We start from the raw sequence: 115,343 nt of genomic DNA on the forward strand, positions 1-115,343 counted from the left end.
TACCAGGGCCATATAGGAGTAAGAGGCGACCGCAATCGCACCTAACAATTCAGGCGCGAGCAGACTTGATACATAGATTGACGTGGGGCCGTCTGCCCCCCCGATGATGCCAATGGCCGCTGCTTGTTTGACAGAAAAATCCATGATGCCTAAAGCGGATAACCCAAGGGCACCGAATAGGGTGGCGAAGATCCCAAATTGGGCCGCGGCCCCGAGGAACAGGGTTCTTGGGTTGGCCAGTAGAGGGCCAAAATCCGTCATGGCACCGACGCCCATGAAAATCACCAATGGGGCGACGCCTGAAGCAATCGCGACGCTATAAAAATTATATAGCATGCCATTGCTGTAGCCGGCGGTTTGAGCAATGGCTTGAGCTTCGGCCAGTTGCATGGGGCTAGCACTGCTATGCAGTACTTCCGCCAGGATGGATTGGAGCTGTCCTAGCGTCATCCCTGGGTCTAGCGGGACGGCCAGTGCTTGCGCAATCGCCAGCATCACTTCAGGCTGATGCATATGAACCGCTTGTTCGGCTGCTGATAAAGCCAGCCCGGCTTCGGGAATATTGGCAAGCAGGCCGCCAAAACCAATCGGCACCAGTAGTAGGGGTTCAAATCCTTTTTTAATCGCCAAGTAGAGCAGGCCCAGACAGATCAAGATCATGACGCCTTGACCCAGGCTCATATTATAAAGCCCTGAGCCCTGCCACAGGTTGAGTAACTTCTCCATAATAAGCTCCTGGGGCTTAGAGCATGATCAAGAGGTCATCAACCTGAACGGCATCCCCCTCTCGAATCTTGACTTCAGTCACGGTACCGCCCGTTTGGGCACGGACTTCGGTTTCCATCTTCATGGCTTCCATGATGATGACAATATCGCCTTCTTGGATCGTGTCACCTGGTTTGACCAGTACCTTGAAAATGTTGCCTGCCAGAGGTGCTTTCACACTGGCGCCGCTGCCAGCCGAAGCGGGTGCGGCCTGTTGAGTTTCGCTGGATGCACTGACTTGGCTGATATCGCCACCTTCAGCCACTTCGACCACGTAGCTTTGACCGTTAACTTTAATGGTGTAAGTGGCCGGGCCGGTATTGGACGTTGTGGACACAGTGGTGTTCTCCTCGCCAGTCGGGGCTGGTTCAAAGGCGGCGGGGTTGCCGCGGTTTTTGAGAAATTTAAGACCAATTTGAGGGAAGAGCGCATAGGTAAGGACGTCGTCGACTTGAGCTTCGGCCAACTGAAAGCCTTCTTGTGAGGACAGTTGCTGTAGCTCGCCTGTGAGCTTGTCCATCTCGGGCGCCAGCTGATCTGCCGGTCGGCAGGTCACGGCTTCCCCACCGGCCAATACTCGCGTTTGCAATTCTGTATTGTAAGGCGCGGGGGCTGCCCCGTATTCACCCTTGAGAATGGCCTGGGTTTCTTTTGAAATGGATTTGTAGCGTTCGCCAGTCAGAACATTCAGTACGGCTTGTGTGCCGACAATCTGAGAGGTGGGCGTGACCAGTGGAATAAATCCAAGATCTTCCCTCACCCGTGGGATTTCATTCAGGACTTCATCAAATTTGTCGCTGGCGCCCTGCTCGCGTAACTGACTTTCCATATTGGTCAGCATGCCACCGGGGACTTGGGCCACGAGGATACGTGAATCAGTGCCTTTGAGAGCCCCTTCGAAAGCGGTGTATTTTTTTCGGATAACGCGGAAATAAGCGGCGATGGCTTCCAGCTTTTCCAAGTTCAGCCCGGTATCGCGCTCGGTGCCTCGTAACGCTGCGACCACTGACTCGGTTGCCGTATGGCCATAGGTCATGGACATCGACGAGATGGCGGTGTCGACGCGGTCAATCCCGGCTTCGACGGCTTTGAGAATGGTCATATCGGAAAGCCCTGCTGTGGCATGCGCATGCAGCTGAACTTCCAGGTCCGTTTGTGCTTTCAGGCGGCTGACCAGTGTGTAGGCATCGTAGGGAGCTAAAATCCCTGACATGTCTTTAATGGCAATAGAGTCAGCACCAAGGTCTTCTATTTGCTTGGCCAGATCCACCCAGGCATCCATGTTATGGACTGGGCTGGTGGTATAAGACAAGGTGCCCTGCGCATGCTTGCCTTCGCGTTTGACCGCCTCAATCGCCCGCTTCAGGTTGCGGGGATCGTTCATGGCATCGAATACCCGAAAGACATCCACACCATTCAAGGCGGCGCGTTCGACAAAGCGATCGACAACGTCATCAGCATAATGGCGGTAGCCCAGTAGATTTTGTCCACGTAACAGCATTTGTTGGCGCGTGTTGGGCATAGCCTTTTTTAACGCTCGAATGCGTTCCCAGGGATCTTCTCCCAGGTAACGGATACAGCTGTCAAAGGTCGCACCGCCCCAAGTTTCCAGAGACCAATAGCCCACTTGATCGAGCTCTGCGGCAATCGGCAACATGTCATCCAGCCGCAGCCGGGTTGCAAACAGTGATTGGTGGGCATCTCGTAAGACGACATCCGTCAAGCCCAATGGTTTTGCTTGTGTCATGGGGGATTTCCCGTGTCAAACGTGGTGGTTCCGGCGAAATTTTATGGTGATACGGTTGTTGTTTTGGCGTCTACTTTGGATCGCTTTGAGCGTTAGTCCTGAGTCCTTGAGGCGCTCAATCACTCAGCGGTCAATGTCGGTGTCGATGATGATGAAGTGCTGCGGCAATCACGACGGGTAAGTGGGGATCTTCAGTGGATGCCATTTGAGGCGATGGTGATTCTGCCTCTGTGTCAGTGTTGACAAAATGATTCACTAAACGCGACATCCCGGTGGTGGCAATGACGAGCAGTGTTAAAAAGACAAAGACGAATCCCATACCGTAAACCAACAGATTCAAGCCTTCGTTGATAAGGGCTCCGGGCGACATTAGCAGCTCCTGTTATGCTATTTAACTTGTAGACCATTGAACTTGTAGATCATCGAACTGAATGATGACGGCCTGTAGGACTGTGATGTAAGTCCTTATTCAAGGCACGATCTCAAAACGGATTCAAGTTAAGTGCATATTGAGTTGATTTTCATCGAAAAAACGATGTTTTGGGTCAAAGTTCGCACACTCTAGCCTGAGATGAGCCATTGAGCCAATAGCACTATCGTTGGATATTTCGCATCTGCGAGCAAGTTTAATGTGATTTTTGATGACTTTGATTGGGGGTTAGGGGGGATTGGTCGGTGTGTAAGTCATGTTTTTTGCGTGCCACCCTCGCGAGGCGCTTGTCTCACGGATAGGGAATCGGCAAAATCGCCCTCTTTTTGTGACGTACTGTGTTATGACTGATCTTTGATTTTGCGGCTTATGCTGATGCCTTTCTCTTCTCCGGGGGGCTTACTCCGATGGCAATTTTTTAAATGGTTCCACCTTTGATGATTCTGTTTTAAATGACCCCACTTCAAAATAAGACGCCTTTAATTGGCTTGGCGCCCATGGAAGGCGTGATTGATGCACCTGTTCGCGCTTTATTGACAGCGTCTGGTGGCCTGGATTTTTGTGTGACGGAGTTTGTTCGAGTGACGCAGCAGGTGCTGCCTTCACGGGTATTCCGTCGCATTTGCCCTGAAATCGATCAACAGATGAAGACCGCGTCAGGCACGGACGTGCATTTACAGCTATTAGGGAGTGATCCCAATATGCTGGGAGCTAATGCCTTGAGGGCGGCTCAATTAGGCGTGTCGGTCATTGATTTGAACTTTGGCTGTCCCGCGAAAATCGTCAACCGGCATGAAGGGGGCGCTCGTTTACTCCGTAGCCCTGAACGGGTGGCGCTGACAGTAAGAAGTGTGGTGGATGCTGTGATGGGCCAAGGGGTTAAAGTCACGGCTAAGATGCGCCTCGGTTATGAGGATACGGCGCTCGCGTTGGAGAATGCGGCCGCTATTGAAGCAGCGGGTGCTCAGCAACTGGTGGTGCACTGTCGAACCAAAGTGCAGGGGTATCGCCCGCCTGCCCATTGGCATTGGATGAAACGTCTTGCTGAGACGGTCTCGATCCCGCTACTGGCCAACGGAGATCTTTGGACATTAGAGGATTATCAACGATGTGTTGAAGTCGGTGGTGTTGCCGACATTATGCTAGGGCGCAGTGCCCTGGCGAACCCTTTTCTAGCGCTTCAAATTAAAGCGGCTTGTGCTGGTGCCCCGATTCCTGAAGTGACAATGAATGATGTTCTGGGGCTATTGATTGATTATGCTGAGAACCAATGGGATGAGATGTCGCCCCCGATCCGCCTGATGCGTATTAAGCAATGGCTGGCACTTCTGAAGCTTCGGTGGCCTGAGGCGGTGGATGTGTTTGAGCGTATTAAACGTGAACGTCAATTATCTGACGTTTTATCGGTGTTTCGTTGTTATCGAAGGCGCGGACACTGTCGGGATGAACTCTGTCGGAATGCGCTTGAGACCGGCTGACTGTTTGTGAGATTGCTGCTGTAACGCCCACTGAATATGTTCAGCCACCAGTTCGGAGGGGTAGTCGAGTCGCTGGGTGAGAGCCTCGACAATATCAGGGTCGTAGGGCGCGTTCCCTAATCCAACGGCAAGATTGCGTAACCAGCGTTCATAGCCTATCCGGCGAATGGCAGAACCTTCAGTACGGGATAGAAACGTGGCTTCATCCCATAGGAATAGATCGAGCAGGTCTCGTCGGTCAAGATCATGCCTTGGATGAAAGTCAGCCTCTTGGGTGATGCGGGTAAAACGTGTCCAAGGGCATACCAATTGGCAATCATCACAGCCGAATACCCGGTTGCCCATTAAAGGGCGCAACGCCTCAGGAATGGCACTTTTCAGTTCAATCGTGAGATAGCTGATACAGCGTCGCGCATCCAACACTTTGTCATCAACAAAAGCATCCGTCGGGCAGCCCGTTTGGCAGGCGTTACATTTACCACAATGATCTTTAGGGTATGGGGAATCCGCCGGTAACGGGAGGTCAGTATACAGTTCCCCGAGGAAAAACATGGAACCGGCTTTGGGGTGGATCAGCATGGCATTTTTACCGATCCAGCCTAGCCCGGCTTTAGTGGCGACAGCGCGCTCTAAGACTGGGGCGCTATCGACAAAGGCGCGATAACCATAGGGGCCCGCGACGGATTCAATCTGTTGCGCTAATTGTGCAATCCGTTTACGCATCAGCTTGTGATAATCCCGCCCTAAAGCATAGCGGCTAATATAGGCCTTTTGGGGCTGACTGAGTAACTGAGTCGTTTCGACCTCGGGGGGTAAATAATCGAGCCTGAGACTGATGATTCGAAGTGTTCCTGGCACCAATTCATCAGGACGGCTGCGTTTATGGCCGTGATGAGCCATCCAAGCCATCTCACCGTGATAACCTGCTGCTAGCCAGCGTTCAAGGTAGGTTTCGTGCTCATCCAGATCAATGTCGCTGATTCCGCAATCTGAAAATCCCAGTTCTCTTGCCCAGGTTTTGATCTCTTGGGCCAGGGCGTGAGCTTGAGTGGATGAAAGGGTCTGCGTCATGGTCAAGGGGTCATCGAGAGGGGCATAATTAATGGATAGCGATCAAGCGTCAGTTATGGTCGTTACGGAGGGTGGCTTCAAGGGGGGCTCAATTTCAAAAGACGTTCGATTTCAAAAAGCGCACCATTTTTAAAGAACGCACTATCTCAAAGTCCGCCGTGGGGCTCAAGCGCCTGACGCTATCTTGAGATGAATGATGCTCGCCTTGCACCCGGAAGGGCCGAAAAGACCGGAGAACATAGATCATGCTGATACCGCTTACTCATCTTAAACAGTCTGCTCCCCTTTGGACCGCTGAAGGGTGTCAAGCATTGGATCGCCATTTAATCGCCTCGGGTGTGGTTGGCTTTGAGTTAATGTGTCGCGCGGGTCGTGCCGCTTGGGCGCTGATTCAACAGCATTGGTCTCCCGTGCCGTTAAGTGTTTTTTGTGGTGCGGGCAATAATGGCGGAGATGGTCTGGTCGTGGCAGCTTTGGCGCATCAGGCGGGTTGGCCTGTGCGTGTTGTCATGATGGGCGCCCCTGAGGCTTTGCACCATGAGGCGGCTGAAGCTTGGGATATGGCGGAACGTGTCGGCGTGGCATCTGTCTCATTGGCCGCTTGGCAGCCGGTTGCGCATGATGAATTGATTATTGATGCGTTACTCGGCATTGGCGTCAAAGGAGCGCCTCGTGCCCCCATCAGTGAGGCGATTGAGCAGATTAATGATGCGACTCATGCGGTGATCGCATTAGATGCACCTAGTGGTTTGAATGTCGATACGGGGCATTGTGCCGGTGAGTGCGTTCGGGCGGATATGACGATCACTTTTATCGCAGTTAAACCTGGATTATTGACCGGGCAGGGGCCGGCAGTCTGTGGACCGGTTTGGTGGGCTGATCTGAACAGCGAGACTGTGTCAGCACCGCGCCCTCCTATGGGGTTTGTGCCCTCGGCCGATGTTTTGAGTTTGCCGCAACGTCAAGCAACAGCGCATAAGGGAGACCATGGTCATGTGCTGCTGCTGGGGGGCGACCATGGTATGGGCGGTGCGGTCATCTTGGCGGCACAGGCGGCGTTACGCAGTGGGGCTGGATTAGTGAGAGTGCTGACACGATCTGAGCATGTGGCGCCACTTTTGCAACGTCAGCCTGAGGTGATGGTGGAACCCCTTCCCGATGATGCTTTTATCGATGGCGTCTTGGTCCATAATGAGACTTTGGACATGGCGCTGGATTGGGCCGATACCGTGGTGATTGGACCAGGATTAGGGCGCCATGAGTGGGGGCGTGAGGTATGGCGATATATCTGTACTCATTGGCAAGGGCCCATGGTGGCTGATGCTGATGCCTTGTATTGGTGGGCTTCGGGCGATATGCCTTCTGCGTCTTTAGCCGCTCAAACATTGATGACGCCTCATCCAGGTGAAGCGGCTCGATTATTAGGAATGGCGACCCGCGAGCTACAACAAAATCGTTTTGAGGCTGTCGAGGCTTTGCTTGAACAGTATCATTGCGGGGCTGTGATTTTGAAAGGTGCGGGCAGTGTTGTGGGGCCTTTTTCGGGGGCGCAGCGCTGGATGGTATGCCCCTGGGGAAATCCGGGTATGGCCACAGGAGGGACCGGAGATGTGTTATCCGGTATTTGTGGTGCGCTCAGTGCTCAGGGCATTGCGCTGGTTCATACGGCTATGGTAGCTGTCGGTGTTCACGCTCGTGCCGGTGACTGTGCTGCGCAACAAGGGCAGCGAGGCTTAGTGGCCAGTGATTTGATCGGTTTCGTGCGACATTTGCTGAATGATCCTGAGTAAGCTTCGAATAGGGGGGATAGGATTCAGATAAAATATGTGAGAGAAGCTTGAATCTATCGGCTTTTATTGGTCAAATTTCGATCAAGCATTATCGATAGGGCTTGTTTCATGTGAGCTGTTTGGTGATCTCCTATGATTGACCACCCTGGTATTCTTGATTGATCTAATGCTCATAATCGCCCTGTTATTGTGATTTGCCCTTCTTGTAATGCCCATTGGGCCCCGAGGCTTCCATGACACTGTTGACTCCTTCTCTCTCCTGCTCGCTGCCTGATGAAGCCGCTCAGGTCATGCTTGGACGTGAGCTGGCGACTTGCTTCAATCGAGGCGTACTGTTTTTAAAAGGCGACCTCGGGATGGGTAAAACCACTCTGTGTCGCGGTATCCTGCAGGCATTAGGTCATGCTGGGGCCGTGAAAAGTCCAACGTATACGCTGGTTGAGCCCTATCAGTTGCCGGGTCATGAGGTTTATCACTTTGATCTCTACCGCTTGGCTGAGCCAGAAGAGCTTGAGTTTCTCGGTGTTCGAGATTATTTCGATGCCCAGGCGCTATGCCTGATTGAGTGGCCTGAACAAGGCCAGGGTGTGCTGCCCGCTGCCGATATTGAACTGACATTGACGCTGGCTCCCGACACTGGACGCCTGGCGCAGTTAGTGGCTCATACTGTGCCGGGTCAGCAAGCACTGACCGCTTTATCTCAGTCAGCCTGGTGGCAACAATATCAGACGGTCACTGAGGTCGTATTCACCTGATGATGACATTGAAAAGAGTCTTTATGTGGCGTTTTGCCCTTTATCATGTTGCCCTTTTTCGCTTTACACTTTTTATAGTGGTCCTGGGCGTGTTCGGAACGGCTCAAGCGAGTGAGCAGATTAATAGCGTTCGTATCTGGCCGGCGCCTGATCACACTCGCTTGGTATTTGATTTATCCGGAGGTGTCAGTCACAAGGTTTTTTCATTATCCAACCCGAGCCGCCTCGTTATTGATATTGATGATGTGGCTTTAAAGGCCTCCTTATCAAATCTCGATTTAGGCGATACGCCGATTCGGCGGGTGCGTCATGCGGTTAAAAATGGGCATGATCTGCGTGTGGTGTTGGATTTATCCCGTTCGATTCAACCGCGTAGCTTTTTACTTAAACCTAACCAGCAATATGGCAATCGCTTGGTCGTTGACTTGGTGATGCCTGAAAAAGAGCCCACTGAAACCGTGGAGCGTCGTCCTGCACGGGGGGCGCCGCGTAATGTATTGATTGCGATTGATCCTGGTCATGGGGGCGAGGATCCGGGGGCCCGTGGCCCGGATGGGACTTTTGAAAAAAATGTAGTGATGGCCATTGCGCGTAAACTTAAACGCCAGATCTCGGCTCAGCCGGGTTACGAGGCCTTTCTAACGCGTACGGGAGATTACTATGTCGGGCTCCGTGAACGCGTCAATATTGCCCGTAAGCGTCGTGCCGATATGTTTGTGTCGATTCACGCCGATGCTTACCGAACGGCTCAACCTCGCGGGTCGTCCGTTTATGCATTATCGCAACGGGGAGCCACCTCCGAAACAGCACGCTGGTTAGCCGATAGTGAGAATAATGCGGATTTGATTGGCGGGGTTGAGGGCGTTTTGTCATTAGAAGACAAAGATGCCATGTTGCGCGGCGTGTTGCTTGATTTATCTATGACGGCCACCTTGTCGGAAAGTTTGCGCTTGGGGAGCCAGGTGCTTGGCCATATTGGCCAGATTAATCGACTGCATAAGCGTGATGTTGAACAGGCCGGGTTTGTGGTGCTGAAATCCCCGGATATGCCTTCAATTTTGGTCGAAACTGGTTTTATTTCTAATCCGCGCGAAGAACGAAACCTCAAAAGTAGTGCTTACCAACAGCGGATGGCTTCCTCCATTATGACGGGGATTCGTGATTATTTTCAGGCCAGTCCGCCACCCAACACTTTATTAGCCGAACAGAAACGTCTGGGGACCATGGGGCGCTACGTGATCGCGCCGGGCGATACGCTTTCAGAGATCGCACAGCGTAAGCAAGTGGATCTGAGAGCGCTACGACGGGCGAATAACCTGTCGAGCAAAGATGTTATCCGTGTCGGTCAGGTCTTGAGGATTCCTTCATCATGACGGTTATGGATGCCGAACAAACCCGTATACAGGCACTGGCCCCCAGACTCGCCAACCAAATTGCAGCGGGGGAAGTGGTTGAACGCCCCGCATCGGTGCTGAAAGAGCTGTTGGAAAACAGTCTTGATGCGGGCGCGAATGAGCTGGAGATTGAGCTTGAAGCCGGTGGCATTAAGCTACTGAAAGTGCGCGATAATGGTCGTGGTATTGATGAAGACGACCTGCCGTTAGCACTGGCCCGTCATGCGACCAGTAAGATTTATACGTTGGATGATCTAGAAGGTGTGGCAACGCTAGGGTTTCGTGGCGAAGCGCTGGCTTCAATCAGTTCCGTGGCGCGCCTTGAGCTGGTGACGAGTGTTGAAGATTCCGGCAAGGGCTGGCGTGTTGTGGCTGAAGGCCGAGACATGACGCCTCGCGTCTCTCCTGCGCCACACCCGCGTGGGACCAGTGTTATCGTGCGGGATTTGTTTTTTAATACCCCCGCTCGACGCAAATTCCTTCGCACAGAACGTACTGAGTACGGTCATTTAGAGGGGTTGTTTCGACGCCTTGCCTTATCAAGGCCTGATGTTGCGTTTACGCTTAAACATAACAGCAAAGTCGTGCATCGGCTTCGGCCTGCGGTCGATCAAGCTTCTCAAGAACAGCGGCTCAAACAGTTGATGCCTTCCGGCTTTATCGATAGTGCGCTGTACCTCGATATGGAAGCCACTGGGTTGCGTTTATGGGGCTGGGTGGGTTTGCCGAATCAGGCGCGAGCCCAAGCGGATCAACAGTATTTCTTTGTCAATGGGCGGAGCATTCGGGATCGTCTGGTGGCCCATGCCATTCGTCAGGCCTATCAGGACGTACTATTTCATGGTCGACACCCGGTTTTTGTGTTGCACCTGGAGCTAGATCCCCATGTCGTGGATGTGAATGTACATCCCACCAAGCACGAAGTCCGGTTCCGTGATGGTCGTCTAGTGCACGACTTTCTATTTCGCTCACTCCACCGCGCTTTGGCCGATACCCGTGCAGGGCAAGAGAGTAATGCGGCGAACAGTGGCGTGGCTGGAGGTGGTGTGGCGGCTGATGGTGCACTGGGTGCCGAAGCGGAGAACCAGGTTTCGTCGCGTGCTTCTGGAGCAGGCCCTGACGGCTATGCCATGACGTCATCGGTTCAACCTCAGGATCAAAGCCCACGCCAGCAAGTGGGTATGAACTGGTCTGTGCCTCAAGCTCAGCGCTCTCAATCTTCTCAGCGCTCTCAATCTTCTCAATCTTCTCAGTATTCCCCACACTCTCAGTACTCACATTCTGGCCAGGGGGTGAAAGAAACACTCGGGTTTTATCAGCACCTCAGTGAAGGGGCTAAACACCCAGAAGATACGACTGTGAGTAGCCAAAATATGGTCCCCCATAATAGGCCCTCGCATATGCCTGATGATCAATCAGGGATGCCGCCTTTGGGCTATGCGCTTGCTCAACTGCATGGGGTTTATATTCTGGCCCAGAATGCGCAAGGGTTAGTCGTGGTCGATATGCATGCCGCCCACGAGCGGATTACTTATGAGCGTATGAAACAAGCTTATGCGGAACCGCCGTTAGTGTCTCAGCCTTTGTTGGTGCCACAGCATTTAGCGGTCAGTGAAGAAGAAACCGAAGCGGTTCAGCAAGCGGGTGAGGTCTTATCTGATCTTGGGCTGACACTGGAAGTGATGGGACCGCGATCATTAGTGATTCGCGGTTTGCCAGTGTTGTTACAAGGGGCTGAAGGGGAGTCGTTGGTGTTTCATGTGCTTGAAGAGCTGAAACGCTTTGGGACGACCCATGGCTTGAGGGCCCATGTTCATGAGATACTGGCCACTATGGCCTGTCACGGCTCGGTGAGAGCCAATCGGCGTTTGTCCATGGATGAGATGAATGCGTTACTGCGTGATATGGAAGCCACTGAACGCAGTGGTCAATGTAATCATGGTCGCCCTACTTGGTTCCAGCTGGATATGTCGCAGCTGGACAAGATGTTCTTGCGCGGTCAGTAGCTTTCCTGCCATTTCACTTGTTGGATCATTCATGACGCAAACCGCGACGGCGGCATTTCCGCCAGCGATTTTTTTGATGGGCCCGACGGCTTCGGGCAAAACCGATTTAGCCATGCATTTAGCGGACCATCTGCCCTGTGAACTGATCAGTGTGGATTCAGCACAAGTCTATCGGGGGTTGGATTTAGGTAGTGCTAAGCCTGATGCTGCTACTTTAGCGCGTTACCCGCATCGTTTGATCGATATTCGTGATCCGGCCAGGCCATACTCGGCGGCTGATTTTCGTGATGATGCATTGAGGGCGATGCAAGAGATTACAGCCGCTGGACGTATTCCGCTGCTGGTGGGCGGGACCATGATGTATTTTCAGCGTTTGCTTGCAGGTGAGGCAAACCTACCAGAGGCTGATGCTACGCTAAGAGCTGAACTGGAGTCCCAAGCAATGATGTCGGGTTGGCCAGCATTACATCAGCAGTTGGCTGAGGTTGATCCTGAGTCGGCATCACGTATTGCGCCAAATGATAGCCAGCGTATCCAACGTGCTTTGGAGATTTATCAGTTAACCGGGCGTACGCGAACGGAACTCTGGGCTGAGCAAGCGCGTCAGAGTTTTCCATACCGAACATTGCAGATCGGTTTGGCACCGATGCTGCGAGCGACCCTGCATCAGCGGATTGAGCAACGCTTTAAAGCGATGCTGGATCAAGGGTTTATTGAGGAAGTGGCCGCTCTGAAGCAACGTCATGATTTGCATACGGGGTTGCCGTCCATACGTTCTGTTGGATATCGACAGGTCTGGGCATACCTGGAAGGTGAATATGATCGTGAGACTTTGTATGAAAAAGGTATTGCGGCCACGCGTCAGTTAGCGAAACGACAGATCACTTGGATGCGCCGTTGGCGATCATTGTTTTGGTGGCCAAGTGATGCAGAGGGGAGTGCTGAACGGTTGCTGAGTGCTTGTCAGCCTTGGTTAGCCGGTCATGAGTTTGAGCCTTGGTCGGGCGAAAGGCCGGACAAACATTGAGATCGCAGTATATAATCTCAATATAGTGCTTAAAGATGTTGCGATGCGGTACGATGCATCGGGCCCGGAGTCTTCTCCCTTAGGCTTGATTGCGCGTAAACCATTAAAAAACAGAAAATTAACAACGACACTTATCTAGGGAGAGTGGTATGTCCAAAGGGCAATCATTACAAGATCCGTATCTGAACCTGCTGCGTAAAGAACGTGTACCCGTTTCTATCTTTTTGGTGAACGGGATCAAGTTGCAGGGGCAGATTGAGTCTTTCGATCAGTTTGTCATCTTACTGCGTAATACCGTCAGTCAGATGGTTTACAAACATGCAATTTCTACTGTGGTGCCGTCGCGTAATGTGCGTCTGCCGATGCCAGATGCGAATGCGGCCCCAGGTGAGTAATAGGCCTGATAGGCCCTAAAACTGGAGTACGCCTTTGTTCTTTGAACGGCATGAGGGTGGCGATAATGCCATCCTCGTTCATGTTGATTTTACCGGTGAGCAGGAGCGTGAAGACCCTAGCGAGTTTCTTGAACTCGTGGCTTCTGCCGGGGCTAATGCTGCCACCTTGATTCGGGGGTCTCGCCAGCAAGTCAATGCCAAATTCTTTGTTGGCAGTGGCAAAGTCGATGAGATTAGAGAAGCGGCGGTTCAGTATGAAGCTGATGTCGTTATTTTTAATCACGGCCTGACACCTTCCCAAGAACGTAACCTTGAACGGAGCCTCAAGTGTCGAGTGCTCGACCGTACGGGCTTGATTCTGGATATTTTTGCTCAGCGGGCTCGTACGCACGAAGGGAAGCTACAAGTTGAACTAGCTCAGTTGCAGTATATGCGGACTCGACTGGTGCGAGGTTGGACCCACCTAGAGCGTCAGAAAGGGGGGATTGGTCTGCGAGGACCAGGTGAAACCCAGCTGGAAACTGACCGGCGCTTGTTGCAAATCCGTATTTCTCAAATCCAAAAACGCCTGGATAAGGTTCGCCAACAACGTGCCAATAGTCGTCGCGCACGAGATCGGGCTGAAATTCCTTCTGTCTCTTTGGTGGGATACACCAATGCGGGCAAGTCGACGCTGTTTAATCAGGCGACGACCTCTGAGGTTTACGCGGCCGATCAACTGTTCGCGACATTGGATCCGACATTACGTCGTTTAGCGTTAGAGGACGTTGGCCCGATTGTGCTGGCCGATACGGTCGGATTTATTCGTCACCTGCCCCATAAGCTGGTTGAGGCGTTTCAAGCCACACTCCAAGAGGCGACTGAAGCCGATCTGCTGTTGCATGTCGTAGATGCGGCCAGTGTGGAACGTGATGACAACATCGCTCAAGTCAACGATGTGTTGCATGAGATCGGTGCGGGAGAGATCCCTGTATTGATGGTCTACAACAAAATTGACTTGTTAGAGCAGCAGCCTCGCATCGAGCGTGATGATGAGGGGCAGCCTGAGCGTGTGTGGTTGTCGGCAGCGACGGGAGCAGGCCTGGATTTATTGCGCCAAGCCATCAGTGAGCGTCTGGCTGATCGAATCACTGAGGGGCGCCTGCAGCTCGGGCCGAGTGAGGGTAAACTACGCTCTCAGCTCTATGCGCTGGGGGCTGTTCGAGGCGAGCAGCATGATGAGCAGGGCGACACCTGGTTGGATATTCGCCTCCAAGAGCGTGATTTGAATCAGTTGTTGGCGCGCTTGGGGGTCGATCAAGCAGCTTTGCGTTGGGCCTGAAACTGATTTATATATCAGTCTAATCCGTGCGAATCCGCTGTCTTATCCTAAGGTTTCTGTTAGAGTCACGAATCATTATAGGCCATGACCGGGCAGCGGGGCTCGGTCATGTGCTGAATAACAGGAATAAGACCGGTAGCCAGCGCCTGGATGGACTGGCTGCGGGTTACTTTATATTGACTTGTTATATTCCAACCCGTGAGGGAGACAATCTATGGCGTGGAATGAGCCTGGTGGCAATGGCAACCAGCACGATCCCTGGAGTGGTGGTGGTCGAGGTGGTGGCCGGGGGCCTGATAAAGGGCCGCCCGATTTGGATGAGGCGCTGAAAAAATTTCAGGATAAACTCGGTGGTTTATTCGGTGGCAGCGGCGGTGGCGGGAGTTCGCAACGCGGTGGCTATGGTCTGGTCGGGATTATTCTGGCACTGGTTTTTGCACTCTGGTTCGTCAGCGGTATTTATACGGTGGACCAATCGGAGCAGGCGGTTGTACTGCGTTTTGGTAAGTACCACGAAACGGTGGGGCCTGGTCCTCATTGGAATCCCGCTTTGATTGATAGTGTGCACAAGGTGAATACGACGCGTATTCGCTCTGTGAGCCAGAAAGCGACCATGCTGACTGAAGATGAAAACATCGTGCAGGTGTCGATTTCAGTTCAGTATGCAGTGGATGACCCGAAAGCCTTTTTGCTGAATGTTCGTAACCCCGAAAGCAGCCTTGAAAATGCGCTGGACTCGGCATTGCGTCATGAAGTGGGTAGTTCAACCATGAACAGCATCCTAACGGAAGGTCGTGAAGTGCTGGCAACGCACATCACGAGCCGACTAGGAGGTTACCTGAAAAATTATGGGGTTGGGCTCGGCTTGCGTGCAGTTAACGTCGAAAACACTCAAGCGCCTGATCAAGTGCAGGATGCTTTTGATGACGTCATTCGTGCGCGTGAAGATCGTGAGAAAACGATCAACCAAGCGCGAGGCTATGAGAACCAAGTCATTCCTCAGGCTCAAGGGGAAGCACAACGCATTCGCGAACAAGCTCAAGGCTATAAACAGTCTGTCATTGCGGCGGCTAATGGTGAGGCGCAACGCTTTACTGACTTGTTAGCTGAATATCAGAAAGCGCCTGCGGTGACACGTGAGCGACTGTATATTCAATCCATGCAATCGGTGATGACGCGTTCGAGCAAAGTGATGGTGAACCAGGATAAAGGCAATAATATGCTGTACCTGCCTTTGGATCGGTTACAAGGTGGCACGCGATCCGGTAGTAGCACTTCAGGCAGCCATTCGGCCTCCAGTGCTCAGCAAACCAGTTTGAATCCTTCGCAGATGGATGAGCTGGCCAACGAGGTGGTGCAACGCTTAAACCGCCGCCAGAATAACAATGGAATCCGTCGGGAGGGTCGTTAATGCACGCGCGTTCCTTGATTATCCTGGTCGGGATTGCCCTGATTGCCTTACTGGCCAGCAGTTCTTTGTATACGGTGGATGAAACTCAACGTGGCATCAAACTTCGCTTTGGTGAGATTGTTGAAACAGATATCCAGCCGGGGCTCCATTGGAAACTACCGCTATTGAATACCGTGCGGTTGTTTGATACGCGTGTTCAGATGCTGGATGCATCGCCTTCTCGCTATCTCACTTCTGAAAAGAAAGCCGTGATCGTCGATTCTTTTGTGAAGTGGCAAATTGTCGATGTGACACGCTTTTATGAGGCGACCTCGGGCAATATTCAAACGGCCGAGCGCCTGATTGCGCCGCGAGTCGATGAAAGCTTGAGGAACGAGTTCGGTAAGCGTGAGTTGTCGGAAATCATCAGCAAAAATCGTGATGACTTGATGACCGAACCTATGGCCGTATTAAGTGATGCGCTTCGCAAAGCTTTAGGGATTAAACTGCTGGATATCCGAGTGAAGCAGGTTGACCTGCCAAGTGAGGTGTCTAATGCCGTTTATGATCGCATGCGTTCCGAGCGTGAACGCGAGGCGCGTGAGTACCGGGCACAAGGTAAAGAGTCGGCTGAAAAAATCCGCGCCGAAGTGGATCGTCGTCGCCAGGTGCTGTTGGCTGAAGCCCATCGTGATGCCGATATCCTGCGAGGCCAGGGGGATGCTCAGGCGGCTGCGATCTATGCCAATGCCTATGGTCAGGATGAAGAGTTCTTCAGCTTCATGCGTAGTTTACAGGCGTATCAGGAAAGCTTTAACGGTCAAGGTGATGTCTTAGTACTGGATCCGGAAAGCGATTTCTTTAAGTATCTCAAAGCGCCTGAGGCGAATGCTTCTGCCCGGTAACGGGGATCACGATTAAGCGCTACTTAGGCATCCCGTCAGGGGGTCTTTCGTGATACACTCAGTTGCATATTGAAGTGAGCCGGGGGTAAATCCCCGGCTTTCTGCTGTCTGATTAAAGACTTTTTTGGCGTCGAGAAGTGCGCTATCAGTGAGTGCCACGTCAATAAGGGCTAATCAATAAAGACTAATCAATAAAAACTAGCCAATAAGGGCTAGTTAATAAGGACTGGTTAATAAAGACTAACTAATCGTGCCAACGCTTTTTTAATGGGCACGTTTTTTCAGTGGAAAAATTCGGGTGCCGGTCTGATGAACATCAACCGCTAGTGCTTAAGATGTCCACCGTTATCTCGTTAATCAAGATGATACTTCACTCATGAATGAAACATTCTGGGCAGCATTATGCCTGATGCTGGTGTTTGAAGGTGTGCTGCCATTTGCTGCGCCGCATCGCTGGCGTGCCATGATGTTGCAAGCCGCTCAGCTGACCGATGCTCAGTTGCGTGGGGTGGGGTTGGCCGCAATGCTATTGGGGATGGGGCTCCTCTTATGGCTGCATTCGACGCTCGCATCTTGAGCTGAATATGAAGTGCTCTATGATGCCGAGTACTGATACTCAGCGTGCGATTTTATAGAATAGTTGTCGTCTCAAGTCCGCTTGCCCCGATATGATGCAGCTCGATATGAAAAAGCTCGATACGAAAAAGAGAGGAGTGCACCGATGACCATCGCCGACCGCTGGTTACTGCCAGACGGAATGGAAGAGATCTTGCCCCCCAAAGCACGACAGATGGAAGCATTGCGCCGTCGCTTGCTGGATCTTTTCCATGCCTGGGGCTATGACATGGTGATGCCGCCACCGGTTGAGTTTCTTGAGTCATTGTTGACTGGGGCCGGCCATGATCTGGAGTTGCAAACATTTAAGGTGACCGATCAGCTCTCTGGGCGCACGATGGGGGTGAGTGCTGATGTCACCCCACAAGTTGCACGCATGGATGCCCACTCTGTGCCCCGCTCCGGCGCTGCACGTTTTTGCTATTGCCATCCCGTGCTAAGAACCCGAGCCGACAATTCGATGGGGTCTCGCGCACCGGTTCAGATTGGCGCTGAGCTTTTTGGTCATGCCGGTGTGGCCAGTGATCTAGAAATTCTGAATTTGATGGTTTCGACCTTGCAACAATCTGGTGCGGATGAGCTGTATCTGGATTTAGGGCATGTCGGGCTATATCGAGGTTTGGTGGACGCTGCAGGCCTCAGTACCGAGCAGGAACAACAACTTTTTGATGCGATTCAGCATAAACGCTTTGCTGATATTGCGCCTTGTGTGACGGGTGTGGAGTCCGCTGTTGTCCGCGAGATGCTCATGGCTTTACCGCATTTAAGTGGTGGGGTGGAGGTACTGGAGCAGGCTCGACAAGTATTGGCTGCAGCACCTGCAGGCGTTCGTGAAGCATTGTCGGAACTGACCGAAGTCGCACATGCTTTGCAGCGTTGCCATCCAGAAATCACGTTGTATTTGGACTTATCTGAGTTGCGTGGCTATCACTATCATACCGGCATGGTTTTCGCCGCTTATGTGCCTGGATTAGGGCAGGCGCTGGCTAAAGGGGGGCGCTATGATGAGATCGGTAGTGTCTTTGGGCGCGCGCGCCCGGCGACCGGGTTTTCCACGGATTTGAAATTATTGGCAGAGCTGAATGGCTACCAGCCTTCAATGCCGGGTATATTGGCGCCGGTTGAAGCTTTGACCGACCCTGATTGTGCCCAAGAGGTAGCCCGTCTTCGGGCGATGGGGGAGCGTGTCATGATCGCCTTGCCTGAATATCGAGTTGAGACACATCAATTTGAAACGCATCGGGTTGAGAGTGGGCAGGGAGCTCACCAGGCGCCGACCTATGATCGTCGACTGTTAAAAGTTGAGGATCAGTGGCAGGTGGTGTCCGCCGGCCAATCAACGGATTCCTTTAGTGACTGACAGAGACGAGTGACAATGGGCAATAATGTCGTAGTACTGGGCACCCAATGGGGTGATGAAGGTAAAGGGAAAGTTGTCGACCTGCTGACTGAATCGGCGCAGGCCGTCGTACGATTTCAGGGTGGTCATAATGCGGGCCATACGCTGGTAGTGAATGGTGAAAAAACGGCATTGCACCTGATTCCGTCCGGGATTTTGCGCCCTCAAGTAACCTGTGTGATTGGTAATGGCGTGGTGCTATCCCCTGAGGCGTTGATGGAAGAGATCGCCATGTTGGAAGCACGTGACGTGCCCGTGCGTGAGCGCTTGAAGCTGTCTTCGTCCTGTCCTTTGATCTTGCCTTACCATATTCGCCTCGATCAGGCGCGTGAAAAAGCACGCGGTGAGGCCAGGATTGGGACAACGGGGCGTGGTATTGGTCCGGCTTATGAAGATAAAGTTGCCCGCCGAAGCCTGCGTCTGGGTGATTTGCTGCATCGTGAGCGGTTCGCGGCGAAGCTGGGTGAAGTGCTGGATTACCATAACTTCGTTTTACAGCATTATTTCAAAGAGCAGCCGGTTGATTTCCAGCAGGTGCTGGACGAGTGCATGGCCATTGCCGAAGAGCTGCGTCCGATGGTAACGGACACGACTAAGCTGCTTCATGATCTGCGCAAAACAGGCGCGCATATTATGTTTGAAGGTGCCCAAGGTTCTTTGTTAGATATCGACCACGGGACTTATCCCTTTGTGACCAGCTCAAACACAACAGCAGGCGGTACTGCGACAGGGTCTGGTTTTGGTCCGCTTTACTTGGATTATGTGCTCGGGATTACTAAAGCCTATACCACGCGTGTTGGCTCTGGTCCCATGCCCACTGAGTTGTTTGATGACCAAGGTCGACATTTAGCCGAAAAAGGATGTGAGTTTGGTACCACAACCGGGCGTGCTCGTCGTTGCGGTTGGTTTGATGCGGTAGTGCTACGTTATGCCTGTCAGGTGAATTCAGTGTCAGGGCTTTGTTTAACTAAGCTCGATGTGCTGGATGGCTTGGACGTGCTTAAGGTGTGTGTCGGCTATAAAGATAAAGACGGTAATGTCATTGATACGCCTGTTGATGCCGAAGGGTTTGCCGCCGTTGAGCCGGTTTATGAAGAGTTGCCGGGCTGGAAAGAGAGTACTTTTGGTGTGAAATCGTTGGAAGATCTTCCCCAAAATGCGCGTGATTATATTGCGTTCGTCGAACAACAAGTTGGGGCGCCGGTTGATATTATTTCGACCGGACCTGACCGTGATGAAACGATTATTTTGCGTCACCCTTTCAAAGCTTAAATGGTGTTAAGTATGTGATCATATCGCATGTATGTTAAGCCATTTTGAACTTGAGCTCTGTGATAAAGCGCCTGATTTTGATCAGGCGCTTTTTTATTATGAGGTGTTTATATGGGGCGCGGAGACCTTTTATTTTGTAGGCCTATTTTCCTAGATCCTTTCTTGTTTGATAATGATTTTTATTTATAAGTAAGAGCCCATAAAGTCCGCGTTATTTTTACATTATCCATCTTTAGGGTTTCGTTTTTATTTAAAGAGGACTAAAATGGTCTTTAATTAAAAAGGTGTAGGTTTTTTTATGCTCAAGCTCAGCAAAATGACGGATTATGCCGTTGTGGTGATGGCCTATATTGCACGCCATCACGAGCAACAGTTCACCGCAGCAGAGCTATCCGAGCAGGTGGGTGTGCCTAAGCCCACTGTCAGCAAGTTATTAAAGATGCTGGTGAGGGCTGGACTGGTTGAGTCACGTCGTGGTGCCCAAGGGGGCTATGTGTTGAGCCGTCCTGCAAGTCATATTACGGTCGCTGATTTAATTGAAGCGATTGAAGGGCCTGTGGCAATGACGGACTGTTCACATACGGATAGTCAATGTGATTTAGCTGGCCAATGCGGTGTGGCGGATAACTGGCAAAGGGTGACGGTCGCTGTTCATCAAATGCTATCCAGTGTGACGCTTGCGCATTTAGCCCAAGAAGCACCTATTCGTTTACCGCTCGTGCAGATTCAGGCGGTTAATCTGATGCCTGATCTCGCCAAAGCTTGAGTCAATGGACGGGCGTTAATGATGACCGATGGGTGATCCTTTGGGCGCTACGACCATAGATGTGCACCACGACAATAGAGGTGCACCACGACAATACCGATTGACCGATTGAAGACTGACTGCAGAGACGCATTTAGCGTGGAGATGAGATATGGCTAACGAAGCAATGGAGCAGCTTGTTCGTAAAGAGTACAAGCAAGGCTTCTACACCGATATAGAGAGCGACACCTTGCCGCCGGGGTTAGATGAGTCGGTTATTCGTCATATTTCCTCCATTAAGCAAGAGCCGGAGTGGATGTTGAGTTGGCGTTTGGAGGCTTATCGCCATTGGCTCACCATGACTGAGCCTCACCATTGGGCAAAGCTCAAATATCCTTCGATTGATTATCAGTCGGTGTCTTATTACAGCGCACCGAAAAAACCGGAAGATGCGCCGCAGAGTTTGGATGAAGTTGACCCCAAGCTGTTAGAAACCTATGAGAAACTGGGTATCCCGTTGCATGAGCGCGCAGCGCTAGCGGGAGTGGCCGTTGATGCTGTATTTGACTCCGTTTCGGTCACCACAACGTTTAAAGATCAATTAGCTGAAGCGGGTGTGATCTTTTGTTCTATTTCTGAAGCCATCCGCGAATATCCCGAATTGGTACGGCAATATTTAGGCAGTGTTGTCCCCCAAGGGGATAATTATTTCGCTGCATTGAATTCTGCGGTGTTTACTGACGGCTCTTTTGTGTACGTTCCCGAAGGGGTGACTTGCCCGATGGAGTTGTCGACTTATTTTCGTATTAATCAGGCCAATACCGGTCAATTTGAACGGACGCTGATTATTTGTGATAAGCGTGCTCAGGTGTCTTATCTAGAAGGCTGTACGGCCCCTCAGCGTGATGAAAACCAGTTGCATGCGGCTGTCGTTGAGTTAGTGGCTTTGGAAGATGCCTATATCAAATATTCGACAGTACAGAATTGGTATCCCGGTGATGAAGACGGTAAAGGTGGGATTTATAATTTTGTGACCAAGCGGGGTGACTGTCGTGAAGACCGGGCCAAGATCAGTTGGACCCAGGTGGAAACGGGGTCGGCCTTAACTTGGAAGTATCCTTCTTGCATTTTGCGTGGACGTGACAGTGTGGGTGAGTTTTATTCCGTCGCGGTGACGAATAATCACCAGCAGGCGGATACAGGCACCAAAATGATTCACATCGGTGAGAATACCCGCTCGACCATTATTTCCAAAGGCATCTCGGCTGGCCATTCGGATCAGTCTTATCGAGGCCTGGTGAAGGTAGCACCTTCGGCGCGTAATGCCCGTAACTTTACGCAATGTGATTCTTTATTACTGGGTGCTAGTTGTGGCGCTCACACCTTCCCTTATCAAGAAATCGGTAATGCTTCCGCTCAGGTTGAACATGAAGCGACGACATCAAAAATCGGTGAAGACCAGCTGTTTTATTGCATGCAGCGAGGGATCTCCGAAGAGGATGCCGTCAATATGATCGTCAATGGCTTCTGCAAAGATGTCTTCAAAGAGTTACCCATGGAATTTGCCGTTGAAGCTGAAGCCTTGTTGAACGTTTCTCTGGAAGGGGCCGTCGGCTAACTCCGGCGTTGGGATATCAATATACGATAACTCAGTAACTGCTGGGTTTGCTGTGACAGGATTTGAGGATTGAGCATGTTAGAGATTAAAGGCTTACACGCCAAGGTTGAGGGCAACGAGATTCTAAAAGGGCTGGATCTGACCATTAACCCAGGTGAAGTCCATGCCATTATGGGCCCGAATGGCGCGGGTAAGTCGACTTTGTCAGCGGTACTGGCTGGACGTGATGGTTATGAAGTGACGGCTGGTGAAATCCTGTTTGAAGGCGACAATCTGCTGGAGATGGAAGTTGAAGACCGTGCGCGTGCCGGTCTGATGCTTGCGTTTCAATATCCGGTAGAGATCCCTGGAGTCAAGAACGTTTATTTGCTCAAAGCCGCCCTCAATGCTCAGCGTGCAGCACGAGGTGAAGCTGAAATTGAGGCGCCCGCGTTTATGAAGTTGGTGCGTGAGAAGCTGGCACAAATGAAAATGGATAAAAGCTTCTTACATCGCGCTGTGAATGAGGGCTTTTCCGGCGGCGAGAAAAAGCGCAATGAAATTCTGCAGATGCTGGTGCTTGAACCCAAACTCGCCATTCTGGATGAAATTGATTCTGGCCTGGATATCGATGCACTTCGAGTGGTCGCCGATGGGGTTAACTCCTTACGCAGCGAACAACGTGGTGTGCTGATGATTACCCATTATCAGCGACTGCTTGATTATATCGTACCGGATGTCATTCACGTGCTGGCGGATGGCCGTATTGTGAAAACCGGTGATAAAAGCTTGGCCTTGGAATTGGAAGCGCGCGGTTATGATTGGCTGCTGGAGGCAGATGCATCATGAACGCCTGGGCTGATCTATTTCAACAAGTGAATGATGAGGCGACGCCGGGTTGGTTAAAGTCTCGTCGTATTGCGGCTTTTGCTCGTTTTGAACATTTGGGCATTCCCACCCCGCGCGATGAGGATTGGAAGTACACCGATCTCAAGCGTTTAAACAAGCGCCAGTTTAGCATGGCTCAGACTGAGGCCACGGTTTCTCACACGGATCAAGCGGAGTTGCTGGATTTAAATGCTTGGCGCATCGTGCTGGTCAATGGGGTTTTTAGCCCTGACTTGTCGGATCTCTCGGACTTGCCCAATCAGGTGACCATTGAGCCACTATCGCAGGCGATTACCCACGATCAGGAATTAGCGGGTGGGCTCGTCGGGCGTCTAGCGGCCATTGATACTGATAGTCTGACAGCGTTGAGTCATGCCATGGCCCAAGAAGGGGCTTTGATTCGTGTGGGGAGTGGCGTGGTGTTACCGCGACCAATACAGTTAGTCTACTTATCGACTGAGCATGAGTCCGCTTTGGCCAGTTGGCCGCGAATTGCAGTCGTCGCCGGTCCTAATAGTCAGATGACGATTGTGGAGCAACTGGTTGGGCAGCACGCCAGTGGTCATTATACCCAGCGAGTGGCTGAGCTGTTTTTGGAAGGCAATGCTCAGTTGACCCATTACCTGCTGCAAACGCCTGCAGAGAAAGATTTATGGGTGGGACGTGTGCATGTTGAGCAAAAGCGTGATAGCCGTTATCAGGCCTTTCATCTCAATCTAGGCGGGGCTTTGGTTCGGGATGACTTTGTCTGTGAGCTGAATGCCCGAGGTGCAACCGCCTCTTTAAATGGCCTGTTGTTTGGTCAAGGGCGGCAGCATTTGGATATGCACTCGAAGGTCAATCATAACGCGCCGAATACTTATAGCGATGAAAACTATAAGGGTATTCTGAATGATCGCGCTCGTGGCGTATTTAATGGCAAGGTCATTGTGAAGCGCGACAGCCAGCAGATCGAAGCGCATCAAAATAACGCCAATCTTTTACTGTCTGATCAGGCTGAGATGGACACCAAGCCTGAGTTGGAAATTTATGCGGATGACGTCAAGTGCTCTCATGGCACAACCACCGGACAGCTCGATGAGAATGCAGTCTTTGCGCTGCGAGCAAGAGGGGTTGATGAGTCGGTTGCCCGAGGGCTTTTAACGTTGGCCTTTGCGAACCAAGTGCTGGATCAGGTCACGCTTGATGCCGTGCATGATACGGTTGAAGCCCGTATTGCGGGGGCATTGCCTGAGCGTTTTAACCTAAAAGGGTTGGTCCTTGAGGATCAGGAGGCTCAGTGATGAGTGAGTATGCGGCTGTTGTGAATACGTCTGTGAGCCATGAGGCGCCACTCAATGTGGCACAGTTACGACAAGAGTTTCCGATTTTATCTCGCGAGATCAATGGGCGACCTTTAGTCTATTTAGATAATGCCGCGACTTGTCAAAAACCTGAGGTAGTCTTGAGGGCTCAGGACCACTTCCTGCGTCATTCTAATGCCAATATCCACCGTGGTTTGCATACTTTGTCACAAGAAGCCACGGATGCTTTTGAGCACGCTCGTCGCCAGCTTCAACAGTTGATTAATGCGCCGTCTGAACGCGAGATCATATTCACCCGGGGAACGACTGAAGCGATTAATTTGGTGGCTCAAAGCTGGGGGCGAAGCCAGCTTCAGGCCGGAGACGAGATCCTTGTCTCGATGATGGAGCATCATGCCAATATCGTGCCTTGGCAAATGCTGGCCGAAGAGAAGGGGCTGACGTTAAAAGTCATTCCTGTGGATGAGCAAGGCGTATTGGATATGGCCGCTTATCAGGCTCTTTTGTCCGATCGCACACGCCTGGTTGCTGTGGCCCATGTCTCCAATGCGCTGGGCACAGTGAATCCCGTTCATGAGATCACGCGTTTGGCTAAAACCGTGGATGCTGTTGTCTTAATTGATGGCGCTCAGGGCGTGCCCCATGTTGCGGTGGATGTTCAGCAGATTGGGGCTGATTTTTATGCGTTGTCAGGCCATAAAATTTATGGGCCTACAGGGATGGGAGTGCTATACGGTCGTGAAGCGCTACTAGAGGCTATGCCGCCTTGGCAAGGGGGCGGTGAGATGATCGATCAAGTCAGCTTTGAGAAAACCACCTATGCGGGGTTACCGCACAAGTTCGAAGCTGGCACGCCGGCCATTGCTGAAGGTGTTGCGATGGGGCGGGCTGCCCAGTGGCTGATGGAAACCGGTGTCGAGCGTATTGGAGCCTGGGAGCATCAGTTAACGCGATATGCCACTGATCAATTGAAATCAACATTGCCTGACATTCGCATTATTGGTGAGGCGCCCGGTAAGGCAGGCGTGATTTCGTTTGTGCTACCCCATGCCCATGCACAAGATATCGGCCTCTTGATTGACCAGCTGGGGGTTGCCATCCGCACGGGTCATCACTGTGCGATGCCGGTATTGCATCATTTTGGTGTGAATGCCACGGCAAGAGCTTCTTTTGCGGCCTATAACACCAAGGAAGAGGTCGACTTCTTTGTCGAATCGCTGGTGAAGGTTCGGGAGATGTTGGCATGAGCCTGGTGGCGATTGAGGGGTTGAGTAAAGGCCAAACACTTGCATTGAATCGTGATACCGATGTGATTTCTATTCCTTTTGGTAAGACCATTACGTTGCCCGAAGGCGAGTCAGTCAGTATTTTTCAGGCAAAAGGCAGTTCTGTCTCAATCAGCCATGAAGGGCGTTTGTATTTAGTTGAGGGGTTTAATCTGGATGCGCTGGGGCTGCCGCCTGTAGAGCGGCCTCACCTACCCAAAGGCGCTTCTCGTGAGACGTTAGAAGCCTTTGCTTGGGATCAACTGAGAACATGCTTTGATCCTGAAATCCCCGTCAATATTGTGGATTTAGGCTTAGTGTATCAACTTAAGCTGGTCGACTTGATTGATGGTCGTAAGGTATTGAATATTCGGATGACACTCACCGCCCCGGGGTGTGGTATGGGGGATGTCATTGCTGAAGATGCCAAGCGAAAAATTTTGGGGGCCGAGGATCTTAGTGCTGTCAATATTGAGGTGGTGTTTGATCCGCCGTGGCAACGCGATATGATGACAGAAGAGGCTCAGCTTGAGCTGGGGATGTTTTAGCATATCAATAAGTATTGCGGGATCGGGCACACTGTTTATTCAAAACACGCTGTTTATTTAAAACGCACCGCTTATTCAAAACACACCGCTTATTCAAAATAACTGAATAAAAAACGCCAGACAGGATCAACCCTGTCTGGCGTTTGTCTTTAAATGCCCCTAGTTCTGATTAGAACTTAAAGACAGCATTCAGGCGATAAACCCAAGGATCCAGCTCAACAGTGCCATAATCAGCACCGCCGACGGTTAAGTCAGTATCGATGTCAACATAGTAAACAGAAGCGCCAAGGCCCAGGTTGTCGCTGATCATATAGTCCGCACCCAGCTGGTAGGCAATCCCCCAGGAATCATCCAGGTCGACGTCAGCACCCCCTAAAGCGTCACCGTGGCCTTCTTCATCCCAGAAGAACGTATAGTTGAAACCAATACCGGCAAATGGCTGGAATGCGGCGTTACTTTCACCCATCGGGTAGAAATTAGCGGTCACCGTCGGCGGTAAATGCTTGGTTGATGCGGTGTCAGCCCCATAAGCAGTCTGAATATCGTGGTCAAACGGGGTCGCAGCCAAAACTTCAATACCCAAGCGTGGCGTCGCCATGTAGGTGAAGCTCAGGCCCAGCTGAGTATCGTTATCAGCCGAAGCGGCTGCTGCTGAAGTGGCCTTGCTTTGTGGATCTACAGTGGCAGAACCACCTTTAATAATAAAATCACCAGCTTCATAAGCCATGGCACTTTGGGCGCCGGCCAGTAGGCCTACAGAAAGTGCAGATAATGCAAAAAGGCGAGCGGTACGCATGTTCGAACTCCTCGGGTCGATCATGAAAGGGGCTATCCCCATAGCGGATCTTTTTGACAGGGTTATGATGCCTTTTTGTTACCGATGTTTTTTTGATCCTAAGCAATAACCCATACTTCATCAACAAATTATTTGAATTCGGTTAAAATACATTATCGTGAATGTCTCTTTTGAGCGTCACATTAAGCTGTCTTGAGTGTTGTGCCATACTCAATCACGTAATGAGTTATTTTGTAGCCGGTATTTTAATCATGGGTACCGAGATAGTTGTGCTACAAAGCCAATGTTGAATGCTATGACCACTCTGAACAGGAGTCAGCGGTATGCTTAATACGTTGAAAGTTGTTCTCGTTGCGATAGGGTTTGCCTCCTTGGTGGCCTGTGCCAATGTCGGTAAGCCTTATCCGGAACATCGTGTCCCTGATATTCAGACCGGCCAAACGACCCGTGCTGAGGTGGAGCAAATGTTTGGTAAACCTTGGCGGACCGGAATGGAGAATGGTCAAGTGACCTGGACCTACGGTCAATATCACTATGGCGTCTTCAGCGAAGCTGAAACATCGGATCTGGTGATTCGCTTTAAACCTGATGGCACTGTCGCGTCATATTCGTATAATCGCACCGGACCGAATAATGGTGATCCGGCAGCGAGCTCATCCGCACCGTAAGACCTGCGATCATCTCAATCTAATATTGACTAATACTGAATATTGACGAGCACTTGATATTGACGAGGTGGGCGTTATTAAACCGATGATGACCATGGGGCGATATCGCCACTATAAAGGGGCCGAGTACCAAGTGCTCGGCCTTGCCCGTCATAGTGAAACCGAAGAATGGTTGGTGCTATATCGACCTTGTTATGGCGACCAAGGTTATTGGGTGCGACCCTATGCGATGTTTGTTGAGCATGTTATGCATCCAGAGACAGGCCTTCAGGTGCCCCGATTTGCGCTGATTGAAGCTTCTGTTGATGCCAGGCCTACTGATGATGCCCAGCCTTAAGTGATGAGTACTTATACCCCAATACAGCATGACCGCCACTTTGATGATTTGGCCGATAAGTTTGCGCGTAGCATCTATGGTTCTGCTCGAGGACGGTTACGTTTGCGGCTGATTCGTGAGCGTATGCAAGCTGAGTTACCATTAAGTCAGCCCTTGTCTGTTCTTGAAGCGGGTGGCGGATTGGGGCAGACCTCAGCGTGGCTGGCTCGACAGGGCCATCAGGTGATCATGGCAGAGCCTGCTGAAGCCATGCGTGAACGGGCAAGATTGCGCATTGAACGTCATCGCGGGATTGTTTTAGATGCGGACATTCAGGCGTTAGTGCACCAGCTACCTGACCCCGACCAGCAATTTGACTTGGGCGTTTGTCATGCGGTGATGGAGTGGCTTTATCAACCTGAGGCTGTTCTGCCTGCTTTATTCAAGCATATTAAGCCCGGTGGTTGGCTGTCTCTGATGTTCTTTAATGAAGATGCCTTGTTGATGTCTAATGTGATTAAAGGCAACTGGGAAAAAGTATTGGCAGGGCGTTTGGCCGGAACCGGGCAGCGTCAGCGCTTGACGCCGATTTCGCCAAGGCGGCCTGACCAAGTTTTCCCGTGGCTGACCGCTCAGGGGTTTGATATTCATCATGTGAGCGGCATTCGAGTGTTTCATGATTACTTACGTCGCCAGCTGCCGCCTCAGGCCAAACCTGAACTCCTGGTGTCACTAGAACGGCGTTATATGCAACAAGACCCATTCTGGCGTTTGGGGCGTTATATCTTAGTCCATGCCCGCAAACGCCATCTATCACATCAGGTCTGAGCTGAGGCTCACTCATTTACTGAGGATCAACGGCTTCCAGCTTGAGTTCGTAGTTATTGCTACCTGAGTGCGATGAGCCGAATTTCTGACCTTTCACAAAAATTTGGTACTGGCCCGCCGGGAGTTGAGGGCTGAAGTCAACATCGCCATCGAAGCCTTCACCGCTATCTTGGGCAACCACTTCACCTTGAGCATTACGCACCTCAGCCTCAATCCGGTAAGCCCCATTAGCGTTAAAGAAGCTGGAGCTACTGATATGCACTTGCAGAGGCTCAGCCAGTTCAAAGCTCATAGCCAAGCCATTCGTGCGAATATTCAGGCTAGTGACCAATGTCTCAAAAGTGTGGGGCGCGTCAATCTCTTGTGTGGCTTCCTCTTGAGGGGAATGCTCTTGAGATGAGTGTGCTTGAGATGAGTGCGCTTGAGTTACAGACTGTTGAGCGGCGGTGTTCTGGCTGTCTGGTTTGTCAGTTAAGCCCGTTGCAGCTGTTGCTGATTCAGTTGTTTGGGAAGACGCTTCTTTTGCGTGAGAAGGGCCCGTTTGTGGTGTTGTGTGTTGCGTTGTCTGAGGCGGCGTTTCAGGCTGAACAGCGGTTCTCTTGTCTGTATCAGGGGATTGTGACTCAGTTTCAGATGATGAGGTCGTTTTTGACCGACCTAGGCGTGTGACCTGCTCCGGGTCGTGCACCAGCGCACTGGTTTGATTGGGGTCAGTTTTACGTAAAGGTTGGGAATCTGCCACCGCTCCAGGGCGCTCTTTGCCTTGAGCATCCAAACCTAGCACATTGACATAGTAGCGGGCTCGGTTTTGGGCCTGGCTGCCGAAAAATTGGCCGTTGACTTTCAGCGTATAAGTGCCTGGGTCTAGGTGCTGTTTGAACTTGAGCCCACCGGTCTGGCCGTTAGCCTCTTGATGGGTGATTTCTTGGCCTTCATCGTTTAGTAACGTGGCCGCTAAAGTGTATTGTTGAGAAACCTGCGCCATGATTTGGCCATTAATCTCAAATAAGCCACCTTGCTTGACGGTAAACGTATGGGTTTGAGGTTGGCCAAAGGTATAGCTTTGGCTGTGAGCATCTTGGTCGCTGTTCAGAAAACGGGTCAGGTCCATCTGTTTGCCTTCGCTGCGAAAGCGATCCTGAACGTCACTGGCCAGAACCAGCGGTGCGCTGCAGGTCAGGGCGATACAGGCCAGCAGTGTTGAGGGCATACGGGGTTTCATAAGCACTCACTTCTCTGAAAATAAAAGTCGTAGATTAACACCCTTTGATTTGAGGTGTCAGGATAAAGGTATCGGGGTTGCTCGACGATTTCTGAGCGGCCTGTGTGATTGGCCTCCTCATCAAGTAGACTAAAACAAGAAAGGCCAGCCTGTCTCAGGCTGGCCTTTTGTTTAACTCATCATTGAAGATGAATTAGAACATATAGGTGACACCGACACCGAAGCCGTCGCCAGCGTCTTCATCACGGTCACGCTTAGCGATTTCTGCCCAAGTGTACATGGCGTCAGAAATGTTATAAGTGCCGCCTACGATGAACTCATTGCGCTTGTCATCAACGCTATCATCGTCAACATTCTGGTAGGCACCGTAGACATCACCCATGCCATAGCCATAACGTGCACCAATACCCGCATAGGTGACGTCAGAATTGCTTGCTTCAGCATCAAATACTTCATATTTCGCTGATAGGCGCAGTGCATTGATGGTGTACTGTGCATTGACACCGTAGCGATCACCCAGATCATCGCCAGTTACGATATCGGTCTCATCGTCTTGAATGCCTAATGTGTCATAAACAGCCGCGACAGAGAAGGCACCTACGGCATATTTAACACCGCCATAGAATGTTTGCTCTGAGCTGTTGGTCGAATTTTCGCTTTCTGCATCGCCCTTATAGTTCATGCCAAGAGCAAGTTGAACGCCACCCATGACCGGTGACATATAGCGAATCTGATCAGTTTCGGCGCTACCACTTTTGTTGCCGTTGGCAAAGCCATTGGAATCGGTGGCATCAAAATATTCGTTATTGGTCAGCGGGTCTTGAATCCAGTCATCCATTACGGTGTCGAAAGAACCGATACGGAAGTCACCGAAGTTACCTTTAACACCGATGTAAGCTTGATCGCCACCATCTTGGCGAGGACCGGTTTTCATTTCTGTGGCATCGATGTCGTCAATTTCAAGCTTCATGTAACCGATGACATCATTGGTGATCTGATGTTGAGCAGCAAAACCGAAAGTGGTGCCGTTATCAAACAAGTCATCTCGTGAATCACCAGCATCATCTTTGATGTTGCGATAACCAATCTGGACGTTGCCGTAAACATCCAGTGTCGTGCCGTCTTCGTTATAAACAGTAGCAGCTTGGGCAGAGGAAGCAGCAGCCAGGGCTACAGCAGTCGCTAACAGCGTCTTTTTCATTTCGGGTTCCTTTGTTTCAGGTTGCGTGTTGCTTATTTTGTAGTCAACGGCTTCGGTCCTTCCGTCACCGTTTAACCTTATGAGTTGCCAGTATGCAGTCGCACATCAACTTTAAAACGCTCTTGCCGGGTTGGCAACACCTCAAGCTAATGGATTTCATACCTTTTGTTACCTGAACCCGGTTGAGTCGTCTTGTTATTACATTTTAATCGCACAGTATCGCGCCATTGTGGTCAAGTACTGAGCAATGGACTGCATCAGAATCATTCGCGACCTTAGCGGTCATTGATGACAAAGTTGTGAAACTTTGATCTGATCTTGCAGTAACTTAATGCTAGTACAGGAATTTAGCGCGACCGTCCCCCTCTCATATGGCACAATTTACCTCTTTTATCCACCTATGCAATGCATGATGGTGACTTTAAGCCATTCTCATGATGTCTTGTATTGTCTCGTGAGTGCTGTCTCTATCGACTATGGTGCACTTGACTGCAGACATCGTGTCATCGTGGCGTCAAGTTCGATAAATCTAAAAGTGTTAGAGGGAGATCGATCTAATGGCTTGGATTAAAGTGTGCCCAGCCGATGCCTTGACGGCGTCAACCTTCCGGGTGGTGGAGAATGACGACGGTGATGAAATTTTGGTGGCTCGTGTCGGCGATGAAATTTATGCCGTTGCGAATGAATGTAGCCATGATCGTCGTGGTTTTGAGGGCGGTTGTATTGAAGATGGCCAGATTGTGTGCCCGCGCCACGGGGCTCGGTTTTGTTTGAAAACCGGTGAAGTGAAAGCACCACCCGCTTATGTAGATATTGAGGTTTATCCGGTACGTATTGAAGATCAATGGATCGAAGTGGAGGAGGAGCCGTTATGACATCGACAGCATCTCAAGAAGTTAAGCAAGATCGTTTGATCTGGATTGACCTTGAAATGACAGGGCTTGATCCGGAAAAAAACCGGATTATCGAAATTGCCACAATTGTGACCGACGGTGAGTTGAACCTTGTTGCTGAGGGCCCGGTCATCGCGATTCACCAGCCTAATGATGTGTTGGGCTTGATGGATGAGTGGTGTACCAAGACGCATGGACAGTCTGGCTTAACTCGACGGGTTAAAGACAGCAAGATCCAGACTGCTGAAGCAGAACAGCAGACGCTAGATTTCCTGCAGCAACATGTGAAGCCCGGCACATCGCCGATGTGTGGTAACAGTGTGCATCAGGATCGCCGCTTTATGCAGTATGAAATGCCATTGCTAGAGGCCTTTTTTCACTATCGCAATTTGGATGTATCGACGCTAAAAGAACTGGCCAAGCGCTGGCGGCCAGGGCTGGATAAGGGGTTCAAGAAAAAGAATACACATCTGGCTTTAGACGATATTCGTGAATCTATTCAGGAATTAGCCTACTATCGCGATCACTTCCTCAAGCTTGAGCCCTGACCTCATATGGCAAAACGCAAGTTATCTCGCCAACAACGCTGGCGCATTGAAAAGGTTCAGCAGGAAAAAGTAGATCGTGCTGCGAAAAGAGCGCGCAAAGCTGATGATGCATTAGTCCATGATGCGCTCGGGGAGCCTCGTAATGGTCGGGTGATGGCGCACTTTGGCCAGCAAGTCGAGATTGAAGCGGTGGATGGGGAAGATTGTGGCCTTGTTCAACGTTGTCATGTGCGCGCCAATGTGACCTCGCTGGTGACTGGAGATGCTGTCATTTGGCGGCAAGGGCCTGAGCTGGGCGTGGTGGAGTCTTGCTTACCTCGACATAGCCTGCTGGCCCGCCCCAATATGCAAGGCCAGATGAAGCCCGTTGCGGCGAATGTGGATCACTTGTTATTGGTGATTGCTCCGGAACCTGAACCGTTTGCCAATTTGATCGATCGTTATTTAGTGGCAGCAGAGGCCACTGGCATTGAGCCAGTATTGGTGCTGAATAAAGTCGATTTACTGCAAATGCCAGAGAAGAGAGAGCGTTTAGAAGCGTTATTAAGTATTTATCAACGCATTGGTTATCAAACCTTACAAGCGTCGACTCAACTCGAGCAGGGACTGGATCATTTAAAAAGCCTGTTGAAAGATCGCATCAGTGTTTTTGTCGGCCAGTCGGGGGTGGGGAAATCCTCTTTGATTAATGCGTTACTGCCGGGCGTAGACTTGCGTGTAGGCGCTTTATCTGAAGACACCCGCAAGGGACGGCATACGACAACAACTGCGCGTTTATTCCATTTTCCCGACGGTGGTGATTTGATCGACTCTCCGGGTATTCGTGAGTTTTCGTTAGAAAACTTATCTCCTGAGATTGTTGCTCAAGGATTTCGGGAGTTTCATGACTATCTCGGGAGCTGCCGTTTTCGCGACTGCCGCCATCAGGGCGACCTCGGGTGTGCGTTGGCAGAGGCTGTTACGCGAGGGGATATTCACCCTGAGCGGTTTGCCAGCTTTCTGCGCATTATTAATGCCTAGTGCTTCATTCGGCATCTCAGCGTCATTAGCTCTCTAGGCTTTATTAACCCTTAGGTTTTATTAACCCCTAGGTTTTATTAACCCACTAATGCTGCCTAGGCACGATCGATAGGAAAGGCCGTCACCTCATCTAATGATGAGGCACCGGCAGCGAGCATGATCAACCGATCTAAGCCTAAAGCGACGCCACTGGTACTGGGTAGCCCCGAGTTTAAAGCCTCAAGCAGTGCTTCATCAGCTTGGACATCGGGCTTACCCAGTTGTTGTCGAGCATCGCAGTCTGCCATAAACCGTTGTGCTTGTTCATGGGCGTCCGTTAATTCGTGATAAGCGTTCGCCAGTTCTATCCCCGCGACATACACTTCACAGCGTTCCGCGACTAAATGACCTTCGGCATTGGTGAAAGTACGGGCTAATGCGGCCTGGCTGGCGGGAAACTCGGTCAAGCACACGCGTCCAGCGGTTGCGAGTGCGGGTTCGACCCTGTGGCTAATCAATATATCTAAGCAATCATCACGGCTGAGTGGGCCATCAAGGCCTGAGCAGGCTCTGGCCTGATCACGTAATACTTCATCCGTTGCGGTAAATGGATCAACGTGAGCAAAATGTTGAAGTGCTTCGCTATAAGTCATGCACTGGTAGGGCGCTTTTCCCAGTAGTAGGTTAATCAACGCTTGGATTTCCCCGAGGAGTTCGCCCAGGTTCCAGCCCGGTCGATACCATTCAATCATGCTGAATTCAGGGTTATGACGGCGGCTGCGCTCCCCGTTGCGAAAGCATCGGCTGAGTTGCCAGATGGCGCCGTACCCGGCCGCTAACAAGCGTTTCATATGGCATTCAGGTGATGTTTGCAGCCACAGGCGTTCTCCTTTTGCCGATGGGCGACCTGCAGGGGTCAGCTCGGTGATGAAACTGTCTAAAAAAGGGTCGGTACTGCCCGCTGAGCCGAGAATGGGCGTTTCAACTTCGAGCACGTCTCGTTGTTCAAAGAAGGTGCGGACCTGCTGGATGCATTGGGCTCGAAAACGCAGCTGCTCCAGCGAGGCAGAAGGACGCCAGCTCATGATGGGGTTCCTGCTCAAAAGAGAAAAACAACTGAGGATAGGCGGGAGCAGCGAGTGCTGTCTCCCGCAACAAACAATGGTGCCAAACAAACAGTGATGCAAAAGCGTATCAGGCGCGGCTGACGTATTCACCTGTACGGGTGTCGACACGCAGTTTATCGCCGATATTGACAAACAGAGGTACTCGAACAACAGCGCCAGTGGAGACTGTCGCTGGTTTGGAGCCGCCTTGTGCGGTATCGCCTTTTAAACCAGGGTCTGTTTCAGTGACTTCCAGTTCCAAGAAGTTTGGCGGTGTCACACTGATGGGGGCGCCATTGAACAGTGTGATCAGATAGACCTCTTGTTCTTTCAGCCATTTGACGTTGTCGCCCACGGCTTTCGCATCCGCGCCGATCTGCTCGAAAGAGCCATCGGTTTTCATGAAATGCCAGAACTCGCCATCGGTGTAGAGGTATTCCATGTCGGTTTCCATCACGTCAGCAGCTTCGACGCTATCACCCGACTTAAATGTCTTCTCACCTACGCGGCCTGTCAGTAGGTTACGATATTTAACGCGGTTGAAGGCTTGGCCTTTACCCGGCTTAACCATTTCATTTTCGACGATTGAACAAGGGTCTCCTTCGAGAATAATCTTGAGGCCGCCCTTGAATTCATTGGTAGAATAGCTTGCCATAAATGCTGTTCTCAGTTTCGTTCACGCTGTCCCTACCGCAAACCGGTTTATTCGGGTTGCATAGGGCCTATTGTCATCCGGTCGCCATGATAGCGAAAACCCTTCCTCTTGTGCAGTTATCTCCTGCCAATCCTCCCTCGCATGCCGAGGGGCCAGCAGATTGTTCTGAACACTCTGCTGTTAAACGAGATTGGCAAACCCAATTACGTCAGGCGATACGTGACCCTCACCAACTCTGTCAGCGGCTAGGGCTCGATGCTAAGGCATTGGGGGTTGAGCAGGGACACCGGCTATTTTCTACTCTGGTACCTGAGGCTTTGTTGTCCCGCATTCGGCCGGGCCAACCCGGAGATCCGATTTTACGACAAATCCTGCCCGTTGCCGAAGAAAACGATGAGGTTCTTGGGTTTGTTGAGGATCCTTTGTTGGAGCAAACTGCAAATCCGCTACCCGGGCTGGTGCATAAATATCGTAGTCGAGTCTTGCTGATTGGTGCCGGCGCCTGTGCGGTGAATTGTCGTTATTGTTTCAGGCGACATTTCCCATATGCCGATAATCGCTTGAGTCGTGAACATATCACACAGGTCATGGCTTATCTTAATGCGCACCCTGATGTGAATGAAGTGATTCTCTCAGGGGGTGATCCGTTGGCGACACCCGATCAGCGCTTATTGGGCTTGATCGAGCAGCTTACTGGGGGCTCACATCTCAAGCGGCTACGCATTCATTCACGGCTACCGGTTGTGATTCCCGATCGTGTGACGGATGCGCTTTGTGATGGCCTGGCGGCGACGGCTTTGCAAGCCGTAATGGTGCTGCATATTAATCACCCCCAAGAAATTGATGATGCGGTGATCGAGGCCTGTCGGCGATTACGTCAGGCGGGCGTGACCTTGCTCAATCAAACGGTGTTACTGAAGGGCATTAATGACCAGGCTGATGTGTTGGCTGAACTGTCCGAGCAGTTGTTTGCGGCCGGCATCATGCCGTATTACTTACATGCCTTTGATCCAGTCGCGGGGGCGGCTCATTTTGCTGTACCCGATACCCGTATGCAGCAGCTCTATGGTGAGCTGCTGGCGATATTGCCTGGGTTTTTGGTGCCTCGGCCTGTTCGGGAGGTGCCGGACCGGCCGGGCAAGACGCCGATGGCCCCCCCAGAGGCGTGGGCGTTATCGTGAGCCTTGAGTCGTTGGGTGGCCCTGATGAGTGCGTGAAAGATCACGGTCTGAAAAGCCGATCAGATACAGAATGCCATCCAGCCCTAGGGTCGATAGTGCATGGCGAGCATTCTGACGCACCATCGGTTTGGCACGAAAAGCGATTCCGAGCCCTGCGAGTCCTAGCATGGGGAGGTCATTAGCCCCATCGCCGACGGCAATGGTTTGTTCCAGGCCAATGCCGTCACGTTGGGCCAATTCTTTCAGTAGGGCGGCCTTGCGCTCACCGTCGACAATCTGGCCGGTGACTTCTCCGGTCACTTTTCCGTGGGCATCCACTTCCAGCTCGTTGGCATAGACTTCATCGATCCCAAGCTGTTGTTGCAGATAGCGCGCAAAATAAGTAAAACCGCCTGATAAAATGGCCGTGCGATAGCCCAAGGATTTCAACGTGCTGATTAATTGAGGCGCCCCTTCGGTAATTTTCAGGCGTTCAGCAATCTGATCCAATACTTGGGTATCCAGTCCTTTCAGCAGGGCAACGCGTGCGCGGAAACTTTGCTGGAAGTCTAGCTCACCTTGCATGGCTCTTTCCGTGATAGCCGCCACTTGATCGCCGACGCCCGCTTCACGCGCTAATTCATCAATCACTTCCGCCTCTATCAGGGTCGAGTCCATATCAAAGACCACGAGACGGCGGTTGCGGCGATAAATATTGTCTTCCTGAACGGCGATGTCGATACCCAGCTCGGCCGACAAAGCTAGAAATTGGCGACGCAGTTCGGCCGTATCGGCGGCTTCACCACGGACGGAAAATTCCACACAAGCGCGACTTTGTTGATCCAGTTGATCCAGCCTGAGACGGCCACTTAACCGGTTGATACGGTCAATATTGAGGTCGTTATCCGCCACTTTCTGGGTGACCCTAGCAATCTGTTCCGCACTGATTTGACGGCCAAGCAGCGTGACGATGTAGCGAGGTTTGCCTTGACCTTCAACCCACTGGTGATAGCTGGCTTCGCTGACTGGAGTAAACCGGATTTGCATGCCTCTTTCATGGGCGGCAAACAGCAGATCCTGAAACACGGGGGAATGCTGAGCTGAGGCAGGCAAGTGGACCAGCATGCCCAGTGCAAGGGTGTCATGAATGACCGCCTGACCGATATCCAGCACCTTGATATCGTGAGCGGCCAAGTGATTCATCATGGCTGAAGTGATGCCCGGTTTATCGGGGCCGGAAATATTGATCAGTACCGTACTGCGATCTTGCGTGCTCATATCAACATGCTCGTCGGGCTTGACGCATCTTCAAAAGATGCGCGTGACTTAAGTAAAAGAGTAAAGACCGTAACGACGACGCAGGGCTTGAAAGCCCCGCGATGATCAGTCCTGTTCAGTATACATTTGGTCGACTTTCTGGAATCCTCGTGGCAGTTTACTGCCTCGACGGCCTCTTTCGCCTTGGTAATGCACTAACTCATCGGCTTTTAGCGTCATGCTGCGTTTTCCCGCGACCACTCGCAAACGATCTCCCGGTGCTAAAATCGCAAAGGCGCGGACAAACTCTTCTCTGTTGGCGACACGTCGTCCAGGAATATCGATCAGTTTGTTGCCTTTCCCTTTGGATAACTGAGGTAAATCTTTCAATGGGTAGACCAGTAGCCGTCCTTCGTTGGACAAAATGGCCAGTAGGCCTTCTTCTTCCATCTCGGCAGTGACTAACTGCGGTGCCATGACCTCGCCCCCTGTGGGCACATTCAGTAAGGCTTTACCGGCTTTGTTACGGCTGCTCATATCACCGAGTGTGGTAATAAAGCCATAGCCCGCATCTGAAGCGATCACGACTTTTTGGTTGTCTCGCCCCATCAGAAGGCCGCGAAACTCGGCCCCGGCGGGGGGATTGAGTCGGCCGGTTAAAGGTTCGCCATGACTGCGTGCTGAAGGGAGATCATGTACACTGATGGCATAGCTACGCCCCGTATCGTCTAGCAATAAAGCAGTTTGATTGGTCTTACCGCGGGCGGCCATGAAAAAGCTATCGCCTGATTTATAGGTCATGCCTGTCGGGTCAATATCATGCCCTTTAGCTGCCCGAATCCAGCCTTTTTTCGACAGTACAATGGTGACAGGATCAGCCCCCATTAAATCAACTTCTGAGAGCGCTTTGGCCTCTTCTCGTTCGACCAGAGGAGAGCGACGTTCATCGCCATATTGTTGAGCGGCTGCCTGTATTTCCTCAGCGATCAGATCATTTAAGCGTTCAGCATCTGATAGCAGTGCCTGAAGCGATTGGCGCTCGGCTTCTAATTCATCCTGCTCACCACGTAACCGAATTTCCTCAAGCCGCGCCAGGTGGCGTAATCGTAGTTCTAGAATGGCTTCAGATTGGCGCTCGGAGAGCCCAAAATGTTGCATTAATGCTGCTTTCGGGGCCTCTTCTTCACGAATAATACGAATGACTTCATCAATATTTAGGAACGCAACGAGTAAGCCTTCCAGGATGTGCAGCCGGTCATTCACTTTATTCAGACGATGCTGCAAGCGTCGCGTAACAGTCTCTCGTCGGAACGTTAACCATTCGCCTAGCAGCTGGTTCAGTGGCTTCACCTGGGGGCGACCATCAAGCCCAATCATGTTCATATTAACCCGGTAACTTTTTTCCAGGTCTGTAGTGGCGAATAAGTGGGTCATTAATTCATTGAGGTCGACCCGGTTAGAGCGCGGCACAATGATCAGGCGGACAGGGTTTTCGTGGTCAGACTCATCTCGAAGATCGGCGACCATGGGTAATTTTTTGGCCTGCATCTGACCGGCAATTTGCTCTAATACCTTAGCCGGTGAGACTTGACTGGGGAGGGTGTGGATGACGATTTCGCCCTCTTCAATCTCATAGCGGGCTCGTGCTTTGACTGAGCCTCGTCCCGAATGGTAGAGCTTACTCAGCTCCTGATGAGGGGTAATGATTTCAGCCCCAGTAGGGAAGTCCGGCCCTTTGACAAACTGCATCAAGTCGTTGACGCTGGCGTTGGGGTGGCGCAGCAGGTGGACGGTGGCATCGGCCACCTCGCGCGCATTGTGGGGCGGAATATCGGTTGCCATACCGACGGCGATACCGGTGCCGCCATTGAGTAATACATGAGGCAGTCGCGCCGGTAGTACCTGCGGTTCGTCCATGGTGCCGTCAAAGTTAGGGACCCACTCCACTGTCCCTTGCCCCAGCTCTGCGAGCAGTACCTCTGAAAAACGCGCCAGACGAGACTCGGTATAACGCATGGCCGCAAACGATTTGGGATCATCTGGGCTGCCCCAGTTACCTTGACCATCGACCAAGGGATAGCGATAACTGAAAGGCTGGGCCATTAAAACCATGGCTTCATAGCAAGCGGAATCGCCGTGGGGGTGGAATTTACCCAAGACATCACCGACCGTACGGGCCGATTTTTTGAACTTGGCGGTGGCTGAGAGGCCCAGTTCACTCATGGCGTAAATAATGCGACGCTGAACCGGTTTCATGCCATCGCCGATATGGGGCAAGGCGCGGTCCAGAATGACGTACATCGAATAATCAAGGTAAGCTTTTTCAGTGAAAGCGCTTAATGGCAAGCGCTCAAAATTATCATCCATCGGCATACTATGGCGGCTCATGGTTTGTTGCATCCGCGTTGAGAAAACAAAGCCCAAGCGTGAGAGGCTTGAGACCGTAAAGAATAAGTCGTGCTCGCGATTCTTGTTGGCGCAGGGGTAGCGCGATCATGATCCCACCTGGGGTGGCGAGCCGTTGATCGAGGGGGCGCCTTGTCTATCATAGAGAGCATGATTTGATGCTGTGCGTATCGATCCCCATGATTTTGGTCACTAAATGATACCCACCCCTGACGCTGAGCTCGGGGCATGGCTATAATCAGAGGCCTGATCGAACGATACGTGATGAGTCTAGCGTCATGACAAGGCGTTTTATACGCTGACGATGACGAAGATTGCCAGTCAAATGTGGCGCATGAGGAGCATTTTGTCTCGGCGTACCGTTTTAACAAGGGGAGGTCCTGATGATCCTCAAAGAGTACAAGCATCGACCTGATGCCAACAGTAAGTCTGAAGAGAATTGTGCTGAGGTATCGACGCGTTTGCGTAATGCATTCAAGACCAATGAAGATGTGTTGGTCATGAGTGATGTGGTCGTCGAAGTCGAAGAACGTAAGGTCAATGTGGATCATGTCGTCTTGCACCCCTACGGCATCACTTTGATCAACAGCCGAACCCTGTATGGCAAAATTGAGGTGAACTATCGGCAGGTTTGGAATCGTATCGTTAATGGCCGTGAGATTCCGATGGAGAACCCTATTGAGCTGTTTAAGTATGTCAGCCGGGAGTTGCGCAATAAGCTGAATAACCATACCGCTGAGGTCCTGACACGTCATAACGGTGTTCAAAAAGGCTTCGAAGTCTTGCCGATTGAGGTGATTTTTGTTCAAGCCCCTAAAACGACCATTCAGGGGAATGGCATTAATCAGTCTTTTATCATGACGGTCGAGCAGGTGACGCAAAGTATTAATCGGAGTTTCAGTTCCTATAAAAAGCGTGAATTTCAAATGTACGGCGGGATGGAGTCGTTCAAATTTACACCCTCGGATATGCATGCCACCGCAGATCTGTTGATGGGGAATGTGATCGACCGGAGTCAGTATCCTGCCGCTGAGTCTGCTCAGACTCAGGCGGTTAAACAAGGTCGACGGGGTATTGTGCGTGCGGTCAGTACCTTGCGCCCGCATATCATTAAAGGTCGCGATATTAAACCGGGCCGCCAGCGGGATAATGAGCCAGCCCAGTAAGGGCTGGCAAGACCAATAGGCGTCGTGATGTAAAAGGTGCTGACGCTGAGACATGAGTGAGCCCATGGGAGTTCTTTCATGCACTCAGGTCGGCGAGATTACCATTCTGTTCCAGCCACTGGCGGCGATCTCCTGAGCGTTTGCGTGCTAATAACTTATCCATGAGCTCAAGGGTTTGATCACCACTTTCCAACTGAAGCTGAACGAGTCGACGAGTACTCGGGTCCATGGTTGTTTCGCGTAATTGGATTGGGTTCATTTCACCCAGCCCTTTAAAACGCTGCACATTGATTTTCGCTTTGGGTTTGCTGGCCTTGAGTCGATCGATGACCGATTCGCGCTCTCCATCATCCAGGGCATAAAAAACTTCTTTGCCACAATCAATACGATAAAGCGGTGGCATCGCGACAAAAATGTGTCCGGCTTGGACGAGTGCCGGGAAGTGGCGGACAAACAAAGCGCATAGCAGTGTTGCAATATGCAGCCCGTCGGAGTCAGCATCTGCCAGAATACAGATCTTGCCGTAGCGTAAACTGCCCAGATCGGACTGGCCAGGATCGAGCCCCAGTGCGACGGCAATATCATGGACTTCCTGGCTTGACAGTATTTCGCTGGGATCGACTTCCCAAGTATTCAGAATCTTGCCGCGTAACGGCATGATGGCTTGAAACTCTTTATCTCGCGCTTGCTTGGCCGAGCCGCCTGCAGAGTCACCTTCCACGAGGAAAAGCTCGCTTCGAGCAGGGTCTGAGCTGGCACAATCAGCCAATTTCCCAGGCAATGCCGGGCCCTGCGTCACTTTTTTTCGAGCTACTTTTTTGGCGGCTTTTAAGCGCTTGCTGGCACGATTGATGACCAACTCAACCAGCCGTTCGGCATCCACCGTATGTTGATTGAGCCACAGCGAGAATGCATCTTTCACGGCGCTGGCAATAAAGGTGGCGCTTTGTCGGGAAGATAAGCGCTCTTTGGTCTGTCCTGCAAACTGAGGGTCCTGCATTTTCAGCGAGAGCACAAAGCTGGCATCTTGCCAGAGATCATCGGCCGTGAGCTTGATGCCTCTGGGTAACAGGTTGCGGAACTCGCAGAATTCTCGAAGCGCATCCAGCAGACCATTACGAAGCCCGTTAACATGAGTGCCGCCGAGTGGCGTCGGAATCAGGTTGACGTAGCTTTCCTGGACCAGCTCGCCCCCTTCTGGAAGCCAGAAAATAGCCCAGTCTACGGCCTCACTGGCGGTGGCAAAGTGTCCTCGAAATGGTGAAGCGGGTAAGGTTTCATCACCGTCACAGGCCTGTCGAAGATAATCCGTGAGCCCATCCTCGTAACACCACTGATCGACATGATCATCTCCAGCCTGTTTAAAGGTGATCGTTAAACCCGGGCACAGCACCGCTTTGGCCCGCAATAGATGTCGTAACCGAGGTATGGCAAAGCGGGGGTTGTCGAAGAAACTGGTATCAGGCCAAAAATGCACTTCAGTTCCGGTACGACGCTTGCCGCAGCTCCCGAGCAAGGTTAAGTCTTCGGCACGCTGACCGCTGGCAAAGGCAATACGCTTCACTTCGCCATCTCGCCACACGGTGACTTCTAGGCGAGTCGAAAGCGCATTGACCACTGAGACCCCAACGCCGTGCAGTCCTCCTGAAAACTGGTAATTCTTATTGGAGAATTTTCCACCAGCGTGTAGACGCGTCAGAATGAGCTCCACCCCACTAATGCCATACTCGGGGTGAAGATCAGTCGGCATACCGCGGCCGTTATCTGAGACTGAAAGTGAATTGTCTTCGTGCAGGACAACATCAATCTGTGTCGCATAACCTGCGAGCGCTTCATCGACACTATTATCGATGACTTCTTGGGCCAGGTGATTTGGACGGGTTGTATCGGTATACATCCCCGGACGTTTGCGAACGGGTTCAAGGCCCGTTAAAACTTCGATGCTGTCAGAGGTATATTGACTCATGGCGCGTTACCCTGCACTGAAACGGGCTCGTACTGTCGAGCCTTCGTAGAATGAATAAGACCTAATTGACCGGCTAGCGCCGGTAAGCAGCGCTTAAAGTGTTTAAAACCGTGGTCACCGCCCCCTTCTATCCAGCTCGGTATGCCCGGGAGTGCTTGTAATGCTTCGCGATAGTCCAGGGTCATATCACCGGTTTGAAGAAACAGTGATAAAGGTAATCCGGAAGGGATGTCATGGTGCTTGATCCGCTTTAAGGCGGCTAAATGAGCCTCAGTCACGATGAAGGGCTCGCCGGTGTGCCAGTTGTACTGCTTGCCCAACTTCGTGGGCAACAGTCGGTCAGGATGCATCGCCGGATTCACTAAGGCGGCCGGCACACTATGCTGAATGCATAGATGAAGCGCATAGAAGCCGCCGAGAGAACTGCCGACTAAAGCCGTTTCTCCGGGGGCTTCGGCTATCAAGGTTTCTGCTTGGGCAAAGGCTTCTGCAGGGTCGATTGATAGTGCCGGTACTTGATAGTCCAATCCCGTGGTATGTTGCTGCAGCCACTGACCTAGCGCGACTGCCTTGGTTGATTGTGGACTGCTGGCAAAACCGTGCAAATAAATCAGTCGCTTAATCATTAGGAGGCAACAACCGCTTGCCCAAAATAGTCGGCGAGATAAGTATCAAAATCGACCGTGTCCGATGCTTCAATGTTGGCTTGTTCCACCAGTGAGTTTTGGGCTTGCTGTGCAAAAAGCGCCCCCCGGCCTTGGTCGATCGGGTTTGAACCCATGGTGTCGTGCTGAGCTTGTGCCAATTGCAGGCCTGTCGCCAAGTGGCCCTGGGTTCGTGCCAGTTCAACAAGGCGGGCAGATGGTGTCCGCTCGGGATGATCCAAACGTGCCCTCATCTCGGCTAATGCGGCTTGAAAAGGCGTTTTAATATCAGCTTGTGGGGTTTCTTGATCGATTGAAGTGCCTTGATCTATTGAGGCCCCTTGATCCATTAAAACAGCAATCGCTTCGAGGTGATCGCAAAGCTGGTGCCCGGCGGTGGCCAAGGGTAATGAGTGGCCGTCGATTGAGAGTCGGGTTTCAGGGTGGCGTCCTTGGCGAGCGACGACCAGCTTGTTTGCATCCAGCGCTTGGCACTCTTCATCACTGATTTCAGGGCTGTCGGCCAGTAGGCAGAACAGTAGAAAGACATCCAGGAAACGCATTTGCTCAACATCAATACCACCCGATAGAAATGGATTGATGTCGAGGCAGCGGACTTCAATATATTCAACACCGCCATGAGCTAATGCTTCGGAGGGTTTCTGACCGCTGCGAGCGACGCGTTTGGGTCGAATATCACTGTAATATTCGTTCTCAATTTGCAGAATGCTGGTGTTGAGTTGTTGATACTGATGTTGAGCATCGCGCACACCAAGCTCTTGATAAGGGCCATAAGGTGTTTGCGTCGCTTGAGTCAGGGTGTTGACGTAGTTATCCAATGTATTAAAGCAGACGTGTAGATCTGATTGGGCTTCATTTTGATAGCCCAGATCTGACATTCGTAGACTGGTGGCATGGGGTAGACCGAAGGTGTCTGGGCCAATGGCTTCTAGGCCATGATCAGGGTGAGCGGCGAGGAAGCTTTGATCAACCACAGGGCTGGCACCAAACAGGTAAAGCAGGAGCCAGGAATGACGTCGGAAATTACGAATCAGGGCAAAGTAACGGTCGGACTGAAAGGCACTTGAATCTTGTTGTGCCACCCCCGCATATTCGGCCAGGAGTGGCCAGAGCTCATCGGGGAAAGAGAGGTTGTAATGAATGCCGGCGATGGCTTGCATAATGCGGCCATAACGGACATCTAGACCTCGCCGATAGACATATTTCATTCGGCCCACATTGGATGTGCCGTATTCCGCAATGCGGATCGAATCATTACCGTCCAATCGACAGGGCATGCTCATGGGCCAGAGCAACTCGTTATCGTCCAGCCTTTTAAATGTAAAGCGATGGAGGTCTTGCAGGAAATCCAGGGTGTGCTGCCGATCAATATCCACCGGCGTGATGTACTCCATCAAGGCTTCAGAGTAATCCGTCGTGATGTGTGGGTTGGTCAGTGTCGACCCTAGCGCCTTTGGGTGTTGGCGTTGACTGATTCGCCCCGTGGGGGTGATGCGCAGGGTTTCTTTTTCCAGACCACGCCTTATTTGCTGAAAAAGCCCTTTACGAGCGGCGGCTGAAAGGTGTTGTAGGCGGGAGTTAAGTTGTTCAGTCACGATAGAAAGCCCTGCTGCTGTTCCGTCATCGTTGGACGAAGGCGGAGCACGGAGTCATACCCCGGAATAGCCGGGGCCTGTTGATATCGATGATCAGTGGACATGAATCGAGTCGTGATCATCATGGCATGCAGATCAAGCTGCTATTTAATCATATGGCCTTTTAATCACAAATCGGGTTATTTCGATCAGGCTTGATTTGTCAGTGAAAGGCATCTCTGGCAGATGGGGGTGACGGCAATAGATTCAAGTCACCCCGCTCTGTCAGTGCTAGCGTTTACGCTTTTGCTGAGCTTGCTTGAACAGATCGCCTAATGTGGGTGCTGCCGGTGCCGACCCACCTGTTCGGTTGCCTTTCTGGCGTGGATGAGGTGCGGCGCGATGCTGATGATTGCTCGAGCTTGTAGGCGATTGTGTCTGCTCGTTGGGGTCATCACTCATCCGCATCGAGAGACCGACACGTTTGCGCTCAATATCCACACTCATGACTTTGACTTTCACGATATCGCCCGCTTTGACCACTTGTCTTGGGTCTTCCACGAACTTCTCTGACAATGCTGAAATATGGACTAAGCCATCCTGGTGGACGCCAATATCAACAAAGGCCCCAAAGTGGGTGACATTGGTGACTGCGCCTTCGAGTATCATGCCGGGTTCCAAATCTTTCAGTGTTTCCACACCGTCTTGGAATTCAGCAAAACGAAATTCTGGGCGGGGATCGCGCCCCGGTTTATCCAGCTCTTTCAGAATATCGTTAATGGTGACGGTACCGAACTGCTCGGTGGCATAGTCCGTCGGTTTGATCTGTCGAATAAAGGCGCTATCACCAATAAGTGAGGTCACTTCACGTTGATGCTGTTTGGCCATTGCTTCGACAACTGAATAAGTTTCAGGGTGCACGGCTGAGGCATCCAGTGGGTTGTCGCCCTGCATGATGCGTAAAAAACCGGCGCACTGTTCGAAGGTTTTAGGCCCTAGGCGGCTCACGTCTAGGAGTTGTTGGCGATTATTGAAAGCGCCGTGGCTATCCCGCCATTGGATAATATTTTCGGCTAAGCCGGTATTCAGGCCTGAGACTCGAGTTAAGAGGGGCACTGATGCGGTGTTTAAGTCCACACCGACGGCGTTTACACAGTCTTCAACGACAGCATCCAGCGAGCGGGCGAGCTGTACCTGTGAGACATCATGCTGGTATTGGCCGACGCCAATTGATTTGGGATCAATTTTAACCAGTTCAGCCAATGGATCCTGTAGACGGCGGGCGATTGATACGGCACCCCGAATGGTGACATCCAACTCAGGAAATTCACGCGCGGCAAATTCTGATGCGGAGTAAACCGAAGCACCTGCTTCGTTGACCATGATTTTCGCGACTTTCTGAGTCTCTGCCAGCGCGCGTACAACTTCGGCGGCCAGCTTGTCGGTTTCGCGGCTGGCCGTGCCATTACCGATGGCGATCAGTTCGACCTGATGACGTCGACATAAATCGGTGAGCGTTTTGATCGATTGTTGCCATTGATTTTTCGGGGCATGTGGATAAATGGCCGTATAATCCAGCACTTTCCCGGTGGCATCGACTACCGCGACCTTGACGCCAGTACGCAGCCCTGGGTCTAGCCCTAGTGTCGCTTTAGGGCCTGCCGGTGCTGCCAGTAATAGATCTTTTAAGTTCGCCGCAAAAACTTCAATCGCGGCAATTTCTGCGCTTTCACGTAGCCGGCTTAGCAGTTCTGTTTCCAGGTGGGTATAAAGTTTAACTTTCCAAGTCCAGCGAACGACCTCAGCTAACCAGCGATCTGCGGGGCGTTGCTGATCCAGAATATTGAAGTGTTGGGCAATACGGTTTTCAGCCGGATGACTGCGCAGCTCTTCCTCGCCTTCCAGCTTGAGGCTGAGAGAGAGTACGCCTTCATTGCGGCCACGGAACATGGCTAACGCTCGGTGAGAGGGAACTTTTTTGATGGCCTCATCATGTTCAAAGTAATCTCTGAATTTGGCCCCTTCTTGCGCCTGACCTTCCAATAACCGACTGGTCAAAACACCCTCTTGCCAGAGCCATTGACGCAATTGACCGACCAGCTCGGCATCTTCAGCAAAGCGTTCCATCAGGATCTGTTTAGCCCCATCCAGTGCGGCTTTAACATCATCGATCTGATGATCCGGATTGAGATAGCCCTCAGCCACTAACTCGGGTGTTTGAGTGGGGTCAGTCAGTAGCGCATCGGCTAAAGGCTCTAGGCCGGCTTCGCGAGCAATCTGGGCTTTGGTTCTGCGCTTGGGTTTGTAGGGGAGGTAGAGATCTTCCAGTCGTTGCTTGGTTTCGGCTGCAAGAATCTGTGCTTTTAGCGCGTCGTCCAGCTTACCTTGCTCATCAATTGAGGCGAGCACTGCACTTCGACGTTCTTCCAATTCGCGTAAATAACGCAGGCGTTCTTCCAGTTGGCGCAGCTGTCCATCGTCTAGCCCGCCGGTGGCTTCTTTTCGGTAACGGGCGACAAAAGGAACCGTTGCGCCGCCATCTAATAAGTCTATTGCCGCGGCCACTTGGGCATCGCGAACCGAGAGTTCTTCCGCAATACGTTGAGAAATGCTTGGCATCGTTATGTGAGTCCTAGTGCATCGTCTATCGGGTTCAGCCCTGCGTGGCCTGATCGAGTGAGCCTCGCTTTCAGTGCGGCAAAGGTAGCATAAGACTGGATGAATCAACAGTCATTATCTGTGAGCAGTTTTTGTGGGCTGTTTTTGTGAGCTGCTTTTGTAACGAGCGCCACTGCATTAACGTCCTTTGGCTGCTTTTTGTGTTTTCAATGTCGGAATGGCGACGAGGGGGTCGTCTGGCCAAGGGTGTTTGGGATAACGACCTTTGAGGTCTTTTTTAACGTCAAAGTAACCTTGTCGCCAAAAATTAGCCAAATCTTGAGTGACCTGAACAGGGCGCTGTGCGGGTGACAGCAAGTGCATCATGACGGCAATGCGGCCCTGGACCACTTTGGGGGTGTCGGAGAGCCCAAAGACCGCTTGTAATTTGACCGCCAATACCGGCGGTGTTGACCGGTAGTCTAGCCGGATACGATCGCCGCTGGGGACGGTGATATGGGTTGGCGCCAGGGTGTCTAGCTCACGTTGTTGTGACCAGGGTAAGGATTCCAGCAGATACTGGCCTAAGGGTAAACGCGCGAGCTCACTAAAGCGGGTGATGCCGATAAGATGAGGTCCCAGCCAGTCATCTAACGAGGTCATTAAGGCTTCTGGACTGACATCCGGCCAGGGGGCGCCGAGCTGCTCGTGTAGCAGGCTTAGTCTACCCAGTAACTGCTGGTCATGATCTGACCAAGGGAGTGTCCCTTTTTGTTGCAAGGCTTTCAAAAGTGCCTGACGAGCCGCTTCTTCGGGCCATTCGGTCAATGGTTTTTGTTGAATAATTAAAGGCCCTAGGGATCTGACTTGTTCACCAATGAGCCGTTCAGCCGTGGTTGACCAGTACAAATGAGTGTGCCAGTGCTGAGTTTCCAAGCAATCTGTTTCAAGTGTGTCCAGATCAATCGCGACCGCTTGATAAATACGACTTTGATCCGCACGCCCATCGGCGTCAACCACCACAAGCCATGGGCTTTGGGCCAGTGGGTGATGTTCTGGCAATCGGCTTTGCATACCATTGACTAACTTGAAGCGCCCGGCTTCTCCTTGATATTGAGCAATACGATCAGGGAAAGCGGCCGCTAGCAAGCGGGGTAATGGCGTCATATCGACGGGTTCTAGCGAGACGTTAAGGCGTTTGGCCCAGAGCCGGGCTTGCTGATACCAGTGTCTCAATGTGCCCTGGGTTTGAGATCCAGGGCGTTGGGCAAGCAGGGTCTCTAAGTCGGTCGTGCGGTGAAACTGTCCCTCAAGTGCGGCCACCAACCAGCATGCTAAAGATTGAGCATGGTGTTTCTGGGCCTGTTCGATTAAATGAGCCAGCCTCGGGTGGGTTGGCCAGCGACTGGCCTGGCGCCCTGACGCGGTTAAGGTATTGTCTTTGGCCAGTAACTCTAACTTTTGCAGCAACTGTCGGCCTTGAGCCAATGCTGCCGGAGGCGGCGGCGTCACCCAAGATAAGTGACTCGGGTCGGCAATGCCCCAGCGGGCTAATTCGAATGCCAACGTTGTGAGGTCATCCTGTTGAATGGCGGGGTCGCCGTGAGCAGGTAATGGTTCTTCTGCTGACCAGAGCCGATACGCCACGCCGGGAGCTACTCGGCCTGCTCGACCACGGCGTTGGTCGGCACTGGCTCGGTTAATGCTAAAAGTGTCGAGCTGCGTTAGTCCTGTTCGAGCTGAAAAGCGTGGGCTGCGCACTTTTCCGGCATCAATCACGACGCGTACGCCGGGTACGGTCAAGCTTGATTCGGCAATGTCTGTGGCCAGGATGATGCGACGTTGATCACTGGCGTGTAATACGGCCTGCTGAGTTTTGAGCGGTAGTTGCCCGTGTAAGGCGTGCCATTCAATGTGTGGCGGAAGCTGTGCCGTCAGTGCTTGCCCTAAGCGATTAATTTCCGCTTGGCCAGGCAAAAAGACCAAAATGTCACCACTGGTTTGCGCCAGCGCTTCTTGAATGACGTTCAACTGGTGATCCACAGGGGGTTGTCGGCGAGTAGGAGGGCGATAGTGAGTCTCGATCGGAAATGTCCGGCCGGCACACGCTATCACTGGTGTTGACTCTCCCATCACCGCGAGCAATGCGTTGACATCCAATGTGGCGGACATGACCAACAGCTGAAGGTCTTCTCGGAGCCCGTGTTTGATATCCAGGCTCAGTGCCAAGCCTAAGTCGGCTTCTAGACTGCGTTCATGAAACTCATCAAAGATAATGCCGGCAACGCCTTCCAGCATGGGGTCGTCTTGTAACCAACGGGTCAATATGCCTTGAGTGATGACTTCAAGTCGGGTTTTGGGGCTGACACGAGACTCGCCTCTAACGCGATAACCGACTGTTTGGCCTACGTTTTCCCCTAGATGTTGAGCCATGTAAGTGGCGGCTAAACGTGTCGCGACTCGACGTGGCTCTAGCAGTAGCCAGCGGCCCTGGGTGGGTGTCTCTTGAATCAATCGAAGCGGCACACGGGTAGTTTTACCTGCGCCAGGTTCGGCAACCAGAATTGCTTGTGAGTGTTGAGAGAGCTGAATCACGAGGTCATCCAGCACTTGTTCGATGGGTAAGGGATCCGTTGGGGTTTGTTCGAGAGATAATGTCATCGTGACCGGCTTGGATGTTGGACGAGAGTGCCAGTATACCGATAGGGTTTAACCCGAAAAAGCCAAGCTCAGTCATTAGAGCTGGTTGGTTGCTCAGGGGCAAATTGAGTGATGATCTAAAGCTGAGATCTCAATGGGTGGCCAATAGGGGGCAGGCAAGGAGGGATTCGAGGTAGGGCTAGTAAACTAGGGTCAGTGGGTTAGGAAGGGGAAATAGGACAAAGTAGGCTGGATGACTGGTGCCCCAGGCAGGACTCGAACCTGCTACCTTCAGCTTAGGAGGCCGACGCTCTATCCTGATGAGCTACTGGGGCACGGGCGGCTATTATACGGGGCGTGGCTCAGTCTGCAAGGCTCAGCGTAGCGCCAAGCGGCGAGCTTCTCGCTGTAAATAGATGACGTAGCGGTCAATATCCTGTTGGGTTTTGCCATCGACATTGAGGAAGCGAAAGCCACACTCGGTGCGGCCTTTTTGTTCGTCATAGGTCGCGTGACGGGCTTCCATGGCCAGTTGTAGCGGTACTTCGTGTTCTGGTAAATGAATCAAACAGCGTTCGAACACTTCCATCTCATGAAATGGGGGCTGGATGATTTGATCGAAGACCAGCTTACATCCGGTGGATGAAAGGTCCTGCATATAGCTTTGTAGTGCCGCTTCTCGAGTGCTGGCATTGAGTTCGACGGCAATTTCCAGGCTACGGAAGACATGAGCACGAAAAGCTTCACGGCGTTGGTTATGTGTTAGCGCATTAGGAAAGCGAACGGTATATAGAAATCCATCCTGTGCTTCTTCTACTTCGATGACGCTACAGCCTGAAAAAAAGACTGCGACCCCGTTATCACTCCCACGAATCGAGAATGTATCCCCTGCGACAGCTTTAGGATGGCCGCTGGGTGGGTTGAGCTCGTCGAGAGTGAAGAGTTGGCGCTCGGGATCGACATCCAGAATCATGGTGAGATAAGTTTGATTGCCTTGTCCCCTGAAGTGCAGGCTGAGCGATGAATGCTGGCGCTGGAGCGCCCGGAGGACTGTGGCAATTTCGCTTGAGCGAGTAATCAGCGTATCGTCATCGTAACCTGATGGCATCTCAGGGATCTCCGGATCATTAAGATGAAAGGCTTGGCGTGAAGTTTCACCTTGAAGACAAGGCCCATCAGCATCATGCTTTACCTAAATTTCTTGGCACTGACAAGTCGCCACGATCGCCGCCAGCACGATAAACTTTGACGCTGCTGCCTTGAGATTGTTGTACAGCGGTTAAGAACACTTCTACCTGTTGCTGAACATGGTTGACGAGTCGACCATTGAGCATATTGCTTTCTTGCAGTTGAGCCATCAGTTGTTGCAGTTGTTGCCAGCCTTTGTTGAGCGCTTGAGCCACCGCAGGGGGTTGCTGTGATAAAAACTGCTCAACACCGGCCTCATTGAGTTCAACCCCTTGCGCTTCAAGAAACTCGTTACGATTCTTCGTGTCAGTGATCACTTGCTCCAACGCGACCTGCTTTTTGTTGACAATGGCCTCAAGTTGCTCGTGGGGCTCATGTGCCGTTAAACACTGACGTTCTTCTTGCAGTAAGCTATCCAGAGCTCTTAGATGATGGATACTTTCTAAGAGCAAGTCGCGAAATGTCTGGCTGGCTTTGGTCTTCACGAGAGTATTCACGAAGGCTCCTGCTGTGTTTCTAAAAAGGGTTCTGTCACGAGTTTCGTGAGCTCATTACAAGCGCCAAGGCTTGTATATATTGCCCCAAGTGTAACTGATCATGGTGTCCGTACAACTGATGTTAGTGTAACTCAAGTGTCAGTATAACCCACTGTTCGTGTAACTCGTGTTGGTGAAATCAGATGTTGGTAAAACCAGATATTGGTAAAACCAGAGTTCGCACTGATTATCGCCACGGCAGCCCTTTGAATGGCAACTTGCTGATGGTTGTTTCTTCTATTAGTGAAAGCTGTATAAGGGATTGTCTATGTGGGTGGGGTGTGATCAACAAGAAAGGCCCGGCATTGCCGAGCCTTTCTGAATAATCCAGGCGACCAGATCTTGGCAGTCCATTCAGCTTACTGTGCATTTCAGTACTGTTTATTTCAGTACTAGTAAGGCATTTCAGTACTATAAGAATTTAATACTCGAAATAAGCATTAAGTACTAAAAACTCAAGGCACTCAAAGGACTAGCTAAAGCTAAGCACTGAGTGGTGGATGAAAACCTTAAAAATCGTTTTCAAACGACATCATGTCTTTAGCTAGCTTTTGCGCATCAATGCCATATTGGCCTTGATTGATGGCCGCTTTAATAGCATCAACACGAGACTGGTCGATGTCTGAATTCGGGTTGCCCGCCAGCTGTTGAGCCTGGTCACTGAACTTGACGTTCTCGTTCAGATTGGCACTGCTGGTCGGGGTATCCACGTCGGATGAACGGTTTGCTGGCGTATTTTGATCAGCACCGCGAACCCGCTGATTCGGGGTATTAGACCCCAGGCCATTGAGTTCAATTGCCATGATTGCTGCCCCGGATGTCAGTATGTTTGGTTCTTTTATCGACCGTATTTCAGAAAACTTTAGCCTAAGTCAAAAAAATAGTCTTTAGTTGTTTTAGGCCATGTGTTTTCAGTCACTACTGTCGGTAAGTCGATATTCATTTGCTGTCTACTAGCTTGTATCGGCAGGTGTGGACTCAACTTGAGCTTTTTTATGATTGGAAATTTGCTGACGCCGGCTCGTTATAGGCCTACCTGCACCACGCCCTTACTGACAATTCGGGCACGTAGTACTTTGCCTGAACGAATATTTTTAATCCTGACTTGATCTCCGACCTGCCCATCTTCAAGGGCTTCTCCCAACATTTTGACTTCTAACGAGCCTACTTGGGCATGAATGACGACTTGATCGCCCTCATTGACCGCGTTGGCTGCCAGTAGACGTTTGGCCGCGATAACATTACCTGCCCGAATCGGCCAGCGTGTGCGCATGCCCTGTAGCGCTTTGGGGTCAGTAAAATAACGATCACGTAGTCGCGAGGTATCCATTTCTTCAAGCGAGAGCATGCTCTGTGTAATGGGGGTGTCGCGGGGAATACTCTGCCTTGCGGTGACAACCGCTTCATAGTGTTTAATGGTGGCCGATAAATAAATGAACCATCCTTGTGCGGGACATTCGACCCGAAGTGTGATTCGGCCGATGAGGTCGCTGCGCCCTTGGGGGGCGATCTTTAGCGGGGTTGGACATCGGTCGAGGCGTAGTTGATGATCAAGGGGGCTGATCACAATTTCGCTTCGGCCAGGAAAATCTTGTGTTGCTTGCATAAGATAATCGTATGCTTGTGTTCTAAGATTTTCGATATCCATTGAAGGGTTCGCCTGAGAAGACGAAGATGAGTCGGCGTGAGCTAAAGGGCTGATGAGTGATAAGCTACCCATTAATGTAGTAAGCAAGACGCATAAAGCAGCACGATGTTTCAGCTTGAGTAGGATCATTGACATCATGTCACGATATTCAGAAGCTTGAGCTCGCTGTATCATTTACTATTCCTGTATCCCCTCGGGCATGCGCCGTGTTCGTTGGAACATCCAGATACAGACCCGGGTCAATTTGCCTATGAACGATTCTTCTGCAGTGAAATTGGCTGATCGTGCCAAGCTGGTTGGTGGCAACCGAATGGAGTTGCTGTTATTTCGCCTGCGTGGTCGACAGTTGTATGGTATCAATGTTTTCAAGGTCAAGGAGATCATTCCTTGTCCACGTTTGACTAATCTACCTCATCATGTACCTGAGGTTAGAGGTGTTGCCCATGTGCGTGAAGGTGCGGTGTCTATCATCGACCTTGGCATGGCGATTCGTCAGCCCGCAGTGGAAAACCCTTCTGATCATGTGGTGATTGTGACTGAGTATAATCGTCGCACCCAAGGATTTATGGTGCGACAAGTTGATCGAATCATCAATGTGGATTGGCAAGAAGTTCATCCACCCCCCAAAGGCAGCGGCCGTGAAAGCTTTTTAACGGCAATCACACGGGTGGGGGATGATTTGATTGAAATTATTGATGTTGAAAAAGTGATCGCTAGCGTCGATCCTTTTGCTGATGGCGTCTCTCCTGAGCTGTTAAGTGATGAATTGCGAACTGCGTGTGCTCAGTTTCATGTATTAGTTGTGGATGATTCGAGTGTGGCGCGTCACCAGGTAGAGCGTAATTTGGCTGAGACAGGTGTTCAGGTGACAAGCCTTAAAAATGGGGTTGAAGCTCTGGATCATCTGGATGCGCTAGCGCGTAGTGGGCATAAAGTCGCGGAAGAGTATCTGATGGTCATTTCAGATATTGAAATGCCTGAAATGGATGGCTATACCCTTACATCGAAGGTTAAACAGGATGATAGACTGGCAGAATTGCCTGTTCTGTTGCATTCTTCATTGAGTGGGATATTTAATCAGGCCATGGTTCGGCGGGTAGGGGCAGATTATTTCTTACCCAAGTATAATGCGGATGAATTGGCTAGTATTGTTCTTGATCGGGTCCGGGAAGTGGCTGGATTAGATGCATGAGCACTTGTTTGCTGTGAAGCGACTTTGATATGAAGTGACTTTTCGGTGAAGAAGTTGTAGCGCTCAGTCATCTTGATTCAGTTACAAGACCTTTGGCTTTCATTGATCACTTGAAGTTGATCAATCACTGACGGTGGGTGGGGATGTCGACTACCAAGACCATATCACCACAAGAGTTTCAGGTTTTTCGCAAGTTTCTTCAGGAAGCCTGCGGCATACTCCTGGGCGATAACAAGCAGTATTTGGTGACCAGCCGCTTGGGCAAGATTATGGCGCAAAACGGTTTGGGCACACTGACTGACTTGATGAGGGAGATACAGCGTAACCCTCGATCTCCTCTGAAGGAGGCCGTGGTCGATGCGATGACCACCAACGAAACATTGTGGTTTCGTGATGTTCACCCGTTTAACATTCTGGAGAATCAGGTTCTGCCCGAAGTAGCTCAAAAATTGGGTAGCCAGCCATTGAAAATTTGGTCGGCAGCAGCCTCAACTGGGCAGGAGCCTTACTCCATATCGATGACGATTGAGTCCTTCAAGCAGAAAAAGCCTGGAGCGCTCAAAGGTGCTGAGAAAATTGTTGCGACAGATATCTCGCCTTCTGTATTGGCCACTGCCCGTAAAGGGGAGTATGAGATGCTGGCGCTTGGGCGGGGTCTTTCACGGGATCGGCTGACCAAATATTTCTCGCAAACCGGAGAGGGGCGCTGGAAGATTAATCCAGTGATCCAACGTCGTGTTGAGTTCCGCATGATGAACCTGCTCCATAGCTACTCATTGTTAGGTAAATTTGATGTGGTCTTCTGCCGAAATGTGTTGATTTATTTCTCGGCGGACTTAAAGAAAGATATTCTCAAGCGTATTCACGCCACTTTAAAACCAGGCGGGTATTTATTCCTGGGGGCATCAGAGGCACTGTCCAACATGCCTGATCATTATGAGATGGTGCAGTGTCGACCTGGGATTATCTACCGCGCCAAATAATGATGCTGACCTGGCCGATGTTCTGCAGGCCAGCATCTTTACGACATTGTTTCTTTACGACATTGTTTTTGTTTGCGTTATTATCAGTGATGTGCTGATCAGGGCCCCTTTCTTGGGGCCCTTTTTATCTGAGCGTGCTTATTGAACCCTTTCTCGTGAGTGTCTACATCAGGTCTATTTATGCAGGATGCGTTTAACCAAGTGATGTTAATGCTGGCCGCTGCCGTGTTTGCCAGTACAGTGTTTCGTCGTTTACAGCTTCCCCCTGTGTTGGCTTATATGCTGGTTGGGGCCGCACTAGGGCCTTACGGCATGGGGTGGTTGAATGCCGGAGAAGAACTGAACTTTTTGTCCGAGTTGGGGCTGGTGTTTTTGCTGTTTTCCTTGGGGCTTGAGTTCTCACTTCCACGTATGTTGGCTTTACGGCAAACGGTATTTGCACTCGGTGGTGCTCAGGTTGTGGTCTCTAGCTTGATTATGGGGCTCGGGCTGTGGGGGCTGCTGGGTTTACCGGGCAGTGCCTCTATTGTTGTGGCGGGCGCATTGGCATTATCGTCTACGGCAATTGTGACCCAGGAATTGAGCCGCTGGAAGGAGCTGAATACTGCTCATGGCACGGCTGCGATTGGTATTCTGCTTTTCCAAGATCTCGCGGCGGTTGTGTTTTTGATCTTGGTGCCGGCGTTGGCAGGCGATCAGGAGTCGACTTTATCCTGGACGTTATTGCTGATGCTAGGTAAAGGGCTTGTCTTGTTTGCCGGGATGTTGACTTTAGGGCGTTGGTTGATGCCACGGATTTTCCATGAGGTCAGCAAAACACGTTCTGATGAATTATTTGTATTGACGGTCTTGCTTGTAGCATTGACCGCGGGGTGGATTACGCATGCGGTTGGGCTTTCGATGGCATTGGGCGCATTTATTGCGGGGATGCTACTGGGCGAAAGCCACTTTCGTCATCAGATCGAAGCTGATATCCGGCCTTTTCGGGATATTTTATTAGGTCTATTTTTCATTTCTGTCGGAATGTTGGTTGACCCCTCAAGTCTGTTTCAACACTGGGTTTGGGTCCTCATTGGGCTGGTGGTGTTATTACTAGGCAAAGCGCTCCTGATCACGGTGATTGCCAGGTTTCTGGGGCATTCGCCAGAAGCCTCCTTCCGGACCGGGGTGGTACTGGCTCAAGGCGGAGAATTTGGGTTTGCCTTGTTGAGCCTTGCGGTCGGTCGTCATGTTGTGCCAGAAGAAACCGCGGCGGTTGTGGTGACGATTATTATCTTGTCGATTGCGCTTACGCCAATGCTGGTGCGCTACAGCGGTTCGATCAGTCAGCGTTGGCTAAAGCCGGTTCAGCCGGAAACCCCCAGCTCTCCTTTGGCGTCGGCTCATCATGAGTTAAACGACCATGTCATTATTTGTGGTTTTGGCCGTGTAGGACAGATCTTGCACCGTTTTTTGACGCATGAGCAAATTCCTCACATTGCTGTTGATCATGATCCTGTTCGAGTGCAGGCGGCTTCAATGGCCGGAGCGCCTGTCGTTTATGGCGATGTCAGTCGACATGAGCTGCTGAAGGGGCTCGGGGCTGAGCATGCACGCTTAATTGTGGTGACGGTGAATGACCGTGATGCCACCTTGAGAACACTGCATGCGTTACAGCCCTTATCTTTGGCGCAGCCTATTTTGGTTCGCACCCAAGATGACAGTGATCTGGAACGCTTAAAAGACGCTGGCGCAACAGCGGTGATTCCAGAGGTACTGGAAGGGAGTTTGACACTGGTTTCCCAGGTGTTGATGTGCGTGGGGATGTCGGACGAGCAGGTGGCGGCGACCGTTCAGCAAACGCGTAATGAACGATATCGACTCTTACATGGTTTTTTCCATGGTCGTGCGTCTAATGTGACTGATGAAACAGGGCGTCCGCTGGAACGGCGTCACTCGGTGTCTCTAGTGGGGTCTGCCTGGGCGGTTGGGCACTCTGTTGCGGAGGTGCGGACGCTTTTACAAGATGTTGAGGTGCTCTCGTTAAAAAGGGCCGACGGTGAAGAACTCGAAGCGCCTGATGGAGACTTGGTCCTAGCTTCAGAGGATACATTGGTGTTGTTTGGCACGAGTGAACAAGTTGAAGAGGCCGAGCACCACTTGCTTGCGGGTTAAGTCACATAGACAATGCGCGTTTTATCTTGATGCGATCGATTGAATAGTTGGTTTGGGGGCTTGATGGCCCCCTCAACTTTGAAACTCGGTTTTGCCCCTGGTTGGTTAGGATTCCCTTATGTTAACGCCTCCTTCGCAACTGCTTCAGCGCCATTTAGCACAATGGCGAGAGCAGTCTCTCACATTAGTGGCGCCGCCAGATGATGAAGTCCTGACTGAATGTCTGCGCCATGGTTTAGCGTTGTCCGTATGGACCTCAGACTGGCGTGTCAGCCGTGCCTGTGAACAGCAAGGAATTCCAGCGTGGCATCAGCTCGCGCTACCGTCATTAAGTGGGCGTGTCGTGCTGTTTTGGCCGAAAGCCATGGAGGAAGGTATGGCTTGGTTGAATCTATTGACTCAGCTGCAAGGCATTGAGCTGCTGATTGTGGGTGAAACGCGAGGCGGGATTCGTAATGCTCAAAAGAAATTACAGGACGTTGGCGCACAGGTGGCTAAACAGGATAGTGCGCGCCGCTGTGCTTTATTGCAGGTGAAATATTGTCCGGCTGCGCCCTGGCCTGCTTTGGGACAGCAGTGTTTTAACGGGCCTGATGGGTTGACGTTATGTTCTCGCCCTGGCGTATTCAGTCACGGGCGTCTTGATGAAGGCAGTGAGTGCTTGTTATCGGTATGGCAACAGGCATTGCAAGAGGCAATCCCCCGTTTAGAAGGCGTTGACTGCTTGCTGGATGTCGGTTGCGGTAATGGTGTTTTGGGCGCCTGGATGAAGCATCAGCATTTAGCCCACCATTTGACGGCCTGTGATGTCAGCAGCTTTGCCTTGGCTGCAACCGCTGATACTTTGGCGGCGAATGGGCTAAGTGACCAGGCGGCGGTTATAGGCAGTGATATTTATGACGGGTTAACCGCGGAGCAAACGTTTGACCGCATTATCAGCAATCCCCCGTTTCATACTGGACGCTCTACCGATTATGCATTGGCGGAGCGGATGATCAAAGAGGCACCGCAAAGGTTGAATCAAGGGGGGGATCTGTGGATTGTCGCTAATGCATTTTTACCTTATCGAGAGTGGCTCACTCAGTCTTTTGATCAAGTCTCTGTGATGGCCGATGATGGCCGTTTTCGCATCTATTATGCGCGTAAAACCTGACGTTTAACGCTTTGGGCGCTATCATAGCGCCTTCTTTTTCAGCCAAGTGATCGGCATGACTCAAGATTCTACAGTCTCTTTCGGGCGTGATGCCCTTTATGTGAACCCGCTCGATCAAGCTGCCAGCTTTTCTTTTGACGAGCAGGTGGCTCGGGTTTTTCCCGATATGATCAAACGTTCTGTGCCTGGTTATTCGCAGATCATCGGCATGTTGGGTGTGATTGCACGCCAGCATGTGAAAACCGGTGGGCGGGTTTATGACCTTGGGGCCTCTTTAGGGGCTGCGACCTTGTCAGTCGGTCACCAATTGCAAGATTCAAGTGTTGAGCTGGTGGCGGTTGATAATGCCCCCGCTATGGTGACTCGTTGCCGTGAGGTACTGCAGCGTGAGCTGCCGGCACAGCCTTTAAGCGTGATTGAATCCGATATCCGTGCGTTGGATTATAAGCCCTGCGATTTGGTGATTTTGAATTTTACGCTTCAGTTTTTACCCCCTGAAGATCGTACCCCTTTGTTACAAAAACTGTATGCCGCCTTGAAGCCAGGAGGTGCGCTGATTGTGGGGGAGAAGATTCATTTTGCCGATGAAGTGCAACAACAGTGGCTCTATGAATTACATCATGATTTTAAGCGCGCCAATGGTTACTCCGATATGGAAATCAGTCAAAAACGCTCTGCCATTGAGGATGTTTTGCGAACGGATACTGCGGATGATCATCTGAAGCGTTTGACGGATATTGGCTTTATTCCGGTGACGCAGTGGTTTCAATATTTAAACTTTGCCGCTTTTTTGGCGATCAAACCCAGTCAAAACGATGGAGGGGTTTATGCCGCGACATGATGACCGAGCGATGCTGTATACGCAGCTGGCGACGTTAGGCGAGGAGCGGCCTGGTTTGCATCGTTGGCTGGCACGTTTGCCTGAGCAGATGGCGGCTGGTTTGGATGAGCATCGCCATGGTGATCTTGCTGGTTGGTGGCGAGTGCTTGATAAGCTGCCTCAGATTGCCGCGGATCGAGTGCACTTGAATCAAGCGGCAGTGACCGTGCAGGCGAATGATGTGCCTGTGGGCCAAGTTAAACAGATCGAGGGTTTGCTCAAGCAATTGATGCCTTGGCGTAAAGGGCCTTTTAATCTGCATGGCGTTGAAATTGATACTGAGTGGCGCTCTGATCTAAAGTGGGATCGTGTTGTGCCCCACTTGGATGATCTGACGGATCGCCTGATTTTAGATGTGGGCTGCGGTAGTGGCTATCATGCTTGGCGTATGGCGGGAGCCGGGGCACGTTTAGTGTTAGGGATAGACCCTTCACCGCGTTTTCATGTGCAGTTTCAGGCCGTGCGCCATTTTATGCCTGTAGATGAACCGCAATGCGTCTTCCATTTGCCCGTAGGCATTGAGCATGTGCCCGAGCAAGTGAGTGCTTTTGACACCGTGTTTAGCATGGGGGTTTTATATCATCGTCGCTCACCTTTGGAGCATCTTGCTCAATTGTGGGAGGCGCTGATCCCGGGGGGTCAATTGGTGCTGGAAACCTTGGTCGTTGAAGGGGATGTACACACGGTATTGGTCCCCGGTGAGCGTTATGCCGCGATGGGGAATGTCTGGTTTTTGCCCTCGACTGCGGCTTTGGAGCACTGGTTGGCACGTTGTGGCTTTACGGATATCAAAACCGTTGATGTCGCCCAAACAACAGCTGAAGAGCAGCGTGCGACTGAGTGGATGACTTTCCAATCATTGGCTGACTTTCTTGACCCAGAGAATCCGAATTTAACCCGAGAAGGCTATCCGGCACCTGTTCGGGCGGTCACGATTGCGCGTCGGCCTGTGAGCGTTTAATCATCCCGCTTATGAAGCGCTCTTTTTTACGGGCTTTGTTTACGGGCTCTTTTGCTCAAGGCCATATGACAAGGCCCCGCCAGTGGCGGGGCCTTGTGTTGAATGACACCGAATAAGTGCCATTCGAGCATCGACAGGGTTTAGTTATTGTTCGCCACCTGATCGAATTCTTTCTCCATTTCTTCGGTCGGTGGGTTACCGATCAAGCTAAAGAGAATGGTGGCAATGGTGGCAAAGATGAAGCCCGGTACAATTTCGTAGAGCCCAAAGATGTTCCAAAGGTCGGTGCCCAGTTGCTTCCAGATGACGACGGTGACACCGCCGACAACGATCCCGGCAATGGCCCCTAGTGCAGTGGCGCGTTTCCAGAATAGTGACAGCAGTAACACTGGACCAAACGCTGCCCCAAAGCCTGCCCAAGCGTAAGAGACCAATCCTAAAACGTTGCTGTCTGGATTCAATGCCAGAATACAAGCAATCACGGCAATGGCGATGACGGCAATGCGCCCCACTTTGACCAGTTCTTGCTGGGAGGCATCTTTGCGGAACAACGACTTATAGAAATCTTCGGTTAATGCAGAAGAGCAGACCAGCAACTGTGAGTCAGCGGTGGACATGACTGCAGCGAGAATGGCGGCCAGTAGAATACCCGCGACGACCGGGTGGAAGATCGCATTCACCATCACCATGAAGACGGTTTCACCGTCTCCCAGGCCATTGCTGAGGAAGACGTTACCGGTCAAGCCAATCATCATCGCAGCAATCAGGCAGATGATGGTCCAGATGACAGCAATACGACGTGCCGCCGGGACTTCTTTCTCGGATTTGATCGCCGCAAAGCGAGCCAGAATATGAGGTTGGCCAAAGTAGCCTAAGCCCCAGGCGAGCGAGCTGACAATGCCAATGAAACTTAAACTTTCCCCTGTACTGGCGTCCATAAACCACTTGAGCAAGTTGGGATCTTTTGCGGCCAGTGTGTTCATGGTGGCGCTATAGCCGCCCATATCACTCATCGCCACAATGGGTACGATGACCAAGGCCGCTGCCATCATCAAGCCTTGAATCAAGTCGGTCCAGGCAACGGCCAAGAAGCCCCCAAACAAGGTGTAGGAGACGACCGCGAGGGTGCCGACAACTACGGCGATTTTATAATCCAGGCTGAAGACGGTTTCAAAGAGCTTACCACCAGCAACGAGCCCAGAAGCGGTATAGAAGAGGAAGAACAGCAGAATAAACAGTGCAGAAATCACCCGCAGCATATTGCTATTATCACGGAAGCGCTGCTCCAGAAATTCTGGAATGGTCAGGGAGTTATTCACCACGAAAGTGTAGGTGCGTAGGCGACGGGCGACCAGTAACCAGTTTAGCCAAGTGCCAATGCCCAGCCCCACCGCTATCCAAGCAGCCGATAGCCCTGAAACATAAGCTGCACCAGGCAGCCCGAGAAGTAACCAGCCTGACATGTCAGACGCGCCGGCTGAAATGGCTGTTGTCCAGGGGCCTATGGTACGTCCCCCGAGGATGTAATCAGACAGGTCTTGAGTGCGACGATAAGCGGTGATCCCGATGCCTAACATCAAAATGATGTAGACGACAAAGGTCCAACCGATAATACCACTTGTCTCAACCATGGTCTTTGTCCTTGTTGGCGATGTTGTCAATTATTGTATTGATCCTCTGTATCCAGTCCGTCGCCGGTTATCGCGGAATGCAGTGGCGACGACTATCGGGCACCCACAAGAGCGCCAATGATCGATCTGAATACAGAAAGCGGCTTTACTGTGCCTGAGTCTGTGGTGGCTGCTCAGACGTGCCGTCCATGGCAATTTTCTCCATAAATTTGATTTTGAATCAAATGGTTAAGCTTTTATTTGTTGGCTGATCCGCAGTTACTCATCTCCTTGAGCCAACAATGAGGCATTCCCCCCAACGGCTGCAGTATTGATGGTACGCGTTCTTTCTGTTGCAAAGCGTAGCAGGTAATGAGGTCCGCCTGCTTTAGGACCTGTCCCGGATAAGCCCATGCCGCCAAAAGGTTGAACCCCGACCACGGCCCCGATGATATTACGGTTAACATAAACGTTGCCAATGCGCACTTTGCGATCAATTTCTTCTGCAAAGCCTTCATTACGGCTGTGAATACCCATCGTTAAGCCATAGCCGGCGGCATTGATTTTGTTGATTACCGTATCCAGCTCAGTCGCCTTCCAGCGTACGATGTGCAGAATCGGGCCAAACTGTTCGCGCTCCAGTTCATTCATGTCATCCAGTGCGATCGCGACCGGTACGACAAAGTGACCATGCTCAGCACCTGCCGGTAGTTTACCTTCAGCGATAATACGGCCCTTGGCACGGAATTTCTCGACATGGGCTAGCAGACCTGCTTTCGCATCGGCATCAATAACAGGGCCGACATCAGTAGTCAGTTCGCGAGGATCGCCCAGCTCAAGTTCCTGCATGGCGCCAGCCAAAATCTCGATGACCTTGTCAGCAATATCTTCTTGCAAGAACAGCACTCGCAGTGCTGAACAACGCTGACCGGCGCTGGTAAAGGAGGATTCCACTACATCAGCCACCACTTGCTCTGGCAGTGCGGTTGAATCCACGATCATCGCGTTTTGGCCACCGGTTTCCGCGACCAGCGCGGCCAGCGGTGCGTTGTCGCGTGCTGCCAGTGCTCGGTTGATGACCTGCGCTGTTTCTGTTGAGCCGGTGAAAGCGACGCCCGTCACGCGAGAATCTGCAGTGAGGACTTGACCGACAGTGGGGCCGTCGCCTGGCAGGAGTTGAAGCACCGCTTTCGGTAAGCCTGCTTGATACATCAGTTCGACACAGCGACAGGCGACCAGCGAGGTTTGCTCTGCGGGTTTGGCGACCACGGTGTTACCCGAGACCACGGCGGCCATGATTTGACCCATAAAAATGGCGACGGGGAAGTTCCAGGGGCTGATCGCTACGAAAGGTCCGCGACCGGTCAGATACAACTCGTTGGATTCACCTGTCGGCCCGGGCAGCGTTTCAGTCTGACCGAACAGCTGCTCGGCTCGATTCGCATAATAGCGGCAGAAGTCAACGGCTTCGCGAACTTCAGCGACACCATCGGAGAGCTGCTTACCCGCTTCTCGACAACACAGGGCCATCAGTTCCGGCATGTGCTCTTCTAACAGGTCGCCGATTTTGCGCACAATAGCGGCCCGTTCACTGACATCCGTCGCATTCCAGCCCGGGAAGGCGTCAACGGCTGCATCCAAAGCGGCTTGTGTTTGTGCCGCGTTGGCCCATTGAACCGTACCGACTGTCTGACGGTGGTCAAACGGGCTCACGACCGTTTGTTTCAACGCTGGATCGGCTTCGAGCTTGTTGGCGACCATGGGACCGCCTGTCCACTGCTGTGAGTCGTAGTGACGGACTTTTTCGAGCAGGGGTTCGAGCTGGCTGTTAATAGTCAAGTTAACACCTCGTGAGTTCTTGCGTCCTTCGCCGTACATATCCGGTGGCAGAGGAATATGGGGGTTCGCGAATGTCGTTTTGCCTTCAATGCGCGATAAGGGATGATCACACAGCGCCTCAACTGGGACGCGAGGGTCGACCAGCTGATGCACAAAGGAGCTATTAGCCCCGTTCTCCAATAGGCGGCGCACTAGGTAGGGCAGAAGGTCTTTATGCGCGCCACAGGGCGCATAAATACGGCAGTAGGTCCCTTGTGGTGACTGCTTTAAGGCGGTGTCGTAAAGGGCTTCACCCATGCCGTGCAAGCGCTGGAATTCAAATGGACGCTGGCCCGCGATATCAATAATGCTCATCAAGGTGTGGGCATTATGGGTGGCAAACTGAGGGAAAATACGACCCTCAGTCGCTTCTGACAGCAGGTAACGAGCACACGCAAGGTAGGATAAGTCGGTATTCGCCTTGCGCGTAAAGACCGGGTAAGCCTCAACCCCTAATACCTGGGTCAGTTTAATTTCGGTGTCCCAATAAGCCCCTTTGACCAAGCGAACTGGAATTTCATCGCCAGCTTCTAGTGCTAAACGGTTGATCAATTGGAGCGCCGGTAAGGCACGTTTTGAGTAGGCCTGTACCACGAGGCCAAATTTCCCCCAGCCCTGGCAGGTTTTGCTTTTCAGGACCTGCTCAAATAACTCTAAAGACAATTCAAGACGATCGACCTCTTCCGCATCAATCGTGAGTGCCACATCCAGTGCTCTGGCGCGCTCAACCAATTGGCGAACTCGTTCGACCAGTTCGGTCAACACCCGCTCGCGATGACTGCGTTCGTAGCGTGGGTGAAGGGCCGAGAGTTTGATCGATACGGAGGGTGCGGGTGCCCCTTTGGCGACACCATTACGGGCTTTACCTACTTCATCAATGGCATCACAGTAATCTTTGAAATAGCGATCAGCATCTTTCATGGTGCGTGCCGCTTCGCCCAGCATATCGAAGGAATAGGTATAGCCTTTCTGGAACTGGCTCTTACCATTTTTGAGCGCTTCCTCGATGGTGCGTCCTAGCACAAACTGGTGGCCCATGATTTTCATTGCTTGCGCCATAGCGCTGCGAATGACCGGTTCACCCAAGCGGTTGACCATACGGTTAATGATGTTGGCGGGTTTGCCTTCAGCCGTCTTGTCCATGCTGACGACTTTTCCCGTCATCAATAAGCCCCAGGTTGAAGCATTCACGAATAGTGAATCGCTTTGGCCCATGTGGCTTTTCCAATCAGCGACTGATAGCTTGTTTTCGATCAGCGCATCGGCGGTGTAGCTATCAGGAATACGTAACAATGCCTCTGCCAGACACATCAGGATGACCCCTTCCTGGGTATCTAGGCTGTACTGTTGTAATAACTTATCGATACCATCAACAGCATTATCCTGGGCTCGGATGTCGCGAATCAGCGCCGCTGTTTTCTCTCCAATGCGCTTGATATCGTCATGATGATGATCCAGCGCTTTCACTAACTCGCTCAGATACTGATCTTCATCCACGATATAATGTTCGCTGAGCACAGTCGCCAGCGTATTAACAGGTAGCTCGACACGCGTCGGGTCGAGCATTTGCTCGGCGCTAAGCATAGGCATGTCTTTTGACATTGTTTTCTCCGAAGTTGTCTGGCGCTAACGAATCGATTGTCTATGCGGGCCCTTTGAAACGGTGCCTTTGGCAATCATCATAGGCATGTTTTGTTCGAATACGTTGAGTCCGATCTGTTGTGTTCGGTTTTCTCGAAACGGTCTCTTTTGATTGACGCTGTTTTTAAGGCGCTGTTTTACTTGAAATCGTCTTATTGAAATCGCCTTTGCAGAAACCTTTGGCCCCTATGACGACGCCCATTCGAATAGCTGCGTGACACAATAGACGTGCGGGTCATATGACCGGACGTCTTATCGATTTTGATGAACATGAGGTGATTACGTCTTGCTTAAAGCTCAGGATTTTTTGTTTAATCCTCGGAGTGTGACGCTTTGATCTAGCGTTTATTGGTCTAAAGTCTGAGTTAAACGCAAGCTGGCGCATAAATTGCTTGAATTCTAGTTAGGGCAAGATAATGTGTCTCATTACATCTTAATGTCAGCGTGCGGCTGTCGGGGGCTGGTTTGGCAATGAATACCCGCATTCAAACATACCCTTTACCAAATAACTGTTTGCACCATGATCACGAGCATCATCAGCTCGTCATTGCGGTGCGCGGTCAAGCCGAATTTGAGATTGCTGGGCGGGGCGGCCGAGTGGACGCCTTGCATGGTTGTTTAGTGCCTGCCAGTGAAGTGCATTTTTATGAAGGCATTGGCGATAACGACCACATGGTGATCGATATGCCCAGCCTTGATATCAGCACCGAATTACAGCGTTTGTTTGAACGGCCGCTCTATTTTGAAGCCGATGCCAGTTTGCGTCTGTTATTAGCCTATATTCAGCGTGAAGCCTCAATGTGGAACTTGTTTCCTGAAGCGGCTGAAGGGGTGGCGACAGGGTTATTGGCGACGCTGTATAAGCACCTGCATGCTGATCAACTGGCGGTGAAGACGCCTGTTCGAGGCAAGCTAGATCTGGCAGCGATTGAGGCTTATATCCAATTACATTTGAATGAGCCGTTACCGGTGGCGCGATTGGCAGAGATCGCTTATGTCAGTCCTGGGCATTTCCATGAGCTTTTCCGTGATGCCACAGGGATGACGCCTTACCAGTATTTGCTGGATGCGCGCCTAAAACGTGCGCGGTCGTTACTTTTGGAAACACGGTTATCTCTGCCCGATATTGCAGAACAAGTTGGTTTTTCTAGTCAGAGCGCACTGACTCATGCTTTCCGGCGTCAGTTCGGACTCACGCCCGGCCGCTTGCGCCGCTTACATTGAGACCTTACGTCATTATTGAGGCTTCTCGTCATTATTGAGGCTTCTCGTCATTATTGAGGCTTCTCGTCATTATTGAGGCTTCTCGTCATCATTGTGATTTCCCGTTATCTTTTAGTCTAAAGCCATAGGCGCTATCAGGGACGGAAAATGCCACTTTTCTGTACCTGGTGGTACTGCCAAAGCTCCATTTTTTTGCGTTGATGTGCCAAGGCTTGGCACCCCGCCTGATTAAATTTGAGTTGGCCTGCACGCTCTCCAATTTGGTGCATTTGCTCGATGATGAGCAGTTGCTCACGTATGGCCTCAATGTCTGGGTCATGGAAGCGTAAAGCCAGCGTGACCGCCCATTGCGCGGCATCAACCTGACCTTGCTCGGCTGCCTTGAGCAAGTCTAACAAGCGTTCAGGCGATGCACGTAAGCCCCCGCCATTGGTTCGCCACAAGAGCCATAGTGTGACGCTAAGAAAGCAAAATGCGATGGCCGTCGTGGCCAAAAAAACAGCCCAGTTCATCTTTTTTCTGCCCAGTTTGGTGTGGATCCTGCATGTGTCATCTCGCAAGAGACTTGATGAAAAATCCTGTATCAATGGAACCTTGCAGATGGCTTATCTTGTCTATGCTAACAGGCATGAAACATCTTTTGAGGTTTTGCGGGCCTAAACGGCAGGAGGTTGTTCATGAGCATTTTTGATCATGTCCAGAGTCGCTTTGAGCGAACCCAGCAGGAGGAAATGAGTCTGCAGGAGTATTTAAGACTCTGCCGAGAAGATAGTACGACATATGCCAGTGCTGCAGAACGAATGCTAATGGCGATTGGTGAACCTGAGGTGATCGATACCTCAAAGGATACGCGTTTATCGCGTATTTTTATGAACCGAGTCATTCGTCGTTATCCTGCCTTTGCCGAGTTTTATGGCATGGAAGAGGCGATCGAGAAGATCGTGTCTTACTTTCGCCATGCCGCTCAGGGGTTGGAAGAGCGGAAACAGATTTTGTATTTGCTTGGGCCTGTAGGGGGCGGTAAGTCCTCACTGGCTGAACGCCTCAAGGCCTTAATCGAGCAAGTACCCTTTTATGCGATTAAGGGATCGCCGGTCTTTGAATCCCCATTGGGGCTATTTGATGATGACGAAGATGGAGAGCTGTTGGAGCAAGAGTACGGCATTCCACGACGTTATCTGAGGTCTATTCTCTCGCCTTGGGCAAGTAAACGCCTTAAAGAGTATGGCGGTGACATCAGTCAGTTTCGTGTCGTGAAGCTTTATCCTTCGCGATTAAATCAGGTCGGGGTCGCGAAAACCGAACCGGGGGATGAAAACAACCAGGATATTTCATCACTGGTGGGCAAGGTGGATATTCGACAGCTGGAACACTATGCCCAGGATGATCCAGATGCTTACAGCTTTTCTGGTGGCTTATGTCATGCCAACCAGGGGATGCTGGAGTTTGTCGAGATGTTCAAGGCGCCGATCAAAGTACTGCACCCTTTGCTGACAGCGACTCAAGAGGGCAACTACAACCCCACTGAAGGGCTTGGCGCGATTCCTTTTGATGGCATTATTATGGCGCACTCCAATGAGTCTGAATGGCAGGCGTTTCGTAATAATAAAAATAATGAGGCTTTTCTTGATCGCATCTATATCGTCAAAGTGCCTTATTGTCTGCGGGTGACCGAAGAGGTCAAAATTTACGATAAGTTGCTGGAAAACTCTTCTTTAAATCAAGCCCCTTGCGCGCCAGATACGCTGCGTATGCTAGGCCAGTTCAGTGTGCTCTCACGGCTCAAAGAGCCTGAAAACTCAAGCGTTTACTCCAAGATACGGATCTATGATGGTGAAAACCTCAAAGATACCGACCCGAAAGCCAAGTCGATTCAAGAATATCGTGATGCTGCGGGCGTTAACGAAGGCATGGATGGTTTGTCGACGCGCTTTGCTTTCAAAATCCTGTCTAAAGTTTTTAACTTTGATAGCACTGAAGTTGCTGCCAACCCTGTGCATCTCTTGTATGTATTGGAGCAGCAGATTGAGCAAGAGCAATTCCCTGATGAAACCCGTGAACGTTACCTGCGTTATTTAAAAGAATGGTTGGCACCTCGTTATGTGGACTTTATCGGTAAGGAAATCCAAACCGCCTATCTCGAGTCTTACAGCGAGTATGGTCAGAATATTTTCGATCGCTATGTGACTTATGCTGACTTCTGGATTCAGGATCAAGAATACCGTGACCCCGAAACCGGCGAGATGTTCGATCGTGGTGCGCTGAATGAGGAGCTGGAAAAAATTGAAAAGCCGGCCGGTATTTCTAATCCGAAAGACTTCCGCCATGAAGTGGTGAATTTTGTCCTTCGTGCTCGCGCGCAAAATAACGGTAACAATCCCAGCTGGCAGAGCTATGAAAAACTCAAACGAGTGATTGAGCATAAGATGTTTGCCAATACCGAAGAGCTACTGCCTGTCATTTCCTTTAATGCCAAAGCATCAGCTAATGATCAGCAAAAACACGAAGACTTTGTCGCCCGTATGAAAGATCGGGGCTATACCGAAAAACAGGTACGGCTCTTATCTGAATGGTATTTGCGTGTGCGTAAGTCCCAGTAAATTTCGCCTGCTAAGTGGGCAGGGAGGCCTGTGGTGAGGTCACGGAGTGACCGCAGGCCCTGTGCTGCAGAAGTGTGTTCTGCAGTAGTGGCAGGGAGGTGAGCATGAGCTATTTTATTGATCGTCGACCCAATGGTCGCAACAAAAGTGCGGTGAACCGCCAGCGCTTTCTGCGACGTTATCGCGACCATATTCGTAAATCGGTGGATCAGGCAGTGCGTAAGCGCTCAATTACGGATATGGAGCGTGGGGAAGAGGTCAGTATTCCAACTCGGGATATTCATGAGCCGACATTCCATCACTCACAAAGTGGTCGGCGTGAAGGTGTTTTGCCAGGCAACAAAGCGTTTCACCAAGGGGATCGTATCGCTCGACCACAAGGTGGAGGGAGTGGTTCAGGGGGCCAGGGGCAAGCGAGCCCTGACGGCGAAGGAATGGATGAATTTGTCTTTTCGTTGACCCGTGATGAGTTTATGGAGTTCTTGTTCGAAGGTCTGGAGCTTCCGAATCTCGTCAAAAATGACTTAGGGTCGGCCGAAGAAACACGCCCTATTCATGGCGGTATCGTCCGTGAAGGGACGCCCTCTCGCTTACATGTCGTGCGCTCTATGCGCTCAGCTTATGCGCGTCGTCTTGCCATGGGGGCTAGCGTGCGCCGTGAACTGAAAGCCTGTGAGGCCGAGCGAGATGCATTGCTGGCTCAGCCTGCCGGATTGCAGGATACCCAGCAGCTGGCGGCACTGGAATCGACCATTGAGCAACTACGCCAACGCTTGAAGAAGGTGCCTTTTCTCGATACAGAAGATTTGCGTTATCGACATTTAAAACATGAGCCTGTGCCATCAACCAAAGCGGTCATGGTGTGCATCATGGATGTTTCTGGCTCGATGACTGAGCAGCACAAGGATATTGCGAAACGGTTTTTCCTGTTGTTGTACCTTTTCCTTGAACGCAATTACGACAAGGTCGATTTAGTCTTTATTCGTCACCACACCAGTGCCCGCGAAGTGGATGAAGAAGAGTTTTTTTATTCCCGTGAAACGGGGGGCACGATTGTGTCCAGTGCACTGAAAATGGCCTCTAATATTATTGAGGCACGTTATCCTCCAGCCCAATGGAATATTTATTTGGCGCAGGCTTCTGATGGTGATAACTGGGATGATGACTCTGACGTCTGTGTCCAGTGGCTGACCCAAAAGTTGCTGCCCAAATCACGCTATTACGCTTATGTGGAAATCACGCCGCACGCGCATCAGGCTTTATGGGAGGCCTATGAAACGGTTCAATCCCGTTTTCCCGAGCGTTTTGCGATGCGACAGATCGTAGAAGCTGGTGATATTTTTCCAGTCTTCCGTGATCTGTTTAAAAAAACCACAGCCTGAGTCTGAAGGGAGGTGGGTATGACACAACGTCAACCTATATCAACCGGCAGTGAGTGGAATTTTGAGCTGCTACAGGCGTATGACCAAGCCATTGGACGGTTAGCGGCTGAGTATCGGTTAGACACCTATCCGAATCAGATCGAGGTCATCTCCAGTGAGCAGATGATGGACGCTTATGCTGCAATCGGGATGCCTGTGGGTTATCACCACTGGTCTTTTGGTAAGCATTTTATGTCTGTTGAGCAGGCGTATCGGCGTGGCCAAATGGGGCTGGCTTATGAGCTGGTGATCAACTCTAATCCCTGTATTGCGTATTTAATGGAAGAAAATACGATCACCATGCAGGCGCTAGTGATTGCTCATGCCTGTTATGGTCACAATTCATTCTTTAAGAACAATTACTTATTTAAAACATGGACGGATGCTGAAGGCATCATTGATTACCTCGTATTTGCCCGGCAGTACATCACCGAGTGCGAAGAGCGTCATGGTGTCGATGAAGTTGAGCGCTTATTGGATGCTTGCCATGCGTTACAGAGCCATGGTGTGGATCGATATAAGCGGCCTCGTCCCTTATCTGCCCATGAAGAGCGTGAGCGTCAGCAGGAGCGAGAAGCGCTCCTACAGCAACAGGTGAATGATCTGTGGCGAACCGTGCCCACCTCGCTGGAAGCTAATGCGGATCAAGCAATGGCTCGCTTTCCGTTAGAACCGCAGGAAAATCTGCTCTATTTTGTTGAAAAACACGCGCCTTTGCTTGAGCCCTGGCAGCGAGAAGTGGTCCGGATTGTGCGTAAGATTGCCCAGTATTTTTACCCTCAACGTCAAACGCAGGTGATGAACGAGGGCTGGGCGACATTCTGGCACTATACGCTGATGAATCGGCTCTACGATGAGGGTCTCGTCACCGATGGTTTTATTATGGAGTTTTTGCAGTCGCATACCTCGGTTGTGCATCAGCTGCCTTATGACCATCCAGGATACAATGGCATTAATCCGTATGCCTTAGGGTTTGCGATGTTTACGGACTTGAAACGCATCTGTGAAGACCCGACTGAAGAAGATCGTCTCTGGTTTCCTGATATTGCCGGTAGTGATTGGCTGGATACACTACATTTTGCCATGCAGAATTTTAAAGATGATTCCTTTATTCAGCAGTTTCTTTCACCTCATTTGATGCGAGAATTCCATTTGTTCTCCATGTTGGATGATGACCAACAAAGTGAACTGGAGGTTACTGCGATTCATGATGACCAGGGGTACCACTACATTCGTAATGCCCTCGCCCAACAATATAGCCTCAGTTTGAAAGAGCCGGACATTCAGATTTGGGATACCGATTTACGTGGTGGTCGTTCGTTGACTTTGCGTCATCAACGGCAAAGTCGACGGGGACTAGACCGGGAAGCCACAGAAGTTTTGCGCCATCTTCATGCGTTGTGGGGGTTTCCTATTGTGTTAGAAACTTGGGAAGGCGATCACTGTATCGCGAAAATGAAATGGCCGGATGTGTCTGATGCGGCCTAATCACAACCTGGGGCGTTAAAACGCCGCTATTTATCTGAATGGTTGTTGTCTGAACGACTGGGAGCCTATCCCTATCGCTGGCTTCGATGATGATATCCCTGAAAGATTACGAAAACGCCCGGCTGATGCCGGGCGTTTGATGTGACTCATTATCTGCTATAACGCATGCCTTAGCCTGGTTTTTTGGTCCAGGACTGACACCAACCGTCTGGGTTGACGGAGTTAGCTGGGAAGAGAGCACAACCATTGTTGCCAGGTTTAAAGAACATGCAGTTATGGCAAGCCTGCCCTTCTTGGTATTTCGGGTGGTTCACTTGAGTGGCATCATGCTTATAGTGCAGTGCTTTGGCTTGGGGGTTGTCTTCGGGCAGCATGGGTAGATCGGCTGCAAAGGCTTGGCGTGTCATGGCACCCATGCCAAATGGAAGTGCTGCTAGCCCGAATAAGCCTGCCTTCAGTAGTCGGCGTCTTTGTTGATTAGCCATCTTAGGTCCTCATCATCACGTCTTATCGTTAGGTTTCTTATTACGAGTCAGGTCTAGTGTGGCCATCCTTCTTTTGATTTGAGGATGTACCGTCTTAAACATTAGACCTTAATTGGAAAAGAAGTGCCTTAACCTAAGTCAAGCGATCGCTTGATGCCTGCTTGGATTGAGGGTTTGCCGAATATGGACAATCCCGCTATGGGGCGTGTTGGAGAGAAGATGTTGTTAGGGGGGCAGTGTAAAGGTGAATGTTTGAGGTGATGGTTGAGGTGAGTGTTTGAGGTGAGTGTTAGCGGTGATGATTGAGGATGAGTCACCCACTTCGACGACGCATTTGCAATTTAAGGCTCACTTTGATGCCAGCTCAGTAACTGATCTGTCGTCATAGTGGCCTCTAGGTGTTCTTGGCCTTTTGCATCAACACTGACCTTTCGGATGCCGTCTGTCGTAGGGTAAAAGCGCAAGTGATGGCCATTCCCCATTAACACCTCCAAGTAAGTCGTGGCTTTGAGCATTAAAGGGCTTGGCGGTAATAGGCCCTTGCGCTGACCGAAAGCATCCACCATTAATTGGCCGCTATCGTGAGCCAACCAGCCTTGCCCTAGCAATATATCCGCAGTCGCTGGCAGCGTTCTGCGAATATGAGGCAGTGCCATGGCTAAATGAGGGTGCTCAAGCATGAGGGGGAGGTACTGTTCTGCAATAAATTCCGGCACCAGTGATGAAATATCAACAGTGAGTGTTTCGCCAGGCAAGCCTAAGTGTTGAGCATTGAAAATCAATTGAATCCGCGCTTCAGTAGGCAAATCTCGCGCCATAAATTCTGTACTGTTGACCAATCTGAATGCGGTATCATCCGTCGTATTGGGAAGGCGGATTAGAAGAATGGGTTCTTGCCGACCTTGTCGCAGTAGCGTGTGTATCCCGACTTGAGCCTCAGGATGATGACGTAAAATGGCTGCACGTAATTGAGCCAGGCTTTCAGGCAGGGCGATATCGCCAGCCAAGGGGTCGGCTTTGACGCCCATCGCTGCGCACAAGGCAATCAATAGCATCAATGTTTGGGCGATCAATCCGCTGAGTATCTGTACACGCTTGAGCAACATCTGGCCATGGCCTATATGGTCGAACCCTTTGATCATGCTATATGCACTGAGGGTGTGTTGACGTTTGTTTATCGCGACTTGTTACCCATCAAACGCCTGGATGGTTAAACGTTTATCTCTGTTAAAAGCGAGCAACCCCATTCACTGGGCTCTACAAACGGTAGCTTTATCTATGATTCCTGAATACGATGGCGCGGTGATGGCGGCACGTCAAGTGTTCTCCGGTACAATATGGGTTGGGTCGGTCAAAGGTGGTGTGCTTGAAATGAATAGCGACTGATAGACATCGAATTAACCGTTTAAAGTGACCGTTGTGTGGAATGGCTTTTATAGGAATGGAACTGGAGTGTCTTATGTTAAACGCGATTGTATTAATTAATACTTCTCCCAACACTGTGCGCCAGACAGCGGAACGCTTAGCTGAGCTAGAGGGGATTAGTGAAGTATATTCAGTGTGTGGGCGTTACGACCTGGTGGCGATTGCGCGCGTGGCAGATTTTGAGCATTTAGCCAATCTGGTGACTGAGCGTATTAACATGCTGGAAGGTATTATCGAGACAGAAACCTTAAATGCCTTACAAGTGCATTCAAAACATGATCTGGAAACTATGTTTTCCGTCGGGCTTTGATGCCTTTGAAGATATTGATGGGCATGGTTTATGGGGTACGGCCAGATACCTTGAGCTTGATATGGCCGTTTATGAGCTGGGTATGAGTACTGGAACCTGTTGGACATGAAAATCGTACGTCCTGCTTTACGTGCACTTTTTTGGGGGCGACGGCGTCTCATGGTGTGGGCTTTGGCGGTGCTCTTCGGCTCCCTAGGCTATTGGCAAGAAACGCGCTGGCGAGAACAGCAGTCTTTCGCCGGTCTGCCTGCAATGACGGACTGGAAAGACTGGCGCCAGTGGCATCGTGTTTTACGTAACCCCGGCTTTATGGTGGGATACTCTGATATTCGGGGCCTGCCTTTATGGGCCATTTATCAACTGACGCCAGTCTCCGATAATCATTCAGGCATTGGTGCGAGGCCCTCTCGATTTGCTTCTGATTGGCGGGCACTGGTCCCTGTCACGCATGAGGCCTATAGCCATTCAGGCTATGATCGTGGTCATATGGCGCCGAATTATGCGATTGCGTCGCTTTATGGACGTGAGGCCCAAGTATCCACCTTCACCATGACCAACATCGCGCCTCAAAAGCCTGATTTGAATCGGCAATGGTGGCAACGATTGGAAGAGGTGGCGATTGATCGGTTGGCACCGATGCAGGGGGAGCTTTGGGTGATCACTGGCCCTATTTTTGATGATCAACCACAACGGCTACCGATTCAGCATCAATGTGATCTCAATGTCATGGTTGAGCATTTCACGCTTCACCGCATGGGGGAGTGCCTAGGGAGTGGCTGGCGGGTTGAAATTCCCGATGCCTTTTTTAAAATCTTTCTCGTGCCAGGGCGTGGGCCCGGCCTGGAAGGTATGAAAGCGCTTGCGTTTATTGTGCCGCAGGATGTGAATGGCCAAGCGCCGTTGGCACGCTATCATGTGTCTATTGATGATATCGAAGCACGGGTTGGGCTGGATTTTTTTCCTGAATTGCCGCCAGATATGGCGCGTACACTGGAAGCGAGTGACAGCTTAGAGGGTTGGCACCCTGAGCAGTGGAGTCAGATTAAGGGGCGATTTTCCCGTTAAAATTGGCCTGCACCGTGGCGTTGAATCTGTGGCGTTGAATAAAGGCGGTGCTGAATACAGTGCTTTTGATCAATACATGTCGTTTGATCAGTGCATGTCGTTTGGTCAGTACGGGGTGGGAAGGTCAATCAAATCAACAAGAAGGATCACGTATCGCTACAGTGATTAAAGATTGTGTAGAGAGGATGTCAACAAAGAGAAGAAATATCTTGGATGGTGCCCAGGAGAGGACTTGAACCTCCACGACCGTAAGGTCACTAACACCTGAAGCTAGCGCGTCTACCAATTCCGCCACCTGGGCATGAGCCTACTGCTTGATCCGTATTCGCTGATGGTGCCCAGGAGAGGACTTGAACCTCCACGACCGTAAGGCCACTAACACCTGAAGCTAGCGCGTCTACCAATTCCGCCACCTGGGCAGGAATACGTCTCAACTGGCTTGGATGTAACAAGATGGTGCCCAGGAGAGGACTTGAACCTCCACGACCGTAAGGTCACTAACACCTGAAGCTAGCGCGTCTACCAATTCCGCCACCTGGGCTCTTGGTTACATCTGGCCGCGTATTCTACGGGTAAATTTCCGATGTGCAAGTATTTTTTTAGAAAAGATAAAGGGATTATGGCTTCGCTATGAATAAAGCTGTCAAGACGCTATCAGCTTAGGCTACAATCGCTCATATGTTCATTCAGTTCAGCGATGACGTGATCTCAACGTCCTGCTTGCACGTACAGGCAGAGTGGCTTTTTACATCTGTGTTAGCTCCATATGCGTTAGTTCGATTCCTCCCACTGAGTCCTTCTTTCCCGCCTGGCGTGAAGTGCCCTGCTGCTTTTGACTTGTTTTCTTTTCATATTAAACCTACCTGCACCCTACGAGGCCCTAAACCGGTCATTAATGCGGGTGGGTTACAGATTAATAATGGATGTGCCTAGATGAGTGCTTCCTGGCCTTTAAGCCAAGATCCTTATGCTGCCCGTGAGGCAGATAAATACGACAGTCCGGTCCCGAGCCGTGAATATATCCTGCAATGTCTAGAAGCTTCGGGTAAGCCGTTGACTCACGATCAGTTGATCAGAGCTTTCGGTTTGACGGATGACAATGCCATTGAAGCGCTACGCCGTCGTTTGATTGCGATGGAGCGTGATGCTCAATTATTTTCCAATCGGCGCAAAGCTTATGCGCTGCTGAATAAACTTGACCTGATCAAAGGGCGGGTTCAGGCCCATAAAGATGGTTATGGGTTCTTGATTCCAGAAGATGGCCGCTCTGATCTTTACTTGCATGCCCGACAGATGCGTAAGGTCTGGAGTGGTGATGTGGTGCTGGTGCGTGATGCCGGTGTGGACCAGCGTGGTCGTTCTGAAGGCGTGATCGTCGAAGTCTTGGAGCGTGCGCTAACTTCGGTGGTTGGGCGTTTACGCTTTCAGTCCGGTGGGTTCGCAATGGTGACGCCAGAGAATGCACGTCAGCAACATGAGCTGCTTATTCCGGCAGATAAGTTGGGCGGCGCTCGCGAAGGTGATGTGGTTGAGGCGCGTATTATTGAGCACCCAGGCCGTCGCCAATCCCCTGTCGGTGAAGTCGTTGAGGTGATGGGGGCCTTTATGGCCGCAGGGATGGAAATCGATATTGCGCTGCGTGCTCATGAAATTCCGCATCAGTGGCCGGAAGCGGTTGAGGCCGCCGTGGCTCAGATTGCACCAGAAGTTCAGGCCGCGGATCTGGCCGGACGAGTGGACCTCCGCGACTTACCGCTTGTTACGATTGATGGTGAAGATGCCAAAGATTTTGATGACGCGGTCTATTGTCAAAAGCAGAAGTCGGGTAGTTGGAAGCTCTATGTCGCTATTGCGGATGTCTCACACTATGTCCGTCATGATGAGCCGCTTGATCAAGAGGCCTTTCAACGGGGTAACTCGGTGTATTTTCCTGGGCGTGTAGTGCCCATGTTGCCCGAAGTGCTATCGAATGGCTTGTGCTCACTGAACCCACAAGTGGATCGTCTGTGCATGGTGTGTGAAATGAACATCAGTGCCCAGGGGCGTCTGACTCGATACCGGTTTTATGAAGGCGTGATGCGTTCCAAAGCACGCTTAACATACACCCAGGTCGGGGCCTTTTTGGACGATCCAGACAGTGAAGCTGGACAGGCATTCACGCAACAGTTTGGTCATTTAGTTAAGCCTATTCACCACCTGCATGCATTGTATCAAGTGCTACGGCAGGCCCGTACTGAGCGTGGTGCGATTGATTTCGATACGGTGGAAACGCGTATTGTTTTTGGTGAGGATCGTAAAATTGACCGGATTGTGCCGGTTGAGCGTAATGATGCCCATAAGCTCATCGAAGAATGTATGTTGTGCGCTAATGTCGCAACCGCTCGCTTCTTGGCTAAGCATAAGTTGCCAGGTTTGTATCGGGTGCATGAAGGGCCTAGTGCCGATCGATTACAGAAATTGAAGAGCTTTCTAGCAGAGCTCGGTCTCACGTTGGGGGGGGGCGATGAGCCCACGCCAGGGGATTATTTAGCATTGGCGGCTCAGATCGAAGAGCGACCGGATAAAAATGTGATCCAGACCATGATGCTCCGCTCGATGCAGCAAGCCGTGTATACGCCGCATAATGAAGGCCACTTTGGTCTGGCCTACCAAGCTTATGCTCACTTTACATCGCCGATCCGTCGTTACCCTGATTTATTGGTGCACCGGGCGATTCGTGGTTATATCCGCTCTGGCGAGCCCTCTAACCACGTGTTGCGGGCTGATGATGCCACGCTGCAGCCGCTGAGTGAGTGGGCGCCTTATAGTTTTGAACGAATGTTGGTACTCGGTGAGCATTGTTCGATGACTGAGCGTCGTGCTGATGATGCAGTGCGTGATGTCACTGATTGGCTTAAGTGCGAGTACCTATCGGGATATTTAGGCGAACAATTCCCAGGAACGGTCGCATCTGTTGTTGGTTTTGGCCTCTTTGTGCGCTTGAATGATATTTATGTCGAAGGGCTCGTGCATATCAGCTCTTTGCCGCAGGATTATTATCACTTTGAGCCCGAGAAACAGCGTCTGAAAGGTGAGCGTTCTGGGCGCAGTTATCGCCTGGGGGATGGTTTAGATGTCGTTGTCGCGCGGGTCGATTTGGATGAGCGTAATATCGACTTTGAGTTGGCTGATCCAGAGGCTTGGCCACGTTCAAGTCGCAAACCTCGTCGCCGTGGTGCGAGTCGTTCGACTGCACCGGCTCCTGAAGCCAAAAAGTCGGGCCGTGGAAAATCTGGGCAGCGTAAGACTGATCCGCGAAAAACAACACCGCGCAAAAAAAGTAAAGCCGGAGCCTCGACCAAATCTGCTGGGGCGGCGCCATTAGGTGCTGAGCCTTCGACCGTTAAAGAAAAGCCCAAGGCCAAGAAAAAGCGCCCTGGACGTAAAGAACGGATGAAGCAGCGAGCGAAAGCGAAAAAGACGTCATGACGTTTTAGGGCTCATGGGTCTGTCATTTCATGCTGACGCGCTGCATGAAGTGCCATGAGTGTGCTCAAAGCGTTTCCTTGATTGACGTTGTACTTGTATTGAAATGGGAATAAAGCCTGAATGAAGTCGAAAAAAGCGCCACGCCGAGCAGCGGCTCAGCCGAACACCAAAAGCCCGAGAGCTTCTGGAGCTCCACGCCGTTCTCATGCATCCAGTGGTCGTCAGGGAAATCGCCCTGGCTGGGCTCACGAATCTTTGGTCTTTGGTTTGCATGCGGTGACTACCTTGTTGGCGCGGCATCCCGAGCAGGTGCGCCAATTATTGGTGCAAAAAGGTCGTGAAGATGAACGCATGCAGACCGTATTGCGTCTGGCTCAAGATGCGGGCATTGCTTGTCATGTCTGCGACAAAGAGACTCTAGATGCGGGTATTGAGGGTGTTCACCAAGGCGTTGTGGCTTTGTGTCGCCCATTGGAGGCAGGTAATGAGCAGGCATTGGACCAGCGCTTGGCTGAGGTTGCGCGTGAAGGTCGAATGCCCTTGCTGCTGGTGTTGGATGGTGTGACTGACCCGCATAATTTTGGGGCTTGCTTACGTTCGGCTGATGCCGCCGGGGTTGATGCTATCGTGGTCCCCAAAGATAAGGCGGCGCCACTCAATGCGACTGTACGTAAAGTGGCATGTGGCGCCGCTGAAGCCTTGCCTGTTATTGCCGTGACCAATTTAGCTCGAACGTTGCGCCAACTCGCCGATCAAGGGATGTGGGTGGTGGGGACTGCCGGAGAGGCTGACCAGTTGGTCTATGAGGTCGACTTGAATCGACCGTTAGTCATGGTGATGGGGGCTGAAGGCAAAGGTATGCGTCGCCTGACCCGAGAGCATTGTGATGAGCTGATTAAGTTGCCTATGGCTGGAGAGGTTTCTAGCTTAAACGTCTCGGTGGCTGCCGGTGTGTGTCTTTACGAGGTGGTGCGCCAGCGAATAGCTTGCCAGGTCAAGCGCTGACGCGTAGAATTCTGCGGCTACGTTTGTGGGGCTCTGTAAATTGTGAGTGACAGCAAACGTACCGACAAGATATTGGGCGTGTCCCCTTATCGTGTGGATTTTTTGGGGTTGTGCTTGTGATGTAAGTCGTGACAAGTAACAGCCATTCTCCTTGCTTTCGGTGTTTACGCATCATCGGAAGCTGTTAAAACCGTAAGGAGCTGTAATATGCGTCATTATGAAGTGGTATTCATGGTGCACCCGGACCAGAGTGAACAGGTCCCGGCCATGATCGAGCGTTACACTACGCTGATTCAGGAAAATGGTGGTCAGATTCACCGTATGGAAGATTGGGGTCGTCGCCACTTGGCTTACCCGATCAACAAGCTGGTGAAAGCACACTATGTGCTGATGAACATCGAATGTAACGATGACACCATGAAAGAACTGAGCGACATTTTCCGCTACAACGATGCGGTTATTCGTAACTTGGTTGTGCGCATGAAAGAAGCGGTCACTGCTGCTTCTCCAATGAAAGCCAATGAAGCACGCCAGACTGAACGTCAGGCTGAAAAAGCGGCTTCCTGATTCTTTTCACGCACAGACTAAGTAGGAGTTTAAAATGGCTCGTTTTTTCCGTCGTCGTAAGTTTTGCCGTTTCACCGCTGAAGGAATCAAACAGATCGACTATAAAGATCTGGATATCCTGAAAGGTTATATCACTGAAAGCGGTAAAATTGTCCCGAGTCGTATCACTGGGACTAAAGCCCGTTATCAGCGTCAGCTGGCTACTGCCATCAAGCGCGCTCGTTATCTGGCGCTGTTGCCGTACACTGACGGTCATCAGTAATCCGATTGTCTCCAATGAGAGCCCTTGCCGCTAATATCATGCAAAGCCGGGTCCGCGCGACCTCGGTTGCCACTATTGCCGCGGCAGTTCCTTTCTTAGGTTGGTTGGCTGCTGCATTAGTGGCGCTGGTGAGCCTGAGAATGGGGCCGAAAGAAGGGCTGATGATTATGCTGTGGACCCTGCTGCCCGGTATTTATTACTGGGTGACAGGGGGAAGCCCTGGAGTGGTGGTTGGCCAAGTCACTGTCGGGTTGATGGCATTGATGCTCTTTAGTGGTTATCAATTGTCATTGGCTTTGCTGGCTGGTGCAGGAGTTTTGATTGGCGTCGCGCTGAGTGTGACTTGGTTGCCTCCAGACGCAGAACAGTTTCTGATGAGTCGACTCGTTGATTTCCAGTCTCTGCAATCTTCTTTAGGGCTGGATGCCAGTGCGATTGGTCAGGTGAAAGTCCAGGTGAGTGCACTATTGAATGGTGTGATTTCGGCCGTGCAATGGGTGATGACCTGTCTAAGCCTATTTCTGGCGCGTTGGCTTCAGTCTGCACTATATGGCCCTGCCGAAGCTTTTGGACAAGAGTTTCGCCGATTACAGCTGCCGCGTTGGAGTGTGGTCGCTGCGATTGTGCTTGGCTTTTTGGCTTCTCAGCAAATGTGGCTCTTGCCATTATTGCCGGTACTCATGGGGCCTTTCCTGATTGCTGGTTTATCTGTGATTCATGGCATTTTCATGCTCAGAGGTTGGAGTAGTTTTTGGTTAGGTGGGATCTATGTGGCTTTGATCTTTGCCTTACCCGAAGTAAGTTTGCTGCTGGTGCTTGTCGCCATGGCGGACAGTTGGGTGGATTTCCGACACCGATTGGCGCCACCGCGCGCCTAACGTCATTTAAGGGGTTTTATAATGCAAGTCATTCTACTGGAAAATATCGCTAAGCTGGGTGAGCTGGGCGATGTGGTTAATGTTAAAAACGGTTATGGCCGTAACTTCCTGATCCCGCAAGGTAAAGCCGTGCGTGCAACGGAAGAAAGCAAAAAAGCTTTTGAAGCACGTCGTGCTGAATTGGTGGCTCAAGCTGCTGAACGCAAAGCGGCTGCTGAAGCACGTAAAGCCAAAATGGATGAGATCGAAGTGGTCACTATCCCGGCACGTGCAGGTGATGAAGGCAAACTGTTTGGTTCTATCGGCCCGCGTGATCTGGCTGAAGCACTGACTGACAATGGCTTCGAAATTGCCAAGAGCGAAATCCGTATGCCGAATGGCCCGCTGCGCGCTGTCGGCGAGTACGACATCACGGTTCACTTCCATGCTGAAGTGGAAGGCGCTCTGCACGTTGCGGTTATCGCTGACGAGTAAGGGTTGCTTCGGAAGTACCAATGCGGTTTGATTGGCTTTCGTGGATGATGCAAAGGGTACGGATTTTCCGTACCCTTTCTTTTTGTCTGTTACTCCCCATATGGCCTCTATTCAGATGTGAATGCACTCAGCAGTAAGCGGTTGCAGGCTTTGGCATTCGTTATCATCGTGTTGTTTTTTGTATAAGCTTAGGTGTGTATTTCCGTGAGGTTATGTCGTGTCAGTTGAGGATCAAGCATGAGTCGAGTCGATCAAGATACTGCTCAGATCAAGATGTCCCCTTACTCGTTAGAAGCTGAACAGTCGGTTTTGGGTGGGCTGATGCTAGATAATGCCGCCTGGGATAGTGTATCTGAGCGGCTGACTGACAGTGATTTCTATCGCCTTGAACACCGCCAGATTTATCGCGTTATGGGGCGTTTGGCAGGGAAGGCGGAGCCCTTTGACCCGGTGATCCTCGCTGAAGCGCTCAAGGCCGAAGGTTTGTTAGAGAAGGTCGGAGGAGAGGATTATCTCTTTGAGCTGTCTGCAGTGACGCCAGCGGCTAGCAATATCCTCGCTTATGCCGATATTGTCCGTGAACGTTCGGCAAGGCGGCAGTTAATTGAGGCCGCACAGACGATCGCCGATAGTTGTTATCACCCAGAAGGGCGTTCGTCAGATGAATTGTTGAATGAAGCTGAACGTCAAGTCTTTGCGATCAGTGAAGCTCGCCCCAAGTTAGGGGGCCCGATTGGGACTCAGGATTTGCTCCGTGAAGCCATGTCACGTGTCCGCTCGCTTTATGAGATGAAGGGGCGAATGACGGGCCTTTCGACGGGATTTAAAGACCTGGATGATATGACCTCTGGGCTACAACCCTCCGATCTGGTGATTGTGGCGGGACGTCCGTCAATGGGGAAAACCACTTTTGCGATGAATCTGGTTGAGCATGCGGTCATCAGTAGTGATAAGCCTGTTGTGGTTTTCTCGATGGAGATGCCTGCTGATCAGTTGATGCTGAGAATGTTTTCATCGCTAAGTCGTATCGATCAAACCCGTATTCGTACTGGTAATCTCGAGGATGAAGACTGGCCGAGGATTACGTCGACGGTGAATTTGCTGATGAGCAAATCTTTATTTGTGGATGACACACCCGCTTTATCGCCCAGTGAAGTGCGCTCACGTACCCGCCGTATTGCCAGGGAGCATGGTGATATTGGCATGATCATGTTGGATTATTTGCAGTTGATGCGGGTGCCGGGTCTGTCAGAAAACCGTACTGCAGAGATTTCCGAAATCTCACGCTCACTCAAGGGCATCGCGAAAGAATTCAATTGCCCCGTCGTCGCCTTATCTCAGCTTAACCGCTCTTTGGAGCAGCGCCCCAATAAACGTCCGGTGATGTCTGACTTGCGTGAATCGGGTGCGATTGAGCAGGATGCGGATGTGATTGCGTTTGTTTATCGCGATGAGGTTTACAACAAGGATAATCCTGACAATAAAGGGCTGGCCGAAGTGATTATCGGTAAGCAACGTAATGGACCTATTGGTTCTGTACACTTGGCCTTTATTGGGAAATATACTCGCTTCGAGGATCTGGCACCCGAGGCCTACAATCAGTACCGTGAAGCCATGGCGGATTAGTCTTTGTCTTCGACTAGGCTTTGTTGGGGGCCAGTCTTTGTCTTCGACTGGCCTCCTCTGTCTTCATTGTGCTGGTCAGATTTGATGCCGTCTTTCGGCCAGCCAGCCAATCAGCAAGAAAATGCCGGCGACGGCAGGGGCTAGCCATTGAGTGCTGATCATGCCAATCCACTGGGCTAAGTATGGTGTTAAAAAGACTGTCATGGCGCCATAGCCAAAAGCGCACATCAGGACAAAGCCTAATATCCGGACCGGTAAGGGGTAGGGTCGTAAGCGTTTTTTGAGCCAGTTATTGATATCGTTGCCATACACGACCAGCAGGGTGGCGACGATGGCCAGTGCAATCGCCTGGGTATGCTCTCGAGTCCAACTCCCCAGGCGCCACAGTAACTCTTGTATTAAGTCCATCCTTCTTCCTTCAATACTGATTTTTCAATACCAGTCTATTCGTTCAGGATATGGTTCAGCACTGGCGTGCGGCTCTACCTTACGCCAATTCGGTAGCTATGCTTGCCTAAGCTACGGTTATTTTATAAGTCCAGGATCTTAAGCATTTATTTATATTTGTTTGTCAGATGTCATGGACAAACAAGGTATTCAACCTCTATAACGCGCTACTGACTGTAATGTTGATTAGTCTAATATAAATTACTTGTCTTTTAGCGCTCTGAGATGCCGTTATTTGTCATTACTTGTAACGCATGGACGCTGACAAATCTGTGTGCAGGCGATAGCCACTGTCGACCTCATGCATTCCGTGTACAGATTCAGTATATCAGCGTATCCAGCAAGGCCTTGGGAGCTCAGATATTCTAATATTAATCACAAAGCCTGTACAAAGCTGAAGGCTGAGAGGGAACTTTCAATGATGAAGCCGCGTTTCATGAACGCTTCCATCCAGACCAAAATTAATTTGGCATTATTGGGTGTCTTATTAGTGGTGATGGTTGTCTCGATTACGCTGACGATTCGCAGCGAGCGTTCCATGGCTGAGGCGATGATGTGGGAGCGGGCTCATGATACGGCTGATGCTTATCTTGATGGGCTGAATCTTATGATGATTACTGGCACCTTGGCGGATCATCGCGATACGTTGCGTACCAAGGTTTTGAGCCAAAAGGATGTCGTTGGTGCCCGCGTGATACGAGGTGAACCGGTTAAGCGCTTCTTTGGTACAGGTACTGACTCTGAACAGGTGATAGATGATTTGGATCAGCGTGGGCTTGAAGGTGAAGCGCTCAACATTATTCAAGACTCACCTAAAGGGCGTGTGTTGACGGTGGTAAAACCGGTTACGGCGATGTCGGACTACCGGGGAACGAATTGCCTAACATGCCATGTTGTTGAAGAAGACACCGTATTAGGGGCCATTCGGGTCAGCTACTCTTTAGCTGGTGTGGATCAGGAGATTAATCAAAATCTACTGCGCCTAGGTGGTGTTCAAGCCATCTTATTTGCGGCCGGAGTGGCTTTGATCTCTTTCTTGCTTTATCGCTTGATTATTCGGCCCGTTAAACGGTTGCGGACGGTAATGCGGCAAGTCGATGAAACGTCGGACCTGACATTAAGAGTGACATCTGTGCACTCTCGCGATGAAGTCGGGCTGATGGCCATGGCCTTCAATCGTATGGTTGAGCGATTGGCGAATAGTTTCGAGCAAGTCGCTGAGCAAACCTCTCGATTGCAATCCTCTGCAACGCAGATTGCGGATGTCGCTGAAGAGACCCGCCGCGCAGTGTCGGTTCAACATGGGGAAACCGATCAAATGGCGAATGCCATGGCGGAGGTTGAAGCCTCAGCGCATGAGGCTCGGGCCCGCGCAATGAATGCGACAGAAGCTTCCAGCGCTGCGGATCAGCAAGCTCAGTCTGGACGAGCGTTAACCGAAGGGGCTTCTGCCAGTATTCGACAGCTGACTGAGCAGGTGATGCAGTCGGCTCAAGTGATTCGCCAGCTAGATGATTACAGTGGTCAAGTGGGCCATGTTTTGGAAATGATCACCGATATTGCTGAGCAAACGAATTTATTGGCGTTGAATGCAGCGATTGAAGCCGCTCGCGCAGGAGAGTCGGGTCGTGGCTTTGCCGTGGTGGCCGACGAGGTGCGGTCTTTGGCGACTCGAACTCATGAGTCGACCCAGGAAGTAAAGCGTACTATCGTTCAGCTCCAACAAGAAGCTAAAGAGGCGGTCAGTATGATGGAGGCCGCACAAGAAGATGCACGCCGAAGTGTTGATGATGTCAGTCAGGTTGGCACCTCTTTATCTGAAATTGTCGATGCGGTGGCCCATATCGATACGCTGAATGGGCAAATGACCGAAGCGGCAGAAGCTCAGGCTGAAATGGCTGTGCGGGTCAATGGACAGGTCCAGCATATCAGCACGATTGCGGAGCAAACTTCTGGAGATGCCGAGCGGTTAACTCAAGTGAGCGATGATTTAGTGGCTTTGTCACAAAGTCTTGAGCAATTGGTGGGACAATTCCGCCTGAAGTGATGATTGGCTTGGACCTGCCTGTTGCTTGAAGGGCATGTCCAGTGCGTGGTCTTGAGTAGGGGGGCAGGAAAAGGCGTGTATAAGGGGAGCAACTATTTCATCTGAAGAGGATTGATATCAGTATTTTTTATCAATCTTATGTCGGGCTGTCTTCAGACTGTCATCTAATGTTGCTTTTATGGTCATAAATTGTGTGGTTGATTTTCGACTGATGATCTTAGGGGCTCATTGCGATGTCGTCTTTTCCCCGGCCGCCTTCTGTCCAGGCCGATCGAGCCAGTGCTATTGACCATAATAGCGTCCTCACCATCATTCAAAAGCGTTTGGTGGAAACTCATTTTCAACCGATTGTCAGTAGTCAACAGGCCTCGATTGTCGCCTATGAGGCCTTGACTCGAGGGCCTTCTGATAGTCGTTTACATGCGCCGACTCAGTTATTTGCTGAGGCCCGCCAACAAGGCTGCCTATCGGCACTGGAACACATCTGTCGTGAGGCCGCTTTAGCCCGTTTTCAACAGCTTCAGCTGCCGGGCCAGTTATTTCTTAATGTCAGCCCTGATGTGATTCTGCAAGAAGATCACCAGCCTGGCCAAACCTTAGCTTTGATTCAGCGCTATGGTCTTCGGCCTGAGCAGGTTGTGATTGAGCTGACTGAGCAGGGTCCGGTTCATGATGTTGCTTTAATGCGCCAGGCCATGGCCCACTATAAGCGGATGGGATTTGCCATTGCCTTGGATGACCTGGGAGCAGGCTATTCTAGTTTACGTTTGTGGTCTGAGTTATCGCCTGCCTACGTCAAAATCGATCGCCACTTTGTCCAGTACATCGATCAGGATCGAGTTAAGCGCGATTTTGTCCGTTTTATTGTCGAGATTGCCCGGGCGGTGGGATCACAGGTCGTGGCTGAGGGTATCGAAACTGAGGCTGAGTATCTTGAGCTTAAAGGGTTGGGCGTTGACTTACTGCAAGGCTACTATTTTGGTCGACCGGCGCGTGATCCTATCCGTCAGATCGGCGTGCCTCTTGCCAGTCATATGCCAGCGAATGCATCGATTTACGGGGATTGCGACACGGCGCTTCATTTGTGTCGGCATGTCACCCCAATGCCGCCTGAAGCATTAACGGGGGAGGCATTACAGCGTTTTGTGGATAACCCTGAGCTGTTTTCAATCCCAGTAGTGGATGCTGCTGGACAGGCACAAGGCTTGTTATTACGCAATAAATTATTAACCCAGTTGACTCGACCTTATGGTCAAGAACTCCATAGCCGTAAGCCTGTAAGTAAAATGATGAATTCGACACCGCTGCTGGTGGCGCATGATCTTAAGCTCGAGCAGGTCAGTCAGTGGGTGACGACACGCCCGCGTGCTCACCTTGAAGATGATTTTATTCTCACGAAAGAAGGTCAATATCTCGGTGTTGGGCAAGTTATTGATTTGCTGCGAGCGATTACTGATCTTCAAGTACGCTATGCCCAGCAGGCAAACCCTTTAACGTTATTACCCGGCAATGGGCCGATTCAGGCGACACTCGATCAGTGGTTGAGTGCGGATGAAGACTTTATTGCTGCTTATCTTGATTTGGATAACTTCAAAGCATTTAACGACACCTATGGCTATGCCAAGGGTGATCAGCTATTGATGGTACTGGCGCGTTTATTGCCGCGCTATTTTCAAACTGGAGAAGATTTTGTTGGCCACATTGGGGGAGATGATTTTGTGGTGGTTTGCCGTCATCCCCAGTGGCTGCAATGTATGACCGCGCTGTTGCAGGCTTTCGATCAAGAAGTGGCTCAACTTTACAGTCCGGAGGATCGAGCAGCGGGCGGCATCATGGCGCAAGACCGTTATGGTGCTGAACGTTTTTTCCCTATGGTGAGCGTTTCGGTAGCGGTATTGGACAGTCGTTATTTAAGTAACCGCTCTGCTCATGCCTTATCGGCCGATTTGGCCCACTTGAAACACGAAGCGAAGAAACAGCCAGGCTCTTGTGTGGTACTGCAGCGTGATCAGCAGCTGGAGTGCCTTTGGTGCAGCCAATCTCAATCTTGTTCGTGATGGCGGTTGTTACTTGAGTTGGGGCTGATCGTATCAGGAGAGCTCTGCCTGGCCATCACTCGTCGGCTTTTAAGACAAGCCCTCGTCCTCACTGCATGCGACCTCCCTCATTGACTTCACTCATTTAGGTGGCCGAGACAACAATTGATGTTGGTAATGATAATTGTTATGAGTGTTGGAGTGTTGGAGTGTTGGAGTGATAGAGGAACTTCATTTGGCTAAGTGGAGTCTAACCGCCTAATCTATCTTGACCGCACTATCTTGACTGCTATGAGGTCATGCTGTCATAGCCTTGTCATGCTATTCAGGCATGCTGCTGAGCAGTCTTATGTATTGCACCGAAATGGTGCTATGTTGAAATAGAAGTATGTCGAAATAGACGTATTTTGAAACAGATGTGAGTACATAAGGATATGAGAAGTACTCATGATGTTGAACTCATGATCACGTGATAGCCGGAGTGGCGTATAGCGTGATACAACGACCCAACGTTACGATGATATTATTCAATGAGGTTAATCGATATGACACCGAAGCAACTCAAGCAACACCATCAGGATGATCTGGAAATTCGTGTGATTGGACATGCCGACAGTCGCTATTATGTGATTCAGGTGGTCCGTGGGGATGATATGGACCTGCTCACTAATGAGCGAGGCCAGCCTGTGGTATACCGCAATCTGGATGAGGTTTATCACGAACTTCGGCGACAACAGGTCAATAAAGCTTGGCTTGTCCACCATGTTGCCAATGATGAAATGATTGGTCGTGATCCCTACTACCAGAATCCGCCCACCAGCCGTATCGCGCTGCATTTTTAATCATGATGGTGACGATCATGAGTCATCCGTGCTGGTTGGCATATGATCACTCGTTGATTGATGAGATTGAAGTCTACGTTCAGAGACGTATGTACTGAAACTGATTGAGCCTTGACTTTTAGCCCTTGAAGCTAATATCACAGTGCTCGCCCTTTGGGGCTTCCAATCGACCGGCGCTTTGATTGCGTCGGTCTGAATTTGGGGCTCATTCGATCGATCAAGTTCTTCTTTTCTCTCCTCGTTTGCGTCTTTCTTTTCCTATTTGCTCTCTTCTTTGTTGGGTTCTTTTCGTTTGATGAGCTTGTTTCTATCTGCTGTATCATCGAATCACTCTTCCCGACATGAGTCACTGAGTTGTGCTGTATCATGCTGTTTTGAGATCATTCCTTGTACAGATTCGATACACTCTGGTCATCTGGTACACTCTTGAGATTCATGCCGCTTTCGACAGCAGGAGTAGTGTTATGACGTCATCTTCGAAGCCTCGCTTTGGGGTTATGCTGGTTAATTTGGGAACCCCTGAGGCTCCGACGCCTGATGCTGTTCGACGTTATCTAGGTGAATTCCTTTGGGATCAGCGTGTGGTGGATGTATCGAGACCGCTCTGGTGGTTGATTTTAAATGGCATTATTTTGCGCATTCGGCCGCAACGCGTCGCAAAGGCTTATGCCAGTGTCTGGACTGATCAAGGATCCCCTTTGATGAAGGTGAGTCAAGCTCAGGCTATCGAGCTTAAACAACGTCTTGAGGATATGTTAGGCACGTCTGTTCCTGTTGAACTCGCCATGACATATGGCGTGCCGACGATGGAGTCGGCAGGGCAAGCGTTTCGCCAAGCGGGTGTTGAACGGATTATCGTGTTGCCGCTTTATCCCCAGTTTTCAGCAACCACAACGGGGGCGGTGTTTGATCGTTTAGCAAAAGCGCTTAAGCCGTGCCCTTCCCTGCCAGAGCTTCATTTTATTCGAGATTATCATCAGAACCCAGACTATATCGAAGCGCTTGCCAATAGTGTTAGAGAGTATCAGGCGGCTCATGGCATGCCCGATCGATTGCTCATGTCCTTCCATGGTATTCCGCAACGCTATGCCCGCCAAGGTGATCCTTATCCACAACAGTGTGAAGCGACGGCACAGGCATTGGCTGAAGCCTTAGGGCTTGAGACGGATCAATGGGCCCTGACGTTTCAATCGCGTTTTGGACGTGAGCCTTGGCTACAACCCTATACCGATAAAACTTTGGCTGAATGGGGTCAATCAGGGCTTGAACGCGTGGCCGTGATTTGCCCGGGGTTTGCTGCTGACTGTTTGGAAACGCTGGAAGAAATTGCACTGCAAAATGCCGAAATTTTTACTGAGGCAGGTGGCGGGACGCTAGACTATATTCCTGCCCTGAATGATCGAGTTGACCATATACAAATGCTGGCCGATTTAGTGGTATCGCAAACGCAAGGCTGGCGTTGAGTTTAGTGATCGAATAACGGGTCGTGTCAGGGGCGGTTAACCCTGACGACCCGTGTTAGATAACGCTGAATGGCGCTCTTCTACGTTATTTTGTGGCTGGCTGTCGTTGAATCGCCGCCTTTTTCGCTGTCTTTTTTCTCTTCTGCTTGGCGTTCATTCGACTGCACTTGGCTATGGCCTTGGGCTTTGAGCAGCGCCTCGCCTTGAGTCCCGTGCATTTGAGGGAGCTCTTGATGCATCGCCGCCTTCGCCAGCAAGTGAGCGCTGACGGGTGCAGTGATCAGCAGAAATATTGTGATCAAGAGTTCATGAATACTCAGATTGAAATCCTGATGTGAGAAATAAAGTGCTGACCCAATCAATATCCCACCGACACCGAGCGTAGTCGCTTTGGTTGGTGCATGTAAGCGGGTATAAAAGTCAGGCAGCCGCGCTAAACCGAAAGAGCCGACAAGTGCAAATAAGCTGCCCAGTATTAAGCAAGTGGAGACCAAAATTTCTAGCCAGAATGGGAGTGTCATACAGCCTCCTGTTATTCAATGATATCACCCCGGAGCAAGTACTTACATACTGCGACAGTGCTGATAAAACCGAGCATTGCAATTAATAGCGCTGCTTCAAAGTAGAGATTACTGCCTTGCCAAATGCCATAAAGAATAATGAGGGCAATGCAGTTGATATACATGGTGTCTAGCGCCAGGATGCGATCCGGTAATGTGGGGCCGATCAATAAGCGCCAAAGATTCAATAATAAGGCCACGCAGAAGATCCCCATGGCCACAGGCACAACCTGCATCAGCATTGGAATATCTCCTTTAATGGGGCTTCGTAACGTGTCTTGATCTCTTGAATCAGTGCTTTTTCATCTTCGACACGCAAACAGTGTAAGAGCAGGTGCCGCCGATCTTCTGAGACATTAGCACTGACTGTACCAGGGGTCAGCGTGATCGTGCTGGCCAAAATGGTAATCGGGAAGTCGCCGACCAAATCCAAAGGCACCTCAATAAATGCAGGTTTGAGCTTACGTTGTGGCCCGAGAATTAACTTGGCCACCTCAATATTGGCTAGCAAAATATCCCAGGCCACGATGACCATGTAACGCAAGAGCTTGCCAGGGCGTTGAATGTCCGGTTGGCGATTCCAAAAGCGATAAGTGGCCAGCGGGATCACGGTGGCTAAAAAGGCGCCCAATATCGCGTGGCCGATAGAGAAGCCATTTTGTAGCAGTATCCAAAGTGCCCACAGTAATAAGCTGAGCACCGGCGTTGGAAAGAGTCGGCTACTGGGGATCATGGGGCGGCCTCCACAGAAAGCACTGCTTCAATATAGTGGTGTGTATCGTAAAGCTGAACGGCGGTGGCATGCGTAAACTCGCTGATGGTGCCACCAAAGATTGTCATTAAAGGTGAGCTGGCCAGCAGCACTAACGTGGCCATCACTTCCAAAGGATGTGTGCGCTTTTCTGAGGGGGCGCCACTGACTCTCCAGAAGATACTGCTGCCTGCTCTAGAGAGCGCAATGATAGCCAGTAGGCTTGAGCCTAGTAGCGCCGGCCAGTACCAGATCATTTCATTGACATGGTGCGCACTTTTGAGTAGCAGTGCCTTACCGACAAAGCCCGATAGAGGGGGCATTCCAATCACAGCAATGCTGCCCAGAAAGAATAACCCCCCCAGTAATGCCGGTTGAGCGACGGGTCGGGCCCCGACAATACGATCACTCGCTTTATAACGCTGCTGGCTGATCATATCCATCAATAGGAAGAGCCCCCCTGTAACGAGGGTGGTATGCAATAAGTAATAGAGTGCTGCGCCTGTTGCCTCTGGGCGATGAAAGCTGACCACGGCGAGGATACTCCCAACCGACATCAACACCAGCCAAGCCACCATTCGGCGCAGATTAGGGCTGGTGAATAAGCCGATGGCGGCAAAGCTAAGCGTGAGTAAAGCGGTTGGCCATAACCACGGCGCAATGAGATGGCTGAGGGTGCCGGCATCATCGCCGAAAATCAGCGTGTAGACCCGTAGAATGGCATAAATCCCGACCTTCGTCATAATGGCAAAGAGTGCAGCAACTGGCGCACTGGCTGCTGAGTAAGCCTGCGGTAGCCAGAAATGAAGCGGCAAAATGGCGGCCTTTAAGCCAAACACAAAGAGCATCAACATAGCGCCTACGGCGACTAAAGGAGCTTCGCTTTCAGGGAGTTGCTGAACTTTGACCGCCAAGTCTGCCATGTTCAAAGTGCCCAAGGTGCCATATAAGATCCCCAGGCTGGTCAGAAACACTGCAGACGCGGCGAGATTGAGTACGACATAATGCAGACCTGCGCGTGTTCTGGGTTTGCCCCCGCCATGCATCAGTAATGCATATGAAGCAATGAGCAATACCTCAAAGAAGACGAAGAGGTTAAAAATATCACCCGTTAGAAAAGCGCCATTGATCCCCATGAGTTGGAACTGGAAAAGAGGATGGAACAAGGCGCCTTGCTCATCTGTACCGGCACAGGCATAGAGCAAGCTGCCCAGTCCTAGCAGGCTGGTAAGCAAAATCATCATAGTGCTGAGTCGATCGGCCACCAGTAGAATACCAAAGGGAGGCTGCCAATCGCCGACCGCATACAACAACATTTGGCCATTGGATGTGGCTTGGATCAGGTTAATGCTGACCGCCAGCAGGATCAGGCTACAGGCTATACCGGTTAAACGCTGTCGTTGTGGGTGGCCAACCAATGGCGGCAACATCAGGAGCGCGCCGCCAATCAGGGGCACCAGCACCGGAAGTATCGTTAAATGGGGCATTATGGTCAGGTGAGTCATCAGCGTTTTTCTCCTGAGCGTGACTCTGTCGAGGTGCTTGATGCTTGTTGTTTGCTGGGTACACGTCCATCAACATGATCATTGCCTAGGTCTGCCCGTGCGCGCATGGCGAGAATGACCGCAAAGGCGGTCATGGCAAACCCAATGACGATTGCCGTTAAAACCAAGGCTTGTGGTAAAGGATCCGCATAGATGTCAGTTGCCCCGAGCACCGTACCGCCATCAAGTGTGAGCCCACCGCTGGAAAAGAGAAACAGATTGACGGCATAAGAGAGTAGCGTCAGTCCCACCACGACGGGGAAAGTTCTCCCTCGTAGGAGTAAATAGATACCACAGGCGGTGAGCAGGCCGACGCAGGCAGAAAATACAGCTTCCATCAGTCTTGCTCCTTATGAAGGGGGCGGTAACTGGTCGTCATTTTGCCCAGGTTCGCCAAAATCAAAAGTGTGGCGCCGACCACCGCCAAGTACACGCCTAAGTCAAAGAGCATGGCGCTGGCCAGCTCAAAATCGCCAATGAGCGGTAAATGGAAGTGATCGAACCAGGAGGTGAGGAAGGGGCGCCCAAATAACCAACTTCCGAGCCCGGTCAGGGTTGCAATCAGTACGCCCGAGGCCACGACTCTTTGGTAATCAAGATTCAAGCGCGTTTTGATCCAGTCTACACCGTGGGCCATATACTGCAGAATTACGGCTACAGAGGTGACTAGACCCGCAATGAAGCCGCCACCGGGCTCATTATGTCCGCGTAGGAAAATATACACTGAAACGAGTAGAGCCAAGGGCAATAATGATTGTGAGACTGTTGCGAGAATCATCGGATAACGTTCGGGTGACCAGCTGCGGCCGATCACATCGCTGGCTGGCATCGATAAACGCAAACGTAATAGCAGCTTATAAATACCAATAGCGGCGATGCCCAGTACCGTAATTTCCCCGAGCGTATCAAAGCCACGGAAGTCCACCAGAATGACATTGACCACATTGGTGCCACCGCCACCAATTTTACTGTTGGCCAGGAAAAAGTCGGAAATACTGGAGACTGGGCGTGTCAAAATGGCATAAGTAATCGTGGCAATAATGCCACCAATCGCTCCAGAGACGCTCAGATCTCGAATAATACGCGAAGGCGTTGACTCTTTCGGGGTGCGTTGTGGCAGAAAGAACAACGCCAGCATCAGTAGAATAATAGTGACGACTTCGACTGAGAGCTGTGTGAGTGCCAAATCTGGTGCAGAGAAGCGGGCAAAAGCAATTGAGACGACCAGCCCAACAACAGAAAGCCCGAGCAGTGAACGGAGTCGTTTATGATGCCAGAAGGCGGTTGCTAGGCCCCCGCAGCAAAGAATAAAGGCACCGACCAGGGTAATGGCATCAAGCGGGATGGGTTCCCTTGTCGTCTTCAGCGGTTGCAGATTGAGCATCGCATAGCCGCCGATCACGATAATCGCGGTCAGCAAACAGAGCAGGTAGCGTTGTAGTGAACCATTGTCGATAAATAAGACAATGCGTTTGCCGCCTTCGACCATGCTCTGAATGATGTACTCGAAGGTTAACTTGGCATCCCGGTCTTGAAACTGGCCCTGAAAGCGGAACATGCGCTTACGCTGACTGTACACAATCACCCCACCTAGAACCGCTGTGATACTCATCAATAGCGGTAGGTTCAGGCCATGCCAGATTGCAATATCAACGTTTGGCGCCATCTGTCCGATGACTGCACTACTTGCCGCATAGAGCAGATCGCCGACGACTAAGTTAGGCACAATGCCGACGGCTAGACACAAGGCGACTAGTATCTCAACCGGGATCTTCATATAACGCGGTGGTTCATGAGGGACTTTAGGTAAATCAATGGGCTCGCCGTTGAAGAAAACGTCGTGAATAAAGCGCAATGAATAAGCGACTGAAAGAATACCGGCGACCGTGGCTAACGCTGGGATTACCCAGGACAGGCTCCCCAGTAAATCTTGGTGCAGGGTTTCGGCAAAGAACATTTCCTTTGATAAGAACCCGTTAAGTAGGGGAATTCCTGCCATTGATGCCGCTGCGATCATCGCTAATATCGCTGTATGCGGCATATAGCGAATTAAACCATTGAGCTTACGCATATCACGTGAGCCTGACTCATGATCGATAATGCCCGCCGCCATGAACAGAGAGGCTTTGAATGTGGCGTGATTGATAATGTGAAAAACAGCAGCCACAGCAGCCATTTGACTGCCCAGGCCGAGCAGCATGGTAATCAGCCCCAGATGGCTAATGGTTGAAAAAGCCAGCAATCCCTTTAAATCATGTTTAAAGAGCGCAAAGTAGGCGCCTAACAGCAGCGTGGCGAGTCCGGTGAGACTCACAATGAAGAACCACAAATCTGTCCCGGCGAGAACCGGATACATGCGCGCGAGGAGAAAAATACCGGCTTTGACCATGGTGGCTGAATGTAAATAGGCACTGACCGGCGTCGGCGCCGCCATGGCATGGGGTAACCAAAACTGGAAGGGGAATTGGGCTGATTTAGTAAAAGCGCCCAACAGAAACATGATCAGTATCGCGGTATACCAGGGATGTTGGCGAATTTGATCACCGCTCGCGAGCACCTCATCAACGTTTAATGTGCCGACGACTTGCTGCACCATCAGAATGCCTGCCAGCAAACACAGGCCGCCCGCCCCTGTGACGGTTAGGGCCATACGAGCCCCTTTGCGGCCTTCTGTTTTCTGCCACCAGAAACTGATTAATAGAAATGAACTTAAGCTGGTGAGCTCCCAGAATACCCACAGTTGCAAGAGGTTGTTGGACATCACGATGCCTAGCATGGCCGCCATGAATAGCATCAAAAAAGAGTAGAAGCGGCCCATTGAGTCTTTTTCTGACAGGTAGTAACGGGCATATAGGATGATCAGCAGACCAATCCCTAAAATCAGCAGGCAGAAGAGTAACGTCAAACCATCTAGTCGAAAGGCCAATTCCAGCCCTAATTGGGGAATCCATTCTGTGCTATAACGCAGCACTTCGCCTTTTAGAACGGCTGGGGCTTGTTGAAGCACCAGTATAAGAGCGGCAGCGGGCGCAATAGCCGTCAACCAGGCACATTGGATGCGCGATTGACGGCCTGCCATAAGTGGCACCATAGCCCCCAAAATCGGCAGCAGCGATATCCATAGCAATGTCATGGTGATATTCCTGAAGGTGTTACACGTGACTCCTTCGAAAACGCTTGTATGCGGCTGTTTCCGAATCTCATTTGACTCATAAGAAATGCCCTATGAGCTTGCCAAGAGGAGTCTTAACCTTTGAAGGTGTCAGCTCAAGATTAGCGTATCCTAGCTGACATGGTTATTGCAGTTATTCAACTGTGGGGCGGATCAGTAAAGAATGGTCGACGTACAGCCCTAGGGGTTAGCGCCCACCAAGGGAGCTCTTGCGTCGCAATCCACCGGTTTAATAACGGGGGTTGATGTGCTAACAAAGGCCAGAGTGGTAACGCAGACCAGTGTGGTAACAACGGCTTGGTTGTGAGCTCTTGTTGAGCCATTTCGGGTCTCCCAGTCAGTTGGCGCCTAGTATGGCGTCAGCTCGGCTGGCACCATCGCTAAACTTTGTTCAGTGCCCGGGTACCAAGTCGACATATAACCGCATACATCTTATATGCTTTTACGTATAAGTGTTTTGACTGTACCCCAAGGATAGGAAAATGAACAGGGGGTATCGTGATCGTGACATGGCCAACCCCAGGTGCGAGTTGTGAGTGAGCGCGCATCATGGAAGGAGAATTGAATGCATTATTCGCATGCACGTGTGCGGTTTTGGGCGCGGTTATTGAGTGCCATCGGCCTATTGCCATTGATTATCTTGGTGATCATGGCCCTAGAAGGGCGGACCATTAATCCTATACCCGTGACTGAGGCCTTGCGTCAGTATGCCGCCTTGATCCTGGCTTTTTTGGGGGGCATGCACTGGGGCTTAGGTATGGCCCTTGAACAGCCGTGGCGCTTTGGTTGGAGTCTGCTGTCTATTGTGATGGCCTGGATGGGCTTGATACTGCCGATCGAAGCGGGGCTATTGGTCACGGTCAGTGGCTTTCTCATAGGCTTGTGGGTTGATTTGTATAGCCCTTGGCCTGACTGGTTTAAACGGTTAAGGCAAGTCTTGACGTTCTGCGTGGTTCTGGCCCTGCTTTGCTTATTATCCGTGCATGGCCAAGCCTTTTCTGCATTATCTGACGTCGGTTCAGCTTGGTGAGGCAAGTAAAACAGCGTGGTTGTCCACACTCATGCTGTGATGTCATTTAAGGGTGTGATGTTATGAATGGTGTGATGTTATTGTGCGACTCGATTTAAAACAGCTTCGATAATAGCGCGGTCACTGCGGTTTCGACCCGCAAAATTCTTGGGCCTAGATGAATGCCTTCAAAGCCTTGCTTTTGTAAGGCTTCAATTTCAAATGGTACAAAGCCGCCTTCTGGGCCGATCGCCAGTGTCACAGGCTCTTCTAGTGCATAAGGACAGGCTGTGGGCATCCCCGGGTGCGCGACCAAGCAACGGCTCCCTTTGCTTATTGTTGGCAGTTCGTCCTCAACAAAGGGTTTAAAGCGTTGCACTTGTTGGATACTAGGCCAACGCGTATCTCTCGCTTGCTCCAGCCCTTGGAGGAGGTGTTGATTGATTTTTTCTGGGCGAAGCTCTGGTGATTGCCAATAACTTTTTTCAACACGAGCGGTTTGCATCAGAACCAGTTTTTTTACTCCCAGCGCTGTCACATGTTCCAATGTGCGTGCCAGCATGCGGGGGCGAGGTAAAGCCAACAATAGCGTGATGGGCAATGGTGGTGGCGGTGCTTGCGTTAGTACAACTTGAAGTTGGGTTTCTTCGGTTGACTGACTGATTAAAGTGCCCTCACCCATGAGCCCATCACGCAACCCGACTTGGACTGTTTCACCGGTCGTGCGTTTGAGCACTTGTTTTAAGTGCTGATGACGACGGTCGCGCAGTACTACGGTGTTGTCGTTGAGATAGTCGTCTGCTGTCAAGATGATGAGGTTCATGTGGGCTCCTGAGTTACCGCGCACATCATAAGAGCAGGACCGTCTTGTCTCAATGAAATAAGTCGTTGTTTCCGTTAGGGCGTTATTTTTAACCCGTCGTTACCTCCTGTAATGCCCATATGAAGCTGGCATACCGGTGATCAACGATTATGCTTTAGTCATGATGATGCAAACGTGTGTGGATTCGAGGATAATTGCTGCTCTAAATAATGGGCCAGTTGGTGCCGAGATTGCCCTTCTAATTGGGTGAGCTTGAAGGTGATCTCAAAGAGGTGTTGTGTTTGACGCCGTGAGGCCTGAATACACGCTTCCATGGGAATGACTTGCTGGTGGGGCAAGGTTAATTGAAGTGAGTGGTGAATTTGTGCCCCAGGAACCGCAGGGCTTGCGGAGGGGATTAATGAATCTCTTTGTGATTTTGTGCAACGAATTCGCAACTGATCGAGATTGAGATCTAACGTACGATACGTGTGCGTTTGCCCTTCCAGCAGAATCGTGAGGGGCAGGCTCAGCTGTAGCTTGGGATAATAACGACGAGCCTTAAGATGAGCCTGATGATCATGGCGTGGTGGCGTAATACTCATGCAAAATCACCTCATGCAGAGCGGTTCTATCATGACCGCGACGGATGCCTCATCGACGCGGGCGTCACCGTTTCGAAAAATGTTTGTTGATCCATGCGGGGCCTGGTAAATGTTCACCCTGCTCAGTCTATTGTGATGACCTATTGTGGCTGGCAGTCTGTTACGGCTTGATTGATAGACTTAAGACCATTACCAGTGGGCTATTGTAAGTGAATTGGGTCGGGTGTCGCCAATGAGAAACGTCTTGAATCGTTGACAGGCTGTAACGCCTTGGCGCAGCGAGTGTGATAGGGGTTTAATGGTGTGACGGATTGCAAATAGGGTGATGATGATGAAGTCCCGATATTGGCTTGGGGTGGTGTTTGGTCTTTTGTGGTCGTCTGCGATATGGGCGGCGACGGAGACCGTTGCGTTAACGGAACGGTCGGCAACGGATGTTCTGACCGCACTGCAGCCCCATCTGGGAGCCGATGTGAAGGTTAGTCGTCAAGAGCAGTTATTGATTTTATCGGGTCCGCAGCGCCAGTTGGATGAAGCGGTTGCCTTGATCCATGCGCTGGATCGGCCTAAAGCCCGCTATATTGCCTATTTCGCACGCTCTCCAGTGCCATTAGGTGAAGGTCGTGCACGCCAATACACCACTGCACGTATCGAACGTCAGCAAGTGCGTATCGAATCTGGGGAAACCGTTACGCTAAGTAAAGGGTTCGTTGTGCCTGTGAGTGGTCAGAATGCCCAGGGGGGGCGAGTCGAAGGTTACCAATATATGCCTGGCGGCATTCAGGTCTCGCTCAATCCGCTGGGGCAAAATGTTGAAGTGACCCTCAGATCGAGCCAAGTTGCACGAGAGCGCGAGGCAGATGTGGGGATACGCCCAGGATTTGAAAGTGAGCGTTATCAGGGCAGCCTCAGGGTGCCGCTCAATACTTGGGTGCAGCTTGGCGGGCAGGATTCAGTCTCAGCGATGGCGCCTTCAAGTGGGCGTCAATTGTCCACAGACACGGCAGGCCAGTCGTATTTTGGTTTATGCATCGAATCATTGCCTACTCATCAAGGGTGCGGGCCACGTTAAGTGCAATGGGCTGAACCTCTGACGACATCTATGCTTGTTTCATAAGCATGAGCGGGGCATGATGCCTAATATAATGGTCGTTAAGATCATTGTTTTTATTGAGCTCATGTTTATTGAGCTAGTGCTCACTGAGCCCGAGTTCGTTGAGCCCGAGTTCATTAAACTGCTGTCGGTTGAATTGTCGTCGTCTGATTTGACTGTTTAGCAGCTGAACCACTTGAGCGTTTAGTCAGTATGAGCGTTCGATATATCGTTTGATCGATAGATAGGGTGGCAGCCAGGATTGGCTGACCCGATAATGAATTAGCGTACAAGAGGTGCTCCCTTGCGTGTGATCCGAAAATACGCGAATCGCCGTCTTTATGATACGACGGATAGCCGCTACGTCACTTTGGAAGATATTCGACAACTGGTGGTTGATCAGGAGCCGTTTCGTGTCGAGGACTCGAAAAGCGGTGAAGATTTGACTCGAAATATTCTATTGCAGATCATTACCGAGCAAGAAAATCGAGAGGAAAGCCAGCATAGTCCACTCTTTACCAATCAGGTGTTGCAGCAGTTGATTCGTTTTTATGGCGATAATATGCAGCACTCTATGAGTACTTATCTGGAACAGAGTATTACCACCTTCATGGAGCAACAGAAGATCCTCCGTCAACAGATGCAGAAAGTGATGAATGTGTCACCGATGCAGGCGGGAAACCCTATGGAGCTGATGCGTAAAGTCGCTGAGCAAAACCTGATGTTATGGAAACAGTTTTCCGGGCAGCAACGTCCGCCTCATGATGATCAGGAATAAAAGATAAAAAAAGCCCGACGGGCGTCGGGCCAAGGTTCGCGATGTCAGGCAGAGGGAGTGCCTTTCTCGCGTACAACGCCAGGGCTGAGGCGTTAGTCAAAACCGTATGGCATAATGTGCATTATGAGGAGGGTCGGCTTCACGGTTAAGAGAAAGCGTCGCCGATCGTGCCTACCCAAGCGCTTCAGGCGGCTTTAGGCATATTGTACGTACGCCCTTTTTCCCCTGCATTTTTCAGTGTCTCAAGGTTTGAAGCTTCCCCAAGGGTTTTCAGCATTTCAACAGTATGCTCTCCCATACGGGTTTGTAGATCTTGCACAAACTCGAATTGAGCCGTTTGCCAATCACTCCACTCCGGTTTTTGCTTTAGGGTGTCTTGAAGCGCTGTCCAACGATCCATGTTGTCGTTCATGAAATTGATTTGTTGCTGTCCCAGCTTTTCCATGACTTGCGCTTGCTGTGTCCAGAATCCACTGAATTGTTGCATGCCCGGACTGGACATGAGCTCTTGCAACGGTTGCCATTGCGCTTGCATGTCTCGCCAGATTTTATCCCACATAATGCGTCCTCCTATCAGCGTTTGATGACTTTATGCATCGATTGCACAAAGCGTTTTGGCATATCATGCCAATGATGATGTTGTGGGTCGGCCAGCATATGAAGTCGGTCGGTGGTGAGCAGGTTGGACTTGTGCTCACCGGGTTGTATGCGACTTGCGCTACACCGATTTATGCTGCGTTGCACAATCATAATTTTGACTATAGTGCACTGCACAAAAAGGTCAAATATTCTCTGCAGATTTTTGTATCTGAGTGAGTGCAGTTGAGTGAACATTCATCTTGTATTCGGCGGTGCGGCTTATATCAGCGTGTTGCTATACATGGCGCTGTAAATAAGGCGCTTTCAAGTGGGCTTCCAAGTAGGCCGCTTAGGCCTTTTCTGCCATAATGCGCGCCTTTCCACATATTTTAAGGGTAAAGGGCCTGTGGGCCTGACTATCGATCTTGCTGGGAGATGGCCAGATGAAGGTGTTGATTATTGGCGGCGGTGGTCGCGAACATGCATTGGCATGGCAGGTGGCTCAGGCTGAACGCGTGACAGAAGTACTGGTGGCCCCAGGTAACGCGGGAACAGCCCGTGAAGCTAAAGTGCGTAATGTCGACTTAGATGTGCTGGATATTGATGGCCTGATTGCGCTGGCTCAATCTGAGCAGGTTGAACTCACGATTGTCGGACCTGAAGCGCCGTTAGTGGCTGGGGTGGTGGATCGTTTCCAGGAAGCCGGTTTGGCGATTTTTGGCCCAACGGCTGGGGCGGCTCAGTTAGAGGGCTCCAAGGCCTTCACTAAAGATTTCTTGGCGCGCCATCATATTCCGACAGCGGATTATCAAGTGTTTACTGAGGTTGATTCGGCACTGGCTTACTTGCAGAAGAAAGGGGCTCCGATCGTCATCAAAGCCGATGGCTTAGCGGCAGGTAAAGGCGTCATTGTGGCGATGACTTTGCCGGAGGCTGAAGCCGCCGTGCGTGATATGTTGTCCGGAAACAGCTTTGGTGATGCCGGTAGTCGTGTCGTCATTGAAGAGTTTTTGGAAGGCGAGGAAGCCTCCTTTATTGTGATGGTTGATGGCGAGCATGTACTGCCCATGGCCACCAGCCAGGATCATAAACGTGTGGGTGATGGTGACACCGGCCCTAATACTGGCGGGATGGGGGCTTATTCTCCCGCACCTGTCGTCACTGATGAAATCCATCTGCGTATTATGGATCAGGTGATTATGCCGACAGTGAAAGGCATGAAGGCTGAGGGGCATCCTTACACCGGGTTCCTGTATGCCGGTTTGATGATTACTGCTGAAGGGCAGCCAAAAGTCATCGAATATAACTGCCGCTTTGGTGATCCGGAAACCCAGCCGATTATGATGCGTTTACAATCGGATTTATCCGCCTTATGCGAGGCGGCTTTAGCGGGGACTCTGGATCAGGCTTCTGCGCAATGGGACCCGCGCCCTGCGTTAGGTGTCGTCATGGCCGCTGGCGGATATCCGGATCACTATGCTAAAGGCGCTGTGATCACAGGGCTGGATGATGCGGATGCGCTGAACGATGTCAAAGTTTTCCATGCCGGGACTCAGCTGGATGCGCAGCAGCAAGTGGTCACCAGTGGCGGCCGGGTGCTGTGTGTGACCGCGCTAGGTGACCAAGTGGCTCAAGCGCAGCAACGGGCCTATCAAGGGGTCGATAAGATCAACTGGTTAGAGGCTTTTTGCCGTCGAGATATCGGTTATCGAGCGATTGCCCGCGAGCAGGCCCAGTCTGAATGATTGCGTGTGTTGTGGTTTAAACCACTCACGTGATGTCGATGGGGTTTAAATCGTGGATCAAGTCCCTGCCGGAGTGCGGGGACTTTTTGTTTTGCGAGGCCGCATTATCATGTTACGGGGCAGCGTTGTCATGTTACCGGGTGGAATTATAGTGTTACTGGGTGGAAGGATAGTGTTATGGCGCAAGTGTGCGCTATTGGCAATGCGGTGCGGCTGGAGTAGCATGCGCAGCGAATAAAAATCATATGCATTTAACATGTATATTATGTTCGCTTTTCAAAGGATGAAACAAAACATGACTGATGGTATTGAGAACCCCTATGTAGCACCTCAGGCTGACCTGGAAGTTCATCGTGATCCTGGTGATCTTTCTGTCTTTCCACGCTTCAGCACTTGGTTAGTATTGCTGCTGTCGATTGTGACATTGGGGATATATGCTTTTTGGTGGATTTACGACCGTACTCGTAAGTTGAATACGATTTCTGAAGATAAGCTCCCTATGGGGTTGGTGAAGACTTATATTATCTTTAGTGTGCTGGGGACTTTTCTGCCCATTATCTTCACGATAGTGATGATTAATAGCGCCCAAAGTAGCAGCTTTGCGCTTGTCAGTCTTTTAGGTAACCTCCTGAGCTTCGTCGGTTTTGTGCTGCTTGAAATCTGGGCATTCCAATTCCGTAATCGCCTAAATTCGCTCACTCATAGCCAGGGTCAGAAGACTTGGGCGGGTGGGGTGATGACCTTCTTTTTCACCGCGCTTTATATGAGTTACAAGATCAACCAGCATCTTGATCGTCGTTCATAATTGGCGTTGGGTCCCGTGTCTGAATTCATTGATAATCAGTGCTGTGTTGAAACGCCAGAAGGAATTGATTTTGTTCAGTCAGCGGCAGGCCCTGTGCCCCGTATTCTGGCTTACTTGATCGATCTGGGATGGCGTTTACTGGTGTATCTCGTACTGAGTATTGCTACTGCCTTTATCGGGGGGTTGGGCACGGGTTTTCTTCTGATTGTGACTTTTTTGCTGGAGTGGTTCTACCCGGTTTATTTCGAAGTGTATCGTCAGGGCCAGACACCGGGGAAACGTGTCATGCAGCTCTGTGTCGTGAATACTGATTTTACGCCGATTACCTTTGCGCCCTCGCTGATTCGGAATTTGTTGCGTTGGGCCGACTTTTTACCGCTCTTTTACCTCGCGGGGCTGCTGAGTATGGTGTTGTCGGATCGCTTCCAGCGTTTGGGAGATTTGGCCGCCGGTACTCTGGTGATATACCGGGATCAGGCGCTTAGGCAAGCCCGTATGGTGGACGAGCCCATTCAACCGCTTGCTCCCGCGGTGCCTTTGACTCGAGATGAGCGTCAAGGGATTGCTTTACTGATGCAGCGTGCAGACCAGGTGAGTGAGTCCCGCCAGGTTGAGTTGGCCAATTGGCTAGAGCCGATCACAGGTGATCGTGGCGAAGCAGGGTTGCGTAAGCTCAAGCGTATTGGTTACTGGCTCTTAGGCGCCAAATAGTGGAGTGATGGTATGAGGGAAAGGGATTTCGAAAGTCAGCATGCTCCGCTCTGGCATCGTTTTGAACAACAAGTGGCAGGTGGGGATGCCCGCAAAGCTGTGCTTGATGAACAGTTCCCTCAACTTTATCGCCAACTGTGTCATCATCTTGCGATGGCGCGCCAACGTGATTATTCCGAAGCCCTAGTCAATCGTCTTAACCGTTTGGTGATGGCGGGCCATCACCAGCTTTACCGGCGTGAACAGCGGTTGGGGCTGGAGATGGTGGCGCGTGCGCTGGCACAGTTCGTCATCACTTTGCGTCATGCCCGTGTCTATCTGATCTGTGCCGTTTTATTATTTTTGTTGCCTGCTCTAGTCGTGGGGAGCGCGACCTATTTCGATCATAGTGTCGCCTATAGCTTGATGTCGCCTGCCCAAGTGGCTGATATCGAGTCGATGTACGACCCAGACAACCGACGAATCGGGCCTGAGCGCGATGCTGAAACTGATCTGGTCATGTTCGGTTATTACATCAAGCATAACATCGGCATTGCTTTTCGAGCCTTTGCTGGTGGCATCTTTTTAGGGATCGGCTCGGTTTGGGTGTTGCTCTTTAACGGTGTATTTTTGGGGGCTGTGGCCGGGTATCTGACACAGGCAGGATTCAGTGAAACGTTTTACCCCTTTGTGATTGGCCATGGGGCCTTTGAGCTGACCGCGATTGTGATCAGTGGTGCTGCGGGCATGATGGTGGGATATGCCTTGATTAATCCGGGGCGATTCCGACGTGTAGAGGCATTGCGTTTAGCGGCGGCTAAAGCCGTCAGGTTAATGTACGGCGCGATGTTTATGCTATTGGTGGCCGCCTTTCTTGAGGCGTTCTGGTCATCGTCAACCCAATTGCCCGTGGTGTTGAAGCTGTCGGTAGGGGCGGGGTTCTGGCTGTTAGTGCTGTGGTTCTGCTTCTTCTCTTCGATTGGACAGCGCCGTGAATCTTACTGAGCTACAGCTGAAAGCTCGCGTCAGAACCTCTTGGCAGGCTCTGGATCTGGGTGTGAAGATAGCGCGTCGCTGGTATCTATCGCTGATGCTGGCTTGGTTGATACCGGCCCTTGTGGTGTATCTGCTGTTGGTGGCGGGAATGTATGCCTATGGCATGTGGTCGGTCAGTCCTTTGCCGCTATCTCTTAGTGTCTTATGGGAAGTCAGCCCGCTTTGGTTGTTATTGATCATCTGGTGGCTCAAGCCACTGCTGGATCGTTTACCTTTATTCCTTTTGAGTCATTATATTTTTAATGACAAAGCGCGTGGTTGGCTCCATTGGCGCGCTTTATTGCGGCTGTATCGGTTTGATGCCTTACTTTCTTTGAGTGTGCGGCGTTTCGATATTCAGCGTTCTCTACACCTGCCCGTTACAGTGCTTGAACGCCAGAAGGGGGGGGCGCGTAAACGGCGTTGTGAACTCTTGCGTCGAGGCTGTGGGCCTGCTGGGGGCTGGTTGACCTGGGTGATGATGAGCTTAGAGGGGGCGCTATCTCTAGGCTTGGCGATCTTGTTATTGTCATTACTGGGCATTGATTTTTATATTCAACCCACGTTTCTGATGAAGGGGAGCGATATCGCGCTTCTTTATTTAGAAATCCTGCCCGATATTCTCTTTATGGCACTGATTGCGCCTTTTTATATTGCCTGCGGTTTCTCGCTTTATCTCAACCGGCGTATTGAATTGGAAGCTTGGGATCTGGAGCTGGTGTTCCGCGAGAGTGCTCGTCGGCGTGAACCTCAATCAACCATCAAGCCTCTTCTCTCAGCGGCTTTGTCGTTGTTGATGTTGTGTTTAGTGACACCGCTATCTATTGCCCCAGCGCAGGCTCAAGAGCCGACACTGACCCGTGAACAGCTCGACGCGCGTGATCAAGTGCGCACTATTTTAGAGACGCCCCCCTTTGTCATCGAGAAGAACGTCAGCCACTGGCAGTGGCAAGATGAGCCTGACCAGGTTGATTCTGAAGACTCTTCATTTCTCGACAGTCTGAATAACCTCATGGATGAGGATAGCGGGGATCTGAGTTCGTTGTTTTCAGTGGTTGAGTTGCTGCTATGGATCGGGATGGGATTGCTGGTCGTGCTGGTGTTGAGAAAACTGGTCAGCCATCTGAAAGCCGCTCCTGTCTTGTCTAAGCCTAATGCTCGCGGTTCCGTGAACTCCCCGCAAGTGATGATGGGCATGGCGATCTCGGCTGAGAGCTTACCTGAACAGATCGATGCTCGTATTGATGAGGCGTTTGAGCGGGGTGATGAACGTCAGGCCATGTCGTTAATGTATCGCCATGTGTTGTTTCTGTTGATTCATCAGCACCGGGTGCCTGTGGAGCCTTGGTACACCGAGCTTGAGTGCGCCGATGCGGTCAAGCAGCGATCCCAATTGCCGCTGGATGGATGTTGGGATGAACTGACCCAGTATTGGGTGCAGTTGGCTTATGCTCATCAGTCGCCGCCGAGGGCGCGAGTACAGTATTTGTATCTGGCGCTGAAAAAGGTGTTAGCGCCATGAGTGGTTTATCAATGCGGCTCATTCTGTTATTGCTCGTGCTGGCGCTGGCCGGGCTTATTGCCATGAATCTCGAAAAGGTCGAAACGCTTGAAAATATAGGGCCCACTGCAGAAGTACGTCGTAACGCTTATTCAGCTGCTGAGCACTTTCTTGAAAAGCATGGCATTGAGGTGAGTGATGAAAGGGGTCGAGTGGACCCTAAAATGCTGGATGATGATGATGTGCTGCTACTGAGTGATGTGAGTTTTCTGCAGAGGAATGGGCGTCAAGCGCAAGCCCTGCTCGACTGGGTCGCCGATGGTGGTCGTTTGATTTGGCATCTGGATGCCTCCAATGAGGACAGTCCATTAGCCCGCCTGATGGGGGTGAGTTTGGTTGAGGTCGCCCGAAATGACTCGGATAAGAAGGATCGGGTGTCGCGTCAGTCAAATCGTTTAACCATAGACACGGACGAAGAAATCACAGCGCTGACGCCATCACAGCGGGTACGCCCTGAGCTTAATCGGATTGAACAAAGTGTTGATCAGGCGTCGATCAGTTATTGGTATGGGCATGATCAGCCTTATTTACGCAGTGTTTTTCACACCAATGAGACGCTGAGTTACAAGCCCAGTACTGCCGATTATCCAATGCAGTTACTAGGGTATGCCAAAAATGATGAGCGTATTGGGTTGCTCCACTTTAGGTTAGGGCATGGTCAAGTGAGTGTCTTGGCGGATACCCGTATCTGGCAGAACAACCGGATCGGTCTTTTTGATCATGCGCTGCTTTTGGCCACACTGAGTTCAGGCGCCGATCAGTTTTACCTGCAACATGATGTGGATGTGCCGACGCTGACCGAATTGATACGTCAATATGCCCTTGCCCCTATGCTGGTGCTGTGGTTGCTGCTCTTGTTTTGGGTGTTGGGGCAGTCCCGCCGTTTTGGGCCATTGGAGGAGCGTCGGCGAGAGCAGCGTCGCTCACTGGCCGAACACGTGAGCGCTGTGGCTCGCTTTCATCAACAGCACAAACAGCTTGATCACTTACTCGCCCCTTTACGGCGTCAGGCAATGGCCCGGGCGTGTCGTGACCATATTCAATTTGAGCAGCTGAGTACCCCAGAGCAGTTGGCGCTGTTAAGCCGCCGTACCGGGCATCGCGAGGTCCAGCTTCGACGGGCACTTTATGGTAAAGCGCCTTATCGTTCAGATGAATTTTTAGACATTGTTCAGCTTCTTACTTCTATTCGAGATCAGTTATGACGCAGCCAACGCGAGCCACCTTAACGCCTGAACAGGCCCATGATCATATCGACTTTCTACGTAACCGCATTCAAGCATTATTGATTGGACAGGATGATGTGGTGGATCAGGTCTTAATCGCGCTCTTGTGTCGTGGCCATGTGTTACTTGAAGGGGTCCCCGGGCTTGGAAAAACGCTGCTGGTGAGGGCCTTAGCTCACTGTTTTGCGGGTCAATTTCGCCGTATTCAGTTCACCCCTGATCTGATGCCCGCGGATATGACTGGGCATGCGGTCTATCACATGCAAGAGGGAAGTTTTCATATCCGTCGTGGCCCCATTTTCACCAATTTGCTGTTGGCCGATGAAATCAACCGCTCGCCAGCCAAAACTCAAGCGGCTTTGTTAGAGGTGATGCAAGAGCAGCAGGTGACGATTGAAGGGGAGTCTCATGCCTTGACACCTCCCTTTATGGTGTTGGCGACTCAGAACCCGGTTGAGCAGGAAGGCACTTATCCGCTTCCAGAAGCCCAGTTGGATCGTTTTCTATTGAAAGTGTTTATTGACTATCCGACGCTTGATGATGAGGCGCGCTTAGTTCGTCAGGTGACCAGTGGTGCTTTGGATATGGGCGACCTTGAGCCTGGTGATGAGGAAACATTACAGCCTTCGCAGATTCTGGCGCTTCAAGCGGCCGCCGAGTTGATTGCCGTGGATGAACAAGTGCTTAACTATGCCGTGCGGTTAGTTCAGGCGACCCGTCAGACCAGCAGTATTCTCAAAGGCGCCGGTCCGCGGGCCAGCATCGGTCTCGTCAACGCTGCCAAAGCGTGGGCCTTAATGAATGGGCGTGATTTTGTGTTACCCGATGATATCAAGCAAGTCTCTTTGCCGGTGATGCGCCATCGTATTTTGTTGGCACCAGAGAGTGAAATTGATGGGCTGACTCCTGATCAAGTGCTTAAGCAGCTCATTCAAACGGTTGATGCGCCGCGCACATGAGTCGACTGGCCCTAAATCTGTTGCCTGGACGAGGTCTTTATAAAGGCCTTGGGCTATTGCTTGCTTTGGCGTTGCTACAGATGTGCTATCAGTGGCTACTACAAGATCCTATAGATGGATCGAAGGGGTGGTGGTGGGGGGGTGCGATAGGGGCCGCTTTGTTCGCGCTACTGGATGCGCTGAGACTTTTTCGTGGCCCGATACCGGCAGTGAGCCGTCAATTACCGGGCAATCTTGCGCTCGGCAGTACGGCCTATATTCGGTTGTGCTTTGAGCACCGGGGCTCGGGTGAGTTGACGCTCAGTTATATCGATCATTATCCCGATGCGGTGTCTTGTCTGGATCCGTTGCCTGCTCGTTTGACCTTGGCTGATGGGGGCCAGGCCCGTATCGAGTATCGCGTGTGTCCGGTCCACCGAGGTGATGCGCATTTTGGTGGCATCAGCCTGCGAGTGCGTTCACCATGGGGATTGTGGCAACGACAAGTGCATATCGAGGCGGATCAGAGCGTCAAGATCTATCCTAATTTTATGGCGCTTGCTGGGCTTGGTTTTTTGGGGCATGAACAGCGTATTGCGCATGTTGGGGCTCACTTGACACAACGTCGTGGTTCAGGCCTTGAGTTTCATCAATTGCGCGAGTACCAGCGCGGCGATGAGATACGTCAGATTGACTGGAAAGCAACTGCTCGCCAGCAACGGCTGATTTCAAGAGAGTATCAGGATGAGCGCGATCAGCAGATTCTTTTTATGCTCGACAGTGGTCGTCGTATGCGTCCATTGGACGGGGAGCTGAGCCACTTTGACCATGCGCTTAATGCGTTGCTGTTATCCGCTTATATGGCGTTAGAAATGGGCGACTCAGTTGGTGTTTTCAGTATTTCCGGCCACTTTGACCACAATCGTTGGATCCGACCGGTAAAGGGTAAGCAAGGGATCAATCGTTTACTGAATAGCCTTTATGATCTTCAAAGTAGCGCTGAGGCCAGTGATTTACTGCAAGCGGCACAATCGCTGATGCAGCGTCAGCAGAAGCGGGCATTAGTGGTGATTGTGTCTAATGTGCGTGACGATGATGCCGATGAGCTGATGATGGCTGTGAAGCTATTGAGTCAACGTCATTTAGTCATGCTGGCTTGTTTACGCGAAAGCTTCCTGGATCAGCCGCTGTCCGCTGAGGCCAGCCCGGATGAAGCGCTTGATTATTGCGCGCGCCAACTCTATCGAGAACAACGTGGCCAGCTGATTCGGGCGTTGAAGGCGCATGGCGCTTTGGTTGTTGATGCGGTGCCACAGCGGATGCATGTCGCGTTAATTGAAGAATATTTCGCTTTGAAACGTGCCGGGCGGATCTAATCAAGGACCATTGGTCGCGGGGGTTGGGGCGTATGTCTATTCTTTTTTAACCGGCTTGAAGGCCGGTTTTTTTGTCATAAGGGCTTCACTTCAAGGCCCAGGGCGAGTTCAATGGTCGATTAATACTTATTTGGGGAGAGGCTATGTCACGTCAACATCTGCGTTTTCCACACGAGAAACGGGTGCATCGCCATCAGTTGAAAGTGCGCATCAGCGATCTGAACTATGGCCAGCATTTAGGTCATGATGCGCTTGTGAGTTTGCTACATCAGGCGCGTGTTAGCTGGTGGGCGGCTCATGGATTGGCCGAGTGGGATATTGGTGGGGTCGGCACGGTGATTGCTGATCTGGCTGTCGAGTATCGTGCTGAAGCGTTCTGGGATGACTGTTTGACGATTGAGCTTGCAGTCGGAGAGGTTGGACGTAAAGGCGCTGAAATTTGGCACCGGATTGTGAAGTCTCATCCCGAGGGTGAACAGGAGATCGCGATTGCGCGCATAGGTATGGTATTTTTTGATTTTCAAGCCCGTCAGGCGGTGGCCGTGCCCGACGTCTTCCATCAGGTGATTAAGGCGCCTTTACGGTTATCAACTGAGGGCCTGTCATCAAGTGAAAGCGTGGCATCTGCTGAAAACCGCTTATCGTCTCAGGGAGACGTTGATGTCACGTGAGAATCCTATTATTGCGGTGACTGGTTCTTCCGGTGCCGGGACGACAACGGTCAAAGATGCGTTTGCGCGTATGTTTTCGCGCCAGAGCTTGCAGGCCGCCTTCGTTCACGGCGACAGTTTTCACCGTTATACCCGGGAAGAATTAGCCAAGTTGATGCGAGAAAACCCAGGGCGTGAGGATTCGCTCTCTCATTTTGCGGTTGAGGCTAACCTGCTGGATCGACTGGAATCTTTATTTCAGGAATATAGTAAAAGTGGGACCGGCACATACCGTCATTACATTCATGCTGAAGATGTTAGTTTGATCGATGCCGGGTACAAGGTGGGTAATTTTACGCCTTGGCAGCCGCTGCCTGAAGATACGGACTTGTTGCTTTATGAAGGGCTGCATGGTGGCCTAGTGACAGCGGATTATAATATTGCTCAGTATGTGGATCTGCTGATTGGCGTTGCGCCCTCTATTAACCTCGAGTGGATTCAGAAAATTGATCGTGATGTGAAGCTTCGGGGGCATTCGCACGAAGCGGTGATCGACAGTATCTTGGCGCGCATGGACGATTATGTGCACTTTATTTTGCCCCAGTTTTCAAAAACGCATATTAATTTTCAGCGTGTGCCCTTGGTGGATACATCGAATCCTTTTGAGCCCCGTAGCATTCCGACTGATGATGAAAGCTCTGTCGTGATTCGTTTTCAGGATGCACACAAAGTCGATTTTCCATATCTACTCTCGATGATTAAAGATAGCTTTATGACGCGGCCTCATACCCTCGTGATTCCTGGGGCTAAAATGTCGTTGGCTCTGGAGCTAATTATGACCCCACGGGTGCAAGAACTTTTGGATGGCAGGCGGTATCGCTGATGGCACAGTTGGCTAAACGTTGGTGGGTCTTCGATTGGGGGAATACGCTGATTACGCGTGGCCAGGCGGAATCAATGTTGGGAGCACATGAGCTGTTATCGGCATTGTCTCCCCATGTCCATATCGCTGTCGTGAATGATACCCCTTTAATGTCTGCGGATATGTTGCGTGAAGTGTTGGATAAAGCGCATTTAGGGACTTTGATTAATCGTGTCCTGACCGCAGATGAATTACGTCTGAATAAAGCGGATCCCGCATTTATTACGTCACTTTGTCGTGTCTTGAATACGACGCCGGCTCAAGTGACTTGGGTGGGCGATGATTGGACCATTGATATTGCGCCCGCACGTCAGGTTGGGGTGAGGAGTCTTTGGATCAATCAGGAGCAGGATGATGCAGATTATACGGATTTATTGAGTGTCTACGAGGCATTACCTGATCTTGAAGAAGCCCGAGAAGCATAAGCTGGGTGATATCAAGATAAGTTGTCTTATTCGGCAGGGTCAGGTTTGATTGCGATTCAGCGATCGCGCTTCTGTATTCACATCATGATCTATTTAAAGTAAAACTCCAGCCATCGTGGCTGGAGTTTTACGCGATGATAAGCCTGCTTCAGTTGTGACCGGCTCAGCACTCGCTTAGTTCATCTGCGGGCCTGCTGCGATGATGCTGTCATCAACGCCAGAGAACTTACGGAAGTTTTCAACAAATTTGGCCACGAGTTCGCTGGCTTGGCGATCATAAGCGGCTTGATCTTCCCAAGTATCGCGTGGGTTCAGTAATTGGCTGTCAACGCCAGGCACATGAACCGGCACGGAGAGGTTCAATCCTTCAACGATCTGGGTTTCGGCGCCTTTCAGTGCACCCGTTTGAACTGCGTGAATAATGGCGCGAGTGGTGGGGATGCTGAAACGGCTACCGCCTTGGCCATAAGATCCGCCTGTCCAACCCGTGTTAACCAAGTAAACACGTGAGCCAAACTCTTCGATACGCTTGATCAGGAGATCTGCGTAAACGTGAGCAGGACGTGGGAAGAAAGGCGCACCAAAGCAGGTGGAGAAGGTCGCTTCCAAGCCGCTGGATGAGCCCATCTCAGTGGAACCAACCTTAGCGGTGTAGCCGGATAGGAAGTGATACGCTGCGGCTTCTTTAGAGAGAATAGATACGGGCGGTAAAACACCACTCATATCACAAGTCAGGAAGACGATTGCGTTGGGCTCGCCGGCACGATTTTCCTCAACTCGCTTCTCAATATGATCCAGCGGATAAGCCGCACGCGAGTTTTGCGTCAGGCTGTCATCGCTATAGTTGGGAGTACGTCGATCATCCAATACCACGTTCTCAAGGACCGAACCGAATCGAATGGCGTCCCAGATCACCGGCTCATTTTCTTTCGACAGATCGATACACTTGGCGTAGCACCCGCCCTCAATGTTGAATACGGTGCCTTTACCCCAGCCGTGCTCGTCATCCCCAATCAAGTAACGGGAAGGGTCAGCTGATAGTGTGGTTTTCCCTGTGCCAGACAAGCCAAAGAAGAGCGTGGTTTCGCCATCTTCTCCGACGTTCGCTGAACAGTGCATCGGTAGAACGTCTTTTTCCGGTAACAGGAAGTTTTGTACTGAGAACATGGCTTTTTTCATTTCGCCGGCATAGCGCATGCCCGCCAGTAACACCTTGCGTTTGGCAAAGTTAATCATGACGGCACCATCGGAATGAGTGCCATCACGGCTGGGATCACACTCAAAGTGGGGCGCGTTCAGGATTTGCCATTCAGCTTTTGATTTAGCATTGAATTGTTCCGGGCGGACAA

General features: G+C 51.1%; 101 protein-coding genes and 4 tRNA genes (2 of these 105 running past the window's edge). 65 read left to right on the forward strand and 40 right to left on the reverse strand.

The genetic code is table 11. The features are described from left to right. The 3 genes from BFW38_RS01520 to BFW38_RS01530 all read right to left on the reverse strand — a co-directional run. A protein-coding gene (locus tag BFW38_RS01520; protein WP_068996799.1) for a sodium ion-translocating decarboxylase subunit beta crosses the window boundary here: on the reverse strand, positions 1 to 726 show its 5' portion. 597 nt of this gene lie to the left of the window's left edge; the window shows 726 of its 1,323 coding nt (coding positions 1-726); it begins with the start codon at positions 724 to 726; its stop codon lies beyond the left edge, outside the window. Positions 727 to 742: 16 nt separating this feature from the next. Beyond that, the gene (oadA, locus tag BFW38_RS01525) at positions 743 to 2,512 is read right to left on the reverse strand and encodes a sodium-extruding oxaloacetate decarboxylase subunit alpha (RefSeq protein WP_068996800.1); all 1,770 of its coding nucleotides are present in this window, start codon (positions 2,510 to 2,512) and stop codon (positions 743 to 745) included. A 130-nt stretch (positions 2,513 to 2,642) separates the two neighbouring features. Continuing rightward, positions 2,643 to 2,882, reverse strand: a complete 240-nt coding sequence (locus BFW38_RS01530) for an OadG family protein (protein WP_068996801.1) — start codon at positions 2,880 to 2,882, stop codon at positions 2,643 to 2,645. Positions 2,883 to 3,394: 512 nt separating this feature from the next. Here BFW38_RS01530 and BFW38_RS01535 point away from each other — a divergent pair. Further along, positions 3,395 to 4,420, forward strand: coding sequence for a tRNA dihydrouridine synthase (locus BFW38_RS01535; protein ID WP_068996802.1), 1,026 nt, complete (start codon positions 3,395 to 3,397; stop codon positions 4,418 to 4,420). On the opposite strand, the gene queG is transcribed toward BFW38_RS01535, so the two are convergent. Further along, complete coding sequence (gene queG / locus BFW38_RS01540) at positions 4,343 to 5,491, reverse strand: tRNA epoxyqueuosine(34) reductase QueG (protein ID WP_068996803.1); 1,149 nt, start codon at positions 5,489 to 5,491, stop codon at positions 4,343 to 4,345. The genes BFW38_RS01535 and queG overlap by 78 nt on opposite strands. A gap of 245 nt (positions 5,492 to 5,736) precedes the next feature. On the opposite strand from queG, the gene BFW38_RS01545 reads away from it, so the two are divergent. The 18 genes from BFW38_RS01545 to sufT all read left to right on the forward strand — a co-directional run bounded on the left by BFW38_RS01545 (position 5,737) and on the right by sufT (position 26,107). Continuing rightward, on the forward strand, positions 5,737 to 7,281 hold the full coding sequence (locus BFW38_RS01545) for a bifunctional ADP-dependent NAD(P)H-hydrate dehydratase/NAD(P)H-hydrate epimerase (RefSeq protein WP_068996804.1): 1,545 nt from the start codon (positions 5,737 to 5,739) through the stop codon (positions 7,279 to 7,281). A 233-nt stretch (positions 7,282 to 7,514) separates the two neighbouring features. Then, on the forward strand, positions 7,515 to 8,036 hold the full coding sequence (gene tsaE / locus BFW38_RS01550) for a tRNA (adenosine(37)-N6)-threonylcarbamoyltransferase complex ATPase subunit type 1 TsaE (RefSeq protein WP_068996805.1): 522 nt from the start codon (positions 7,515 to 7,517) through the stop codon (positions 8,034 to 8,036). Between the two features lie 23 nt (positions 8,037 to 8,059). Next, positions 8,060 to 9,409, forward strand: coding sequence for an N-acetylmuramoyl-L-alanine amidase (locus BFW38_RS01555; protein ID WP_068996806.1), 1,350 nt, complete (start codon positions 8,060 to 8,062; stop codon positions 9,407 to 9,409). After that, on the forward strand, positions 9,406 to 11,436 hold the full coding sequence (gene mutL, locus BFW38_RS01560; RefSeq protein WP_139116537.1) for a DNA mismatch repair endonuclease MutL: 2,031 nt from the start codon (positions 9,406 to 9,408) through the stop codon (positions 11,434 to 11,436). Before BFW38_RS01555 ends, mutL begins: the two co-directional genes overlap by 4 nt. A gap of 31 nt (positions 11,437 to 11,467) precedes the next feature. Next, positions 11,468 to 12,463: a tRNA (adenosine(37)-N6)-dimethylallyltransferase MiaA gene (gene miaA / locus BFW38_RS01565; protein WP_068996807.1), complete on the forward strand. Its 996-nt coding sequence runs from the start codon at positions 11,468 to 11,470 to the stop codon at positions 12,461 to 12,463. A gap of 149 nt (positions 12,464 to 12,612) precedes the next feature. Next, on the forward strand, positions 12,613 to 12,858 hold the full coding sequence (gene hfq / locus BFW38_RS01570; protein WP_068996808.1) for an RNA chaperone Hfq: 246 nt from the start codon (positions 12,613 to 12,615) through the stop codon (positions 12,856 to 12,858). Positions 12,859 to 12,892: 34 nt separating this feature from the next. Beyond that, positions 12,893 to 14,179, forward strand: a complete 1,287-nt coding sequence (gene hflX / locus BFW38_RS01575) for a ribosome rescue GTPase HflX (RefSeq protein WP_068996809.1) — start codon at positions 12,893 to 12,895, stop codon at positions 14,177 to 14,179. Positions 14,180 to 14,393: 214 nt separating this feature from the next. Further along, entirely contained in the window at positions 14,394 to 15,590 is a 1,197-nt protein-coding gene (gene hflK, locus BFW38_RS01580) for an FtsH protease activity modulator HflK (RefSeq protein ID WP_068996810.1), read from the forward strand. Next, positions 15,590 to 16,474, forward strand: coding sequence for a protease modulator HflC (hflC, locus tag BFW38_RS01585; protein ID WP_068996811.1), 885 nt, complete (start codon positions 15,590 to 15,592; stop codon positions 16,472 to 16,474). Before hflK ends, hflC begins: the two co-directional genes overlap by 1 nt. Before the next feature lie 376 nt (positions 16,475 to 16,850). After that, the gene (locus BFW38_RS01590) at positions 16,851 to 17,051 is read left to right on the forward strand and encodes a DUF2065 domain-containing protein (protein WP_068996812.1); all 201 of its coding nucleotides are present in this window, start codon (positions 16,851 to 16,853) and stop codon (positions 17,049 to 17,051) included. 144 nt (positions 17,052 to 17,195) lie between these two features. Beyond that, on the forward strand, positions 17,196 to 18,449 hold the full coding sequence (locus tag BFW38_RS01595; protein ID WP_068996813.1) for an ATP phosphoribosyltransferase regulatory subunit: 1,254 nt from the start codon (positions 17,196 to 17,198) through the stop codon (positions 18,447 to 18,449). A 15-nt stretch (positions 18,450 to 18,464) separates the two neighbouring features. After that, positions 18,465 to 19,760: an adenylosuccinate synthase gene (locus tag BFW38_RS01600; protein ID WP_068996814.1), complete on the forward strand. Its 1,296-nt coding sequence runs from the start codon at positions 18,465 to 18,467 to the stop codon at positions 19,758 to 19,760. 298 nt (positions 19,761 to 20,058) lie between these two features. After that, positions 20,059 to 20,526, forward strand: a complete 468-nt coding sequence (locus tag BFW38_RS01605) for an SUF system Fe-S cluster assembly regulator (RefSeq protein ID WP_068996815.1) — start codon at positions 20,059 to 20,061, stop codon at positions 20,524 to 20,526. Between the two features lie 151 nt (positions 20,527 to 20,677). After that, positions 20,678 to 22,123 carry a Fe-S cluster assembly protein SufB gene (gene sufB / locus BFW38_RS01610; protein WP_068996816.1) on the forward strand — a complete coding sequence of 482 codons (1,446 nt, stop codon included), beginning with the start codon at positions 20,678 to 20,680 and terminating at the stop codon, positions 22,121 to 22,123. Between the two features lie 75 nt (positions 22,124 to 22,198). After that, complete coding sequence (gene sufC, locus BFW38_RS01615) at positions 22,199 to 22,951, forward strand: Fe-S cluster assembly ATPase SufC (protein WP_068996817.1); 753 nt, start codon at positions 22,199 to 22,201, stop codon at positions 22,949 to 22,951. Next, positions 22,948 to 24,273: a Fe-S cluster assembly protein SufD gene (gene sufD, locus BFW38_RS01620; protein WP_068996818.1), complete on the forward strand. Its 1,326-nt coding sequence runs from the start codon at positions 22,948 to 22,950 to the stop codon at positions 24,271 to 24,273. Before sufC ends, sufD begins: the two co-directional genes overlap by 4 nt. Further along, complete coding sequence (locus BFW38_RS01625; protein ID WP_068996819.1) at positions 24,273 to 25,541, forward strand: aminotransferase class V-fold PLP-dependent enzyme; 1,269 nt, start codon at positions 24,273 to 24,275, stop codon at positions 25,539 to 25,541. The genes sufD and BFW38_RS01625 overlap by 1 nt, the downstream gene beginning before the upstream one ends. After that, a complete protein-coding gene (gene sufT, locus BFW38_RS01630) occupies positions 25,538 to 26,107 on the forward strand; it encodes a putative Fe-S cluster assembly protein SufT (protein WP_068996820.1) in 570 nt (189 codons plus the stop codon). The genes BFW38_RS01625 and sufT overlap by 4 nt, the downstream gene beginning before the upstream one ends. Positions 26,108 to 26,276: 169 nt before the next feature. Here the strand turns inward: sufT and BFW38_RS01635 are convergent, their stop codons facing one another. Continuing rightward, positions 26,277 to 26,903, reverse strand: coding sequence for an OmpW/AlkL family protein (locus tag BFW38_RS01635; protein ID WP_068996821.1), 627 nt, complete (start codon positions 26,901 to 26,903; stop codon positions 26,277 to 26,279). Positions 26,904 to 27,226: 323 nt separating this feature from the next. Between BFW38_RS01635 and bamE the strand changes: the two genes are divergently transcribed. The 3 genes from bamE to BFW38_RS01650 all read left to right on the forward strand — a co-directional run bounded on the left by bamE (position 27,227) and on the right by BFW38_RS01650 (position 28,715). After that, positions 27,227 to 27,571, forward strand: a complete 345-nt coding sequence (bamE, locus tag BFW38_RS01640; RefSeq protein WP_068996822.1) for an outer membrane protein assembly factor BamE domain-containing protein — start codon at positions 27,227 to 27,229, stop codon at positions 27,569 to 27,571. A gap of 94 nt (positions 27,572 to 27,665) precedes the next feature. Continuing rightward, positions 27,666 to 27,908 (forward strand): DUF1653 domain-containing protein, encoded by a 243-nt coding sequence (locus BFW38_RS01645; protein WP_342668831.1) that lies wholly within the window; start codon positions 27,666 to 27,668, stop codon positions 27,906 to 27,908. Positions 27,909 to 27,911: 3 nt separating this feature from the next. Then, positions 27,912 to 28,715, forward strand: coding sequence for a methyltransferase domain-containing protein (locus BFW38_RS01650; protein WP_068996823.1), 804 nt, complete (start codon positions 27,912 to 27,914; stop codon positions 28,713 to 28,715). Positions 28,716 to 28,731: 16 nt separating this feature from the next. Here the strand turns inward: BFW38_RS01650 and BFW38_RS01655 are convergent, their stop codons facing one another. Both BFW38_RS01655 and BFW38_RS01660 read right to left on the reverse strand, forming a co-directional pair. Continuing rightward, the gene (locus BFW38_RS01655) at positions 28,732 to 29,937 is read right to left on the reverse strand and encodes a hypothetical protein (RefSeq protein ID WP_068996824.1); all 1,206 of its coding nucleotides are present in this window, start codon (positions 29,935 to 29,937) and stop codon (positions 28,732 to 28,734) included. 193 nt (positions 29,938 to 30,130) lie between these two features. Then, positions 30,131 to 31,138 carry a porin gene (locus tag BFW38_RS01660; RefSeq protein ID WP_068996825.1) on the reverse strand — a complete coding sequence of 336 codons (1,008 nt, stop codon included), beginning with the start codon at positions 31,136 to 31,138 and terminating at the stop codon, positions 30,131 to 30,133. Between the two features lie 557 nt (positions 31,139 to 31,695). On the opposite strand from BFW38_RS01660, the gene BFW38_RS01665 reads away from it, so the two are divergent. From BFW38_RS01665 to rsgA, 3 genes are read left to right on the forward strand one after another with little or no spacing between them, the layout of a single operon-like run. Continuing rightward, the gene (locus BFW38_RS01665; RefSeq protein ID WP_068996826.1) at positions 31,696 to 32,013 is read left to right on the forward strand and encodes a Rieske (2Fe-2S) protein; all 318 of its coding nucleotides are present in this window, start codon (positions 31,696 to 31,698) and stop codon (positions 32,011 to 32,013) included. Next, on the forward strand, positions 32,010 to 32,579 hold the full coding sequence (gene orn / locus BFW38_RS01670) for an oligoribonuclease (protein ID WP_068996827.1): 570 nt from the start codon (positions 32,010 to 32,012) through the stop codon (positions 32,577 to 32,579). Before BFW38_RS01665 ends, orn begins: the two co-directional genes overlap by 4 nt. 6 nt (positions 32,580 to 32,585) lie before the next feature. Further along, positions 32,586 to 33,599, forward strand: coding sequence for a small ribosomal subunit biogenesis GTPase RsgA (rsgA, locus tag BFW38_RS01675; protein ID WP_068996828.1), 1,014 nt, complete (start codon positions 32,586 to 32,588; stop codon positions 33,597 to 33,599). Positions 33,600 to 33,694: 95 nt separating this feature from the next. Here the strand turns inward: rsgA and epmA are convergent, their stop codons facing one another. Together epmA and efp are read right to left on the reverse strand one after the other, a co-directional pair. After that, the gene (gene epmA / locus BFW38_RS01680; RefSeq protein WP_068996829.1) at positions 33,695 to 34,663 is read right to left on the reverse strand and encodes an EF-P lysine aminoacylase EpmA; all 969 of its coding nucleotides are present in this window, start codon (positions 34,661 to 34,663) and stop codon (positions 33,695 to 33,697) included. 109 nt (positions 34,664 to 34,772) lie between these two features. Then, a complete protein-coding gene (efp, locus tag BFW38_RS01685) occupies positions 34,773 to 35,339 on the reverse strand; it encodes an elongation factor P (RefSeq protein WP_068996830.1) in 567 nt (188 codons plus the stop codon). A gap of 86 nt (positions 35,340 to 35,425) precedes the next feature. Here efp and epmB point away from each other — a divergent pair, with 86 nt between their 5' ends. Next, on the forward strand, positions 35,426 to 36,520 hold the full coding sequence (gene epmB, locus BFW38_RS01690) for an EF-P beta-lysylation protein EpmB (protein WP_069000138.1): 1,095 nt from the start codon (positions 35,426 to 35,428) through the stop codon (positions 36,518 to 36,520). Here epmB and serB read toward each other — a convergent pair. Both serB and parC read right to left on the reverse strand, forming a co-directional pair. Further along, positions 36,512 to 37,777, reverse strand: a complete 1,266-nt coding sequence (gene serB, locus BFW38_RS01695) for a phosphoserine phosphatase SerB (protein WP_068996831.1) — start codon at positions 37,775 to 37,777, stop codon at positions 36,512 to 36,514. The genes epmB and serB overlap by 9 nt on opposite strands. A gap of 105 nt (positions 37,778 to 37,882) precedes the next feature. After that, positions 37,883 to 40,144 (reverse strand): DNA topoisomerase IV subunit A, encoded by a 2,262-nt coding sequence (parC, locus tag BFW38_RS01700; protein WP_068996832.1) that lies wholly within the window; start codon positions 40,142 to 40,144, stop codon positions 37,883 to 37,885. 401 nt (positions 40,145 to 40,545) lie between these two features. On the opposite strand from parC, the gene BFW38_RS01705 reads away from it, so the two are divergent. Continuing rightward, complete coding sequence (locus BFW38_RS01705) at positions 40,546 to 41,328, forward strand: nuclease-related domain-containing protein (RefSeq protein ID WP_068996833.1); 783 nt, start codon at positions 40,546 to 40,548, stop codon at positions 41,326 to 41,328. A gap of 76 nt (positions 41,329 to 41,404) precedes the next feature. On the opposite strand, the gene parE is transcribed toward BFW38_RS01705, so the two are convergent. The 10 genes from parE to flgA form a co-directional block, all read right to left on the reverse strand. After that, the gene (gene parE, locus BFW38_RS01710) at positions 41,405 to 43,294 is read right to left on the reverse strand and encodes a DNA topoisomerase IV subunit B (RefSeq protein ID WP_068996834.1); all 1,890 of its coding nucleotides are present in this window, start codon (positions 43,292 to 43,294) and stop codon (positions 41,405 to 41,407) included. Further along, complete coding sequence (locus tag BFW38_RS01715) at positions 43,291 to 43,920, reverse strand: YqiA/YcfP family alpha/beta fold hydrolase (protein WP_068996835.1); 630 nt, start codon at positions 43,918 to 43,920, stop codon at positions 43,291 to 43,293. Before BFW38_RS01715 ends, parE begins: the two co-directional genes overlap by 4 nt. Next, on the reverse strand, positions 43,920 to 45,554 hold the full coding sequence (gene gshA, locus BFW38_RS01720; protein ID WP_084004385.1) for a glutamate--cysteine ligase: 1,635 nt from the start codon (positions 45,552 to 45,554) through the stop codon (positions 43,920 to 43,922). Before gshA ends, BFW38_RS01715 begins: the two co-directional genes overlap by 1 nt. Before the next feature lie 270 nt (positions 45,555 to 45,824). Continuing rightward, complete coding sequence (locus tag BFW38_RS01725; RefSeq protein WP_068996837.1) at positions 45,825 to 48,152, reverse strand: Tex family protein; 2,328 nt, start codon at positions 48,150 to 48,152, stop codon at positions 45,825 to 45,827. A 177-nt stretch (positions 48,153 to 48,329) separates the two neighbouring features. Continuing rightward, positions 48,330 to 50,792, reverse strand: a complete 2,463-nt coding sequence (gene hrpB, locus BFW38_RS01730; RefSeq protein ID WP_068996838.1) for an ATP-dependent helicase HrpB — start codon at positions 50,790 to 50,792, stop codon at positions 48,330 to 48,332. A 237-nt stretch (positions 50,793 to 51,029) separates the two neighbouring features. Continuing rightward, positions 51,030 to 51,106 (reverse strand) — tRNA-Arg (locus BFW38_RS01735). A 41-nt stretch (positions 51,107 to 51,147) separates the two neighbouring features. Next, entirely contained in the window at positions 51,148 to 51,879 is a 732-nt protein-coding gene (locus BFW38_RS01740) for a flagellar brake protein (protein WP_068996839.1), read from the reverse strand. Between the two features lie 73 nt (positions 51,880 to 51,952). Next, positions 51,953 to 52,456, reverse strand: coding sequence for a flagellar protein FlgN (gene flgN, locus BFW38_RS01745; protein WP_068996840.1), 504 nt, complete (start codon positions 52,454 to 52,456; stop codon positions 51,953 to 51,955). 548 nt (positions 52,457 to 53,004) lie between these two features. Beyond that, the gene (flgM, locus tag BFW38_RS01750) at positions 53,005 to 53,298 is read right to left on the reverse strand and encodes a flagellar biosynthesis anti-sigma factor FlgM (protein ID WP_068996841.1); all 294 of its coding nucleotides are present in this window, start codon (positions 53,296 to 53,298) and stop codon (positions 53,005 to 53,007) included. Between the two features lie 221 nt (positions 53,299 to 53,519). Beyond that, positions 53,520 to 54,317, reverse strand: a complete 798-nt coding sequence (gene flgA / locus BFW38_RS01755; protein ID WP_068996842.1) for a flagellar basal body P-ring formation chaperone FlgA — start codon at positions 54,315 to 54,317, stop codon at positions 53,520 to 53,522. 76 nt (positions 54,318 to 54,393) lie between these two features. On the opposite strand from flgA, the gene BFW38_RS01760 reads away from it, so the two are divergent. From BFW38_RS01760 to cmoB, 6 genes are all read left to right on the forward strand, one after another. Next, the gene (locus BFW38_RS01760; protein ID WP_068996843.1) at positions 54,394 to 55,335 is read left to right on the forward strand and encodes a chemotaxis protein; all 942 of its coding nucleotides are present in this window, start codon (positions 54,394 to 54,396) and stop codon (positions 55,333 to 55,335) included. Positions 55,336 to 55,478: 143 nt separating this feature from the next. Then, a complete protein-coding gene (locus BFW38_RS01765; RefSeq protein ID WP_068996844.1) occupies positions 55,479 to 56,318 on the forward strand; it encodes a CheR family methyltransferase in 840 nt (279 codons plus the stop codon). Positions 56,319 to 56,498: 180 nt separating this feature from the next. Beyond that, entirely contained in the window at positions 56,499 to 58,472 is a 1,974-nt protein-coding gene (locus tag BFW38_RS01770; protein WP_068996845.1) for a monovalent cation:proton antiporter-2 (CPA2) family protein, read from the forward strand. A gap of 118 nt (positions 58,473 to 58,590) precedes the next feature. Next, complete coding sequence (locus BFW38_RS01775; RefSeq protein WP_068996846.1) at positions 58,591 to 59,625, forward strand: methyltransferase; 1,035 nt, start codon at positions 58,591 to 58,593, stop codon at positions 59,623 to 59,625. A gap of 55 nt (positions 59,626 to 59,680) precedes the next feature. Continuing rightward, entirely contained in the window at positions 59,681 to 60,466 is a 786-nt protein-coding gene (gene cmoA, locus BFW38_RS01780; protein WP_068996847.1) for a carboxy-S-adenosyl-L-methionine synthase CmoA, read from the forward strand. Next, complete coding sequence (gene cmoB, locus BFW38_RS01785) at positions 60,453 to 61,466, forward strand: tRNA 5-methoxyuridine(34)/uridine 5-oxyacetic acid(34) synthase CmoB (RefSeq protein WP_068996848.1); 1,014 nt, start codon at positions 60,453 to 60,455, stop codon at positions 61,464 to 61,466. The genes cmoA and cmoB overlap by 14 nt, the downstream gene beginning before the upstream one ends. Positions 61,467 to 61,606: 140 nt before the next feature. On the opposite strand, the gene putP is transcribed toward cmoB, so the two are convergent. Next, positions 61,607 to 63,097 (reverse strand): sodium/proline symporter PutP, encoded by a 1,491-nt coding sequence (putP, locus tag BFW38_RS01790; RefSeq protein ID WP_068996849.1) that lies wholly within the window; start codon positions 63,095 to 63,097, stop codon positions 61,607 to 61,609. Positions 63,098 to 63,355: 258 nt separating this feature from the next. After that, a complete protein-coding gene (gene putA / locus BFW38_RS01795) occupies positions 63,356 to 66,538 on the reverse strand; it encodes a bifunctional proline dehydrogenase/L-glutamate gamma-semialdehyde dehydrogenase PutA (protein WP_068996850.1) in 3,183 nt (1,060 codons plus the stop codon). Between the two features lie 528 nt (positions 66,539 to 67,066). On the opposite strand from putA, the gene BFW38_RS01800 reads away from it, so the two are divergent. Beyond that, positions 67,067 to 67,819: an AraC family transcriptional regulator gene (locus BFW38_RS01800; RefSeq protein WP_084004386.1), complete on the forward strand. Its 753-nt coding sequence runs from the start codon at positions 67,067 to 67,069 to the stop codon at positions 67,817 to 67,819. Positions 67,820 to 67,953: 134 nt separating this feature from the next. Here BFW38_RS01800 and BFW38_RS01805 read toward each other — a convergent pair whose 3' ends face one another. After that, the gene (locus tag BFW38_RS01805) at positions 67,954 to 68,331 is read right to left on the reverse strand and encodes a hypothetical protein (protein ID WP_068996851.1); all 378 of its coding nucleotides are present in this window, start codon (positions 68,329 to 68,331) and stop codon (positions 67,954 to 67,956) included. Positions 68,332 to 68,496: 165 nt separating this feature from the next. Between BFW38_RS01805 and BFW38_RS01810 the strand changes: the two genes are divergently transcribed. From BFW38_RS01810 to BFW38_RS01820, 3 genes are all read left to right on the forward strand, one after another. Beyond that, entirely contained in the window at positions 68,497 to 70,419 is a 1,923-nt protein-coding gene (locus BFW38_RS01810; protein ID WP_068996852.1) for a PrkA family serine protein kinase, read from the forward strand. A gap of 104 nt (positions 70,420 to 70,523) precedes the next feature. After that, positions 70,524 to 71,801, forward strand: a complete 1,278-nt coding sequence (locus BFW38_RS01815) for a YeaH/YhbH family protein (RefSeq protein ID WP_068996853.1) — start codon at positions 70,524 to 70,526, stop codon at positions 71,799 to 71,801. Positions 71,802 to 71,819: 18 nt separating this feature from the next. After that, the gene (locus tag BFW38_RS01820) at positions 71,820 to 73,328 is read left to right on the forward strand and encodes a SpoVR family protein (protein ID WP_068996854.1); all 1,509 of its coding nucleotides are present in this window, start codon (positions 71,820 to 71,822) and stop codon (positions 73,326 to 73,328) included. A gap of 170 nt (positions 73,329 to 73,498) precedes the next feature. On the opposite strand, the gene BFW38_RS01825 is transcribed toward BFW38_RS01820, so the two are convergent. Together BFW38_RS01825 and BFW38_RS01830 are read right to left on the reverse strand one after the other, a co-directional pair. After that, positions 73,499 to 73,813 carry a high-potential iron-sulfur protein gene (locus BFW38_RS01825; protein ID WP_068996855.1) on the reverse strand — a complete coding sequence of 105 codons (315 nt, stop codon included), beginning with the start codon at positions 73,811 to 73,813 and terminating at the stop codon, positions 73,499 to 73,501. 341 nt (positions 73,814 to 74,154) lie between these two features. Further along, entirely contained in the window at positions 74,155 to 74,955 is an 801-nt protein-coding gene (locus BFW38_RS01830; RefSeq protein WP_139116538.1) for a hypothetical protein, read from the reverse strand. A gap of 317 nt (positions 74,956 to 75,272) precedes the next feature. Here BFW38_RS01830 and BFW38_RS01840 point away from each other — a divergent pair, with 317 nt between their 5' ends. After that, positions 75,273 to 75,548, forward strand: coding sequence for an Lrp/AsnC family transcriptional regulator (locus BFW38_RS01840; RefSeq protein ID WP_068996858.1), 276 nt, complete (start codon positions 75,273 to 75,275; stop codon positions 75,546 to 75,548). Between the two features lie 105 nt (positions 75,549 to 75,653). Then, entirely contained in the window at positions 75,654 to 76,613 is a 960-nt protein-coding gene (locus BFW38_RS01845) for a DNA/RNA non-specific endonuclease (RefSeq protein WP_068996859.1), read from the forward strand. Between the two features lie 214 nt (positions 76,614 to 76,827). Here BFW38_RS01845 and BFW38_RS01850 read toward each other — a convergent pair. The 3 genes from BFW38_RS01850 to BFW38_RS01860 all read right to left on the reverse strand — a co-directional run bounded on the left by BFW38_RS01850 (position 76,828) and on the right by BFW38_RS01860 (position 77,154). Then, a tRNA-Leu gene (locus BFW38_RS01850) sits at positions 76,828 to 76,914 on the reverse strand. Between the two features lie 31 nt (positions 76,915 to 76,945). After that, a tRNA-Leu gene (locus BFW38_RS01855) sits at positions 76,946 to 77,032 on the reverse strand. A gap of 35 nt (positions 77,033 to 77,067) precedes the next feature. Next, positions 77,068 to 77,154 (reverse strand) — tRNA-Leu (locus BFW38_RS01860). 392 nt (positions 77,155 to 77,546) lie between these two features. Here BFW38_RS01860 and rnr point away from each other — a divergent pair. From rnr to dnaB, 7 genes are all read left to right on the forward strand, one after another. After that, positions 77,547 to 80,081, forward strand: a complete 2,535-nt coding sequence (rnr, locus tag BFW38_RS01865) for a ribonuclease R (protein WP_068996860.1) — start codon at positions 77,547 to 77,549, stop codon at positions 80,079 to 80,081. A gap of 120 nt (positions 80,082 to 80,201) precedes the next feature. Then, positions 80,202 to 81,086, forward strand: coding sequence for a 23S rRNA (guanosine(2251)-2'-O)-methyltransferase RlmB (rlmB, locus tag BFW38_RS01870; RefSeq protein WP_084004387.1), 885 nt, complete (start codon positions 80,202 to 80,204; stop codon positions 81,084 to 81,086). Between the two features lie 207 nt (positions 81,087 to 81,293). Further along, positions 81,294 to 81,653 carry a 30S ribosomal protein S6 gene (rpsF, locus tag BFW38_RS01875; RefSeq protein ID WP_068996861.1) on the forward strand — a complete coding sequence of 120 codons (360 nt, stop codon included), beginning with the start codon at positions 81,294 to 81,296 and terminating at the stop codon, positions 81,651 to 81,653. 34 nt (positions 81,654 to 81,687) lie between these two features. Continuing rightward, positions 81,688 to 81,915: a 30S ribosomal protein S18 gene (gene rpsR / locus BFW38_RS01880; RefSeq protein ID WP_068996862.1), complete on the forward strand. Its 228-nt coding sequence runs from the start codon at positions 81,688 to 81,690 to the stop codon at positions 81,913 to 81,915. Between the two features lie 38 nt (positions 81,916 to 81,953). Next, positions 81,954 to 82,793: a YybS family protein gene (locus BFW38_RS01885; protein WP_068996863.1), complete on the forward strand. Its 840-nt coding sequence runs from the start codon at positions 81,954 to 81,956 to the stop codon at positions 82,791 to 82,793. 21 nt (positions 82,794 to 82,814) lie between these two features. Then, positions 82,815 to 83,267, forward strand: coding sequence for a 50S ribosomal protein L9 (gene rplI, locus BFW38_RS01890; RefSeq protein ID WP_068996864.1), 453 nt, complete (start codon positions 82,815 to 82,817; stop codon positions 83,265 to 83,267). Between the two features lie 237 nt (positions 83,268 to 83,504). Continuing rightward, complete coding sequence (dnaB, locus tag BFW38_RS01895; protein ID WP_068996865.1) at positions 83,505 to 84,893, forward strand: replicative DNA helicase; 1,389 nt, start codon at positions 83,505 to 83,507, stop codon at positions 84,891 to 84,893. 75 nt (positions 84,894 to 84,968) lie between these two features. Here dnaB and BFW38_RS01900 read toward each other — a convergent pair whose 3' ends face one another. After that, positions 84,969 to 85,301, reverse strand: a complete 333-nt coding sequence (locus BFW38_RS01900; RefSeq protein ID WP_068996866.1) for a DUF3392 domain-containing protein — start codon at positions 85,299 to 85,301, stop codon at positions 84,969 to 84,971. Between the two features lie 457 nt (positions 85,302 to 85,758). On the opposite strand from BFW38_RS01900, the gene BFW38_RS01905 reads away from it, so the two are divergent. The 4 genes from BFW38_RS01905 (at position 85,759) to hemH (ending at position 91,728) form a co-directional block, all read left to right on the forward strand. Beyond that, positions 85,759 to 87,387, forward strand: a complete 1,629-nt coding sequence (locus BFW38_RS01905) for a methyl-accepting chemotaxis protein (protein ID WP_068996867.1) — start codon at positions 85,759 to 85,761, stop codon at positions 87,385 to 87,387. 233 nt (positions 87,388 to 87,620) lie between these two features. Continuing rightward, a complete protein-coding gene (locus BFW38_RS01910; protein ID WP_068996868.1) occupies positions 87,621 to 89,444 on the forward strand; it encodes a GGDEF domain-containing protein in 1,824 nt (607 codons plus the stop codon). 524 nt (positions 89,445 to 89,968) lie between these two features. Further along, positions 89,969 to 90,265, forward strand: a complete 297-nt coding sequence (locus tag BFW38_RS01915) for a DUF6482 family protein (protein ID WP_084004389.1) — start codon at positions 89,969 to 89,971, stop codon at positions 90,263 to 90,265. 464 nt (positions 90,266 to 90,729) lie between these two features. Further along, a complete protein-coding gene (hemH, locus tag BFW38_RS01925; protein WP_068996871.1) occupies positions 90,730 to 91,728 on the forward strand; it encodes a ferrochelatase in 999 nt (332 codons plus the stop codon). A gap of 80 nt (positions 91,729 to 91,808) precedes the next feature. Here hemH and BFW38_RS01930 read toward each other — a convergent pair whose 3' ends face one another. Genes BFW38_RS01930 through BFW38_RS01955 form a run of 6 tightly spaced genes read right to left on the reverse strand, consistent with a single transcriptional unit; the run spans position 91,809 to position 97,716 of the window. After that, positions 91,809 to 92,249 (reverse strand): Na+/H+ antiporter subunit G, encoded by a 441-nt coding sequence (locus BFW38_RS01930; protein WP_084004390.1) that lies wholly within the window; start codon positions 92,247 to 92,249, stop codon positions 91,809 to 91,811. Between the two features lie 11 nt (positions 92,250 to 92,260). Continuing rightward, complete coding sequence (locus BFW38_RS01935; RefSeq protein ID WP_068996872.1) at positions 92,261 to 92,530, reverse strand: K+/H+ antiporter subunit F; 270 nt, start codon at positions 92,528 to 92,530, stop codon at positions 92,261 to 92,263. Continuing rightward, positions 92,524 to 93,021, reverse strand: a complete 498-nt coding sequence (locus BFW38_RS01940; RefSeq protein ID WP_068996873.1) for a Na+/H+ antiporter subunit E — start codon at positions 93,019 to 93,021, stop codon at positions 92,524 to 92,526. Before BFW38_RS01940 ends, BFW38_RS01935 begins: the two co-directional genes overlap by 7 nt. Beyond that, complete coding sequence (locus tag BFW38_RS01945) at positions 93,018 to 94,544, reverse strand: monovalent cation/H+ antiporter subunit D (RefSeq protein WP_245686046.1); 1,527 nt, start codon at positions 94,542 to 94,544, stop codon at positions 93,018 to 93,020. The genes BFW38_RS01940 and BFW38_RS01945 overlap by 4 nt, the downstream gene beginning before the upstream one ends. Next, positions 94,544 to 94,921, reverse strand: a complete 378-nt coding sequence (locus tag BFW38_RS01950) for a Na+/H+ antiporter subunit C (RefSeq protein WP_068996874.1) — start codon at positions 94,919 to 94,921, stop codon at positions 94,544 to 94,546. Before BFW38_RS01950 ends, BFW38_RS01945 begins: the two co-directional genes overlap by 1 nt. After that, the gene (locus BFW38_RS01955) at positions 94,921 to 97,716 is read right to left on the reverse strand and encodes a monovalent cation/H+ antiporter subunit A (RefSeq protein WP_068996875.1); all 2,796 of its coding nucleotides are present in this window, start codon (positions 97,714 to 97,716) and stop codon (positions 94,921 to 94,923) included. The genes BFW38_RS01950 and BFW38_RS01955 overlap by 1 nt, the downstream gene beginning before the upstream one ends. A 604-nt stretch (positions 97,717 to 98,320) precedes the next feature. Between BFW38_RS01955 and BFW38_RS01960 the strand changes: the two genes are divergently transcribed. Next, the gene (locus BFW38_RS01960) at positions 98,321 to 98,785 is read left to right on the forward strand and encodes a DUF3429 domain-containing protein (protein WP_068996876.1); all 465 of its coding nucleotides are present in this window, start codon (positions 98,321 to 98,323) and stop codon (positions 98,783 to 98,785) included. Positions 98,786 to 98,879: 94 nt separating this feature from the next. On the opposite strand, the gene BFW38_RS01965 is transcribed toward BFW38_RS01960, so the two are convergent. Both BFW38_RS01965 and BFW38_RS01970 read right to left on the reverse strand, forming a co-directional pair. Next, positions 98,880 to 99,587 carry a 16S rRNA (uracil(1498)-N(3))-methyltransferase gene (locus BFW38_RS01965; protein ID WP_068996877.1) on the reverse strand — a complete coding sequence of 236 codons (708 nt, stop codon included), beginning with the start codon at positions 99,585 to 99,587 and terminating at the stop codon, positions 98,880 to 98,882. 158 nt (positions 99,588 to 99,745) lie between these two features. After that, positions 99,746 to 100,171, reverse strand: a complete 426-nt coding sequence (locus BFW38_RS01970) for a PilZ domain-containing protein (RefSeq protein ID WP_068996878.1) — start codon at positions 100,169 to 100,171, stop codon at positions 99,746 to 99,748. A gap of 325 nt (positions 100,172 to 100,496) precedes the next feature. Between BFW38_RS01970 and BFW38_RS01975 the strand changes: the two genes are divergently transcribed. The 3 genes from BFW38_RS01975 (at position 100,497) to phaR (ending at position 102,042) form a co-directional block, all read left to right on the forward strand. After that, positions 100,497 to 101,243: a secretin N-terminal domain-containing protein gene (locus tag BFW38_RS01975; protein WP_068996879.1), complete on the forward strand. Its 747-nt coding sequence runs from the start codon at positions 100,497 to 100,499 to the stop codon at positions 101,241 to 101,243. A 58-nt stretch (positions 101,244 to 101,301) separates the two neighbouring features. Then, the gene (locus tag BFW38_RS17910; protein WP_175400916.1) at positions 101,302 to 101,448 is read left to right on the forward strand and encodes a hypothetical protein; all 147 of its coding nucleotides are present in this window, start codon (positions 101,302 to 101,304) and stop codon (positions 101,446 to 101,448) included. 126 nt (positions 101,449 to 101,574) lie between these two features. After that, entirely contained in the window at positions 101,575 to 102,042 is a 468-nt protein-coding gene (gene phaR / locus BFW38_RS01980) for a polyhydroxyalkanoate synthesis repressor PhaR (RefSeq protein ID WP_342668856.1), read from the forward strand. A gap of 184 nt (positions 102,043 to 102,226) precedes the next feature. On the opposite strand, the gene BFW38_RS01985 is transcribed toward phaR, so the two are convergent. Continuing rightward, positions 102,227 to 102,601, reverse strand: coding sequence for a hypothetical protein (locus BFW38_RS01985; protein ID WP_068996881.1), 375 nt, complete (start codon positions 102,599 to 102,601; stop codon positions 102,227 to 102,229). A 463-nt stretch (positions 102,602 to 103,064) separates the two neighbouring features. Here BFW38_RS01985 and purD point away from each other — a divergent pair, with 463 nt between their 5' ends. From purD to BFW38_RS02045, 11 genes are all read left to right on the forward strand, one after another. Next, on the forward strand, positions 103,065 to 104,366 hold the full coding sequence (gene purD, locus BFW38_RS01995; RefSeq protein WP_068996883.1) for a phosphoribosylamine--glycine ligase: 1,302 nt from the start codon (positions 103,065 to 103,067) through the stop codon (positions 104,364 to 104,366). A 295-nt stretch (positions 104,367 to 104,661) separates the two neighbouring features. Next, positions 104,662 to 105,171: a DUF4234 domain-containing protein gene (locus BFW38_RS02000; protein WP_068996884.1), complete on the forward strand. Its 510-nt coding sequence runs from the start codon at positions 104,662 to 104,664 to the stop codon at positions 105,169 to 105,171. 15 nt (positions 105,172 to 105,186) lie between these two features. Further along, positions 105,187 to 105,882: an RDD family protein gene (locus BFW38_RS02005; RefSeq protein ID WP_069000142.1), complete on the forward strand. Its 696-nt coding sequence runs from the start codon at positions 105,187 to 105,189 to the stop codon at positions 105,880 to 105,882. 12 nt (positions 105,883 to 105,894) lie between these two features. Next, the gene (locus BFW38_RS02010) at positions 105,895 to 106,866 is read left to right on the forward strand and encodes a stage II sporulation protein M (RefSeq protein ID WP_068996885.1); all 972 of its coding nucleotides are present in this window, start codon (positions 105,895 to 105,897) and stop codon (positions 106,864 to 106,866) included. Then, entirely contained in the window at positions 106,853 to 108,418 is a 1,566-nt protein-coding gene (locus BFW38_RS02015; protein WP_068996886.1) for a DUF4129 domain-containing protein, read from the forward strand. The genes BFW38_RS02010 and BFW38_RS02015 overlap by 14 nt, the downstream gene beginning before the upstream one ends. Further along, entirely contained in the window at positions 108,415 to 109,662 is a 1,248-nt protein-coding gene (locus BFW38_RS02020; protein ID WP_084004392.1) for a DUF4350 domain-containing protein, read from the forward strand. The genes BFW38_RS02015 and BFW38_RS02020 overlap by 4 nt, the downstream gene beginning before the upstream one ends. Then, positions 109,659 to 110,642, forward strand: a complete 984-nt coding sequence (locus BFW38_RS02025; protein ID WP_068996888.1) for an AAA family ATPase — start codon at positions 109,659 to 109,661, stop codon at positions 110,640 to 110,642. Before BFW38_RS02020 ends, BFW38_RS02025 begins: the two co-directional genes overlap by 4 nt. After that, a complete protein-coding gene (locus BFW38_RS02030; protein ID WP_084004393.1) occupies positions 110,639 to 111,997 on the forward strand; it encodes a DUF58 domain-containing protein in 1,359 nt (452 codons plus the stop codon). The genes BFW38_RS02025 and BFW38_RS02030 overlap by 4 nt, the downstream gene beginning before the upstream one ends. A gap of 143 nt (positions 111,998 to 112,140) precedes the next feature. Further along, a complete protein-coding gene (locus tag BFW38_RS02035; RefSeq protein WP_068996889.1) occupies positions 112,141 to 112,668 on the forward strand; it encodes an acyl-CoA thioesterase in 528 nt (175 codons plus the stop codon). Then, complete coding sequence (locus BFW38_RS02040; RefSeq protein ID WP_068996890.1) at positions 112,658 to 113,530, forward strand: phosphoribulokinase; 873 nt, start codon at positions 112,658 to 112,660, stop codon at positions 113,528 to 113,530. The genes BFW38_RS02035 and BFW38_RS02040 overlap by 11 nt, the downstream gene beginning before the upstream one ends. Then, complete coding sequence (locus BFW38_RS02045) at positions 113,530 to 113,994, forward strand: HAD family hydrolase (protein ID WP_068996891.1); 465 nt, start codon at positions 113,530 to 113,532, stop codon at positions 113,992 to 113,994. Before BFW38_RS02040 ends, BFW38_RS02045 begins: the two co-directional genes overlap by 1 nt. Positions 113,995 to 114,168: 174 nt before the next feature. Here the strand turns inward: BFW38_RS02045 and BFW38_RS02050 are convergent, their stop codons facing one another. Beyond that, positions 114,169 to 115,343, reverse strand: the 3' portion of a protein-coding gene (locus BFW38_RS02050) for a phosphoenolpyruvate carboxykinase (protein ID WP_068996892.1). The gene runs 385 nt beyond the window's last position; 1,175 of the gene's 1,560 nt are visible here — the last part of the coding sequence; its start codon lies beyond the right edge, outside the window; it ends in the stop codon at positions 114,169 to 114,171.

The organism is Terasakiispira papahanaumokuakeensis (genome assembly GCF_001709345.1).
GTDB lineage: Bacteria > Pseudomonadota > Gammaproteobacteria > Pseudomonadales > Halomonadaceae > Terasakiispira > Terasakiispira papahanaumokuakeensis.

Bases quoted from the DNA above. Each gene is read 5' to 3' on its own strand.
- orn (WP_068996827.1), top strand. From the start codon at position 32,010: ATGACATCGACAGCATCTCAAGAAGTTAAGCAAGATCGTTTGATCTGG.
- mutL (WP_139116537.1), top strand. From the start codon at position 9,406: ATGACGGTTATGGATGCCGAACAAACCCGTATACAGGCACTGGCCCCC.
- BFW38_RS01770 (WP_068996845.1), top strand. From the start codon at position 56,499: ATGCAGGATGCGTTTAACCAAGTGATGTTAATGCTGGCCGCTGCCGTG.
- BFW38_RS01950 (WP_068996874.1), bottom strand. From the start codon at position 94,921: ATGGAAGCTGTATTTTCTGCCTGCGTCGGCCTGCTCACCGCCTGTGGT.
- BFW38_RS01915 (WP_084004389.1), top strand. From the start codon at position 89,969: ATGACACCGAAGCAACTCAAGCAACACCATCAGGATGATCTGGAAATT.
- BFW38_RS01715 (WP_068996835.1), bottom strand. From the start codon at position 43,920: ATGATTAAGCGACTGATTTATTTGCACGGTTTTGCCAGCAGTCCACAA.
- hflK (WP_068996810.1), top strand. From the start codon at position 14,394: ATGGCGTGGAATGAGCCTGGTGGCAATGGCAACCAGCACGATCCCTGG.
- BFW38_RS02030 (WP_084004393.1), top strand. From the start codon at position 110,639: ATGAGTCGACTGGCCCTAAATCTGTTGCCTGGACGAGGTCTTTATAAA.
- epmB (WP_069000138.1), top strand. From the start codon at position 35,426: ATGATAGCGAAAACCCTTCCTCTTGTGCAGTTATCTCCTGCCAATCCT.
- BFW38_RS01905 (WP_068996867.1), top strand. From the start codon at position 85,759: ATGATGAAGCCGCGTTTCATGAACGCTTCCATCCAGACCAAAATTAAT.
- BFW38_RS02000 (WP_068996884.1), top strand. From the start codon at position 104,662: ATGACTGATGGTATTGAGAACCCCTATGTAGCACCTCAGGCTGACCTG.
- oadA (WP_068996800.1), bottom strand. From the start codon at position 2,512: ATGACACAAGCAAAACCATTGGGCTTGACGGATGTCGTCTTACGAGAT.
- BFW38_RS01590 (WP_068996812.1), top strand. From the start codon at position 16,851: ATGAATGAAACATTCTGGGCAGCATTATGCCTGATGCTGGTGTTTGAA.
- BFW38_RS01935 (WP_068996872.1), bottom strand. From the start codon at position 92,530: ATGCTGATGCAGGTTGTGCCTGTGGCCATGGGGATCTTCTGCGTGGCC.
- rpsR (WP_068996862.1), top strand. From the start codon at position 81,688: ATGGCTCGTTTTTTCCGTCGTCGTAAGTTTTGCCGTTTCACCGCTGAA.
- BFW38_RS17910 (WP_175400916.1), top strand. From the start codon at position 101,302: ATGATGCCTAATATAATGGTCGTTAAGATCATTGTTTTTATTGAGCTC.
- BFW38_RS01635 (WP_068996821.1), bottom strand. From the start codon at position 26,903: ATGCGTACCGCTCGCCTTTTTGCATTATCTGCACTTTCTGTAGGCCTA.
- BFW38_RS01885 (WP_068996863.1), top strand. From the start codon at position 81,954: ATGCAAAGCCGGGTCCGCGCGACCTCGGTTGCCACTATTGCCGCGGCA.
- rpsF (WP_068996861.1), top strand. From the start codon at position 81,294: ATGCGTCATTATGAAGTGGTATTCATGGTGCACCCGGACCAGAGTGAA.
- sufT (WP_068996820.1), top strand. From the start codon at position 25,538: ATGAGCCTGGTGGCGATTGAGGGGTTGAGTAAAGGCCAAACACTTGCA.
- rlmB (WP_084004387.1), top strand. From the start codon at position 80,202: ATGAAGTCGAAAAAAGCGCCACGCCGAGCAGCGGCTCAGCCGAACACC.
- BFW38_RS01765 (WP_068996844.1), top strand. From the start codon at position 55,479: ATGTCGACTACCAAGACCATATCACCACAAGAGTTTCAGGTTTTTCGC.
- BFW38_RS01840 (WP_068996858.1), top strand. From the start codon at position 75,273: ATGTTAAACGCGATTGTATTAATTAATACTTCTCCCAACACTGTGCGC.
- BFW38_RS02020 (WP_084004392.1), top strand. From the start codon at position 108,415: ATGAGTGGTTTATCAATGCGGCTCATTCTGTTATTGCTCGTGCTGGCG.
- BFW38_RS01955 (WP_068996875.1), bottom strand. From the start codon at position 97,716: ATGACATTGCTATGGATATCGCTGCTGCCGATTTTGGGGGCTATGGTG.
- BFW38_RS01815 (WP_068996853.1), top strand. From the start codon at position 70,524: ATGAGCTATTTTATTGATCGTCGACCCAATGGTCGCAACAAAAGTGCG.
- BFW38_RS01760 (WP_068996843.1), top strand. From the start codon at position 54,394: ATGAACGATTCTTCTGCAGTGAAATTGGCTGATCGTGCCAAGCTGGTT.
- BFW38_RS01825 (WP_068996855.1), bottom strand. From the start codon at position 73,813: ATGGCTAATCAACAAAGACGCCGACTACTGAAGGCAGGCTTATTCGGG.
- BFW38_RS01705 (WP_068996833.1), top strand. From the start codon at position 40,546: ATGATCCTCAAAGAGTACAAGCATCGACCTGATGCCAACAGTAAGTCT.
- BFW38_RS01940 (WP_068996873.1), bottom strand. From the start codon at position 93,021: ATGATCCCCAGTAGCCGACTCTTTCCAACGCCGGTGCTCAGCTTATTA.
- BFW38_RS02025 (WP_068996888.1), top strand. From the start codon at position 109,659: ATGACGCAGCCAACGCGAGCCACCTTAACGCCTGAACAGGCCCATGAT.
- BFW38_RS01930 (WP_084004390.1), bottom strand. From the start codon at position 92,249: ATGACACTCCCATTCTGGCTAGAAATTTTGGTCTCCACTTGCTTAATA.
- sufB (WP_068996816.1), top strand. From the start codon at position 20,678: ATGGCTAACGAAGCAATGGAGCAGCTTGTTCGTAAAGAGTACAAGCAA.
- BFW38_RS02010 (WP_068996885.1), top strand. From the start codon at position 105,895: ATGAGGGAAAGGGATTTCGAAAGTCAGCATGCTCCGCTCTGGCATCGT.
- BFW38_RS01600 (WP_068996814.1), top strand. From the start codon at position 18,465: ATGGGCAATAATGTCGTAGTACTGGGCACCCAATGGGGTGATGAAGGT.
- BFW38_RS01900 (WP_068996866.1), bottom strand. From the start codon at position 85,301: ATGGACTTAATACAAGAGTTACTGTGGCGCCTGGGGAGTTGGACTCGA.
- efp (WP_068996830.1), bottom strand. From the start codon at position 35,339: ATGGCAAGCTATTCTACCAATGAATTCAAGGGCGGCCTCAAGATTATT.
- BFW38_RS01800 (WP_084004386.1), top strand. From the start codon at position 67,067: ATGAATACCCGCATTCAAACATACCCTTTACCAAATAACTGTTTGCAC.
- purD (WP_068996883.1), top strand. From the start codon at position 103,065: ATGAAGGTGTTGATTATTGGCGGCGGTGGTCGCGAACATGCATTGGCA.
- putP (WP_068996849.1), bottom strand. From the start codon at position 63,097: ATGGTTGAGACAAGTGGTATTATCGGTTGGACCTTTGTCGTCTACATC.
- sufC (WP_068996817.1), top strand. From the start codon at position 22,199: ATGTTAGAGATTAAAGGCTTACACGCCAAGGTTGAGGGCAACGAGATT.
- BFW38_RS01660 (WP_068996825.1), bottom strand. From the start codon at position 31,138: ATGAAAAAGACGCTGTTAGCGACTGCTGTAGCCCTGGCTGCTGCTTCC.
- flgA (WP_068996842.1), bottom strand. From the start codon at position 54,317: ATGATACAGCGAGCTCAAGCTTCTGAATATCGTGACATGATGTCAATG.
- BFW38_RS01945 (WP_245686046.1), bottom strand. From the start codon at position 94,544: ATGACTCACCTGACCATAATGCCCCATTTAACGATACTTCCGGTGCTG.
- rplI (WP_068996864.1), top strand. From the start codon at position 82,815: ATGCAAGTCATTCTACTGGAAAATATCGCTAAGCTGGGTGAGCTGGGC.
- miaA (WP_068996807.1), top strand. From the start codon at position 11,468: ATGACGCAAACCGCGACGGCGGCATTTCCGCCAGCGATTTTTTTGATG.
- BFW38_RS01805 (WP_068996851.1), bottom strand. From the start codon at position 68,331: ATGAACTGGGCTGTTTTTTTGGCCACGACGGCCATCGCATTTTGCTTT.
- rsgA (WP_068996828.1), top strand. From the start codon at position 32,586: ATGGCAAAACGCAAGTTATCTCGCCAACAACGCTGGCGCATTGAAAAG.
- cmoB (WP_068996848.1), top strand. From the start codon at position 60,453: ATGCCGCGACATGATGACCGAGCGATGCTGTATACGCAGCTGGCGACG.
- BFW38_RS01650 (WP_068996823.1), top strand. From the start codon at position 27,912: ATGAGTACTTATACCCCAATACAGCATGACCGCCACTTTGATGATTTG.
- BFW38_RS01740 (WP_068996839.1), bottom strand. From the start codon at position 51,879: ATGCCATCAGGTTACGATGACGATACGCTGATTACTCGCTCAAGCGAA.
- cmoA (WP_068996847.1), top strand. From the start codon at position 59,681: ATGACTCAAGATTCTACAGTCTCTTTCGGGCGTGATGCCCTTTATGTG.
- hemH (WP_068996871.1), top strand. From the start codon at position 90,730: ATGACGTCATCTTCGAAGCCTCGCTTTGGGGTTATGCTGGTTAATTTG.
- queG (WP_068996803.1), bottom strand. From the start codon at position 5,491: ATGACGCAGACCCTTTCATCCACTCAAGCTCACGCCCTGGCCCAAGAG.
- BFW38_RS01975 (WP_068996879.1), top strand. From the start codon at position 100,497: ATGATGATGAAGTCCCGATATTGGCTTGGGGTGGTGTTTGGTCTTTTG.
- BFW38_RS01845 (WP_068996859.1), top strand. From the start codon at position 75,654: ATGAAAATCGTACGTCCTGCTTTACGTGCACTTTTTTGGGGGCGACGG.
- BFW38_RS01595 (WP_068996813.1), top strand. From the start codon at position 17,196: ATGACCATCGCCGACCGCTGGTTACTGCCAGACGGAATGGAAGAGATC.
- BFW38_RS01810 (WP_068996852.1), top strand. From the start codon at position 68,497: ATGAGCATTTTTGATCATGTCCAGAGTCGCTTTGAGCGAACCCAGCAG.
- BFW38_RS01985 (WP_068996881.1), bottom strand. From the start codon at position 102,601: ATGTGGGATAAAATCTGGCGAGACATGCAAGCGCAATGGCAACCGTTG.
- BFW38_RS01820 (WP_068996854.1), top strand. From the start codon at position 71,820: ATGACACAACGTCAACCTATATCAACCGGCAGTGAGTGGAATTTTGAG.
- BFW38_RS01965 (WP_068996877.1), bottom strand. From the start codon at position 99,587: ATGAACCTCATCATCTTGACAGCAGACGACTATCTCAACGACAACACC.
- BFW38_RS02040 (WP_068996890.1), top strand. From the start codon at position 112,658: ATGTCACGTGAGAATCCTATTATTGCGGTGACTGGTTCTTCCGGTGCC.
- dnaB (WP_068996865.1), top strand. From the start codon at position 83,505: ATGAGTCGAGTCGATCAAGATACTGCTCAGATCAAGATGTCCCCTTAC.
- BFW38_RS01655 (WP_068996824.1), bottom strand. From the start codon at position 29,937: ATGAAACCCCGTATGCCCTCAACACTGCTGGCCTGTATCGCCCTGACC.
- flgM (WP_068996841.1), bottom strand. From the start codon at position 53,298: ATGGCAATTGAACTCAATGGCCTGGGGTCTAATACCCCGAATCAGCGG.
- bamE (WP_068996822.1), top strand. From the start codon at position 27,227: ATGCTTAATACGTTGAAAGTTGTTCTCGTTGCGATAGGGTTTGCCTCC.
- BFW38_RS01605 (WP_068996815.1), top strand. From the start codon at position 20,059: ATGCTCAAGCTCAGCAAAATGACGGATTATGCCGTTGTGGTGATGGCC.
- BFW38_RS01910 (WP_068996868.1), top strand. From the start codon at position 87,621: ATGTCGTCTTTTCCCCGGCCGCCTTCTGTCCAGGCCGATCGAGCCAGT.
- BFW38_RS01625 (WP_068996819.1), top strand. From the start codon at position 24,273: ATGAGTGAGTATGCGGCTGTTGTGAATACGTCTGTGAGCCATGAGGCG.
- BFW38_RS02035 (WP_068996889.1), top strand. From the start codon at position 112,141: ATGTCACGTCAACATCTGCGTTTTCCACACGAGAAACGGGTGCATCGC.
- BFW38_RS01645 (WP_342668831.1), top strand. From the start codon at position 27,666: ATGGGGCGATATCGCCACTATAAAGGGGCCGAGTACCAAGTGCTCGGC.
- BFW38_RS01725 (WP_068996837.1), bottom strand. From the start codon at position 48,152: ATGCCAAGCATTTCTCAACGTATTGCGGAAGAACTCTCGGTTCGCGAT.
- parC (WP_068996832.1), bottom strand. From the start codon at position 40,144: ATGAGCCGCCATAGTATGCCGATGGATGATAATTTTGAGCGCTTGCCA.
- BFW38_RS01535 (WP_068996802.1), top strand. From the start codon at position 3,395: ATGACCCCACTTCAAAATAAGACGCCTTTAATTGGCTTGGCGCCCATG.
- BFW38_RS01665 (WP_068996826.1), top strand. From the start codon at position 31,696: ATGGCTTGGATTAAAGTGTGCCCAGCCGATGCCTTGACGGCGTCAACC.
- epmA (WP_068996829.1), bottom strand. From the start codon at position 34,663: ATGAGCTGGCGTCCTTCTGCCTCGCTGGAGCAGCTGCGTTTTCGAGCC.
- BFW38_RS01775 (WP_068996846.1), top strand. From the start codon at position 58,591: ATGTTAACGCCTCCTTCGCAACTGCTTCAGCGCCATTTAGCACAATGG.
- sufD (WP_068996818.1), top strand. From the start codon at position 22,948: ATGAACGCCTGGGCTGATCTATTTCAACAAGTGAATGATGAGGCGACG.
- hflC (WP_068996811.1), top strand. From the start codon at position 15,590: ATGCACGCGCGTTCCTTGATTATCCTGGTCGGGATTGCCCTGATTGCC.
- BFW38_RS01530 (WP_068996801.1), bottom strand. From the start codon at position 2,882: ATGTCGCCCGGAGCCCTTATCAACGAAGGCTTGAATCTGTTGGTTTAC.
- hfq (WP_068996808.1), top strand. From the start codon at position 12,613: ATGTCCAAAGGGCAATCATTACAAGATCCGTATCTGAACCTGCTGCGT.
- parE (WP_068996834.1), bottom strand. From the start codon at position 43,294: ATGAGTCAATATACCTCTGACAGCATCGAAGTTTTAACGGGCCTTGAA.
- BFW38_RS01960 (WP_068996876.1), top strand. From the start codon at position 98,321: ATGCATTATTCGCATGCACGTGTGCGGTTTTGGGCGCGGTTATTGAGT.
- serB (WP_068996831.1), bottom strand. From the start codon at position 37,777: ATGAGCACGCAAGATCGCAGTACGGTACTGATCAATATTTCCGGCCCC.
- hrpB (WP_068996838.1), bottom strand. From the start codon at position 50,792: ATGACATTATCTCTCGAACAAACCCCAACGGATCCCTTACCCATCGAA.
- putA (WP_068996850.1), bottom strand. From the start codon at position 66,538: ATGCTTAGCGCCGAGCAAATGCTCGACCCGACGCGTGTCGAGCTACCT.
- BFW38_RS01830 (WP_139116538.1), bottom strand. From the start codon at position 74,955: ATGATCAAAGGGTTCGACCATATAGGCCATGGCCAGATGTTGCTCAAG.
- tsaE (WP_068996805.1), top strand. From the start codon at position 7,515: ATGACACTGTTGACTCCTTCTCTCTCCTGCTCGCTGCCTGATGAAGCC.
- BFW38_RS02045 (WP_068996891.1), top strand. From the start codon at position 113,530: ATGGCACAGTTGGCTAAACGTTGGTGGGTCTTCGATTGGGGGAATACG.
- BFW38_RS01970 (WP_068996878.1), bottom strand. From the start codon at position 100,171: ATGAGTATTACGCCACCACGCCATGATCATCAGGCTCATCTTAAGGCT.
- rnr (WP_068996860.1), top strand. From the start codon at position 77,547: ATGAGTGCTTCCTGGCCTTTAAGCCAAGATCCTTATGCTGCCCGTGAG.
- BFW38_RS01555 (WP_068996806.1), top strand. From the start codon at position 8,060: ATGTGGCGTTTTGCCCTTTATCATGTTGCCCTTTTTCGCTTTACACTT.
- BFW38_RS01545 (WP_068996804.1), top strand. From the start codon at position 5,737: ATGCTGATACCGCTTACTCATCTTAAACAGTCTGCTCCCCTTTGGACC.